The organism is Streptomyces sp. NPDC005962 (genome assembly GCF_040629205.1).
Lineage (GTDB): Bacteria > Actinomycetota > Actinomycetes > Streptomycetales > Streptomycetaceae > Streptomyces.
Map to the genome: position 1 here is coordinate 1 of NZ_JBEXVE010000042.1, position 83,522 is coordinate 83,522.

An 83,522-nucleotide genomic window follows, 5' to 3' on the forward strand; every position below is an offset into this window, starting at 1 on the left:
GTCATCGAGGAGTTCGCACCCCTCCTCGAAGAGGGCGACGTGATCATCGACGGGGGCAACGCGCACTTCGATGACACCCGGCGCCGGGAGGCCGCGCTGCGCGAGCGCGGGCTGCACTTCGTCGGGTCCGGCATCTCCGGTGGCGAGGAGGGCGCGCTCAACGGGCCCAGCATCATGCCCGGCGGATCGGTGGAATCCTACAAGTCTCTCGGGCCGCTGCTGGAGAGCATCTCCGCCAAGGTGGACGGCACCCCGTGCTGCACCCACATCGGCCCGGACGGTGCCGGACACTTCGTGAAGATGGTCCACAATACTGCGGGTTTCCACATTTTCGCAGGTCAATGGGTCTCCGACAGGCGGCGGGTCAGCAATTCGTCAGCATCGAGCCGAGAGGTCAGCCACCGACCCCACCGAGAGCCACTGCTGGCTGCCTGAACCCACGTCACATCCCCACACCAAGCATCAACCGGCCTGACTGACCTGAGCAGCCGGGGCACTCACAGTGAGTAACGGCAGCTCGAGCCGGACTCCCGGCCAGGCCGTACGACAGTCGCCCTGACGGTGCAGTGCACGACGCTACCGTCCGCTCCACCGCACCCACCCCTCACCTTTGATCGGGACGTTCGTCCAGGGCCCGCCTGCCTCGCACCCAGCGAACCCTCCGAGAAATGCGCTATGCGGGCCCCATCCTCATCCGGTCGGCGACCTCCGAGTCGGGAGCAGCGGATACTTTCGGATCCCGGCGCGGTTTTCCCTAATCGGGCTGCGTTGCGGTACCCGAAGGTCATGATCGGGCATCTCCAGACCGTATGCGTATTATGCGCCACCGGCCGTGACGGGCCTGTGCCGCTCGAAAATACGATTCGATGCTGTGTACTGCGGCGATGCCGTTCGGTCAGGCAGCCTGGCGGTACTCGTTGATCAGGCTACCGAGGACGGGCCGTCGTTCGATTCGATGGGGTGTGAGGTCGGTGACGTTGGCCAGGGCGGGTAGTTCGGTACTGTCCGGGGGGAGTTGCTGCCGGGACTGGTGGGGGCGGTGCTGGTTGTAGTGCCGGATGTACTCGGTCAGCACCTTCACGGCATGGGCTTCGTTGTAGATCAGGATCCGGTCGAGGACTTCGCGGCGTAGGGTGCCCACAGCTCGCTCGCAGACTGCGTTCGCCTTTGGTGCCCGGGGCGGGCTGAGCAGGATCTCCATGTCGTGGGCCTGGAAGACGGCGTCGAAGGCGTTGGTGTACTTGCTGTCCCGGTCCCGGAGGAGGAAGCGCAGGGAGTCCATCCGGCACCCCAGGGGCGTCATGGTGAGGTTCCTGGCCTGTTGGACGGTCCACTGGGTGGTGGGGCGTTCGGTGACGCCGGCGAGGTGAACGCGCCGGGTGTCGTGTTCGATGAAGACCAGGGCGTACAGGCGCTTGAGGGTGATGGTGTCGATGTGGAGGAAGTCGGCGGCGAGGATGCCGTAGGCCTGGGTGGTGAGGAATTCACGCCAGGTCGGGCCGGAGCGCTGGGGAGCGGTATCGATGCCGGCCGCGTGCAGGATCTCCCAGACTGTGGACGGGGCGATCGGGTAGCCGAGGCGTGCGAGTTCGCCCTGTATGCGGCGGTGGCCCCACGTACTGTTTTCCTTGGCCAGGCGCAGGATGAGCTGTTTGACGGTGGGCGCGGTGGACGGCCTGCCGGGGCGGCGGTGTTGGGGGAACGTCCACTTCCGCGCGATGAGTTGCCGGTGCCAGGCCAGTAGTGTGGTGGGGGTGACTGCGAATACGCGGCGCCAGCGTTCCCGCGGGACCAGTCGGGAAAGGATGGCGAGCCAGATTCGGTCGGCGGGCTCGTAGCGGACTCGGGCGATCCGACGGCGTAGCACCGCGTTCTCGTGCCGCAACGCCAAGACCTCCGCATCCTTGGCCACGCGGCTGCGCAGCACCGCTGCGGGCACCTTGATCAGGTTCCGGACCAGCGCGGTGACGATTGAAAGCGGCATCGGCAGATCATCCCAGGCGCCACGCAGGCCGCCACCCTGCGCCGAGAAGCTGCAGGCCAGAACAGAATCGTATTTCCGAGCGGGACACGCGTCGAACACGCCTGCCGGGCAGGAGATGTCGAGCAGCTCGGTATCCGGGTACCCGATCACGACCACGCGGCGCATCAGCGACTCCTGGTGTCCGAAAGACAGGGATCACAGGATTCCAGACACGGTCCGCCCGACGGCCGCTCACCCCGACAAAGCTGGAGGCATGACAGCGACCAGGACCATCGCGTTCGTGCTCTACCCCGGCCTGACCGCCCTCGACTTCGTCGGGCCGCTCCAGGTCATCAGCGCCTTGCAGGAATTCGGACTCGGCTTCGAGGCCGTCACGGTGGCAGCGGCCCGGGAGCCGCTGCCGACGGACAGCCCGATGTCCGTGACCGCCTCCCACACCTTCGAGCAGGTGCCCGCCCCGTACGGCCTGATCGTCCCGGGCGGCGGGGCCCCGACCTTCGCCGCCCTCGCGGACGAACAGCTGACCGGCTACGTCCGGCAGGCGGCCCGCAGCACCAAGGTGGTGGCTTCGGTCTGCACCGGCTCGCTGATCCTCGGGTCCGCCGGTCTGCTCGAGGGCCGCGAGGCGGTCACCCACTGGGCTGCCATGCCGATGCTCCGCGCCTTCGGCGCGACACCCGTGTCCCGGCGCTGGGTCGCGGACGGGCACGTGCTTACGGCCGCCGGAGTGGCGGCGGGCATCGACATGGCCCTGCACTTGGCCGCCGAACTGGTGGGCGAGGATGCCGCCCGGATGATTCAGGCCGCCATCGAGTACGACCCGCAGCCGCCGCTCGGCCCGATCGACTGGGATCGCGTGGACCGCGCGTCCATGGAGTCCTCGATCAAGTCGATGGGCGGAGAAAGGCCTGGCAGACCAGCCAGAGCTACTCGCCCGCCTCACTACGGCCGGCGGGGCGGATGGGAGGGGCGGGGCCCGCTAGCGCTGCCCTGACGCCCCATTCGAAGGGTCCCCGGCATCGACACTTAGACATTCAAGATCATCTCATGGCCCCTATTGGGCTCACCTCGGCGATACCCCTCTTGAGGCCGGGACCATCCCCGTGGGGATGGTCATAGGAGGAGCCCGTCCAGCGGATGACGCTCACCGGGTCAGCAACAGCCCGCAGCCGTACGCCCGTCCGTGCCCAATACCCTGGGTCATCGCGTCGACCAAGGCCTCGGGGTCAGTCACCGTGAGCGTGCCTCGGATTTCGGCGCGGACTATGCGCAGTCCTGCGCGGGGGCCGGAACTTGTGACGGTGGGAAGCATCCGGACTGCCAAGGCCTCCTCGTCGGCGGTTGCGCCGATACGGGGCCCGCCGTGAGGACCTTTGCGCGGCTCGCCGAGGGGCTGGAGACGGCGTACGAACCAGTTCTTCACATGGTCGGGGCGAGTATGAGCGGTACGTCGGCCGCGCGGCCGGTTGGGAGCCGAAGTTCCGGAAGGGCGGTTGCGAGTGGGGTTAATGACTGTGCGGAAGGTCAGGGAGTCGCCGATGTGGAAGGTGCGGTCGACTGTGATGACGTGCGGTTTGTCGGTGAGTGCCCCGCGGGGCATGCCTGCCCAGTCCCCCGGCACCCTGGACTGCACGACCAGGACGAGCGCGCCAGCCTTCAGGTCTACGGACCAAGTCGACAGTACTCCCATCTGCGCGCGGGCATCGCGGTCGCCGTCGGCGACCCAGCCGCGAAAGCCGCTCATGACGGTGCGGTGCATGTCCTGGGCGTCGACGAGGGATTTGGCGGTGTACGGGTGTCGGGCATCCATGGTCAGGATGCTGTGCGTGGCGACGAAGCGGGCTGCGGCGGGGGGTTTGGTCACGGGATGATGTCCCATTCGGTGGCGTTCTCAGCGATGGTGACGCGGCTCCGCGTCTCCCAGCGCGTTGCGTGTGCGCGACGGTCCGCGTCGAAGGTGATGGGCTGGTCCTGAACTGGGGCTGCTGCTGGGGCGCCCGGTGCCGCCTCGATCCAGGCCCAGGGCCGGGGCGACGGCCGTGCCCCGATGCTCTGCGACGGCAACAGCGCAGTGGACTGGAAAGCGTCTTCGACCGTCCCGCTTTTCAGGGGGCCGGCCAGCGTTCCGGACGGTGGGCACGATTTGCGCCCCAGCCACAGCAGTCGCTTGGGGTTCTCAAGCGCCGCAGCGACCGTCTCGAGGAAGGATCGGTCAGGGTGTTGCAGGGCGGCGACGAACGCGGCATCAGCCAGGTACCAACGTTCGGTGACGAGCGCGCCGCGCGAAAGCTGCTTCGAGACCAGAGCGCCCGAATCCGCTTCGGAGACGATGTATTTCGGCGCTCCGTACCAGTCGGTGAGCTCGTGGTGGCCGAACGCCGTGCCGTCAGTGTTCGCCATGTCGGAGGCTAGCGCTGCTGCCCTGCGGTGGTCGGTGATGATGTCACGCGGTCGGACAGGGTATTTACCGGCCCCGACGACGTGGTAGTCGCGCACCGGGGTGCCGGGGTGATCAGCGCGGACTCCGAAACGGACTGCGGCGAGTTCGCGCAGTTTCTCTTCCTCGGCCCGGTCATGTCCGAGGGCCGCGGCGCACAGACCGATCAGCCCGGACTTTGTCGGACGGCTGTGGGTGTCACGTCGGGAGAATCGGGAGACCGTCCCCCAGGACTGCAGGGGTGCGGCGAGCCTTATGAGCAGGACGTGTCCGGTCACGCCGTGAGCTCCTCGACAGACTCCACGTCCTTAACTCCCAGCTCTTGGAGGATGGCATGGATGGCGGACTCGTAGGTGAGGACGCGACCTGCCGTGAGGTCGTCACGCCGCCGACAGACGAAGTCGTGGTGGGCGAGGAGTCGGCGTACGGCGAGCTCTCCCGCGGGGCCACCGTCGGTGACCTCGTCGATGGGCCGTTGGAAAGCGGCGGCGTAGTTGAACGGGCGGTCTCCGTCGAAGGCGAGAACCAGAGCGGGCAGCGCCCCGGTCGAGGCGGTCGAGTTCTTCTTGGCCTGTGGGAATGCATTGACGAAGGCGCTGACGAACTCCGCCTCGGCGGCAACGGATGCGGACTCAGCATCCGCTTCGGACATGCCCGCTGCACGCAGGTTCTGCCGCAGTTTGAGTCGGTCGAGGACGGCGTGACGGTAGAAGGTGCCGGAGATGAGGGACTGGTAGCCGGTCATGCCAGCTCCGGAGTCGTCGGCTGCGTCGAGGAAGTCGAGGGCGTTGCTTTTGCGGGTGAGTTTGGCGTCGTCGGCAGCGGCATAGAAGTCGTCCGTGTGCTCGGCCTCGTGGACGGTGAAGGCGTGACTGCTCTGGACAGCTCCGTCGACGTTCGGTGAGTCCGGGATCTCTGCGAGGAAGCGGCCGTAGGCACGGATGAGGTTTCCGGCAAGGGCAGTCCTCCACGAGTATCACCACGTCGCATGACCTGCACGGACGTACTTCTCGGCACCTACAAGGCGCAGCACCACGACAGATCATGATGCCGTCGGGGCCTTGTGCAGGTGAGGACGCCGAGGTGAGCATCGGCCAAAGTCGAAGATCTCTGATCAAGCTCTCACCTGCGTGGATTTACCGGCACCCGCAGAGCGCCTCGGCGGCATCCTTCACGAGTACCGACATGTCACATGACCTGGGCGGATGAGATTTCCGGCAAGCGCAGCGCCACTGCCTCAAGTGTCCATCAGCAGCACGCGGTCCGTGCCGGTGATCCACCCCGCGTGGTCCAGAAACCAGCAGCAGGGCTGCGGCAGGCACGCCCGGGCCTTGTCGTTCTGCTGCACCCCTGTCACATAATCAGCCTCAGGTGCTCCTCCAGCACGTCGGCACCCTTCTTGGCCGGGTCCCCGGTGCGTAGATCCTGCTGGCGCTGGCGCAGGTTCGCGGCTACCTCGGGATCCCCGGCCAGCTCGTCCACGGTTGTGCGGAGCATCTCGGCGGTGATCGCCCCGGTCTCCAATACCCGGCCCAGGCCCAGTTCGGCGGTCCGCTGGCCGTTGAGCCGCTGCTCAGGGATTTGCGGCACCGATACGAGTGGCACCCCGTGGTAGAACGCTTCCATGGTGGAATTCATCCCGGAGTGGGAGATGAACGCCTTGGCGTGCCGAAGCACCGCCAACTGGGGAACCTGCTGATGCAGTTCGAAGTTCGCCGGGACCCGACCGAGGTCCGGCGTACGGCCAGTGGCCATCACCACATGCCAGGGGCTGTCGGCGAAGGCCTTGACGCACTTGGCCAGCAGTTCCGGCTGGTTGTTGTATACCGTGCCGGCCGAGACCAGCAGTACCGGGGAGCCATCGGCGGGCGGCTGCCAGTGCTGCGCCCCGGCCTGTCTGGGCAGCGCGGGACCAAGAAACGCGAAGGTGTCGTCGAAGGTGTCCCCGCGCGGCTGAAACCAGCGCGGCACGAACACTAGGTGGAGCGGGGCGGCCTTGGCCCCCGGTAGGAGCAATTCGGCCGGCAAGTCGTGTTCGGTCAGAAAGGTCTCGGTGATCCGGCCGATCTCGCCCATCTTCGGGTCGGTCGGATCGAAGTCGCTCGGGAACATGAACTCCTGCAACGTGAAGTGCTCGTTGACCGCGATGTGTGGCACGGTGAGCACCTCGGGCAGTCCGAGCTTGTGCGCGACGCATCGACCGGCCGGCTCGATTGTGTCGATGCAGAGGGCCTCCACCCCCGCCTTGTCGAGCGAGTCGAGCAGCGGCGGGAAATGGGCGACCGTCTCGAGGAGGGACGTGTTGATCATCCCCACCACGCCGTCCGTAGTGAAGACCGTGCCCGCAAAGGAACCTAACTCCACCTGCCAGTCCATCTCCAGCGGGATCGCACCAGCACGGACGACCGCGGGCAACTGTTCCGGGCCGGTGGCATAGCTGACCTGATGGCCGCGCGCCACCAGTTCTTCCACCAGGGGCAAGGTCGGGTTGACGTGGCCGAACGCCGCTGACGCGACGAAACCGAAGTGCATGGCCCCTCCTAGGCATCCGGCGCTACCTCAGCAACAGTAATGCCCTGTCAACGGCAATCCCATCGGAACTTGCGTCGTCGAATCGGATACGCGTCTGCACTCTTGACCAGCACGGCGGCAGACATTGCGCAGGTCAGCGCGGTGCGATAGGTCATCCCGTTACGCGAGGGGCGGCTCGTCTGCCTGGCTCGACGGTGGTCCACGACTTGGGGCACCGTTCGACGTGCAGATCGGCAACGTGGACCGGTCGTGCCGCAACCCGAACCTGCTGTACTCGCCCGGCAAGCCGTACCTGATTGGCCACGGTGCCGCCCCGACCTGCGACTACAGCTGGGCACCGCATAGGCCACGGTCTCAACCAACTACCGGTAGTCGGACCGACAACCTTCGGCGTCCGATGAGGCCACCTTCGGTGCGTGCCGTGATGTGCGGGTGTCTCCAAGTCGACACGATGGCCCCAGGAGGTCGGACATGGTGTATCGGATCAGCAAGGAATTCCACTTCTCAGCCAGCCACCGGCTCGATGGCTTGCCCCCGGAGCACCAGTGCGGGCGCCTGCACGGCCACAACTACGTCGTCGAACTGGAGCTGTCGGCTGCGTCGGACAGCCTGGACGGAGTCGGCTTCGTCCGGGACTACGGCGACCTCGCCCCGTTCCGCCAATGGCTGGACGACAAGGTCGACCACCGGCACCTCAACGATCTGCTTGTCGACCGCAATCCCTCGGCCGAGAACCTGGCGCGGTGGATGTACGAGCAGTGGCAGCAGCACTTCCCGGAGCTCAGTGCGGTGCGCGTCAGAGAAACCGCCAAGACCTGGGCGGAGTACCGGCCGTGACGCGGGCTCGCACGGCCGGTGCGAGGGGCGGAGGAGGTGGTGCCGTGGTGGAACCGAAGCTCGTGGTCAACGAGATCTTCGGCCCCACTTGAGGACCATACAAGGAGAAGGGCCTTCTGCCGGACGGCGTTGCGCGTTCGTCCGGCTCGGTGGCTGTAATCTGTCCTGCCGCTGGTGCGACACCCCCTACACCTGGGACTGGACCGGCGTAGGCGACACCGGGGTAGCGCACAGCCCCCGGACGGAGCTGCACCCGATGGCTTGGCGCGAGGTGCTCGAGGAGCTCAGCGGATACGCGGTGCCGCTGGTCGTCGTCTCCGGCGGTGAGCCGCTCAGCCAGCAGGATCGCCTGCTGCCGCTGCTGCGCGCACTCACGGCCACCGGCCACTCGGTCGAGGTCGAGACCAACGGGACCATCGAGCCCCTGTCCGAGTTGGCGGCTCTCGGCGTGCGGTTCAACGTCTCGCCGAAGCTGGCACACTCGGGTGACCCGGCGGCACGCCGACTCGTCCCACGGGCCCTGACCGCGCTCGCCGCGGTGCCGGGGACGGCCTTCAAGTTCGTCTGCCGGAGCCCAGAAGATCTTGCCGAGGTGGCGGACGTCGTCGAGCGCCACGGCACCACGCCGGTGTGGGTCATGCCCGAGGGGCGGACGCCGGACGAGCTGAGCCTGCGGCTGGCCGCACTCGGCGACGCGGTGATCGCCCGGGGATGGAACCTCACTACCAGACTGCACGTCGCCGTGTGGGGCGACAGAAGGGGAAAGTAGGCGTGACAATTAGCACGGGACAGCCGGACCTCGCGGCCGAGAGCAGCGACCCGCTGGAGGACATAGCCCGCCGACTGCTCATCGAGATCGGCGAGGACCCCGACCGGGACGGGCTGAAACAGACCCCGGCTCGGTTCGCCCGCTGGTGGCGGGAGTTCTCCGACTACGATGCGGGTGAGGTCAGCACCCTCTTTCCGCTGGTGACCCAGCAGGCGCAGACCGTCACCGTTTCGGACGTCCACCTGTGGTCGTTGTGCGAGCACCACTTACTGCCGTTCTCGTGCACCGTCGCCATCGCCTACCGGCCCATCGGCGACGTGTTGGGCCTGTCGAAGTTCGCTCGGATCGCCCACCGGCACGCCCACCGGCTCCAGATCCAGGAGCGGCTGGTGCAGGACATCGCCGCGGAGGTCTCCACGGTCAGCGGGTCGCCCGACGTGGCGGTCATCGCGCAGGGCGAGCACCTGTGCATGAGCATGCGCGGCATCCGCACCCCGGCCCTGATGACCTCCTCGGTGTTCAACGGGGTCTTCGATGATGACGGACCGGCCCGCCAGGAGCTCATCGCCACCGTCTTCCCCAGCCTGTCGAGGCAGCGATGACGAACACGGACGCCCCGCTGACCATCGCCTTCGTCCTGCTCACCTATTCCCCGGACGAACCCGCCGGTATCGAACGGGCCGTGGACTCACTCGCCAACGGTCTGCGTGAACTGGGCCACCGCACCCTGATCGTGGCCGCCGGCCCGCCCTGCCGGAACGGCCCTCCTGACCTGGTACGCCTGAACTCCGTGTCGCTGCCCCGACCGATGCTGGTCGACGAGATGCTGACCCTGTTGCCCGACCCGGCTCCCGTCCGGGAGGAGGTACGGCGGGTGCTGTCCGAGCGCCGGGTCGATCTGGTGGTCTGGGCCGATGCGGTCGCGGGTCTGGGTTACCTCAGCCCGGCACCGCCCGGGGCGCGCACCGCGCTGATGGTCCACTTCATGCGCGCCGACCAGTCCATGCGGGAGAGCCTGGAGCACCGCCCCGACGCCGTCCTCGCCGTCAGCGACTTCCTAATCGACCAGTCCAGGGGTGCCGGACTGACCTGCGACGGCTGGCAGACGCTGCCCAATGCCGTGCCCGTGTCGGTCGATCCACCCGGACCGGACCGGCGCGAGCGGCTGAGGCTTTCCGGCCCGGTGCGGGTCGTGGCTCGGACCGATCCGCAAAAGGGTGTCGCGGAACTGCTGCGCGCACATCCCGGCCACGAGCTGGGCCGCCCTGTGGAGATCGTGCTCGCGTCGGCCCGGTTCGAGTGGGCGCGGGGCATACAGGACCAGGTGCTTGACGAGTGCCGGGCGCTGGCCGAGGCCTCTCCCGAAGTCAAGATCCTGCCGGCCCTGGACTGGCGGGAGGTCCAGCCGTTCCTCGCGGATGCCGCCGTCGCCGTCGTTCCCTCGACCGGCCCGGAGAGCTTCGGCAACGTCGCCGCCGAGGCCCTGTCAGTGGGTACCCCGGTGATCAGCTACGGCCTGGGCTACCTGGCAACTCTCACCGGCAAGGCGGGGCGCACGGTGGATCTGGACGACGGACCCGAGCGGTTGTGGTGGGCGCTGGCACGACTGCTCGACGACCGCGCGGCATACCACGCCGCCTCACAACAGGGACCTCAGCAGGTCGCCGCCCACACGCCGGCCGCGGTAGCTCGGGAGTTCCTGCACGCCACGATGGCCGGCGCCCGGGAGGTGTCCTGATGGGTGCAACGGCCGCACCGCTCAAGATCGTCGTGCGGGTCCACGCGTTTCCGCCGGAGTACAACGCGGGTGGCGAGCAGATGCTCGTCAACATGCTGCGGCCCCTGGTCGAGCGCGGTCACGACGTCAGCGTGTGGCTGTCGCGCCACAGCGACGCCACGGAGGTGTACGAGTACCGGGGCATCCGGGTCGTGCCCTCGCAGGCACGGCTGGACTTCCCATCCGCGCTCCGCCGGGCCGACATGGTGCTCTCGCACTTCGAGTGCGTGCCGGCCACGGCCTCGCTGGCCCGCAGCTACGGCACACCACTGGTGGTGGTGTGCCACAACACGCACCGGTCAACGTTCCGGGAGATCGCCGTCGGCGGCACCGCGCTGGCCGTCTACAACTCTGAGTGGATGCGGGCGGAGGCGGAACTGTTCTTCGCCGAATACCCCTCGTCGGTCCGGCCGGGCTCCGAACTGGTAGTGCGTCCACCGGTGTTCGCGGCCGAGTACGCGGTGACCGTGCCCGGCGACCGGATCACCCTGGTCAACTGCAACCCGGACAAGGGCGGCCACATACTGGAGCAGCTGGCCCGGCGCATGCCGGACACCAAGTTCCTGGCCGTGGCCGGCGCCTACGGGTGGCAGATCCTGCCCGAACTGCCGAACGTGGAGATCGTCGAACACGTCCGTGGCGAGGAGATGCGCGAAAAGGTCTACGCCCGCACGAGGGTGCTGCTCATGCCCAGTTCCTACGAGTCGTGGGGACTCACCGCGGTGGAGGCCTTCGCCTCCGGCCTGCCGGTGGTGGCACACCCCACGCCGGGGCTGTGCGAAGCCCTCGGTGAAGGCGGGATCTTCGTGGACCGGAACGACCTCGCCGGCTACGAAGCGGTGCTGCGGAAACTCGACACCGACGCGGAGTACCAGCAGGCGGCCGAGCGGGCCAAGGCCCGGTCCGCGGAACTGGACCCGACGGCCGACCTGGCCGCCTGGTGCGCTGCCGTGGAGTCCCTGGCTCGGCGGTAGACGACTGCTGCCTTCCTTTAGCCGTTGGCCGGTGGGGCGTGGACGTGTCGGCCGATGCGATGGGCCTCCCCGAGGATCCAGGTTCCCCAGCGGTCCCAGACGCCGGAGAGCCGGGAGGTGATGAGGACGTGGTCCACGGACTGGTCCGCGAGCGGAGTGCGGATGCCCAGTCCGTGGCGCACCACTCCGCCTGGATGGCGGGAACCCGCGACGGTCTCGTCGAAGTCGAACAGCTCCGCCCTGGGCAGTCCTTCGGGGAAGGAGGAACCACACCCGAACACCGCGACACGGGTGCCCGCGGGAAGGGATCGGAGCGCTGCCAGTTCCGATGCGGCGTCCCTTCCGCGCGCATCCTCGGCGGCGCGCAGAACGAGAAGGTACTCGTCCTCCAGGTTCCAGTCGTGGCTGATCTCGAAGTGATCGCTCGGCTTGGCGAACCACGCCCACAGCAGCTCGGTCACCGGCTCCGGATGCTTCCGGGCCATCATGAGGACGTTGTCGGCGCCACTGGTCAGATCGTCCCCGACAGATCTCTCATGCGGGGTGTCGAGCGCCCACGCGTCCTTGCTGACGGTGAAGGCCGTGCCGCCGCGGTGAAGTCGATATCCGAGGTCCGTGTCCTCACCGCCCCAGCTGCGGAAGTCTTCGTCGAAACCACCGACCGCCCAGAAGTCCGCCGCCCGCACAGAGCAGTTGAGGGACCAGAACCACTGCCACGGGACCAAGGTGGCGCCCAGGTCGAAGTCGAATCGCTCGAATGCCAGGTGGCGGACGTCCTGGAAGCCCGGCAGATGACCGTAGCGGCGGACGGTCTCCTCGGGGGTCGGAGCCGGCGAGCCGGTGCCGATTCCCGGCACTTGATCGGCGTCGGGACGATAGCCGTACGTGTAGCCGGCCACGGCCAGGGTCTGCCCGGTCGGTGCGGCGGCGTGGGCGGCGAGGTGGGCGCGGACGAAGCGGGGCCCCGGCCGGATGCCGGCGTCCAGGAAGACGAGCACCGGCCCCGAGGCCAATCGTGCACCCGCGTTGCGAGCGGCGGCGGCCCGGAAGCCCCGATCCTCCTGGAACTGGTAGCCGAGGGTGAGTCGATTTCGGAAGTCCTGCACGACCGAGCGGGTTTCGTCGGCCGAGCCGTCGTCGGCGATGATGACTTCAAATCCGCCTTCGTCCGGCGGATGCTGTGCGGCGAGGGCGGTCAGGCTGGCGCGCAGCAGCTCCGCGCGGTTGTAGGTGGGGATAATGACGGATACCTGTACTCCGCGTGGTGGCATCGCTACCACCCATCCGTAGTCACGGAGCCGTTGGTGATGCGCAGGAAGCGCTCGGCGACCGCGGTGGACGAATGGTCGGCGGCTTGATGGAGGGCTTGGGCCGCCGCCGCGTGGTACGCGACCGCGTTGTCCAGCAGTTCGGCGGCGGTCCGCCAAAGGCGCGTTCCACTGCTGGTGAAGTCGACCGCCTCCAGCGTCCTGCCGGTCAGCAGGGGCTGGCGGCGCATCGGGCTGAGCGCATCGAGGGGTACCAGCCGCCCTGCGCCGCCGACCAGCAGCGGAAGGTGGCCGAAGTCATAGCCCACGACGGGGGTGCCCACGGAAAGCGATGCCACCACGCCGTCATTGAACGTCTCCGGCCTGGTCGACGGCACCAGGGTCACCGCCGCCTCGGCGAGGAAGGGTTGTGCTTCCAGCCAGGGAAGACCAGGAAGTACTTCGACGTTCGGAAAGACGGCCGCACGCGAGCGGACCGCCTTGACCACATCCGCCTGCACCTCGGGGGGCGGTTCGAGCCCGGTCTCCGCGAGAACGAGCTGCACCGGGCGTCCGAAACTCTCGGGAAGCGCGTCGAGCAGTTCCATGATGCCCTTGGCCGGGTCGGCCCTGGTCACGATCCGCACCGCTCCGGTGCGGCGCAGGCGCTCGCGTTCCTCCCGGCCCGGGGCCCGGCCGGCACGTGGCAGGGCGTCGGGCAGGGCGTGCCAGCCCGTCGTGTCCATTCCTGCCTGAGCTGCCTCGTCGATCAGGAAGGGGCTGACCGCGAGGACGGCGTCGGGCCGCTGGGCCAGGCTGTGCCGCATGTGGTCGTCCATCCGGAGGTTCCGCACCATCAGCGCGGTACGGACACCGGGCGCCGCCGGGCTGAGAAAGCCGAGCCCTGCCACGGCATCGGCCCAGCAGACCACATCGATGTCATGGACGGTGAGAATCTCCCGCACCTCCCTGCACACTGGCTCCGGATCCTCGAACAGCCGGGGCAGCCCGTCGAAGCGCAGCGATGTGAGCAGAACCAGGTCACGCTCCTCCTCGACGCCGGGCGGCCCACCCGCGATGAGCACGGCCCGATGACCGATCTCGCGCAGGCTATCGGCAAGTGCGGCGATGGCTCGCTCGACTCCCCCGGACTCATCACAACCACGGGTCAGGAGGACGAAGGCGATGTTCATCCCGGCTCCCTACTGCCACGAGGCTGCGGGCGGTGGCTTGGCGCTTCTGCGGCTGGTGGCCGGCGATGTCGTTCACGACGGGCTCCGACTGCACGATGCAGCCCGTTCAGCCGCCGACTGGCCGAGAAATCAAATTCCTTGCTGGTTCGATAAGTCATCACGTCCCCTCCTCAGGCCATGATGGAGGAATTCGCTCCGGTGGACATCACGGCCCGGCACCGAGAGACGACGGTCGAGGCACCGAAGCAAAATCGCGGCGAAGTTCGGTGTTGACAGGGGAAACCACGCAACGCGATGCTGGATTCTGCCCGTTTCTGTGGTGAGCTTCTCCTGGCGAAAGGTTGCAAGGAAATGTGCGATTCCGTGATTTCGTCGGTAACCGACGATGCACCGCGCTGGTCGATGCGGGAGACTTTTGCGCACATTTATGAGAGTAGGATGCTGGCGCTGGGCGACAGCGGTACCGTCGGGGCGGAGATCGATTCCCGTTCAGGTACTGGGTCGAATTTGACGCAGACCGCCGCGCTGCGCGCCGAACTACCAGCCTTGGTGGCCGATCTCGAAGTCCGCAGCTTTCTCGACGTACCCTGTGGGGACTTATTCTGGATGTCCCGGGTTGACCTCGGCATCGATACCTACATCGGCGCTGACATCGTCCCCGCGGTGATCGACCGGAACCGGGAGCGCTTTGCCCGCTCGAACCGCGAGTTTCAAGGCATTGACCTCACCCGGGATCGACTGCCGCAGGTGGACCTCGTTTTCTCTCGCGACTGCCTCGTGCACTTCGGTGACGAGGACGTCCGCCGCGCGCTGGCCAACATCAAGGGAAGCGGTTCGACGTACCTCGCGATGACCACCTTCCCCGATCACCCTGAGAATGGCGCAGACATCGAGACCGGGGCATGGCGACCGCTCAACTTCGAACTCGCTCCCTTTCTCCTGCCCAAGCCTTTTCGGCTGATCAACGAGCAGTGCACCGAAGTCGATGTGATCACGGAGAACGGTGCGGAGGTCGAACACCGGTACTCCGACAAGTCGATCGGGGTCTGGCGCATCGCCGAGCTATAGCCGGGCAGCGGCTGTGCACCTACGGGGACCGTCGGCAACGCCTTCGCCAGAGCCCGCTGATCTTGCTCTTATACCCCAGCGTCATGCCACTCAGCGAGTCTTTCCCAACCTCAGCTTGAGGTTGGGAAAGGCTGCATCATGACGGTACCGCACCTCGGATCGTTCGATCAGACCGAGAACGGCCATGAACATCTCCAGGCTCGGTGATGTCATACCTGATCGAATTCAAACAAGGGGTCAGTTACGGACTGGCGCCAATTGGTGTGGTGATCTGCCGCATTCAACCGGTAGTACACGGTCTCCCGACGACTTCCTCCCGATCCTGTGAAGTCGCCGGCCGAGTGAGCGAGCAGGTAATGCGCGAAATATACGGACCCAGCGGTTCCGGTAACTGTCACCCGGTCGCCCATCTCGATCTTCGGATACGGTCCGTCGTGCATCTCATGAGTGTCCCCGATGGCGTCGGCGCCGCGCTCTGACAAGTATTCACCGAATCGGAGGTGCGTTCCCGGCCAAACCCGCAGGTTCCCGTTACCGGGAACCTCGTGAGGTGTCAGCCATATGCCTGCCAGCAAGGAGAACGAACTGGGCTCCCAGGTACCCGGAATGAGCATGGGCCCGTCAAAATGCGGAACCTCCTGCGGACCGGAACTCGTGTACGGCGGTATGGTCAGGACCACTTGCGCGACACGTGGTTGAGTACTCGGAGCATCCGCCCTGAGCAGTTGGTCGGCGAGCTCCCCGATACCCGCTTCCTTGTAGAGATCAAGGAGAGTGGGCGGCTCCTTCCTGAACAGCTGGTGCCAAATGTAGTACCCGCCGCGGCCTTCCCTCAGGGCCTCGACATCGCCCTTCTGCAGAGTAAATCCTTCGCTCTCCGCCATCGCCGCGACGGCACGACGGCCTCGGGCGACCTGGGCAGGACTGAGAACGTTCGGGATGGTCAGATACCCATTTGTAAGGAAGAAAGCTTTCATTTCGTCCGTGATGATAATGGCGCAGCCCTCCTTGGTCGTTGTCCGCGAGGACTTCGATGCTGTCGTTGGTGACACCGCGACGAGCAGGACCAAGTCCTCGGGCCCCGTTCCTTCAGTCTGGTCACGGCAGCCATACGGCACATCACGGTCGGATCCGAAACTGTCGCCATCGCCTGCCGAAGTATGCGTCCGGGAAACCGCGTTGTCGCTGCTCTGCCCCGTAGCGCGTTGGGGCGAGGCAGCCCCCGCACGTTCAGACGAGGACGACGATGGTCGCTCCGATGGCGTCGGTCCCGCCGAAACCGGTCCAGCGACAGTTCGATGGGGCGCCGTCGCGGCCACCCGCTGCGCCCAGTGCCGCGGGATGGGGAGGGCGTGCTTCAAGCACCGGCACGCCTGCGCCACGGCAACGGAACTCCCGGCTCAGACGGCAGTGAGTACCTTGGCCTCGGCTTCCGACTTGGCTACCTCTCCCTTCGTCCGCAGTCTCCAGATGGCGGGCGTGCTGAGCGCGACCAGCGCGGACAGAAGTTGAACGGCCGCGGCCACCCACAGGGTCGAGTACACACCGATCGCCGCGACCACGGGACCGACCAGCGCCTGTCCGATGGGATGACAGGCCAACTGCCCGAAGTTGGCGTACGCGCTCACCCGGGACAGTTTGTCCTCGGGGATGTTCCTTTGCATCGTCGTGGCCCACATGGCACCGAAGACGGCAAGACCGACACCGGCGATGAACTCGAGAGAACACATCGCGAAAAGTGAAAGCTTAAGCGCCAGGCCGAACGTCGGTAACGTGGCCATCACCAGACCCGCGACTCCCATGCGGAGCTGTCTTTCGGAACGGAGGTGCATGGCGACCATCCCGCCGACGATCAGCCCTACGCCAAGAGTGGCGCTCATCGTGGCCCAGGCTGCCGGGCCGCCCAAATGCTGCTCCGCGAGGAACGGTCCGAGCACCAACACCGCGGCAAGCAGGAGGTTGCTGAGCGAGGAGGTGGTAACGCTCATCCACAACCAGGTCCTACTGCGGAATTCGCTCCAACCCTCGAGGAGGTCGTGCGTGAACGACCCTCCGGCAGTACGCAGTTGTGTCGCGATGGGTATCCGCGAGAGCATGAATGCACTGACGCCGAAGGTCGCCGCATCAGCGGCGATCGCCCACCCCGGTCCGGCGAAGGAGACGATGAGACCTGCCAACGCCGGACCTGCGATATTGCCACCCGACAATGCCATTCCACGCAATGCGTTGGCACGTTGCAGGTGTTCGTCGGATACCAGTGAAGGAACGAGTCCGGCACAGGCCGGGCCGAAGGCGGCACTCGCCACACCCCCCACTGCCTGAAAAGCGGCGAGTTGCCATATCTGGGCGTGGCCGCTGAGGAGTAGTGCTGCCACGATGCCCTGACACGCCAGACGGACGAGATCGGCTGTCACCATGATTCGCCGACGCGAGAACCGGTCCGCCAGCACTCCACCGATGAGCAGGGTCGCGGCCATGGGGATGGCTCCTGAAGCCATGACGAACCCTAGGTCGCCGACCGACCCGGTCAGGTCCAGCACCGCGAAAGACAGAGCGACTGCGGTCATGCCATCACCGAGCAAGGAGGCGGTCTCCGCGATGAAATGCCGACGGAACGTTTTCTCGCGTAAGACCGACCAGGCCATGAACGCTCTCTTTTGACCCATTGGACATTTCTCCCACTCAGCTAGTACGGCAGCCGCGATCAGGTGATCTTTGCTGGTCAGGGCAGTGAGTGACCACCTGTTGGCGATAAAGCGGCCCGCTCCACCACGAACACGTTGTGACATATGTGGTTCGTGCGGCGGCTGCGGTTGCCGCCGTAGAGGGTGGGGTGGCAGGGCCGAAACGAAGGAGCGGTTAAAGCCCCGTTTGCGCGAGTCCACCGAACATCGGGCCGACCTGTTGTGCGACTGCCACAGGCACGGCATGCGCGACCCGGAATGGGCCGTCGGGAACTGCGCGATGGGGCTGCGGAAGGCGTCGGCCGAGATATTCCCAATCGCTCGGCATCAACGGTGCCGGGATCACAAGGCGGAGAATATCACGGACAGCCGCCGGAAATCCGCCCAGCCGGGCGCGATGAAGGTGATGCAGGTGAGGAAGTCTGCCGATATCCGAGCCGGTGCCGGCACATCACCCTGACCATGCGCGCACATGCCTTCCCACCGCCCAGGACACCGGCGCCAGGACGGCAAGGGGACAGAAGCCGTCCGACGCACGCCTCTGTGCCCGTCAAAGAAATCCGGCGGCTCCTGGCAGCTCGTTCTGCCTACCAGCGCCCGCGGAACCGCAAACCTGTATGAACTCGCCCCAATGGCAACGCCGGCACCAAGCGTTCAGGAAAGATGACTCGCGCCGGGATCAGGCCACGTACTCCTCGGTGATCGCAACTGCACGGCGTACCCCACCTGCGTCGTGGATCGCCGTTCTGGCGTTGTAGCGATCGAGGAAAAGTGTATACAGCTCGGGGTGGCGCGAACATGCCCTCGAAGGTCAGTTCCGTCCCGTGCTTTGGGAAATAACTATTGTAACGATCACGTAACGCGACACCGATCTCCTGTGTCATCTCGGGCATGGTCCATTGCGATTGACTGTCCGGGCATGAGCAGCGCTCGTCGTCGGCGACAGGAGCCAGCGGGCAGCCTCATTGATCGGGGCGTTTCGGGTGACCGTGCCACGAACTCCCGGGGGTGGTTCACATCGCGGGAAGTCGACCAGCGATCAAAGTGACCGTGCCTTTGTTACTCGAACAGCGATCGCCGACGGTGTACGTAGGGTTTCCTGGGTGTAGCCGAGCTCGCCGATCTCGTCGGCAAGCCACTCCGCATCCCGAACGAAGCACGAGTTCTGAACATCCGGCGACTTGTCGGCCTCCAAGTCCGCAAATTCCGCGTCATGCTGAGCCGTGGCCACGAAACAGGCGGTCTCGCCGACACGGAGCGCCTCGGACAGAAGCCTGGAGACATGGAGCCATGGCAGCACACGCCAAATATCAAGGTTAATGACATTGTCCACCGAAGAGTCACCCGAAGGAAGCTCTGTCCCACAGAAGCTCGGCACGGCTGGATCGCGCCAGTTGCCGAGGACGGAGCGGTAACCCGTTGGCGCGGTATCCCAACCCTCTATGTGCCCGGTGCTGAGCAACCACGAATTCCTGGACCGGTCCCGTTCAACCCACCTCTCGATCTCTATGAGATCCTGGCTTCTCACCAAAGTGCGCCCTCGGAGCCTTTCGGCAATCCGCTCAAGTATAAGGATGCGGAGACACTCCACGCTCGGCGGCGCAATCCAATGGCCTTCCCAATGGAATGACTTGTAAGTATCCAATAGGAGAGTCTGGTTGGACCTGATTTCATCCAGGTTGCGCCCGAAGTCCCGAAGGTGAGGGACATGCATTGATCCGGCCCGTGGTGACCACCGCATCACTTCGCCATTTCGGAGGTGCTCCTGTACGCGAAAACCGAATTCGAGATCTTCCAACCCCCACCCGGTGAGCTTTTCATTGAAGCCGCCGACCGCAGTAGCGGCAGCGGTCCGCATCGCGATATTATGTGTGAAGAAGAAGCGATATCCGATTTGATCAAAATTCGCTTTAATTGCCGGTAGGTTGATTATGGAAACGCGTCCATCTTCCGACGCCTCCATCTGTAGTGCCGCAAACGACCTGTAATCACCGTGTTCGATCGGCGCCTGATCGAACAGTGACCTACGCCTCGGGTCCCTGCGGGCACCAAGGCTCACCACGACCTGATCGTCTTTGAGCGTCTCCAGGTGCTGCCTGATCAGATCGAAGTCGGCCAGCGTATCACCGTCCAGAAACAGAACGTTGGGTTCGGCGACTTCTGCGAGTCCTCGGTTTCGAGCTGCCGCCCTGGAAAGATCGTCTGCCAATCGCACATACGTGAGTGGCAGTTTTGAGCTGTAGGACCGGACCATCGGTTCCAGCGAGGGCGAGCTACCGTTGTCGACAAGAATTACCCGAAAGGTCTTCAAGGGAACGTCCTGCTCTTGCAATCGCGCAAGAACCATATCGAGATGCGCCTGTCGATTATGGGCCAGAACGATGACTGCGATCTCTGGAAAATTCATTATCGTCCTCCAATCCCAAGGAATCGTGTAGGGTCAATCGGTTCGGCTGTGTCGGTCAGCACCATGGTGTGCTGAGGGTGTCGGCGTCGCGAAAGCGGTTCGCCGTCTCTGAGGAGCAGACGATGGACAGTTGACGATGGGGCCCGGGGCGAATCCGCCGGAAGCAGTCGGACCGGCAGCGGCCGACGTGGCCGACGCGTCGGGTAGGGCGCGCCCCAACGCTTCCGATCCCTCTCCCGGGGGCATACCTGTGCCGCCCCATGCGTTCCTGTTCCAAAGCGGACGCGTCACGGAGAGGCGAACGTGGTCACGGAGTCCAGGTATTCAGTCGGGTCGACCACTCCGGCCTCCTGGAAGGCCTCCCGGCGTTCGTAGCAGGTGCCACATGTGCCGCAGTGTGCGTCACCACCGCGATAGCACGACCAGCTCTGCGCCAGCGGTGCATCCAACCGGGTGCCGTGCTCCGCGATCTGTGCCTTGGACCAGGTCATGAACGGGGCTTCGACCTGGGGTGTCGGAAAGCCCTCGTTCGCTACGGCGACGAGTTCTCGCAGTGCGGCGAGGAACGCCGGTCGGCAGTCGGGGTAGATGAAGTGATCGCCCGCGTGCACCCCCAGTGCGACAGTGCCGGCGCGCACCGCGACTCCCACTGCGACCGCGACGTTGGCCAGGACCGCGTTCCGGTTGGGCACGACGGTCGTCCGCATCGACTGCTCGGCGTAATGTCCGCTCGGTACCTCGACGGTGTCGTCGGTGAGCGCGGAACCGGACAGCAGCGCGCCGAATCCGCTCAGGTCCACGACTCGATGCTCGGCGCCGAAGTGGGCCGCGACGGCCCGCGCGGAGTCGATCTCCCGGTGATGCCGTTGCCCGTAGTCGATGGTGACCGCGATGAGCCGGAACCGCAATGCGGCGTAATGCGCCATCAGCGTGGTCGAGTCCATCCCGCCGGAAAGCACCACCACGACAGTGAAGGGATCAGACAGGGAAGGGTCGTCCGGCATTGGTGTCCTCCGATTGCCTGGGATCGGAAAGTTCGGTGAGTCGAGTATCACTGCGCCGGCTCGGCCGCGGATCACGGCCGTGACCGAGAGGTTCCCTGCCGACGGCCGAAGTTCCGGCTTCGGCGCGGGAACCCACCGACTTCGACCGCCGGACAACGGGCTGACCGTCGGTGATCAGTGTCCACAGCGCACGGTTGCGGAACGCCTCGGGAAAGTCATCCCGCCCGGAGATACCCAGCTTGCGATAGGCGCTGGACAGGTGGAGTTCGACGGTACGGACGGTGATCTCCCGGAACTCCGAGATCTTGCGGTTCGTCATGCCGCGGACCGCGTCGATCAGGATCTCCCGCTCCCGTGCGGTGAGCGACAGGACCCCGCGCAGTGAGGGATGCTCGTGCGACGCCAGGACCTGCTGTCGGATACGGACGCTCAGCTCGATCGCCCCGCACTGGTCGGCCAACCGCGCCGCCCTGGTCAGCTCGGTGACCGCCTCGTCCCGACGCTTCTGCTGGGCCAGCACGCGGCCCAGATCGCCGGCCGCGTAGGCCAGATCGAGCTGACCCCGGGTCGGCTCCAGCACGGCCACGGCCTCCCGAAGCAACTCCTCCTTCGTGCCATCGGTGGCGACCTGGGCCAGGGCACGCAGACCACGGCCCCGCTCCAGCGGGGACCCGGTGTCCTCTGCGAACCGGACCTGGGAGTCGGCGGCCTGCCGCGCCCACCCGGTATAGCCGACCTGGGCCAACAGCCCGACACCGTAGATCCGCCAGGGAGCGGAGCCCACCAGTCCCAACCCCATTTCGGTGGCGCGCTCCCACAACTCCGTCAGGTCCGCCGCTGCCCGGTGGAGATCACCGTCCCCGGCGCGCAGGAAGGCCGACGCGAACAACAGGTTCCCGGCCCACCACGAGTCCGGCCGACGTTCCGGACCGTCATACCGCCGCAACAGCGCCTCGGCGTCATCGGTACGGCCCTCACAGAGCAGGACGAGGGCCAGCAGCCCGACCATCCGCGTGCGCAGTGGCCCGGGCCGGCCCGAGGTTGGCGGCAGCGCGGCCAGGGCGCTGTTCAGCTCGTTCTCGGCGGCGGTGAGATTCCCCTCCGCGAACGCGATCTGGGCCCGCACGAACAGCACGTCCGGTCGCTGCGTGTAGCGGGGCCCATAGGCTTCATCGTCGAGTTTGCGCAGGTGGGCCGCGGCCTCGGCCGGGTAGCCGCTCTCCACCAGCACGGTGAGGGCCGCGAGCAGCGCCAGCGGTTGGGTGTCGAGTTCGTCGATCTCGCGCTCCAGCGCGACTCGGGCAAACCGCAAGGCCGCCCGCGGGTCGTCATTGACCACATGACGGTACCCGGCGGCCAGACCGCTCGCGGCCGCCATCAACGCACCTCCATGAGCCTCCGGACGTTCGGCCAACGTGCTGGTGATCTTCGCCGCCGCCGGTGGTGGCTCGTCGGCCACCCGGCACAGTGTCCGGTAGGCCCGGTCCCAGCCGCGCAGCGCGGTTCCGGCCAGGGCCGCCCCGATCGCGTCCAGAATCGGCTGGTTCTCCTCGTCCGAGTCGGACAGTGTTCGTCCGATGTGGCTGATCAGCCGACGCAGCACGAACTCGTCGCGCGCCATCGGCAGCATCCCCACCACTGCTTCGAGCCCGGACACCGCATCGGGTTCGCCCCGCAGGTCGACGAGTTCGAGCATGGCCTCGCTCTGCTCGTGCCCGGACGCGCTGTCCACCACGAGCGTGAGATATCGCCGCGCGATGTCATGGTGGCCTTTGCGCCGGGCGATATCCGCCGCCCGCAACATCACACCGGCGGGCCAGGCGCCCTCCTGCGGTACGGTCGAAGCACTCAGGTGGGCCGCGACCATGTCGGCCGGGGCACCGTGTTCGTGCAGGTAGGCAGCCGTGGTCAGATGAACGGCATTGCGGGCCATCAGCGTCATGCCGCCGGTCAGTGCGACTCGCAGCAGTGGATGGCGCAGTTCCACGGCGTCGTTGTCGGCCACCAGACGCATCCGCACCAGCAGGTCAAGTGTCTTGAGGGCGTCGACCAACCCCAGCCCGGACAGGTGCGCGGCCATGGCGGTGTCCACACTGCCGAAGCGTCCCGCCACCGCGATCGTCTCGGCCAGCCGCACGGTGTTCAGGTCGGCGCAGAGTGCCGGCCCGAGGAGGTACTCGACGACGCCGGGGAGCACGACCTTGTGCACCGCCGTCGGTTCCGGAAGCGCGTCGCCCGCCATCAGCCACGCGCTCAGCGCGTCGAGCAGGAATGGATTGCCCGCGGTGGCGCGGTGGCAGGCGGTGGCCAGAGCGTTGTCGAGGCGGCGCCCGAGCCGGTCGCTCAGCATGGTGGTGGCCTGCTGTTCGGTCAGACCTGACAGGACGATTTCCCGTCCGCCGAGCAGGAGCCGGGCCAGTTCCGCCGGGGCCTGGGCCGACTCGCCCAGCCGGACCGACAGGACCAGGACAACCGACCGGCAGGCGCACACCTGGGTCACACGCTGGAGGAATTCCAGCGAGGCCGAGGAAGCGCGATGTACGTCGTCAACCGTCAGCACCACAAGCGCTTCGTCGGTAAGCACGTCGATCGCCGATCGGACCGCCTCGACCAGCGCCCTTTCCCACCCCATATCGGCGGCAGCCCCGGCACGCAGCAGCGCATCGCGGTGCGCGCCCTCGCCCGGGAGCCGCGCGGCCAGGGCGTGCGCCAGGTCGCCGGCCACCTTCGTGGCGTCATCGTGATCGGCCCGACCCCATGGCAACCGGATGGCCAGACCCCCCTGGAGCTCGACGTCATGGACGAACTGATCGAGTAGCGCCGTACGGCCGATACCCGCCTCGCCGGACACCACGTACCGGACCAGGCCCTCGGACATACTGTCCTGGCCGGCCTTGGCCAGCGCACGCCGCACGTCCCAGCGGCCTGCGAAGCTCCTGCGGTGGGTCACGAGCGCGCCGCCGGCCGAGCGACGAGTACGAGCCCCTGATCACCGATGGCGTGCGGCCGCTGGGCAAAATGGCGGTACAGCGCCGGCCGCAAGGCCTCCTTCATGTCCGCGGCACGCGGATGGCCCTCGTACCAGAAGTCGACGAGAACCCCCGCGGCTGCCACGACCCGCTCCTCCAGCGCAGATTCCGGGAAACGCAGGGCGGCTTCGGTCCGCCACACAGCCAGCCGGGAAAACCCGGCTTCGGCGAGAACCCGCGCGGCAGTCGCGAGCAGGAACCCCTGGTGATCGTGCGGTTCACCGGCCAGAGGTACACAGACTTGATTGAGCAGACTGACCAACTCATTGTCCCGGCCACCGCCGATGAGCACGATCCGGGCGGCCGCATCGGTCTCGTCGCAGACCCGGATCATCTCCCGCACAGCCCGCGCCACATCGTCGACGTAAGGCAACACCCAAGTGGCCACGACCGCGTCAAAGCTTCGATCCGGGAATGGCAGTGCCTCGGCGTGGCCGGGCAGCGCACGGATGGTCGCCGACCTGGTCCGCAGCGTCTCCACTCGCTCTCGATGAGGTTCGACAGTGGTGCACTGGTCCACCTGCGCCGCGATGGCACGGGTCAGATCGCCGGTACCGCCGCCGACGTCCAGCACCTGCCGACTACCGGACAGGGCGGTCAGAATGGCGGAGATCTCCTCGCCTCGTTCCAGACGCTCCGTGAAATTCAACCAGCCGCGATGACTCAGGCGATGGGGCCCGCGGTAATCCGCCGGCATCCGGTCCTCCGGACCGAAAAGCCACCGAATCTCGGTCTTGTCCAGTAAATCGAGGACGGAAAGCGGCGTCTCAAACGTGGTCACGAGGCCTCCAGGAGAGGATCTGAAATTTCCGATGGGACATTACTGGTCAGAGAATGGAGGGGAAGACCGCGCGCCCTCATCCATACAACCAGATCATGCGACTGTGTCGCGCTTCCCCATAGCGGCGATCCAACCGACCACTCCTCCCTTGCCCCAGGCATTTCCGAACAACCACTCCGGCCTCCCGGCCACGGGGACGAAGAACACGGGTGCTGGGTCTCCTGCGATGATAGACATAACCCCACTGCGCGGACTCCGGTCCGCCGTGCGTCATCAACTTCCGGCCTCTGCTGGTGACGTGGCATCGGTTCTTCCATAACTGCCATGGCCAGCCCCCACATCGCCTGCGGCTACTTCGGCGGACCACACGTCTGCTACATCCTCGAATAGAGCCCTCTGAATTTCGGATCAGTAACCGATGTGTGGCCGAAGCGATTTCGGCACTTGGGCAGGGCGGAGGTCCGGCGCGGTGGTCGGGTTCTCGGAGGGCTCAGTCCTTTTCCTGGAACAGCTCCCTGGCTCGGGCCGTGACCAGCGGGCCGGCCTTCACCACGCTGCCCGCGTCGAAAGGCGGCTGCGGGTCGTACTCCACCATCAGCTGCATGGCCTGCGCTGTCACCTTGTCGGTGAGCAGCTCTGCCAAGCGCAGAGCCATGTCGATCCCGGAGGAGACTCCAGCGGCAATGATGGTCCGCTGCTCCAGGTGCTCGACCACTCGGGTGGAGGCCGGAACGGCACCGAGCTCGGTCAGCTTGTCCATGAAGGCCCAGTGCGTGGTCGCTTCGAGACCGGGCAGCAGTCCTGCGGCCGCCAGGAGCAGAGATCCGGTGCAGACCGAGGTGGTGAAGCGGCTGGTGGCGTGGACCGACCGCAGCCAGGAGAGCAGGCCCTCGTCCTCCAGCAAGTCGAGAACGCCGATCCCACCGGGCACGATGACCACATCCGGCGCGACGACCTCGTCGAAGGTCTTGTCGACGGTCAGGCCGAGGTAGCCGTTTTCGGTCCGGACCTCTCCGCGCTGATGGCCCACGAAAGTCACCGTGGTGTCAGGCAGTCGCTGCAACGTTTCGTAGGGCCCGACTGCGTCCAGGGCGGTGAGACGAGGGAATAAGACGACGGCGATGTTCATTTGGGGAATCTTTCGTGTTCGGCCGGATCGATGTCGACGGCTGTCAGGTGACGTACTCGAAGTCCCGGAACTGGCACGGGGCAACGCTTGTCCCGCGGTCGCAGGGGCTGCGAGCGGCCGAGAGGACAAAGTAGTACGACGCACTTCGTAGTACGACGGGGACCGTACCACGAATAGGCTAGGTAGAGTTGAACTCATGCGAACGCTGCCTCATCCCGCGACGGAAGCGGTCCGGCTTGACACGGTCCTCGCCGCGCTCGCCGACCCCTTGCGCCGACGCATCGTGCGTCAGCTTTCCGAAGGGGACGAGGCGCAAGCTTGTGGTGCGTTCGACCTGCCGGTCACCAAATCGACGTCGACCCATCACTTCCGGGTGCTCCGCGAGGCGGGCGTCATCACGCAGTACTACCGCGGCAACAAGATCCTCAACCAGATGCGTGCAGACGACTTGGAAACCCGCTTCCCGGGCCTGTTGCAAGCAATCCTGGCCGCAGAGTAGGTGACCGTAGCCGGACCGTAGTCCCCCTTCACCGGGCCGTAGCGATGCGCCGCCGTGGCCTCTCGCCTGAGCAGGTCGACGACGCCATACACCTCTACAATCTCGGCTGGTCGCTGGCGCGGGCCGGCGATCACCTGGGGGTCAACCGCACCACTGTGCTGAACAAGCTGCGTGAACGCGGCATCCCCACGCGAGAAAGCCATGGGCGTCCGCGCCAGGAGCTACACCGCAGGATTCTCCTGGACGGTATCGGCGAGCCGGGCGGCGGGTTCCCGGGTGCAGGCTGCGGAGGGTGAGCACAGCGACGAGGCTGACAACGGAAGCGATGCACAGCGCGGCGACGATCGACCCGATGAACAGACCCACCCGAGACCCGGACTCGACCAGCGCGAAGTATGGGTATGCCCAGACGGTGATGCCCAGGGTACCGGCGATGAGGACTCGTTTGCGGCCGATGCGACCGGCGAGCAGGGCGCCGAAGGGAAGAGCCGCGCACCAGAAGAGTGCAGCCACGATAGTGGCGGTGAGCATCGTCGACGCGGTGAACAACTTCTCCCGGGCCGCGTAGCTCAGCACGAAAGCGAGCAGGAGATTCTCCAGCGTCGAACTGCCAATGGCGATGCCGGAGGCCGACATCCAGATCCGTGGGGCGCGGAGCACGTCGACGATCGGCGCCCGGTGTGCTGGCGACGGATGCGCTCGAACTCGGGGCTCTCATCCAGCTTGAGTCTGATCACGAGACCGATGACGACCAGCACGGCACTGGCCAGGAATGGGATGCGCCATCCCCAGCTCAGGAAACCCTCGTCCCCGGCTCCGATCCGGACCACCAGGAACACCAGGCTGGACAGCACAACGCCGAGCGGCAGCCCTACCTGTGGCAGCGAGCTGAACAGGGTGCGCTGTGCGTGGGTGCGGGCGTGCTCGAGGGCCAGCAGAGTCGCGCCGCCCCATTCGCCACCGACGGCCAGTCCCTGTGCGATGCGGACCAGCACGAGCACGATCGGAGCGGCGACACCGATCGTGGCGTAGGTCGGCAGCAGGCCGATCAGTGCGGTGCCGACGCCCATGACGAGCAGGGACACCACGAGCATGCGCTTGCGCCCGAGCCGGTCGCCGAAGTGGCCGATGAGCGCCGCCGACCGGCCGGGCGACGAAACCGATGGCGAAGGTTGACAGTGCGGCGAGGTTGCTCGCCACGGCGGATGAGCTCGGGAAGAACTGCGGGGCGAAGACGAGCGTCGCGGCGAGGGCGTAGATGAATAAGTCGTACCACTCGATGGTCGTGCCGATCAGCCCGGCGAGGGCTACCCGCCAGGGACGGGCAGACGCGCCTGCGGACTTGGCTTGGGACATCGTTGTCCTCCGGGGGTCGTGACGGCCACGCCTCGCCCGATCGGGCGAGCTGGTCAGCGGTCGAGTACGAGCCGGGGCGTGAAAGACCGGGAGACGCAGGGCAGGATCCGGTCGCCCGCCGACTTCGCCTCCTCGGTCAGGACCGAATCCCGGTGGTCCGGACGGCCGTCGAGGACGGGCGTCTCGCAGGTACCGCAGGTGCCTTCCTCGCACGAGGTGAGCACGTCGACGCCCGCCTCGATCAGCACGTCGACGATTGACCGGCCGGCGGGCACCATCAGCTCGGCCCCGGTCGAGGCGATGCGCACCGTGAACGGCGAGTCCGCGGGCGAGGAGTCGATCTCCTTCGGCGAAAACCGTTCCGTGCGCAGACGCAGTCCGCGACGTGCGCACGCCGCCTCGGCCGCACGGATCAGCGGCTCGGGCCCGCAGCAGTAGACGCATGCCTGCCGGCCCGCGTCGTCGAGTGCGCCGTCGAGGTCGATCAGGCCGCTCTCGTCGAAGGGCAACAGGTGCACCCGGCTAGCGTCGACAGCCTGAAGGTCGTCGACGTAGGCCATGGAAGCCCGGGTCCGGCCGCCGTAGTGCAGTGTCCAGTCAGCACCGTCACGGGCCACCGCGCGGATCATGGTCAGCAGCGGCGTGATCCCGATCCCGCCCGCGAGGAACACGTAACGGGGCCACGGTTCGAGCGGGAAGTGGTTGCGGGGGCTGCTGACGAAGATCCAGTCGCCCTCGTGGAGCCGTTCGTGCAGCCAGGCCGAGCCGCCCCGGCCCTCGGCCTGCCGCAGAACGGCGATCCGGTAGCTGGTGCGGTCGCCGGGATCACCGCACAGCGAGTACTGGCGGACGAACCCGGCTCCGGTCACCACGTCGATGTGCGCGCCGGGCTGCCATTCCGGCAGGTCGCCGCCCTCGAGAGGATGCAACTCGAACTCGGCCACGTCGATCGCGATGGCCCGACGTGTGCCGACGGCAAGCTGGAGTTCCGCGGAGCCGTTCATGCGGCGGTTTCCGGGGTGAAGGTGACGGGGAGAGCGAAGTGGGTCATCAGGGATCCGCCGACCAGGCCGCTCTCGACTGGCTCCCCGTCGAGACGGAGGTCCGGCAGCCGGTCGAGGAGGCGGCTGAGGGCGATCCGGAGTTCGGCCCGGGCGAGGTGCTGGCCCTGGCAAACATGCGGACCCGCGCCGAAACTGAGGTGCCGGTTCCGCGATCGGTCGCGTTCGAACTCCTCCGGGTCGCTGAATTCTCGCGGATCCCGGTTGGCGGCCGCGAGGTCGAGCAGAACGCGACCACCCTCCGCGAGTTCCTGATCGCCGACCTGGACCGGGCACCGGAGCGTGCGCGCGAACAGCTGCAGTGGTGTGGTCAGTCTCAGGCTTTCCTCGATCACCCGAGGCAGCCCCGCTCGATCGGCGAGAAGATCGTCTCGGAGGCCGGGCACCGTCAGCACGTGCCGGATGAGTCCGCCGAGTGCGGAGCCCGTCGAGTGATGGCCACCGACGATGTAGGCCAGCATCAGCCCGGTGGCGCCGGCCTCGTCGATCTCCTTGCCTGCTACGGCGCCGCTCGCCATCTCGGTGAGCATGTCGTCCTGGGGGTTCTCCCGGCGGTCCGCCAGCCAGCGCTGGGTATGGTCGGAGAACTCGGCGAACCGCGCCGGGAACTCCGCGGATCCAAGCGCGGCGAACAACGCCGCGGCGATGCCTCGAGCGCGCACCGCCTCGGTCTGGTCGAGGCCGATCATCCGCCCGATCACAATCGCGGGCAGTGGCTCTGTGAGCTGGTCGACCAGGTCGGCCTTGCCAACGGTCGCGAACTCGTCGATTAGGAGGTCCACGACCTCGGTGATGACGGGTTCGAACGCCCGCACAGCGCGTGGGGTCAGCGGGCCGTCGAGGGCCCTGCGCCACTCGGAGTGTTCAGGCTCGTCGAATTCCAGAGCGGGGACGGGCGGCAACAAGTCACTCGCCGGGATGTGCACTCCGTCCGCCGAGGAGAACGACCCCGTGTCGGTCAGCGCGGCGCGGACGTTCTCGTAGCGGGTCAGGAAGTCGAATCCGCTATGCCGCTCGCTGTGCACGACCGGGCAGGCCTCGCGCATCTCCGTGTGAGCCCAACGGACATCCGATGTGGAGCGTGTGTCGTCGAGGTGGTCGAAGGCGGGAATTTGTTTGTTCATAACGATTCCTTCGTCTGCACTGACGGTGCGCCAAGTCTGCCCAGGGTGACTCGAGCGGTCTATCCGCTTCGCGCGGTCCTGTCCGTGATGCGCGAGGCGTGCAGTGTGGTCGAGGGTGTGATCCCGTAGCACAGCCGGTAGTGACGTGCGAACCGGCCGAAGTGGAGGAACCCGCACGCCAGGGCGATGTCGGCGACGGAACGGGTCTCCTCGGCCGCGGACAGCATCCGGTGCGCCCGCTTCAGTCGCAGCTCGCGGTGGTATCCCGTCACCGTCGTGCCGAACCGTGAACGGAAGCCTTCCTGCAGCGTTCGCAGGCTCACTCGCGCCTTACGGGCCAGTTCCTCGGGCGTCATCGGCGACGCCGGATCCGCCTTGAGGGCATCGGCGGCGACGCCGGCGGCACGGTACCCGCGAGCACCGCCGCCGCGGAACATCGCGTGGTCATGATCGTGGGGCTGGGCGAGCAGGAGCGCCGTGACGAGCGTTCGCTCCAGCTCGAGACCAGCGCTCGGCAGCAGGATGGCCGAGTCGAACCGGTCCACTGTGTCCACTGCGAGCCGCAGCAGCCCGGGCCAGGGCGAGCCGTCGGGCACCGCCAGCCCGAAAACCAGTCGGTCCGCGGGCTCGGCCCCGAGCCGGGAGTAGCCCTGTTCGACGACGTCCCGGGGCAGCTTCGCCGCGACCTGCACGGTTCCGGGCGCGAAACGCAGACGCAACCGTTCGCTGGGCGAGACGATGCACGCCTGTCCGGCTTTGGCCTGGCGACTGCCGACGTCCGTGACGATGTCCATCGCTCCACCCAGGATGAGTTGGAGCGTGTAGTACTCCATCGGCACGAGCGCGGTCACTTCCGTGTCGCCGTGGTAGACGGCGTACAGCAGCGTCGACGAGCCGATGTCCACGGTGTGCAGCCGGGCGCCGAACTCCGCGGGCCGTGCCACGCGAAGCCGGTGCGAAGACATCACCTGCCCGCACGTGGACTCGGCCTCGTCGACGTCGGTCGTCCGCAGCCTCGTGTGCCGGTGCAGTGGTACCGGGGTCGTCATCTCTATCCTCCGATTGCCTACCCGGGCTCGACGCCAAGCGTTTCCGCGATCTCCCGCAGGCGGCGGCGGTCGATCTTCCCGACCTCGCTCACCCGCGGCATCTCCGGGAGCACGACAATCCGCTCCGGCCACTTGTATTTCGCAACCTCGAGGCGTTCGAAGTGGGTGCGTACCTCGGCGAGGTCGATCTCCAGGCCGTTCCGGGTCACGACGAAGGCACAAGCCCGCTCCCCCAGGCGCGGGTCCGGCATCGCCACGAGGGCGGCCTCGGCGATCGCGTCGTGGGAGCTGAGGAGGAGTTCGACCTCCTCGGTGTTGATCTTCTCGCCGCCTCGGCTGATCATGTTCTTGATGCGGCCCTCGACGGTGTAGCACCGGACGCCGGCGATCGTCCGTTCCGCCATGAGGTCACCGGTGCGGTAGAACCCGTCGGCGGTGAAGGCTCGCCGGTTGTGCTCGGCCGCGTCGAAGTAGCCGTGCAGGGTGTAGGGACCGCGGGCACACAGCTCGCCCATCTCGCCCGGTGCCACCTCCTGCTCGGTTCCTGGTTCGTACAGCCGGATTTCGTCCGCGGGCGAAATCGGCACCCCCACGCTCGCCGCGCGGGCCTCGAGTGGGAAGTCGAGCGGGGTGGTGAGGCAGAGTCCCTCGCTCATCCCGAAGATCTGCCCGCCCCAGATCCCCAGCGCGTCCAGCGCCGCCATGCACCGACGGGGTACCTTCTTGCCGCTGAACAGCACCCGCCGCAGCGTGGTCGCGGCGGCCAGGCCCGGGTCCAGGGCAAGATCGAAGACGAACGGACCGAGCAGGGCGTCGGTTGCCCCGTTCCGGACGACGAGGTCGAGCGCGGCCGAGGCGTCAGGAACTCCGAGCACGAGGGTGGCCCCGACGCTGTGCGGGCCCTGCAGACCGATGATGATGCCCGCGTTGTGCACGATCGGCATCAGGAACGCGATGCGGTCCCCGGGGCCCCACGCCATTGCGCGGGCGAGGCTCGCACCGTAGTGCCAGTAAGGGGCCTGCAGGCACGGGATCACCTTGGGCACCCCGGTGGTGCCACCGGAGAGCTGGAACACCGCGAGCGACTGCATACCAAGTGCGCCCTGGATGCCCTCGACGATCCCGCGGGCCTCGGCAACGTCGATGTCGTCCCCCAGGCGGTCCAGTTCGACGGCTCGAGGGTCGTCGGCCGGGCCGCCGGAGACCAGGACCGCGCGCTCCACGCCGGCTGCCGCCGCCTGTTCGATAGCGAAGGCGACGAGGTCGAAGCGGGGATCGCGGGCCGCGACGAGGTGGGCGACCGGACGGGTCTGTCGCGCGATCTCGCCGATCTCGTGGCCGCGGTGCAACGGAAGCGTGCACACGGGCACGAGGCCGGCTTTGAGCAGGGCGTACCAGGCGATCACCGTGTTGGCGGTGTTGTGCACCTGTAGCAGGACGGCCCCGCCCGGCTTCAGCCCGAGCCGATGGAGGCCTGCGGCGCGTTGATCGCTGATGCGGTCCAGCTCCGCGAAGGTCAATCGGATATCACCGCAGATCAGTGCGTCCCGGTCGCCGTGCTCCTGTGCGACGGTGTGCAGGTGTTCGGCGATGGTGGCTGGTTCCCACAGCCCCTCGCGGACGTAGCGAGCCTCCTCTTCGGCCGGATAGCGGATGAGTTTCTCGGGGATATTGGGAGCAAGCGTCATCGCGTGCCTCTCCTCGTGCGACGCCGTGGTCAACGTAGGTCGCGTTCGTAGCCGAGGACGACATCGCGGTTCTCCCGCCGGAATTCCCGGTAGGAGACCCGTCCGGTGCGCATCAGGTACTCGAGCGCGAACTTCGTTGGATGGGTGATCGTGCGGGACGGGAGCCCTTCGTACCAGGCGATGCTGCGCTTTGCGGCGGCTTGGAAGGCGTCCGCGACGGGTTTGCGCACCCGCTCGAACTCCTTGAGCCCCATCTCGATGTCCCAACCGGCGCCCGTCAGTGCTTGCGTTAGGTAGACGGCGTCACGCATCGCGAACCGGGTGCCGGATCCGATCGACGGGTGAACGGTGTGCAGGGCATCCCCGATCAGCACAAGGTTGCGATGGGCCCACCGCGCGCAGCTGACGAACTTCGTCTGAAACCACGGAGAGTGGTTACTCTGCAGGGGCGCACCGTCCAGCGAGTCAGCGAAGAGCCGTTCGCACAGTTCGCGGGACTCGTCCTCGGTCATGCCGGCGAACCCGAGCCGGTCGAACGTCTTCTGGCCGACCTCGACGGTGAAGTTGCTCATCTCAGCGGAGAACCGGGAGGCGTGCACCATCAGCACCCCGTACTCGCTGTTCTGGAGGATGATCGACGGCGAGTAAGGCTTGGGGGTTCCGTACCAGGCCAGCCAGTTGCTGCCTAGTTCGACAGTGGGCAGGAAGTGCTCGGCGAAGCGCTCACGGGTCCGGCTGTTGACGCCGTCGGCCCCGATCACCAAATCCCAGTCGGCCAGGTCGCTTTCGGTCACGACCGCGTCGCAGTCGTGCTCGATGCGCACCCCGGCTTCGAGAGCAGCCTTCTCCAGGGTGGCCAGAAGCGACCAGCGGGCGTTGAGGTGGCTGCGGCCGACCTGAACCGGCACGTCCACGCCGTCCAGACTGAGGACCATCCGATCATGGCGTGTATTGGTGGTGAGCGCGTCGATCACATCCGGTGCCGCCGGCCGGAGCGCGTCCGCCGCGCTCTCGCTGAACGCCACGCCCCAACCGTAAGTCACACCGTGCGGGTTCTGCTCCCTGACGTGGATTTCGGCGGTCGGAACGGCTCGTTTGGCGATGATCGAGAAAAATAGGCCCGCGGGCCCGCCGCCGGTCACCAGGATCTTCACTGTCCACCTCCCTGCCACGACGCGACGTGACGCGCGATGCGCCCACCGAGCGCCGAAGCCGTTCGCAAGTCACTGTCCCGCATGCCTTCCAGCCCCTGGTCCGAATTGGACTGCGCCATGGCTCCGGCATAGGCGCCGAGCCGGTTCAGCGCGGCATCGGAACCTGTGCTGCGTCCGTTGCCATCCAGCAGGCCGAGCCCGATCCACACCATCCCGTGCTGCATGGCGAAGAGCCAGAGCTGGGTGAGGGTGTTGAGCTTGTCCCCGGAATGACCGCTGGAGTTGGTGAAACCGGCGGCGAGCTTGCCCTTCCAGCCCTGGTCCAGCCAGATCTTCGCGCTGGCCTCCATGAACGTTTTGAACACAGCCGAGCCGCTGCCCATGTAGGTCGGGGTACCGAAGATCAGCGCGTCGCAGTGGTCGAGCTGACGGGGATCGGCGGCGACCTCCTCGGCGAAGTACAGGGCGACGTCGATGCCCGGGACCGAGGCGGCGCCTTCTCCCACTGCCCTGGCTTGGGCGGCGGTATGGCCATAGCCGCTGTCGTAGACGACTCCAATGGAGCCCACTTCGTTCACCTCGTTCTCAGTGGTGGTGCGATGGCGAAACGATCGGCCAGCCAGCGGTCGACGTGGACGGCGGCGGCGGCGTACCCGGTGGGCTCGCCATCCACGATGGGCTGGCCGAAGTGCTGGCCCCGCACGACATGGCAGATCTTGTCTTCGTCGGCCAGCGCGTCGAACATGCGGGCGCTGACGTTGGGGAGTGCTGCTTGGTCGCCGCTGAACTCCAGGTAGAGCGTCGGCAGGCGCACTCCGGCCGCGCACCGCACGAAGTCCGCGTTGGTGTGGTTCGCCGACCAGGTGGACAACCACGCATCGGGGGTTGTCAGCCTGCCAAAGCCCACCAGACCGTAGTTGATCAGATCCGGGCGGCGGCCGAACAACGAGCCGTAGTGCCGGTCGTTCGGATCGATCGACAGGTCGACGTAGCAGGGGTCCGCGTCGGTGCGGTAGGTGGTGATGATCCTCGGGGCGAGGCCGATCCGCCGGTCGGCAGGATCCCTGGTGCGCGCGAACCGGGCACGGGCGTTGGAGGCCTCGGCGGCCAACTCGACAGCGCGGGCATCGATCCGGCCGATCCGATCCTTCTGGGCCGCGCGGTAGGCATTGAGGAAGTCGACGCTGTAGCGGCTTTGCTCAGGCGGCTCGGCGAACCCGTTCCCCGGCGAGTACATGTCCAGCGCGGGATCCACCGACATCGGGTCCGACTCGTCGGTGACGGACGGGTCGATGCAGTGCAGCAACACCTTTCCCTGTCCCGGGTGCGGCGCGAGGAAGATCGCGCCGTCCGGCACGGGCATCTGCGCGCCCGCCAGTGCGATCGGCCTTCCTGCCGGTGTCACGTCCAGCCGCAGCTGCGGTTCCAAGGACGCTTGCTCGATGTAAAAGGCCGACAGGGTTCCGCCGCCGGAGTGGCCGAAGGTCAGTACCGCCTCGAACCCGGTGTCCCGGAGGAACACCTGCCCCGCCGCGGCGTCCAGCACCGTCTGCTCGTGGACCAGGGCGATGTCGTTGTTGGGCGAGCGGGAGCCCTGGGTCCAGACCGAGACGCCGCCTTGCAGGAGCAGCGGGATCATCGGGTGGTGCGTCATCGACTGACGCGGGTGCATGACGGTGACCACCGTCGTCGCACCGTCGAGGGCGTACAGCTCTCCCTCGACCTTGGCGCCGTCGAAGGTGGTGAGCTGATGAGTGCTCACGGTGACGCCAGGCGGCGCCTGTGCCGTGTGGATGTCCCGGCCCGCTCCGAGGCGGTCCACGGCCAAGGTGCTCATTCCCCGGCTCCGGTGGGTTCGACCACGAGCTCCGAGGAGTCCCAGCGAGTCACCTGGCCGCCCTCGACAGCGGCGACCGAGCTGTACCAGACGGCGTTGCGGCAAACGGTGGCGTTGCGGTCGATCCGGATCGACCCGGGCGCGGCGACCTCGAGGTAGGGCCCACGCCGCCGGACGGTCACGTCGGGGTCCTTGCTCGCCACCTCGGCCAGGGGACGGAAGTACTCGACATCGAGGACGAACAGCGTGGTCATGCGAACGTCACCAGCTCCGGCTCACCCTCGTACCGCTCCGCGATCAGCTTCGCCTTACGCGCGAAGAACTTCTCCAGCGAAGGCTCGGGCTCACCGGTCACCTCCATGAGCGCGTCGACGCTCAGGTTGGCGTCGATATCGTCCTCGGTGGTGATCGCCCGCAGTGGACGGGTGATCTCCATCAGGTAGCCGTTGGGATCGGTGACGTAGATCGACTCCACCGTCTCGTGCCGCACCTGCAACTCGCACGGCCAGTCGCTCGCGTCCAGCCGGCGCCGGTACTCCAGCAGATCCTCCTCGCTGTCGACGTGGATCGCGAGGTGCCGGGCGCGGTGGAGCAGATCGGGAATCTCCGCGTCGCGGTAGGGCACGACGCCGAAGTAGTAGAAGAACGCCAGCCGGTCGCCGTTGCCGATGTCGAAGAAGAAGTGGATGAAATCCGGGTGGTTCCCGGGTCCCCAGCCGAGCGCGCAGGTCGCGTGGACGACCGGGAAGCCAAGGACGTCCCGGTAGAAGGCGATGGTCGCTCGCGGATCGAACGTCGGAAACGCCGCGTGGTCGACGCCCCGCACCGTGTGCGCCAGCGGGTCCCGCTCCAGGGATGACATCTGCGTACTCCTCTCGCGATGAACTGTGTGGCATCGAGCGTAAAACGCCGTGTCAGACTCGTCAATATACTGACGACCGAGTATCGTTGTCGGGTGGAATGGCCAGTTGACGCAACGCTGCGAAGGAGTGGCGAGACATGACGACGACACGCGTCGATCTCCCGGTCGACGGGCGGAGGATCGCCGGGGCAACGTCCGGCGCCGGTGCGACCGGGGCACCGCTGGTCGTGGCCCTGCACGGTGGTGGCTACAACTCCGGGTACTTCGACGTGCCCGGTCACTCGCTGCTCGACCTCGGCGCGGCGACCGGGTTTCCCGTGGTCTCGCTCGACCGCCCCGGCTACGGCGGGAGCGACCCGCTTCCTGGCGGTCAAGCGACCTTCGGCCACGGCGCCGAGGCCCTCGACGCCGCGATCGGCGAGCTGTGGACCGACTACGGCGAGGGGCGCCCGGGCGTGGTCCTGGTCGCCCACTCCATCGGCTCGGCCATCGCCGTGCACATCGCCGCACGTCGCCCGCGCTGGCCGCTTCTGGGCATCTCGATACACGGCGTTGGGGACCGGTCCCCCGAGCACATCGTCGGCGCCTGGCGTGCCATGCCCACGGACGAGCCGGTAGAACTCCCACCAGAGCAGCGACGCGCTCTGTTGTACGGCCCGGAGGGGACCGTTGGTGTCGACGTCATGGAATTGGCGAAAGCCTCCGCGGAGACTGTTCCTCTCGGGGAGATGCTCGAAATCGTCGGGGACTGGCCGCGGAACGTGGCGAAGCTCGCCGCCGCGGTCGTCGTTCCCGTGCAGTACACGCTGGCCGAGTACGACGGGCTGTGGATCGTCAACGAGAGTCGGGTGGCGACGTTTGCCGGGTACTTCACCTCCGCCCCGTGGGTGGACGCCAGGCTCCAGGCGGGCGCTGGTCACAACCTCGACCACCACCGTCTCTCGCGTACGCTGCACCTGCGGCAACTGGCCTTCGCGTGCGAATGCGCGGCGCGGGTGTCCGCGGCCCGCGACTAGGATGACCGCCAACAGCACAGGATGGTCGGGCGGCGGGCTCACAACCCGAGGGGTGGATGTGGTGACCACGGAAGGCTCTGGGGCACAGGGGCGCTCCGGTGGGCGCCCGGAGTCCCGCCGAGGCGCAACGCCCCGGCGCAAGCTGGTGATGAGCGAGATCGTCGACCAGGCGATGCGACTCTTCGCGGAACGCGGCTACGACGGGACCACCCTGCAGGACGTCGCGGACGCGGTCGGGTTGAGCCGGCCCAACCTCTACAACTACGTCAAGAGCAAGGAAGAGTTGCTCGTCGCGATGGTCGAGGCGACGGCCCAGAGCGCGGCGAACTCGTTGCGGGACGTTCGGCAGCGCACGGATCTCGACAGCGCCGAGAAGCTGCGCATGCTCGTGCGCACCCTGGTCCTGCGCCGCGCCGAACAGCCGGAGCAGTTTCGTACGCTCGATCGCAGCGACCAGGCGCTCCCGCCGGAGGTCGCGAAGAAGCACCTTCAGGTCCGTCGTGCCGTCCTCCGCGAGATCACCGCCGTCCTCGAGGAGGGAGTCACCGCAGGCCTCTTCCGCCCCGTCGACGTGCACATCACGGCACTGTCGATCATCGGCATGTGCAACTGGGTGGCCTGGTGGTTCCACCCGTCTCCGGCGCATCCAGCCGAACCAGTGGCCGAACAGATCGCGGACAACGCGGTGGCAATGGTGGCCAGGGACGCCGGGCGAACCCCGGACGCACCGACTCCGCTCGGGGCTGTTGCGATGCTCCAGCAGGACCTCGACTACCTGACCCGCCTCCTCACCCTAGACAATGGGTGAGGCGACCCTCCCCGACCGGTGTAACGCCAGGGAGTAGTGAACGTGGTCCCGGGCAAGCCCGCCGTTGCGGCACGGTAGTGAGTCCTCATGGCCCAACCAAGAAACGGCATGGCACCGCCGAACACCGGGATCACGCCCTGCCCGACCTCTCCGGCAGGGCAGCGGAGTCGGCTCCCCGATCGGAAGCCTGAATAACGAAACAGACACGAATCGCTGATGTCTGTCCAAAATCCGCGGTGGAGGTTGAGGGAGCTTACTCGAACACAAAGGACCAGGTCAAAGCGCTGGAAACACTGCGAATGAAGCTGCGGGACCTGGATGAGCCGCCCCAACCGACACCGAAGCGGGCCAAGCCCGGCCGCACCCGACGACTCCCCGACGCCCAGGTGCAGCAACTGATCGCCGACTACAAGTCCGGCTCCACCGTCTACGAGCTGGGTGATCAGTTCGGCATCGAGCGACGCACCGTGTCCGCGATCCTGCATCGCCACGGCGCGATCTCCCACAGCCCGTCCGGAACAATCCAACTCCACGTTCCCCTCCCCATATACGGTTTAACGAACCAACCCCACATAGGACACGGTCTTAACTAATTCCTCGGCAATTCCCAGACTTGGATTTACGTGACCACTTTGCGGGATTGACATGAACGCGATATACCCATGCCGGGGGGCGTCACGGGGCGGCGAACGTGGTCACGGAGTCGAGATATTCCGTCGGGTCGGCCACTGCGGCCTGCTGGAATGCCTCCCGGCGCTCGTAGCAGGTGCCGCACGTGCCGCAGTGGACGTCACCAGCGCGATATCACGACCAGCTCAGCGCCAGTGGGGCCGCCAGCCGGGAGCCGAGTATCACGGCGCCGGTTCCGCCCACGCATCACGGCTGGGACCGAGAGATTTCCGGCGGACCTCCGAAGCCCCCGATTCGGCGCGGGAACCCACCGGCTTCGACCGCCCGACGACAGGCCGACTGTCGACGATAAGTTTCCACAGCGCACGGTCGCGGAAGACCTCGGGAAAGTCGTCACGGCCGGAAATACCCAGCTTGCGATAGGCGCTGGTCAGGTGCAGTTCGACGGTGCGGACGGTGATCTCCCGGAACGCCGAGATCCGCCGGTTCGTCATACCGCGAGCCGCGTCGATAAGGATCTCCCGCTCCCGCATGGTGAGCGACAGGACCCCGCGCAGGGAGGGGTCCTTGTGCAACGCCAGAACCTGCTCGCGGATCTGGAGGCTCAACGCGGTCGCCCCGCATCGGTCGGCCAGCAGCGCCGCCCTGGTCAGCTCGGTGACCGCCTCGTCCCGGCGCTGTCGGTGGGCCAGCACGCAGGCCAGATCGCTGGTCGTGTGGGCCAGGTCGAGCAGCCCCTGGGTGGGCTCCAACACGGCTACAGCTTCCCGGAGCAACCGCTCTTTCGTGTCTTCGGCGGACACCTGGGCCAACGCGCGCAGACCACGGCCCCGTTCGAGCGAAGACCCAGTGCCTTCGGCGAACCGGACCTGGGCGTCGGCGAGTTGCCGCGCCCACTCGATATGGCCGACCTGGAGCAGCAGCCCGACGCCATGAATCCGCCAGGGAGCGGAGCCCAGCACGCCCAGCCCCGAGGCCGCCCGGCGCTCCCACCACACCCGCAGGTCCTCCGCGGCCCGATGGAGATCGCCGGCCTCGGCACGCAGGGAAGCTGACGCGAACACCAGGTTCCCGGCCCACCACGAGTCCGGCCAGCGTTCCGGTCCGCCATACCGCCCCAGCAGCGCCTCGACGTCGCCGGTGCGGCCCTGGTCGAGCAGGACGAGGGCCAGCAGCCCAACCATCCCTGTGCACAGTGCTCCGGGCCGGCGCGGGGTCGACGGCAGCGCGCCCAGGCCCCGGTTTAGCTCGTCCGCGGCCGCAGCGAGATTTCCCTCCGCGAACGCGATCTGGGCCCGCACGAACAGAACGTCCGGTCGCCGCGTGTAGCGGGATCCGTAGCCAGCCTCCTCGAGTGTGCGCAGGTGTGTCGCGGCCTCGGCCGGGTGGCCGCTCTCCAGCAGCACAGTGAGGGCCGCGAGCAGCGCCAGCGGTTGGGTGTCCAGTTCGTCGATCTCACGTTCCAGCGCGGCTCGGGCCAACAGCAAAGACGCCTGCGGGTCATCGTCGACCAAATGCCGGTACAAGGCGCTCAGACCGGTCACGGCCACCAGCGACGCGCTGTCACCGACCTCCGGGTTCTCTCGCAACGCGGCGGCGATCTTCTCGGCCGTCGGCGCCGACTCCTCGGCCGCCCGGCACAGCGCTTGGTAGGCCCGGCCCCAGCCGTGCAGCGCGGTTCCGGTAAGGGCCGCCGCCGTGGCGTCCAGGATCGGCTGGTTCTCCTCGACCGAGTCGGCCAGGGCACGCCCAATGTGGCCGACCAGTCGGCGTAACACGAATGCGTCGCGCGCCTTCGGGAGCATCTCCACCACTGCCTCCGGCCCGGAGACGGCGTCGAGTTCGGTACGCAGGTCGACAAGCTCGAGCATGGCCTCGCACTGTTCGTGCCCAGACGCGGTGTTCACCACGGATTCGAGGTAATGCCGCGCGGTGTCGTGGCGGCCTTCACGCCTTGCGATGGCCGCCGCCCGCAACATCACGAGGGCGGGCCAGGCTCCCGTCTGCGGCACGGTCGAAGCAGTCAGGTGGGCGGCGACCAGATCAGCCGGGGCGCCGCGTTCATGCAGGTAGGCCGCGGCGGTCAGGTGAGCCGCGTTGCGGGCCATCAGCGTCATGCCGCCGGTCAAGGCGGCTCGTAGCAGTGGATGGCGCAGTTCCAAGGCGTCGCTGTTGGCCACCAGGCGCATCCGCGCCAACAGATCCAGCGCCTTGAGGGCGTCGACCAGCCCTAGATCGGACAGATGCGCGGCCACGGCGGTGTCCACGCTGCCGAAACGTGCCGCCACCGCGAGCGTCTTGGCCAGCCTCGCAGCGTGCAGGTCGGCTCGGAGCGCTGACTCGAGCATGTACTCGACAATACCGGGCAGTACCACATCCTGCACCGTCGCCGGATCCTGGAGCGAGCCCGTCGCTGCCAGCCACGTGCCCAGTGCGTCGAGCAGGAACGGATTGCCCGCGGTGGCGCGGTGGCAGGCCGCGGCTAGTGCGCTGTCCAGGCCACTGGCCAACCTGGCGTTCAGCATCGCGGTGGCCTGCTGTTCGGTCAGACCACCGAGGACGACCTCGCGTCCGCCGAGCAGAAGCCGGGCCAGTTCGGCCGGGGCCTGGGCCGGTTCGCCCAGCCGGACCGACAGGACCAGCACGACCGGTCGTTGGGCGCACAGCTGGGTGACACGTTGGAGGCATTCGAGCGCGGGGGCCGAGCCGTGATGCGCGTCGTCCACCGTCAGCAACAAGGGCACTTCTTCGGTGAGCGCGTCGATCGCTGAGCTGATGGCCTCGGCCAACGTGCTGTCCCGCTCGGGTTCGATGCCGGCGCGAGCCCGCAGCAGAGCGGTGCGCTGCGTGCTCTCATCCGGGAGCAGGGCGACCAGCGCCTTCGCCAGGTCGTCGGCCACTTTCGCGGTGTCGTCGTGGTTCGCGCGACGCCAGCCCAGCCGGATGGCCGGACCGCCCTGGAGCTCCACGGAGTGAGCGAACTCGCTGATCAGAGTGGTACGGCCGATCCCGACCTCGCCGTACACTACGCAGCGGACCAGGCCGTTGGAGATACTGTCCTGGTATGCCTCCGCCAGCGCATGCCGCGTGTCCCACCAGGTGATGGTGCTGTCACGCTGTGTCATGAACGCACTTCCGGCCGGGCGATGAGCACGACGCCCTGATCGCCGATGGCATGTGGCCGCTGGGCGAAGTGGCGGCATAACGCCGGTCGCAGGGCGGCGTTCATGTCATCGGCGCGCGGATGGCCCTCGTACCAGAAGTCGACAAGGACCGCTGCGGCGGCCGCCACCCGCTGGTCAAGCGAGGATTCCGAGAAATGCAGGGCGGATTCCGTCCGCCACACCGTCAGCCGGGGAAAGCCGGACTGCGCGAGGATCCGCGCCGCAGTCGCGAGCAGGAATCCCTGGTGGTCGTGCGGTTCACCGGCCAGCGGCACGCACGCCTGGTTGAGCAGGCTGACCAGCTCGTTATCCTGGCCGCCGCCGATGAGTACGATCCTGGCGGCTGGATCCGTCTCGTCGCAGACCCGGATCATCTCCTGTACGGCTCGTACTAAATCGTCGACGTAGGGCAGCACCCAGGCGGCCATGATCGCGTCGAAACTGCGGCCAGGGAACGGAAGCTCCTCGGCACGGCCGGGGAGCGCCTGGATGGTCGCCGACCCGGTCCGCAGCGTTTCCACTCGGTCCCGATGAGGCTCGACGGTGGCACACCGCTCCACCTTCGCTGCGATGGCACGGGTCAGCTCGCCGGTGCCACCGCCGACGTCCAGCACCGCCCGGCTGCCGGTCAAGGCGGCCAGAACAGCGGAGATCTCCTCGCGGCGTTCCAGGCGTTCCGTGAAATTCAGCCAGCCGCGACGGCTCAGCCGGTGAGGGCCCCGGTGAGCTGCTGGCATCCGGTCCTCCGGACCGAGCAACCGCCGTGCCTCGATGGTGTCCAGCAGATCGAGGGCAGACAGTGGATTCTCCAACGTGGCCATAAGTCCTCCAAAGGAGATCTGGAATTTCTGCTTGTCCGAGAGGTATGGCTGATCGCCGAACTGAAGCAACGTCACTGGCGGCGGGCACGCCCGGAGAAGAGCGTGCCGATTGCACTCGGATACCGGCCTTGGTGGCTTTGGCCAGGTCATCGACGCTGCGGGTGGACACGCCCTGCACGTACGCCTCCATGATGACGGCGTAGAGTGCCTGGTCGATGCAGCGCCAGCGTTCCAGCAGCGACGGGAAGAACGACCCGGTACGGACCTTGGGGATCGCCAGGTCCAGGTCCCCGGCCTGCGTGGTCAGTACCTTCTCCCGGTACCCGTTGCGCATCGTCGTGCGGGTCTCGGTGTGCTCGCCGGGCTCGGCACCGATGTGGGCGGTGGCATCGGCCTCGATCAGTTCCTGCAGGATCCGCTGGGCCAGGATCCTGATCAACTCGATTCCGTCGGCCGTACGCAGTGACTGTATGAGGCGGAGTAAGTCATGCTGGGCCAAGGCCATCGCGTCACCTCTCTCAACGAGCCTCGCTACTCGGAGAGTTGCGCGATGGCTGCCCCATGACCAGGGGCTATGCAGAGATCGCTGCTACACCACATAGTGGGAGACCATCCGCAGTGCGGCGAGCTGGTCGACGACGAAGGTGCCACGCACGTTGGTGCGCTGGATGCGGTCGAAGGTGTCCAGGTCCATCTGCGCGCTCCACGCACGCCCTGCCGATGCTGCCGGATCCGCCGGTGACGACCGCAACGCGGCCAGTGTTGGTCACCATGGCCCAAACCTCCGTATGATGGATATGGACGAACTGTCCACTAGCCACGATACACAGAAATGTACAAGCAGTCCACAAGGGGGATTGTCCATGTCCCAGAACACTGCCGCCCGCCGGGGACGAGGACGCCGGCCGGCCGCGGAAGTCCGCGCCAACGTACTCGCGGCAACGGGACACATCCTGCTCGCCGAGGGCCTGCGGGCCGTCACCTTCGACCGCGTCGCCACCGAAGCCGGATCAAGCAAGATGACCCTCTACAAATGGTGGCCCTCACCGGGCGCCCTCGCCGTCGAGGCATACTTCACCCAGAGCGGCCGCACCCTGCAGTTTCCCGACACCGGCGACCTCCGCACCGACCTGATCACCCAGCTCAGTGCCTTCATCCGCTGGCTCACCGACGAAGGCGCAGCAAAACCCGTCTCCGAACTCGTCGGCGCCTCCCAGACGGACCCCGACCTCGCACACGCCTGGTCAAACAGCTATGCCCTGCCCCGCCGCGAACTCGCCCGCGCACGCCTGCGCACCGCCCAGGAACAAGGCCAGCTACGCCAGGACGCCGACCTCGACATCATCGTCGACCAACTCTGGGGCGCCTGCTACCACCGACTCCTCGTACTCAAAGTCCCCTTCGACGACACCCTCGCCGAACGCCTCGTCGCCCAAGCACTCTACGGCGCAACACCCCACACAACATGACCGCCCATTAGATGATGTAGCGGGATCAGGGTCTGTAAAACGTTCGGCTCTGTTCCGTAGTCGGTGGTGACGGTGGGGAGTGTCCAATAGGGGTGTGAAACTGGCGACCTCGCGTAATCGACTGACACCTATTCCTTGGTCATTGAGGCACCGGTGTCACCGTGTGTGGTCGCCGGGGGCATAGTGGCGCCAGGTTCCTCCTGCCTCGGCGGCGAGCTGGGCGGTGGTGTCGTCGTGGTAGCCGAGCATGCGGGCAATCACGGGTGCGGGGGCCTGGAGTACGAGGTGGCGAATTGCCGCCGTGCGTCCTCGCTGGGCAGGGAAGCCCAGGTGGAGGAGCCGGAGTTTGAGCGTGTTCGGGGTCATGGGCTGTCCAGCCCTGCGGCCGGGAAAGAGCCACCGGGCGTTGGGGTTGGTGGCGGTCATAGTGTTCGGTCGCTGGTCGAGATAGGTCAGCAGCATTCCGGCAATCGGCTCAGGGACGGGCGAGGGCGGATCGCCGAGCCGAACCAGAACCTCGCCGTCTTTCTGGAGGACATCGTCGGTGGTGAGCCGGGCGATCCGGGTGAGCGGTTGTGCGTAGAGCATGACGAGCGCGGCGGCCACCCGGTCCTGGAGCGGAATGTCGCCTTGGTCCACGGTCTGCCGCAGCAGGGTGAGCCGCTGGTGCTGGGCGAGCGGGGCAGGGTTGCTCGTGGAGCGATGTGGGATGGCGACCTTGAGCATGTGTTTGGACCGCATCGCCCATCGCAGAAAGGCGTGGGTCAGGCGTCGGGCGGTGTAGCCGCCCGCGTACCAATTATCGACATCGGCCTGCGTGCACTCGGCGAGGGTCCGCCCATGCCCGGCCAGATGATCGAGAAAGGCGGCCGCGAGACGTATCTCGTCGCGGGCCTGTTGGATCTGCGTGCCGGTGAGCGGGCCGCGGCCAGCCAGGGTGTTCAGACGGCGCTGAACGTGCCAGGTCGCGAAGAGCTCCAGGAGCCGCCGGTTCCCGGCGTCGCCGATGGCGGGCAGTTTCTCGGCGAGCCACCGCTGGAACAGCAGCAGCTGCCGGTCAGCCGGGGGCAGGACGCCGCTCTGCATGAGGAGGTCGCGCAGGTAAGCGACCGACCGCCAGGGGCTGAGCTGGCTCAGGCCGTCGTGTGTGAGCGGAACTTCTTTCAGGGCCAGAGCCCGCAGATTGCGCTGGGTGTGGGGCTTACTGGTCCAGGTCAGGGCGCCCCACGGGCGGCGGACCAGCCGCAAGGCATCGAACAGCGGGAACAGTTCGGCGCTGATGGAGCCGGTGCCGTCGTCGAGGAGCTCGCGGAGCCGCTCGGTCAGGACGCATCGTCCGCAGACCCCGCGCCGGTAGCGTCTGGCCTCTTGGCCGCATTGCTCGCAGTCCTCGCTGGTCGCGGTGAACTCCAGCTTGTCGGCCAGGTCGAACATCACCGCCCTGTCCCGGCCGATCTGCCCGTACAGCAGCACTTCCCAGAAGTTGCCGTGGTGGGCGGAGACCTTCTCGATCTGCTCGTACTGCTTGGCGAACCCGCCGAAGCCCTCCACCGCCTGGGTGACCGCGCCGAGCCCGCCAGCCTGCACCATCTGGGCCTTCACCAGGGCGAGGACTGCCGGGGAGACCCTGCCCTCCAGCCGCCGCGCGACCTCGTCGGCCGACGCCTCCTCGTCCAGGTCCTGAAGGGCCTGGCGGGCCTCGGCGGTCATAGCTGCAGCCTTCTCCAACGCATCCTGGGCCGGGCCGCCCGCGTCGATGATCGGGGCGTTCGCCCAGGACCCGCCTGCCTCCCACTCAGCGAACCCTCCGAGAAATGCGCTATGCGGGCCCCATCCTCATCCAGTCGGCGACCTCCGAGTCGGGAACAGCGGATACTTTCGGATCCCGGCGCGGTTTTCCCTAATCGGGCTGCGTTGCGGTACCCGAAGGTCATGATCGGGCATCTCCAGACCGTATGCGTATTAAGCGCTGACCGACCGTGACGGGCCTCCAACAGCAGTCTGCTGATGACTTCGCCTCAGTATCACCCAACGGGGCCCGACCACTCCCCTCAGCCGTCAGATAGAGGCCATCGCTCGAAGCTCCGCGGGTAGACCCAGTGGTACCGATGCGCCGTCTCGGACAAGTCGGCGTTGGAGGCCCTTTCGAGGCAGCTCGGTCCGGAGAATATAGAGATCGCCCCTGCCACCAGCCGCGAGTGACAGGGAGATCAAAGCCCCTCGTTGAGAATCTTTGCAGCTCGCCCCATTGACGCTGGCATGAGATGCCGGTAAATCTTGAAAGTCAAATGGATATTCCCGTGACCCATCCACTCCGCCACATCCGTTATCGGAATACCTCGCGCCAAGCAGTTCGAAGCGAAGTAGTGACGCATGGCATAAGGGGAAAGCTTTCTGCTGATGCCGGCACGCTTCCTGGCTTGCTCCCAGCGATACTGCATGGTTGAGTGCCCCCAGTGATCGCTCCTCTGAGAACGCAACAGGTAACCGTCGAGGCTGCTTCCCTTTTTCCCCTCGTAGAGCATGATCGATTCACGGACTTTTTGCGGCATGGGGACCTCGCGAAAGTCTCCTACCTCGCGGTGCTTGAGGGGGGCGACGACCCGCCTGATACCGTCAATCTGCTCGGTTATGCGGTACACATCATCGGCGACCATCCGATGGATATTGACTGCAAAAGCTTCCCCGTTCCTCATGCCACAGCCGGACATCAAATCGATGACCAGTGTGACCTCTGCGTCGCCAACCTCCTTCAATGCCCGAATTTCATCGAGCGTGGGTATGACAACCTGTTGGGGAGCATATTTCGGAGGGATGACGCCCTCGAATGGATCGTCAGCGAATCCCGCCCTGCGCTTTGCGTCGCGCAGCACTTTTTTGAGGGTGCTGAACGCGTTCTGCTGTGCGCCAGGGCCAACTTCGGCTTCCTCCATCGCCCGGATGAAGTCTTCGACCACGTGGTGATTGAAGGTGTCCATCCGACGAGAGGCCAGCACTGGAAGGATATGGCTATTCAGACTCGCGTTGACAGTTCGGACACTGCCTGGAGCATAGTGACGCTGACGGGATACCCAGTCAGTCGCGTACCGCCCGAATCGCTGGCGCCCAATTTCGCGCTTGATCTCAGATTTCTGCTGAGGAGTTGTACGCTTCTCCTCATACATCGAGGTCAGGCGATCAATGGCATCCTGGCGTGTTTTATATCCACTTTCTTCGCACTGCCTCCCGGAGGCATCGCGATAACGTACGGCATAAGGATGAGAGCACCGACCCTGTCGAGCACACGTACACTTCTTGAAGAAGCTGCCCATACCGTGAGCAAGCCTGGAGGTCGACATGCACCCTTTCTGGATTCTACTAGCAGCGCAATGCGATGTTGACTGGGTGCTAGGAGATGCGCTGCTGACGCGCCCATCTATCGAGATCTACCACCTTGAATTTCACCTTCCCACCGAAACGGTATCTCGGAATCCCATACCGCAGTGACTGCCGATACATCCAGCGCTCACTCACATCAAGGTACGCCGCAGCAGCGGCGACTCCGATAAATTCGCTACTCATCTCGTTCCCCAGAATTACCAGTAACGGCCATTAGGCGTACCGGAGGCACGCCAATCCCCCCTCCGAGCACCGGAAGCGGATCGACACTAATGATGCGGAGAGATGCCGGTTTGGCCAACCGGCGATCGTCGGCTATGTTTCGCCTGCATCTGACCGGGCTCCGCCCTGGGTGATCGGCCACAACACCAGCCGGTACGCGATCAAGTCCCTGATGCTCTTCTTATACCCGGCCACGAAGCCCCGCCTAGCAGAGGCGCTGCAGGCTCGCAGCGACAGCACGTTCCGTCCTGCCAACCTGCGATGCGATGACACGACTTCCCGTTCGGGGGTTCCTGCCCACGCAGGCGGGAATTCGGCGATCAAGGCGATAGCCTCGCTGCCTCAGGCTCCCTCCAAAGAGACCTTCCGCGCAGACGCACAGGCAGACCGCCGAGGAGAGCGCACCGTAGTTGGATCAGGTGTGCGCGGTCCACGCGTTAAGCGGCCCAGAACAAAGAGGAGGGAGCAGTCAGTTGGACAGAGCAGAGCGCTTGCATCAGCAGAAGAGACGCCTCATCGAGTCACCGGCGGGCCACTCACCGACTCCGTGCTTCCGGGGTGTTGTACGTTGACATAGCCCCGGAGGGAGGTCCAGTCTTTTGAGCATTCGTCTCGTCTGCCGTGGGCGAATATCGAGGCGGGCAAGTAACCGGAACCTCACAGCATCCTCGATGCCTCTCCTGCTTCGCAGGCCGTACGTGATGTCGTGGGGCGTGGGGACGCCATCGGCGGCAGATTTGCCGCCACCAGCAGCAGCGACTCCCCGGTGCGCGCAGCGCCGCGGCCCCGCGTTCTCCTTCGACGGAGATGAAAGAGGCCAGGGGCCAGCGGAATTGTCGTTCGGACGTGGCGGTGGGCGAGGTGCCCCTCCCGAGCTCCATCCCGCGACCTACCACCGCACCCACGGGGTGCGGTACTTCCACGGCTGCTACTCCGTCGGCGACGACCGGCTGTGGGGCGTCAACCGCCGTAATGAAGGGTGCGGTGAACACCCTGGCCGCACTGAGATCGATCCGGGTCGCACGCCCGGACGGCGCCCCGATCTACGTCATCCTGGACAATCTGTCCGCTCGCAAGGGCGACAAGGTCCGTCGCTGGGCGAAGAAGAACCGCGTCGAGCTGTGCTTCACCCCGATCTACGCTTCCTGGACCAACCCGATCGAAGCCCACTTCGGGCCACTGCGGCAGTTCACGATCGCCAACTCCAACCACCGCAACCACAGCGTGCAGACCCAGGACTGGATCCAGGGCAGCCGGACAGTCCGCATCTGACCAGCAGTCACAACCTGCGGAGCCGGTGCCTCCGGGCACCGGCTCCACCGCACACCGAGATCGACTCGTCGGCTCCGCAGCCTGAGTCACGGTGACGGGGAACTGCGCAGAGACCTCTGCCGGGCGGACCCCATGGGCCGCCCGGCATTGTGCTGCCGCCGAGGAGAGAGGACTGAACCATGGCACTCGACACCACCTGGGTCCGGCTGACCTCGCACTGGGAGCGTGCGGACCGCATCGTCGGCGTCCGCCTGGACCGCACCACCACGCACGGCACCGGCAGCCGGTGGATCCACCATGACGCCCGGCTGATGGTGCGTATCAAGGGCGAGGACCAGCCCTAGCAGGAGGCTGCCACCTGCCGGGCCAACCGCGGCGAGGCCCTGGAGGCTAGCCTGCTCAACCTGTTGGGGGAGCCGACAGCGGGCCCGCGGTACATCCGCTTGGTCCGGGACAACGGGCGCGACCGCTGGACAGCCGACAACACGATGCCGCTGGCTGACACCGCCTCCGATGGAGTCGTAGGCGGGATGGTCGAGCGGCGCAGCGTGTCGGCCGCCGCTGGCTAGGCCGTAGCCTCGTCGCAGATCAGCCCGACCCAAGGAACGCGGACCGTGAGCAGTGAGCAACCGAAGCCCTCGCGCTTCGACGAGGACGTGCACTTCAACCTCGTGTCGCCGGGGCCGCCGCGCTACCAGACCTACACCGGCAAGCCCGTCCGTTACTTCACGGTGGTCGACAAACAGAGGGGCGCGGTCCTCGGTTACGTGTGGGCCAACGATGAAGACGATGCCGCCGCGTGGGAACCGCGTGAGGCCGCCGGCCCCCGGGCGTTCTCCGAGGGCGGCATCTGGCACGCCAGACTGGAGGACGCCAAGCAGCGGGGTCTCCTGCCGTCCCAGGCCCTCGAAGAGCTGCTTGCCAGCCCGGAGGGAAACAATGGCCGGGCCGCGCCGGACTGCCTCACCGACGCCCCGAACGCCGCCACGGTCGAGAATCCGCGGACGACCGAGCCACTTACCTTCGAGGAAGTCGACAGTCCGCAGCGGTACGCGAGGACAACGGACAAGCCGGTCCAGTACGTGACCGTGGCGGGCCCGCAGGGCACCGTCCTGGGGTACGTCTGGGCCAACGACGAGGACGACGCGGCTGGCTGGCAGACCAACCCGGGGGGCGGCGACGAGGCATTCAACATGGGTGCCCTGTACGTGTCCAAGCTCCGCGACGCCAAGGCCCGCAGCGCCCCACCGACGACAGCGCTGTCCGAGTTGATCCGCGAGTCGGACCCCGCCGGGCCCAGCCACATCGCCTCCGGCACGCCCGAGCAGGCGCCGAGCTTGCAGGACGTCAGTCCCAAGTCGCGCCTCGAAGAACCCATGTTCTTCCGGGAGAAGCCGGGCGGGCCGGCGCGTTACCAGGACTGGACCGAGAAGCCCGTGCAGTACCTCACCATCGTCGACAAGGAGAGCGGCTCGATCCTCGGGTACCTCTGGGCTGGCGACGAGGACGACGCCTCCGCCTACGAACCGCGGGAGGCCGGCGGGCCTCGTGCCACGAACGAGGGCATGGTGTGGATCAATGAGCTACGCGCCGCGAAGGCGCGCGGCCTCCTCCCGTCCCAGGCTCTCGCCAAGCTGTATGGAGCCCCCGAGCACGCCGGTCACGGCCGCCCCCTCCCCGGCTCCCTCGCCGACGCCCCGAACGCCGCGGCAGTCGAGGCCATCGCCTTCTCATGCTGATGGCGCGGCCCCGCGCCCTCCGGCACGAGGACTACGCGCGGGACCGCGCCATCGTTGAGCCAGCCGCCATCAGAGAAGGCAACACCCCGAGCGTAGAACCCACGCACTGCGAAGGTCCACGTTCGCGGTGAAGCTGGGACGACAACGCATCAATCGACTATGCCGACAACGCCGGTGCGCCGGTTCCGGCCCGGGCCCGCGCGTTGGCGGAGAGGGAGCGACGGCCCCTGCCGCAGTCCGTGGAGAGGGGGGCGGCGTACGGTGGTGTGGCGCGCTTCCCACATTGGCGGCCCGTTCCTGGGAGCTTGTTGAGGAGTGCCGCGATCCGTGCAGCCTGATCGTGGTTGTCCGGGTCGTCGAGGAGCGGGACGATCTCGTCGGCGGTGTAGGGGGCGCCAGGCGGGTGTCGGCGGAGGCGTTCCTCGGCGAGCTTGGTGATTGTGTCGTTGAGCCCGTTGTCGTCGTCGACGGCGGTGACGGTGCGGCGCATCTTGTCGGGGTGGAACTCGGCGAGGAACTGGGCGTCGGTCATGTGCTCGACAGCGCTGCCGGGTTTGTAGGCGACGGTGATGCGGGCTTCGCCGTCAGTACCGCGGTTCGGACATGCGGGTCCCCCTGGGCTGGCGGTGTGGGGGTGGTCGGGCCACGGTGCGCCTGGCGGGGGGTGTGGGTCGAGGGGTGTGCCAGGGGATATCACAGCGGGGCGGAGCTGCGGTAGTGCCAGATCAGGGGATCGCCGTCGGGCTCTTACGCGGGGCGGTCATCCCAGCCGTCAACCATGCGGTAGACGCCTTGCCGAACGTCGTCGTCCACACCTTCGGTGACGGATCAACTCGTATGACGGCTGTCAGAGGTCGGGTGGAGGATTCCGATCGTGACTATGACCTTGCCCTTGACCCTGCCCGCCTCACTGATCGACACCCATCACGTCGACCCAACAGCCGACGGATGGGGGTTCATGACACACCACGTCGTGGCGACGCCGACCGGAGACACATACGCGCTGTCCGGAGCGGGGCGCTACCGCGGGGAAGCCGCCCGCTCGACGGACCCCGCCGAGCAGAACTTCAACTGCCAGATGATCACCCGGCACTCCCCCGACGGAACGCCCACCGCCACCGCCTTGTTCGGGCAGCCGCGGCCGGACGGTACCCCCTCGGCGATCGAGCGGGGAGAGAGCCCGACCCTGGCGGTCCTCCCGGACGGGACGGTGGCGCTCACCTCGAAGCCGGGAAGCACCCACCTGATCTCCCCGGACCTGAGCCGGGTCCTGGCCTCCTGGACGATGCCCTGGGGCTGGGAGGAGGAAAAGGCGAGGACAGGCGACCCCTACGCCGCGTCGATAGCCCTCACCCCCTCGGGCCGACTGCTGTGCACGACGCCCGAGTACCACCTGAGCAACTGGGCCGGAGCGCACCCGAACATCGTCGCCCTCTCCGAGCCCGGCAGCACTCTGGCCCCCGGCTCCAAGGCCACCTTGCGGGCCATCGCGACCCACGACTCACGCACCGCCCGGCAGACCGACGCCGACCAGTACCCTCACGTCCGCTTCCGGGGCGCGCCGGTGGGGCGCGGCAACCGCCCGGCGCCCTCGCTGACCGAGATCCTGTCCAAGGACGCCCACAGCCCCTACGACTACGTCAACTCCAGGATGGGCCGACCGGCCCCGCTGGGCGACGACCTCTTTGTCGTCCCCGTCTTCGGAAAGATCTACCGCTCGGGCAACCGGGGCCAGGTCTTCGCCTTCGCCCTCCTCGACGATCAGGGAGTGGTGCGGGGCCGTCTGGAGGGGCTGGACCCGTACAAGGACAGCCCGTTCACCGGCTTCTGCTTCACTGTGGTGGCCGACCCACACCGCGGGCGAGCCTTCCACCTCAACCGCTACGGCCTGTACGCCTGGAACGCCGACGGCCGCCTGCGATCCCGGATATCCACCCAGGACAAGCCGTTCAAGGCCCTGACACACTTCGCCCTGCTTGAGTGCACACCCGCAGGCGAACTCCTCCTCGCCCACCACAAACAGCACCTCCTGCTGCGCGTGCCGGTGCCGGAGGAACTCGATGGCCTGGCGGACGCGGTGGAGACCGCCCTGAAGGGCTACGGGACCGGGCGTAACGCGCTGAAGAAGCAGTACGCCCCGGTGAACTGGCACTGGGTGGACAGTTCCGCCCAGGTACACCACCTTTGAGACGCCCCCCCGTACGTTCCCCGGCATCACCCATTTCCGCGGGGTAGACGGCGGCTGCCGCAGCGTGAGCGGATCAGAGGGGCAGCCGCCGTGGTGCGCTACACACCACCGAGCCGTAGACCGGGTCATCCCGGAGCAGCTAACCGGTGTGGGCGCGCAGGTCGCCAACGACCAGCCGGCGCCGGTGGCCGGGTTGTGCAGCACCATCCGGCCGAACGGGTCGTAGCCGACCCGGGCGTCGTCGGTGTGCGGCTCCCACAGCTCGGCGCGCAGCGCCTTCTCCAGGTGGATGTCGCCGGGGGCCGGGCCCCACCAGGAGACGTTCGATATCCCCGGGGGCGTCGATGACGACCGGTTCGGGGTCGCCGACCAGGCCGCGGTCGAGGTAGTGGGCGGCGCTGACCAGCTCGGCCGGGCCGCTTCCAGCGCGGCCAGCAGCTCAGCGTCGGCGTCCTGTTCCTGCGCCGCGTACTCCTCGGCGGCGGCCGCAGCCTCGGGGGCCAGCAGCCGGGCGGCGTCAGCCAGAGCCCTGGCACCGCGGCGGGCGTCCTCCGGGCCGGGGGCCAGCAGCGGTGCGGCGGGACGACCGTCTGCACCGAGGCGGCAAACTCGAACTTTTTGTGATTTGGATGTCACACATTGCGAGCCGAGATGCACCTCTAAAGGTCCACTGGCGGCGCAATGGGGCACCGTCGATCGAAGTAGTGTGAGGAGCCGCGTGGAGATCGCGGTCGCGGCGGCCGTGGGAACGGTCTGCGCCGCGGGAGCGCGCCTGCTGTACGCCTGGATAGGCAGCCGTGCCCGGGTTCGGCTGGCCCGGCTGCGTCAGCAGGGCATCAGCGAGCGCGTGCGTGCGCTGCCACCGGGCAGCACACTGAGCGAAGCCCACCACGGCGACAGCATCCGAGTCCGGGTCAGTCCGCCGGCAGGAGGCACGCGTGAATAGCCGCACGAGCCATACCATCCGCGCCCTCCCCGTGTCCCTCCCCGGCCAACGTGGTGTCCCCGTGCCTGCCCACCAAGACGAGAAGCTCCGCGAGGACTTCTCCCGCTACTACGAAGAGCACATGCCGTCCCTGATCAGGTTCGTCATGCGCTACGGGGCCAGCCCGCACGAGGCGGCCGACGCCGCTCAGACCGCGTTCATAGAGGGCTTCCGGCAGTGGCACGTAACCGAGTCCCCCGGGGCCTGGCTACGGAAGGTCGCCTTCCGCCCCGCGCCCGCAGGAGGAACTCACCGACGAGATGCCCGACCGGCCAGCCTTCTCCTGCCCGCTGGACAGAGTCGTGCTGGCCGACGAGGAAAAACGCGTCTACGAAGCCCTGGCCCAGCTGCCGATGAAACAGCGCCAGGTGATGGCCTGGCTCCTCGACGGCTACTCGACGAACGAGATCGCGGACGAGCTGGAGATGAAGCCGAACGCGGTCCGGCAGAACGTCTCCCGCGCCCGTGCCCTGCTGAAGGAGCTCTTGGGCCTGAAATCCGCTGGAAGTGCGAAATGACCAATCCGGACACGGCACTCGACGCTCTCCTCACCGCAGCAGACGCCGCCGTACTGGACACCGTGAGCGCCAACCTCAACACCGGCCGCGGCGCTGCCCTGGCCCACTGGCACGCGGTTCCCAACGACGACGTCCCGCTTCCCAGCCACGCAGACATCTACGCGGCCTACCGCGACATCCACATCGACGGCACCATCGCCACCTCCGCCATGTGGCCTGACGGCACCGCGTTCCCCGAAGCATCCGCCCAGCCGCCTACCTTCACCGAACTCCTCGCCGCCGCCCACCGGGACACCACTGTCCTGGCACAGCTCCTGTCCGTCCCGCAGGTCTCCGGAGACACCGGCCTGCTGGTGGACCAGCTCGAAGTTCGCCTCGGCTTCTTTCACAACCGTCTTGTCCCCTGCGGCCCGTACACCGGCCAGGGCCTGACCGGGACCGCGGCCGCGCACTTCACCCTCGCGGTGTGGGGCAGCGCGCGCCGCATCCGGCGGAGGCTGGGACAGGGCCAGGACGCCGCCCTGCCCCCAGCAGCGGCCCTGCAGGCCATCTCCTTGTGCACGTCGATCATCGACGCGATGGAGACCATCCGGGACACCCTCTCAGCCCGATTCGGTATAGGAGCCACCGCTGCGATGACCTGATCCAGCGGCTTGCTGGGCCTGGTGGGCTGTCCCGCTCGACCGGAGTGGGACAGCCCAGCAACGGTGTGGCCGGGTGACGTCAGAGCAGGACGAAGCCGGGGTGTCGTTGGCGTCGAAGGATGCGCCGTCGAGGTAGTAGATGGTGTGGGGGCTCATGCCTCATGATCGACCGCACCGTCCCCGTTCACCCGAGCCGCCTGATCAACCCTTCGGTTCCGGGCCTTCGCCCTTCCCGAACTGCTGGTGCCAGCCCACCCAGGTTTTTCCACAACACCCCAAGCTCGATCTGATGCGGGGCCGGCGGCGAAGGTCTCGGCGTCAGGGAGCCAGTCGTGGACCCTCCGCGCTGGTGGCGAGGAGCTGTTCGCGCAGGTCGCGCACGGCTGGGGCGCCTTCGTGGGGCGCTGATTCGCGGGCCAGATCCAGGAAGCGACGGCGGACCCGGGCGGAATCCACGCCGCTGCCGATGGCGAGGGCTCGGCGGCCAGCGTCACAGGCGGCGTCGATGTCGCCGACGACGAGCAAGGCTCGCGCCACTCCGACGGCGTCGAACGCTCGGGACCGCGCCCGGTCCGGGTCTCTCTCTGCGGAGGCTATGCCGAGCAGTTCGAGCGCTGTTGTCGCGTGCTGGGCGTGGTTGCTGGCGCGGGCGAGAAACAGCAGCACCTCGCCGAGGGTGGAGGAGAGTTCCGCGTGATTGAGGTAAGCGGCGTAGGCCGGGAGTTCATCCGAGGCATCCTCGTGGAAGATCTCCTGTGCGTGGCGAACGTTGCGCAGCGCTTCTGTGCTCTGGTTGCGCATGGCGGCGAAGCGGGCGGCGAGGGAGTACAGACCTGCCCGCACGACTGGGTGGGCGCTGTTGCGTGTGCCGTACAGGGCGAGGGCGATGCAGTCGGCGCCGGTGTCGGGGCGTCCGAGGTAGCCCCAGATGCGGGCCAGGCATTGCAGCAGGTGCGCGGTGAGGTTGGCGTCGCCGCTCTCGCGGGCGGCGTGCACGGCCAGAGTCAGGTTTCGGATGGCGGCGGGCCACTGGGCGACGTCGTGGGACATCCAGCCGACGCATCCGGCGAGATCGGCGAGTTCACGGAAGAGCGCCCGGCCTGCGGCTTCGGTGTAGCTGCCGTCGCGGATCGTGCGGGTGGCCCAGGCGAGTTGGCCGGTAGCGGAGTGCAGGGTGGAGCCGCCTCCGTGCCGGTTGTCCATGGTCCGGAACATGCGGGTGTAGTCAGCGATGAGGGCCGCGTCAGCGGCGCCCAGCCGCCGTCCGGGCGCGCCGGTTGCGGTGCCGGGGAGGCCATGGGGCTGTACGTACGCCCAGGAGTGCAGGCCGGTCAGCAGCCGCTCCGGGTCGTAGGGGATTTCGACTCGGTACTGCTCGCTGTCCGGTACTGGCGGCTCCGCTGGCGAGGGCTCGTGTACGAGCCCGGCTGAGGCGGTACGGGCCAGGTCGCCCAGGAGTTCGGCCGGGCCCCGGTAGCGGGTGAGGTCGTCCAGACCGGATGATCCGGCGAACCCGAGATCGGCTGGGGTGAGGTGGCGGCCGCAGCGGGCGGAGAAGACGTCGGCCAGCAGCTGGGGCACCGGCTCGCGCGGCTGCTCGCCGCCCAGCCAGCCCCGTACCCGGGAGCCGTCAGGGCGGACATTCGGTAGGCCGACGAGCAGGGCTCGTTCTGTGACGGCGGTCGCCAGCCCCTTCTTGGAGAACTCGCAGATGCGGAACCAGTAGCAGAACGCGGACTCCCCGGACTTCGGGAGTTGGTCGTGCACGGGCTCAGAGGGCATGGACGGGCCTCCACCCAGGAGAATTCTCACTGTGGATGAGCAATGACCGACAGTAGTGCACCGGTTGGGCGCCTGGGAGCGCTTCCGCAGTGCGCTCCCTCGCACCCCTGTTTTCCCGCCCCCTGTCGCTCCCCATGGCGCGCTGCGCCACGCCCCGGCCAAGTGCCACGGGTGCGCCCCCTGCTGACGCGCACCGGCTCGGGCCCAGACTGCTCCCTGACGCCAGAGCGCTTGGGGCGGAGACCCGGTTTGACGGCGGTCCTCGGTATCCGACCCCTGCCTTCGCGCCTCGCCCATCCCGCGTTGCTGAAGCGGTAGCTTCCGGGCTCCGCGCCTCATCGGCAGCGGCCCTCTGCCCAAGCGATCGAACGGCCCGCACCCGCGGGCCCGAAGTGGAGACCACGTTGACCACCAACCTGTCCGAGCCCGCCGTGCCCGCCGTCGAACTCCTCGGCGTCCCCGATCTGCGCTTGGTGGAGACGGCACCGCCGGAACTCACGGACGCCCAGAGGGCTGCGATGAACCGCAGATGGGAGGAGATGACCACGGTCAACCCCGCGCTCTTCGACGGGCCGGTGGTGGTGTGCACCGCAGTGGAGTGGACGGACCCGCAGACGATGGTCCTGTCGTGGTGCCGCGCCACGTACCGACTCCTCGTCCTGCGCCTGGACCCTGACCACGCTGTACCGGCGCCCTCGCTGTTCGTCTCCGTCGCCCAGCCGACGACCGACGGTCGGCTGCTGGTGGGGCGTATGGCGGCCTCGACCGTCAGCTCCGGGCGCTGGCAGCTGCCCGGAGGGACGATCGAGCCGCCCACGGACGGCGACGGCGGGCTGGACGCGGACGCGCTGGCCCGGCATGCCGCCCGGGAGCTCGCCGAGGAGATCGGACTCGACGGTTCGCACTGCGGCCTGGAGCTGTGGGCGGTGACGCGCGGGAACTGGGGCAACATCGGTATCCATTTCCGGGCGCCTGCCCGGTCGGCCGGCACGCTCAAGGACGCCTACGCGGCGCTCGCCTCCAGCGAGGTCGAGCGGGGCCGCATCCCCGAGCTGGACAGGATCGACTTCATCCGCTCGGACGCCGACATCGCCGGGCTCGGCGGTCCCACGGCCGACTTCCTGCCGGTGCTCGCCGCCCTGCACTCCGGGGCTGACGCGGCTGGTCGGCCCGGCAGCGGGCGGTAGCCGGTGTCCAGGAGCCAAGGTGGCGCCGAACGGCCGCCCGCCCCGGGCGCAAGCGAGGCGCTTCTCGTCCGGCTGGCCGAGGAACTGGCCAAGGCAGCACGGGCCCGCATCCCCGCCCCGCTGCTGTCCCGGCGCCACCCGGAACTGACTCTGGCAGACGCCTACCGCGTCCAGCAGATCAGCACGGGGTGGAGCCTGCGGGCCGGTGCCCGGGTCGCCGGTCACAAGGTGGGGCTGACCTCGGCCGCGATGCAGGAGCAGATGGGCATTCACGAGCCCGATTCTGGCGTCGTGCTGGACCACATGGTCGCGCCCAGCGGGAGCAGCCTGTACGCGAGCGACTTCATGAACCCGAGGATCGAGACCGAGATCGCCTTCCGACTCGGGCGCGACCTGACCGGGACGGCCGACCTGGAGGACGTGGCCCCGGCGGTGGCAGAAGTCTTCCTCGCCTTCGAGATCCTCGACACTCGCTTTCCCGACTGGGACATCACCCTCGTCGACAGCGTCGCCGACAACGCCGCCTGCGCGGGCGTGGTCATCGGCGGTCCCATCCCGTTCGCTCCGGCTTGGGATTTGTCCGCCGAGCAGATCACGGTGACGGCCAACGGCACCCTCGCCGGGGCCGGGCAGGGCCGCGACATCCTCGGTGATCCGCTTCGGGCCCTTCTCTGGCTGACACGCCGCCTGTCCAGGCTCGGTACGGGGCTGCGCGCCGGAGACATCGTCCTGGCCGGATCGGTGCACGCCAGCCTCCCGCTGCTCCCGGGCACGCACTTCCGCGCCACATCCACCCGCCTTCCCGCCATCAACCTGCACGTCTTACCCGCTGACGTTGAATCGGAGGACTTATGCTGACCACTGCCGTCCTCGGGACCGGGTTCCTCGGTCTCGACCTGATCGACCGGATACAGAACTCCCCGTCCCTCCAGTGCGCTCTGGTCGTCGGCCGCGCCCCTGGTAGCCGCGGACTGGCCCAGGCCGCCGAGCTGGGCTGCACCACCACCACGGCGGGCGGCATCGACGCCCTGCTGGACGCGGGACGCTTCGACATCGTCTTCGACGCGACCAGCGCCTTCGATCACCCGGAGCACGCGAAGAGGCTCGCTGACACCGGGGCGGTGCTGGTGGACCTCACCCCCACCAGCACCGGCGCCCTGATCGTGCCGACCGTCAACGGCCACCAGGCCGCCGCGCACCGGCACATCGGACTCGTCTCCTGCGGCGGTCAGGCATCGATCCCCGTCCTGCACGCCCTCGCCCAGCGCTACCAGCCCACCTACGTGGAGATGGTGGCCACCGCCGCGACCGCCAGCGTGGGCCGGGCAAGCCGACTCAACCTCGACGAATACCTCTTCACGACCCAGGACGCGATCGGCCAGTTCACCGGCGCCGAGCGGGCCAAGGCCATCTTGAACATCTCCGCCGCCCAGCCCGCGCCACCCTTCCGCATCGCCATGACGGTGGTGGCCGACGGCGTCGAGCAGGAACCGGTCCGGACCATGGTGGAGTCCGCCGAGGCGGACATGAGGGCCGTCGTCCCCGGCTACCGGGTCACCTCATGCACCGTCACCGACAAGAGCGTGCGCGTGATCGCGGAGGTGACCGCGACCCGCGGCCAGCTCCCGGTGCACGCCGGAAACCTCGAAGTCATCAGCGCAGCCGCCATCCACGCGGCCGAACAACACGCCGCCGCGACCCATGGAGCGAAGGAGCTGGCCCGATGACCGAGCCCGCCGTGATCGTGCACGACCCCACCCTGCGCGACGGCCAGCACGCCGTCCGCCACCAGCTCGACGCCCCCCAGATCCACGCCTACGCCGCCGCAGCCGACGCCGCCGGTGTCCCCGTGGTCGAGATCGGGCACGGCAACGGGCTGGGCGCCTCCTCTCACCAGGTCGGTCACAGCCGACTCAGCGACGCCGAGATGCTTGCCACCGCCCGCGATGCCCTCCCCCACAGCAAAATGGCCGCGCTGATGCTGCCCGGCTGGGCCACCAGCCGCGACCTGCGCCACGCCGTCGGCCACGGCGTGGACGTGGTCCGCGTCGCCGCGCACTGCACCGAGGCCACCGTCACCGAACACCACCTCGGCGTGATCCGCGAACTCGGCGCCGAGGCCCAGGGCGTGCTGCTGATGAGTCACATGGCCAGCCCCCAGGAACTGGCCGAGCAGTGCGCGCTGATGGTCGGCTACGGCGCGCAAGGAGTCTGCATCTTCGACAGCGCAGGCCACTACCTGCCCCAGGACGTGACCACCCGCATCTCGGCCATCACCGCGGCGGTCAACGTGCCGGTCGCCTTCCACGGACACAACAACCTCGGCCTGGCCGTGGCGAACTCGATCGCCGCCATCGAGGCCGGAGCCCAGGTGATCGACGCGTGCGCCCGGGGATTCGGCGCGGGCGCGGGCAACACGCAGCTGGAGGTCCTGGTGGCCGTGCTGGAGCGCCTGGGCCACCACACCGGCATCGACCTGCGACAGTTGGCCGACGCCGCCGACCTCGCGGAGCGGACCCTCATGCCCGCCCCGCCGACGATCGACTCCACCAGCCTGGTCTCCGGACTGTCCGGGGTGTTCTCCGGCTTCAAGAAGCCCGTCCTCGCGGCCGCCGAGCAGGCGGGCGTGCACCCCTGGGACCTGTTCGTCGAACTGGGCAGGCTCCGGGTCACCGCCGGGCAGGAAGACATGATCCCGGACACCGCCCGCGAACTGGCAGCACAGGGGGCGCTGCGATGACCCCAACGCCGGGCCCCGGTAGAACCTGGATCATCACCCCCGGCCACATGCGCGACCGGTTCCCCGCCGCGCACAGCAGCGGCGCGGACGTCGCCCTGGTCGACCTGGAGGACTCCGTCCCGGTCGCGGCCAAGCCGGAAGCCCGCCGCAGCGCGCGCGTCTTCTTCACCCACCCGCCCAGCCGTTGTGCGCTCGGCGTGCGGATCAGCTCGCCCACCACCCGCGACGGCATCCTCGACCTCGCCGCCCTCCACGGCTACCCCGCCAAGCCTCAGATCGTCCTGGTCCCCAAGGTCGAATCCGCCCGCGACATCGACATCGTCGCCGGAGCCCTCGACACCCCCGGCTATGCCCCGCACCTGTATGCGCTGATCGAGACGCCCCGCGCGCTGGAGGAGCTGCCCTGCATCGTGCGGGCCCGTCGCATCGCCGGCGTCGTGTTCGGCACGGCCGACTACGCGACCGCCGCAGGGTGCAGCCGAACCTGGGAGGCACTTGTGCACGCCAGGGCGGCGCTGGTGACCAGCGCGGCAGCCGCGGGCATCCCCGCCATCGACTCGCCGTTCTTCGACCTGGACGACCTCGCTGGCCTGCGGCAGGAAGCCCAGCGGGCAAAGGCTCTTGGCTTCACCGGCAAAAGCTGCGTCCACCCGGCGCATCTGTCCGTCATCGACGAGGTGTTCCGGCCCGCCCAGGAGGAGATCGCCGCGGCCCGCGCCATCGTTGCCGCCGCCGAGAGGGCCGGGGGGAGCATCGTCCGCGTCGACGGACGCATGGTCGGCCCGCCGATGGTCACCGCCGCCCAGGACCTGCTTGCCCGCGAAGCGGCCCCCGGCAAGGCGCGCGCATGACGGCGGCCCCCATCCCCATGCCCCAGGGGTACCGGCAGATCTCCCGGGGCCGCTACCGGGAAGTCGTCGGGCACAGCTACCACGAGCTGAAGATGGGCCTGATCATCGAGCACCGCCCCGGGCGCACCGTCACCGATGCCGACAACACGTGGCTGACCGCGCTCAGCGGCAACGCCGCCCCGATCCACACCGATGCCCACTACAGCAGCCACACCGCGTGGGGGCGGCCCCTGGTGTGCAGCAGCATCACCCTCCACCTCGTCGGAGGGATGACCGTCCGCAGCACCAGCGCTCTGACCACCGGCAACCTCGGCTTCGAGGACGTCCGCTTCCGCGACCCGGTGTTCGTGGGCGACACCCTCTACGCGGAGACGGAGATCACCGGCCGCCGCCGGTCCAGGAGCCAGCCGGACAACGGGATCGTCACCTGCCGCACCACCGGCCACAACCAGCACGGCAACACCGTCATCACCTTCACCCGCAGCTTCTTCGCCCCCATGGACGCCGAAGCCCTCCGCGACCACACCGGTTACTAGAAAGAGGGGATACCGCGTGCCCGATCCCGTCCCGATCATGAAGGCCGACCAGACGCTGTGGCAGGAGTACAACGAACTCGCTACCCGCGCATACGGCCACCCCGTGGGCGACATCACCCGCCTGCACAACCATGCCGACCTCCACGTCGCGGTCCGCGGCGGCCGCGTCATCGCCGGAGGGCTGGGCCTCCTTCTCCACCAGTTCTTCGGCGGGGCCCCCGTGCCGTCGGCCATCATCAGCGCCGGGGCCGTCGCCCCCGAGGAACGGGGCGGCCACCTCGCCAGCAGCCTCCTGACCGAACGACTCCGCCCGCTGCGCGAGAGGGGCGCGGTGATCTCCACCGTCTGGTCGACCTCGAACGGACACCTGCGCCGCCTGGGCTGGCAGGCTCCCGTCCCGGTATACGCGTGGTCGATCGCCGCAGAAGACCTCAAGCGGGCCTTCACCAGATCCGAAATCGCCATCGAGCACGGCCGGACCCAGGAAGGCGAGGAGCTGCAACGGCGCCTGGCCCGGCAGTGGAACGGGCCCGTCCTGCGCCCGGACTGGTGGCCGACCTGGCTGGACGACAAACGCGAGCTGACCACCTACCGGTTCGGACCGCCACCGGCACCCACCGGGCTGCTGTCCATCGCCACGAAACGGCACCCTCGGCACGGGATGGAACTGACCGTCCACGACTTCTGGGCCGCCGACGCCGAGACCGTCAGCGCGATGATGGCCTTCCTCGGCAGCCACCACACCCGGGCCCCCGCCATCCACTTCCGGCGCTCCGCCCTCCCCCCGTACCCCGCCCTCCTGCACCACCTGAACCGCTACCGGCCAACGGCAGAAGCGTGGCACCCCTGGATGCTCCGCATCCTCAACCTCCCCGAAGCCGTCCGGCTGCGCGGCTGGCCAGCCGACCTGGAAATCTCCGTGCCGGTGGAGATCGAAAGCGACGCCGACGGCACCTGGCAGTCCTACCTGCTGGAAGTCAAGAACGGCACCGGGAGGATCACCGCGACTCCCCACCAGGGCGACGTCCGGCTCACGCGTGGACAGCTGGCCGTCTGGTACGCGGGCGGCTACCGAACGGCAGCCGCCGCGGACCTCGCAGGCGTCGCCGCCAGATCCGAAGGCGCCCTGGCCCAGCTGATCCGCGCCACGACGGACGTTGAGCCGTGGCTGCCGGACCACATCTGACGCCAACAGCTCCATGTCGGGAATCAGCGCTACCACTATCCGCTGGTCGACTGTCCCGATGCCGGACTCATCCCGCTACGGCCTCACCACCACACCGCCGGCGTTGAGGATTGATCTTGAACATGGAGGACCTCGGCAGGCGGGAGAAACCGAAACTCTGCGACGCTTCGCCAGCGGGCGCGAGGAACAGGTTCACCGGCAGCGGTTCCGGCTGCTCGATTCGCGCCGCCGGCCTGGAGCTGTGGATTGCGGTGCCCCAGCGACTGGGGGCGTGGTCCCGGAAGCGGCGACGGACGCGGGTCGCAGCGCTCGCGCGGCTGCCCCTGCGGCCTGGGGACGTGGTGCTCGGGCATCGAGAGGAGGCGATGGGCTCGGCCGCTCAGCCACTCGCCCGGAGCAGGCAGACCGCGTGTCGGGGCCTGCGGCGGCACGTTCCGCGCGTAGGGCCGGGACACTGCGCATGCCAGGGCCCATCTGGCATCCCACCGTTCCCCGAGGGGGTCAGCATGCCCGCATCTGTTGTCGACATCTCCCACCTGCATGTGGTCGTGCGCCAACGCCCCGTGGTCAGTGCTTCAGCGGAGCTGGGGCGGCGACCTGGATGAGCTGAGGGACTGCCTCCTGGAGCACTTCTCCCCCGTCGGCTACTGCGAGGTGGGCAGCGATCTCCATACGGTCACGCTGGGGAGCGCCGAGACGCGGCTGAGATCGAGACCGGACGACGCCTCGTGGCACGCTGACCTCTTTCATGCTGGCTGGCTTGACTCCCCCTACAAAAGCGTGCCGACGGACTATCGCCGACAGGTCGCCGCCTATGTCGACCGGGCGCACGAGCTGAATGAAGGATGCCTACAGGAATCCGACCTTCGCGAGGCTGCCGGAGAGGGCGGGGCACCAGCCGTCGAGCGCCTAGTCCGACGTCACCGCGAGGTGCTTGACCAGCACTATGCGGCCCTAGACACCCTCGTCGGCGACCTTGTCGCCCCAGACGGGCGGCTGTTCCCTTGGGCGCGCGGACTCGTGCACGACGAGGTCCAGACACACCACATGCGCAGGGAGTGGTTGGGCAGTGCCGCGATCGCCTACCTCAGTGGCTCATCCGGGCAGCGGCCAGACACCCTCTTCGGCGGCGTCCGGTACGACTTCCGCGCCGACTCCGTGGACCTGGCACGGCCCGCCCCGGTCGAGCCCCGGGAAGACGCTGTCCAGGTATGAGCACTGCCCTGGGCGGGCCAAGGGGTGCTGCGGCGCGCGTGTTTCCGGTCCCATGGTCAGCGGCGAGCGGAGAACCGACGCCTCATGATGTTCCCCTGACGGCGGTCCAACCGGAGCGGTTGAACTTCTTGTCCCCTGGAGCGGCCATGGCGGGCTGGGGCTGCCCTTCGACGTGCTGCGCGGCACGGAGGGTCGCAGCGGAGCTCATCTTCCAGTCATCCCCCTCCCACTCGGCGGCCATGAGGGTGCGGGTGTAGGAACTGTGCGTCTTCTCGATCGCTCCGGCTTTCATGGTGACGCGGGCGAGGATGTAGACGCTGACCTCGTCCTTCGACTTCTTGATGATCTTGAAGCCGACGGTGCGAGCTCGTGAATAGGCGCCCGGCGGCATGTCGCCCTTGGCCGGGATCCCGAACTTTTCACGCAAGGCGGCGTCCGTCTGGATCGCCCGCTGCTTGACCTTCTGCTTGTTCGTTGGCGTCTGGTCGGCTGCGGCCAGGTAGGAGTCGTAGGCGCCCATCTGCTCGTCCACCATGTCCCGGCTGCCCTGTGCGGTTGTCGAGTTCGCGGCGGACAGCATGCTGACGGCCCCTTCGGCGGTGTGCGGGAACAGAACCTCGTTACCGTTGTTGTCGGTGCGCTTGCCCCGTGGCAGAGCCGCCCACTGCTCCGGCTGGGTCCACTCGTCCGGGGCGCTGGAGCCCGGCTTGGTCTGGTGCGGGAGCGCAGTGGCGGCTCCGCTTTTCTCGCCTTTGCCAGACGCCTTGGTGTCGTCGTCTCCACTGGACGCCGAACAAGCGGTCAGGGCAAGCACGGCAGCGGCAACGCCGCTGGTGCCCCAGACCATCGCCCGATTCGACCCGTTCATACGCGACATCAGCCCAACACTCCATCACCATCGAGATCGCCGAAACGATCAACACGATGTCAGGTGGGCCGCCGCCCATCCAGTGGAACGGCCGCCGGACCGCGCATGCGCTTCCAGGTGCCGTACGGCGCGAGGCGAGCACTGCTGGCCTACCGCCCTTCGTCCACGCGGTGAGGTGGTCGTGCACCTGCAGATCGCACGCAATAAGGCCCGGGTGCCATCAACCGGACGACACCCGCTCCACCTGGCAGACTGGAGCCCCTCACCTCGGGGAGGGGCTGATGGGGCGGGCACGGGCGTCGATGCAGGAGCTGATCCAGCGGCGCGGACGGGCCGGGTTCGTGGGGCGAAGCGGCGAACTGGCCGCGTTCCGCGCGAACTTCGCCATGGAGCCGGAGGATGAACGGCATCGCTTCCTCTTTCATGTGCACGGCAACGGAGGCGTCGGCAAGACCTGGCTGCTGCGCCGGCTCGAACAGGCCGCCCGCCAAGACCACGGCGCGTTCACCGCCCGTGTCGACGAGTCAGTGAACAGCGTGCCCGAGGCGATGGCCTCGATCAGTGCCCAGTTCGCGCGGCAGGGCCATGAGTTCACCGTTCTGGACCGCAGGCTTGCCACCTACGAGCAGCGCCGCCACGAGGCGGAGTCGATAACGGCGGCAGAGGCCGAAGGCCCGTCCCAGGCCCCCACCGCGGGCAGCATGGTCGTCGCGCAGACCGGGCTCGCCGTGCTGGGCCTGGTGCCCGGGGCCGGCGCGCTGGCCGGGGCGGTCGACCCGGCACCGCTCGCCCAGGGCACCGACCGGCTGCGGACCGCCCTCGGCTCCCGCTTCCGCGACCACAAGGACGTGCAGCTCGTGCTGGACCCGGTCCAGGTGCTGACCCCGCTGCTGGTCAAGGAGGTATCCCGGGCGGCGGCCTCGGCACCATGGACGGTCCTGTTCTTCGACACGTACGAGCGCACCGCCCCACTGCTCGATCCCTGGCTGCGCGCCCTGCTCACCAGCGAGCGCTACGGCGCCCTCCCGGCGCACACCGTGATCGTGCTCGCCGGGCGCGGCCGGCTCGACCCCGGCCGCTGGGCGGACCTCGCCGACGTCATCGGGACCATGCCGCTGGAGCCGTTCACCGACGCGGAGGCCAGGCAGCTCCTCACCGCGAAGGGGGTCACCGACGAGGGGGTGGTCCGCGATGTGCTGCGGCTCTCCGGCCGGCTGCCGGTCCTGGTGTCCACCCTGGCCGCGAACCCGGGCACGGTGGACGACCCCAGCGCCACGGCCGTCGAGCGGTTTTTGAAGTGGGAGGACGACCCGGTGCGCCGGTCCGCCGCGCTCGCGGGCGCGCTGCCGCGCCGACTCGACGACGATGTGTTCCGGGCGGCCGTGGACGAGGACGCGGCGGAGCTGTTCGGCTGGCTGCGGGCGCTGCCGTTCGTGAGCGAGCACACCGGATCGGTCCGCTACCACGAGGTCGTCCGCGCGCCCATACTGCGGCTCCAGCAGAACACCTCACCGCGGCGGTGGACCGACGGGCACCTCCGGCTGGCGGAGACCTTCACCCGCCGACGGGAGGCCGCAGAGGAGGACAACAGCCCGGACGAACTCTGGAAGCGGGACGCCTGGTGCACACCACGCCTGGAGGAGACGTACCACCTGCTGTGCGCCCGTCCGTCGGCGGAGCTGCCCGGGGCATTGCGGGACGGGATCGGCGCCTGTGAGGCGGGCCTGGCGGTGGCCCGGCGCTGGGCGGCGACGCTGGCCGAGGCGGGCGAGGACGCGGGCGCAGACGGGCCGCGCGACTGGGGGCGTCGGCTGCTGACCGCCCTGGCGGACGAGCGGCGGCGGGGAATTGAGGCACTGGGGCTGCTGCTCGCCCGGGCCGGGCTGGACGCGGCCGACCGGTCCAGGGCGCTGGTCGCGCGCGGCCGGCAGCACCGCTCGGCCGAGGAGTTCGACGAGGCACTGGACGACTTCGGCCGGGCGCTCGCCCTCGACCCCGGGAACGTGGCGGCACACTTCGGCCGCGCCGTGGTCCACCGGGCCACCGGCGACACCGACCGGGCGATGGCCGAGCTGGACCGGGCCGAAGAACTGGAACCCGGCGCGCACTGGATCCCCCGGGAGCGCGGAGAGACCTACCGGCGGGCGCGCCGGTACGAGGAGGCGCTCGAAGAGCTGGACCGGGTGGTCGCGACCGATCCGGGGGACGCGACAGCCCTGGGCAGCCGCGCCCAGACCAGGGCCGCGCTCGGCCGGACGCACGAGGCGCTGGAGGACCTGGACCGGGCCATCGCCCTCGACGACGACTACACATGGGCCCTGGTACGGCGGGCCCATGTCCGCTCCCTGCTCGGCGACGCGGCGGGCGCGCTGGACGACCTCGCCCGCGCCGAGGCCCTGGAACCGGACCTTCCGGGTACGCCGGGCGAGCGCGGCGATGTCTACCGGCGCACGGACCGCTACGAGGAGGCCATCGCCCAGTACGACCGCGCCCTCGCCCTCGACCCGGAGTACGCCTGGGCCCTGGGCAGCCGGGCGCTGGCCCATGAGGCACTCGGCCGACGAACCGAGGCACTGATGGATCTGGACCGTGCCGTGGAGCTGAACCCCGGCTACGCCTGGGCCATGGCGCAGCGCGAGCGGATCAGGACGTCGGCGGAGTGACGCCCCCTTCCGGACGTACGCGGGCAGGGCCGCCCGGTCGGCCGCTGTCATCCTTGCTCTCGGACGAACTGGAACTCGCCGCAGAGGCTTTGGTGTCCTCGGAGGTGGGCCCGGGGTGGGTGCAGGACCCACCCCGCCGCCAACCTCGCCCGTCACGTCTCCGCCCCCTCACCGCAGTCCGCGCCCGCCGCGTCCGGCTCCGCAGCGGGCCCGCTGGCCCAGGGCGCACAGAAGGTGATGGCCAATTCGGCGGTGCTGCTCACCTCCTGGATCGGTTGCGGTCGAGCCTGCCCTCGGCCATCCGGGTGAGTCCGCACGCCGCGCCAGCGTGTGAGCCAAGGCGGCGCGGTACGACACCAGCATGGCCACTCACCCCGAACCCCAGCCGAACACGGAAGCCGCCAGCCGCCAGTCCCTGACGGACCGCAAGGGCTACGACGAGCGCTTCCTGGGCCCGGCCCTGCCGCTGCCCCTGCCAGCCGACTCCGACACTGAAACGGTCACCCTCCCCTACACCCACTTCACCGTCGTCTTCCGCCCGGACCGACGTCTGGCCGCGGCCACCGCCGTCACGATCGACGGCGCGCAGCTCATCGATGTGCCGCGCGAGGATGAGTGGCGGTTCGACCCCCGCCTTCCCGAGGCCCAGCAGGCCGGCCACCCCATCTACCAGGACAACCCGCTGGACAAGGGGCACCTGGTCCGGCGCATGGACCCCGTATGGGGTCCCGACGCGCTCGCGGCGAACGACGACACGTTCCACTACACCAACGCCGCGCCCCAGATGAACGTCTTCAACCAGGGCAGACAGCTCTGGCAGGGGCTGGAGAACTTCCTGTTGGACCACGCCGAAGACTTCGACCGCAAGCTGACGGTCTTCACCGGGCCGGTGCTCGAGGACTCCGATCCCCCGTACCGGGGCATCCGTGTGCCGCTGCGTTTCTGGAAGGTCGCAGCTTTCATGCAGGACGGGGATCTCGCGGCTACCGCGTACGTGCTCGACCAGAGCCCCGACCTCACCAAGGGCGCCGCTGCCCAAGCCATGGCGGAAGCTGCGCGAGCGGGAGATCCTCCCCCGCTCGGCGCTTTCCGTACCTTCCAGGTGCCTGTGGCCGACATCGCCAACCTCACCGGCCTGGACCTGGGTCCACTGCCGGCCGCCGACCGGTTCCCCACGGGAGTGCGGGCAGCACAGCGCTGGACCCTGCTGGAGTCCTACGACGACATCACCATGCCCACCTCGTAGAAGGGCACGACTGAGCTGCGGACACCGCCGTCGGCGGGCGCACAGGTTTTGACGCGAACCCCGGGAACGGTCGCGGCGTTGCCCCGACAGGCGCAACGCGGCGTGATCGTATCCGTACATCGCGTTCGTACAGTGGCCCCATGTGGCGCCTTCCGCAAGCCGGTACCCTCGCCGTCCTCAAGCTCCCAGCCACCCTGCTGCTGGTCACCCTCGTGCTGATGGGCTTCGGCACACTCCTGTCGGCGGGTGGTCTGACCGTGCTGACGGTGCACCCCACACGGACCGTCACCCCGGATCCCACCGACACGGACACCACGTCCAGCCCGCCGACCTCGCCACCCACCACACCACCGACCTCCCCCGTCACGTCTCCGCCCACCTCCCCACCGTCCGCGCCCGCCACTTCCGCCCCCGCGTCGGGCCCACTGGCCCAGGGCACACAAGAGGTGATGGCCAATTCGGCGGCGCTGCTCACCTCCTGGATCGGGCTGATCAGCCAGGTGCTCGGGCTGCTGACGGCGATGATCGGCTTGGCCGCCGCAGGCCGTCGTCCAGCCTCCGAGCCCGCCGACGACGGTAGGTCCGAGCCGCCCAGGGACAGGCGACCTCGTCACCGGTGATCGCCGCGAGGCCGACGTCGACGGGCGCTACGGTCCGCAGGCGAGACGGCAAACTCCCCCGCTTCGCCCGGTGCTGAATCTGTGGCCGGAGAACGCGTCAGGGGCCCGGCTGGTGCCGGGCCCCTGCTTTTTGTAGCGGGGACAGGATTTGAACCTGCGACCTCTGGGTTATGAGCCCAGCGAGCTACCGAGGTGCTCCGCGATCGTCCTCACCGCCGGCGCCCTCTCTCAGCAGCGACATCGAACTGCCGCGGGCAATCGACTTGGCCGTGCACCTTCCCGGCAGACGCCACCGGACAGGCCCTCGACCTCGGCGTCCGACGGCTCGCCCAGGTACGGGAACAGGGGCGGGCGCAGGCGTAGAAGAGGCGTAGGAGGCGCCACGAGTTCCACGGCGTCGCCGGCCTGTGGTCTGTCAGGGCCGCCGCTGCAGGAGAACGTAGCCGTCCTGGTCCGCGACGGTCCGGTAGCGGCCGTTGTTCAGTGCGTTTCTGGTTGCCCGCGGCGACATGTCGACGCGAAATCCACGGTTGCGGTCGATACGCGCGTATGGGCGCGTGGGCGTCGGGCAACCGACCGTGGCGGAGGGCGTGACGACGGTGCCGATGCCGAAGCGGCGTTGAGCGCGGGCCTGTTGCCGCCCCGGCACCGGCCCGGGGTCAAGAGACCCGTCTGACGGTCCAGGCGTTGTTGTTCAGGCTGGGCACCGAGGAGTATCGGCAGCTCTGGCTGTAGTACTCGCGGATCTGTATCCAGCCCGCCGGCTGGAGCGTCGAGGCGCAGATCGCGACCTCGGTGCCGATCGGGTAGCCGTCCAGCTGCTTGATCTGCTTGCGGTTGGGCTCGAAGCCGCCGCACTGGGAACTACTCGACCACGAGACGTCGGCCCAGCCGCTCGGCGTGAGCTGGCTGTGGCAGATGCTCCGGGTGTCGCCTGGGGCGGCGGACGCGGGGGCCGCGGTTAGGGTGACAGCGGCACCGGCCGCGGCGAGGGCCATGAGGACATTCCGTGCAGTATGCATGAAGTCTCCCAGCGGTGGTGAGCGGTGATTATCGCCGTGCGGGCATCATCCTTACGTGGCATGAACGCGCCGAATAGTGACTTTTGGGTCGGCATATGTCACTGGAAAACGACGTTTACCGGCGTCCGATTGCCGCCCGAACCCGCAGACAAACGCTGCTGCGTCCGCGCTGCCGCTGGTCGCCAGCGACCCGTCCAACACCGCCGTGTAGGTCCGTCAGCGCGACCGTCTGCTCGGCCTGCCTGCGGCTTGCCGACTCGCACAGCTGGACGGCGTGGCACACGGCCCGCTTCGTCCGCCGGAGATACAGTGACGCCCAGCGGCATTGGTCTGCTGCTCTTACCGCGAACCTCGGCCCACCGGTTCAAGGCGGAGGCGAAGAAGCAGGGCTTCGACCAGTAGCACCCCCGAACCTCCACTTCCGATGCAGTACCTGTTCCTCACGCTCCGCGGGCCGACGGAGGTGGGTGAAAGGTGCCTCCGCCGATGTCGGCCACGCAGATCAGCAACCGCGCCCGTACGTACGCGCTGTACACCGGGGCTCCCCGCCAACTCGCCTGCGATATCGTCGCCGCCTTGCCCCCCGATTCCCCGCTCATCCCGGCACCGGCCGAGCAGGAACAGCTCCTCTTCGAGTCGGAGGTCTTCTACCAGGTCCTCAGCTCCCGTCAGAACTTCTTCGAGTACCCCTTCGGCATCAAGTACGTCGAGCCCACCGCGGGCGGCCTGCGGCTGAGCCTGGAGAGCAACGCGAGCCTCGAGAGCCTGCTGTGCGGACTGCTGCCGTGCCGCATGCCGATCAAGCCCGGACCAGATGAGATCTACGGTCTCAATGGAGTCCGGATCTGCCGGCGCACCGAGCGAGGGATCGAACTCCGACGCCTTGGACAGCCGACCAGCCTCACACTGTCCGGCCCCTCCCGACGGGCCTTTGAGAACGCCGAGGCCGCCATCGCCCAGCGGGTCGAGGACGAAGGCGGAGAAGCCTGCTGGCACACCGAAGGCACCTGGACCGACCACGAGAAGCAGTGGGAAGCCGATCGCCAGCCACTCATCTACGAGGCCACCTGGCGCGACGCCGCCTGGCTCCCCAGCGGGCTGCTGCGCCGTCTCGGTCTCCTGCACACCGTCGCCGTCCCGCAAGTCGTCACCGGTCACGAGGCCAGGCTAGGTGAGTGGTGGATCCTGGAGCTGGACCACTTCTCCGACACCGGTCTGCGGCGAGCCGAGCTGGTGCAGGCGCTGACCGACCCCGAGAACGGCCTGCCGCTGGAACTGCGCGGGCACCGTGACCTGGAGCCCGGGAGGAGCCTCGGCCTGGTCCTGCTCAAATCCCGTGACCGTACCGCCACGCTTCAACTGCGCTACGACCGGTGCGACAACCCCGTCAGAGACCGCGCCGAGATGTTCGCGGCGATCCGGCGCCGGATCAGCAAGATCACAGGTGAGGCGCCGCTTCCGTCGATGCCAGGATGCCGCGTCGACAGCTGATCACCCATGCCGTGGCAGATGACGTAAAACAGCTCCGGCGGGGCCTGTCGGCCCGCGTGGGCACGGCGGCGGCGTGGCGCGCGAACCTCGCTCGGGTGAGATCGGCCAGCCATTGGAGCGGGCGGAGACCGCGACGAGCTGCGAGTGCACGAGGTCGTTGGCGAATGCGCGGCGGTCCTGCGTGCTCCATTCCGCCGCGCCGGACCGCCAGGCCTCCTTGAGGGGGACGACGTGGTCGACATCGAACTGGGCGGCCGCGTCGGCAGTCACGCCGTCGTACGGCGAGACCCAGCGCCCGGAGGTCGCGCGGCACTGACCGTCCTGGGCGACGTCTTCGCCGTCCCGGGCGAGGACCGACCGTCTCGCGGGTGTCGCAGGTGCCCTGCTGGATGATCCAGTGGGGGAACTTCGCCCGGCTGTAGCCCGGGACGTCCGCCTCGGGCGCGACGGTCAACTCGGCCAGTTCCACCCGTGCTTCGCCGACGGCCGGGGGTTCAGGGAGCTCGGCGGAAGCGGTGGCCGAGGGAGGAGCGCTGGGGGCGGCCCAGCTGGGTGAGCCGAAGGCGAGGAGGAGACTGCTCGTGGCCAGCCCGGTGGCCACGGCAGTGGCCCAGCGGCGCATCATCATCGTCATGCCGACCACCGTGGCTGGGCCGGGCTGCCACGGGGCCTCAGCTCGGGGGGATTCACCCCCACGGGTGGCTGCCTTCGGAACTCCTCAAGCCCGGTGTGCGCAGCAGGCACACCACCCGGCATGCGTCATGAAGAAGAATGTCGGCAGCGATTACGAAGGGGAGCGTCGTGCGGCTGACTTCAAGGCCCCTCGGTGCCGCGGCGCGGTCCCCGTCGGCCAGGGCTCGCTGTGGGAAACCGGGGACGCCATAGATCTCCAACTGCTCACGCTCGTCGAGCTCCTCCGCGGGCCGACGACTGCTGAGCCGAAACTTCAGGCCCTACCCGAAAGCTCCGTGCCTGGCCGACTGGGCGCGTTCGTCGCGGGCCCGGCACGGCGCCGGAGCGCGTGATGTCTCTTGGCGACGTGCCGTGCTCACCGATCGATCTGCACTGTGACGTATGGGCTCGCGTATAGCGCTCTTCGTATCGTCTAGAGATCTTTAAGGGTGTGGGTTACGTGGGGTCGTGACAGCTGTCGTGGGCCGCTCTATGCCGGAGGAATGAAGTATCCCGATGGCGGAGGGTTAACGGCTGAGGAGCGGGCTCGGCGTGAACGGATCCGGTTGGCGGCCGGCGATCTGATCGAGGCGGGGGCAAGTGACCGGGAGGTGGCCCGGCGCTTCAGAGTGACCCGGATGTCGGCGAACCGCTGGCGGCGGGCGGTGGCTTCGGGCGGTCGGCAGGCCCTGGTCTCCAAGGGCCCCGGCGGTGCCCGCTGCAAACTCGGTGCCGGTCAGCTGCGTCTACTGGAGGCGGTGTTGGACGCCGGCCCGTCCGCCGCCGGCTGGCCTGACCAGTGCTGGACGCTGGCGAGGATCGCCGAGGTCGTACGCCGCCGGTTCGGCGTCGAGTACACCCTGGCCGGGATGGACCTGCTGCTGCACCGCATCGGCTGGAGCGTGCAGGTCCCCTCCCGCAAGGCCACCGAGCGCGACGAGGAGAAGATCGCCGCCTGGAAGGACGAGCAGTGGCCCGTCATAAAAAAGACGGCGGCGGACCTGGGCGCCTGACTCTGCTTCGAGGACGAAGCCGGCCAGGGGCTGAGGCCGCCCAAAGGCCGCACCTGGGGTCGACGAGGCCACACACCCGTCGTGCGGGTCACCGCCGCAGGCACCAAACGCGTCTCCATGGCGGCACTGATCTGCACCAAGCACTGCCACCGGCCCCGACTGATCTACCGCACCCACCTCGACCGCAACCCCGCCAAAGGCCAGCGCAAGGGCTTCACCGAGACCGACTACGCCCGCCTGCTCGACGCCGCACACCAGCAACTCGGCGACCCGATCGTCCTGGTCTGGGACAACTTGAACACACACGTCAGCCGCACCATGCGGCAGCTGATCGACACCCGATTATGGCTCACCGTCTACCAACTACCTCCGTACGCACCTGAGTTCAATCCCGCCGAGGGCGTCTGGTCGCATCTGAAACGCTCCCTGGCCAACCTCACCAAACACAGCCTCGACCAACTCGCCGCGCTCGTGAAGACCCGGCTCAAACGGATGCAGTACCGACCCGGCCTCATCGACGGCCTCATCGCCAAGACCGGCCTCGACTTCCAACCGCCGTAACCCCAGCCATTGAAGATCTCTAGCGCGAAGCCCGTCCCTGGCGGCGGCGGGCGCTTCGGCGAAAGAGGTGGCGCCGAAACCTGAGATCCGCGTGCACGATTCCAGCGGTCGCTAGGCACCGCTCCCGGCCGAGAGGCGAGTGTCGGGCATGCGGTGACGCGCAAAGCGCATCCTTGCACTCTTGCTGCGCCAATGCCTGACCCGGTCGCCGCGGTGCGGGGAGCGGTCGATCACAAGAACCTCGCCGCCCGGCGCGTTTCCTTGATGAGGCCCATCAGGCCGAAGACCGAATCCACCGCATGCGTGTGTTGGGGATCTCTGATGCAACCGCAATGAAGTATCTCCAGGCTGCACATCCACACCGCTTCAAACAGGACCCGGCACAGGCCTGACCAGTGCAGGTCTCCGGCGGCAAGCCGCCGGAGACCACAAGACAATCAGCCCGCCAGGTGCTTCGCGAGGTCGGTAAGGCTGCTGAAGATCGGAGTGTTGAAGTCCTTGTCGAGGTGGGCACGGTTGACCGCGGTGTCCCACGCCTTCTTGTCCGTGACGACCACGTCGCAGTACGGAATCGCGATCGACAGCGCGGCTATGTCGCGCAGATCGTTGATCGTCCAGTTCCGGTGCACGTCCTTGAGGTAGTGGAAGTGCATCTTCGTGACGACCTTCCGAGACGGAAGTGCCGTCAGGAAGTCGGTAAGTTCAGCCCGGCTGTGAAATGGGCCCTGCTTCACGAAGCCAGCGCTCATGAGCGCACGGGTGTAGTTGTCGATGATGTCGAAGCCGAGATGGCGGGCACAGATGGCGTCCATCGGTCGCTTGGCGATTTCCGGGTCGGTGCGCAGCGTGTTGATCATGACGCTGAAGTCGGCGAGCTGAGCGTCCGCGACACGCCGAGCCGCATAGGGGTCATAGTTCGGGACTGCGGACCTAAGCGTCCCCGTCGGCCCCCTCAGGACCCAGTACTCGGCGGTCGCGTTCGCTGAAGCCTCGAACTGCGACACCGACATCCCCAGCCGGGTCTCCAACTCCTGGCGGTTCTCCTCCGTGATCCCCTTCAGTACCATCCGCTTCGCCTCGCCGAACGCGAACCCCACGCCGATGCCGAACTTCGTCACCTTCATGGGGAAGGCGGGGCGGCCGAGCCGACGGTTGAGCTCCTGCGCCAGTTCCTCATCCAGGATCTTGGACTCGGGCGCCATGGTCACGAACCTGGACAACAGGGCCATCGCGTCTGCTGCCCGCTGCCGGTGAGCGTCACGGGGATTCTCGGTCAACTCCATGTAATGCACGGTCGAGAGCGGAAACATGACCTCTCCCCGCTCGACGTGGCCCTGGAACTGCTTCAGGGCCGTGACGTGGTCGGGGTTCTGGGGAGCGCCCGCGAGTGCGTCCCCGAGGGCATACCAGTGGTTCAGGTCGAGATAGACCATCAGCGGAAGGGGTGTTGCCATGCCCGCGATGCTAGGTCGCCCGGTCGCCTGATGCATCGCACTTTTTTTGATGCGCGAAGCCCGTCCGGCAACGGGTAGGTCAGCTGGTATATCCCGATCTTGGAAAGAGGTAACCCGACGGTCTCTTCGCCCCGAAGACTTCCGACAGCTCTGGGTTCGGCGCGACAGGGTCTCAGGAATCCGCGAACCTGTCGGCTTCGGTCACCGCTGAACTGCTCGACGAGCGATGGCGCGGTTGGGACCTGACTGACCGCACCGGCCGGCCTTTTTGGAACCCGGAGCCACTCCCATGCCCCACCACCCAGCCCCGTCGTTCTAGGTCGCATATGCCTGACCTCGCACGCAGCATATCCACAGCGATCGGTCAAACCCGGCCCACGCGCGGCGGCCCGCCTGCAAGGCTGTCCCGTCGGATCAGCCAGGCAGCAGAGCAGGAACCGCACCATGCCCTCGAACACGCCCACCTCCGCCGCACACCGCCGCGTTGAGTGGAAGGCCCTCGACCGCGCTCTGGCCCTGTACTCCACCGACTCCTTGATCGTGCTGCTCCAGGCCGCGCTCACGTCGCCCGACTGCCAGCGTCTCCACGACCACCTGCTGCTGATGCTCACCCGCGTCCTGCGCACCCCGCGCCGCCCCGGCACGCCTGCCGGCGCCGAGGACCTGCCCGGCCTGGTCAACGCCGTCGCGGATGCCGCGCCGGGACGCGGAGTCGTCACCGGCCGCCAGCCCAGCGACCTGCGCGCCGGCGTGCGCCATCACCTCGCGGACGAGGCGCTTCTGGTCCACCCTGGGCAGCTCGCCCACCCCCTCCTCGTCCTGCGCAGCCTGCAGCTCACCGCCCTGGCTACTGACGAACCCCTCCGGCGTGCCTGCGGATTCGGGATCGCCGACGTCCTTGAGTTGGCCCTGCGCGTCACCGACCGGGCCCTGACCGCCCTCACCCCTGCCTGGCCCGGTCCCCTCACCAGGGACACCGACGAGCAGGTCGCCTGCCACCTCACCCCGCCCGAAGTCGACGCCGCCACCGCCATCGCCGACCCCGCAGACCTCCTCCCCGCCTGCCGGCACCCGGAACGCGCCGCACGCGCCCTGGACTGGCTGACCCGCCCGATCAAAGCCATGCCGCTGCGCTACCACCCCGACACTCCGTTGCTCGGCCCCGTCCTGGCCCTCACCGCGCACGGCCGGCGCCTGCCCGTCCCCGCCGGCGCGGCCACCGACGCCATCGCCCCGGCCACCGCCCGCCTCCTCGACAAGCTCCCGCCACACGAACTGCCCGCCGCCGAGGCACGATTGCAGGAGGCGACCGTCGCCCGGCTCGCTCAGCTCCTCGGCCTGGACCACATCCCCACCCGACTTGAACCGGTGTGCCGACTGTCCTCGCCGACCCACCGCTACGACATCGCGGCCGTCAGCGCGATCACCGCAGGCACCCTCAGCTCACGCGTGGAAGAAGGCCGGGCTTCCCTGGCCGACACACCGCCGGGCCGCGGCCGCCTCGTCGTCTACGGAGGGCCCCGCATCCTTGGGCCAGAACTGATCAGCGACACCGCCTTCCTCCACGTCGAGGAGGTCGCCGAGATCCTCCACCACACGGAAGGCGATCCGACACTGCTGGCGCTGTTCGTCCTGGAGCTCACCGAGCACCCGGGCGTACGCGGAGTGTTCTACGAAGACGCCCTCGACGCCTGGTCCACCTGGCACCGCACATCCACCCTGCTGCTCCCCGGCCCCGACAGCAACGGCGTCGCCGTCGCCTCCGCCACCGACCACGACGAGGTCTGGGAACGCGCCGCCGCACACGCCGGCACCGACCGCCTCTTCCAGGCCGTCGGCCTCTCGAACGTGCGGGACTTCACGCGCGCCCGGCACTTCCCGCCCGACCTCGGCGGCACTGGTATCTACACCGACCTCGAGCACCACACCTGCGACGGAACCCTCCTAGTCCGCACGGCCACCGTCCCCCCACTGGTCGTCGTCGCCATCCCCTCGCAGCGGCCCGGCGTCCCCGTCGACGCGAGCGCCATGGCCAGCCTCGCAGACTCCCTGCGCACCACCCTGACCACCCTCGAGCCAGTCACCGCGCACGCGACGCTGCCCGACGGCGCGCCCCTCATCGTCGAGGTGGCCGTCTCCGACGATCCTCACCAACTCCCCGCCGGCGCACCGGACGGCGTGGACACCGCCGACGTGGGGGAGGGGCTACTGCTGCGCGCCGGCGCGGACCCCGCGGCCGGGCGCATCGATATCGTCGTCGACCCCCTGCTGCTGGCCGCCTTCGCGGGCGACGGCCACAAGGGACACTGCATCCTGGGCCTGCTTGTCCACGAACTCATCACCCAGGTCCGCACCGGCCGCGCCGCCGGGCCCGGCACTGACGCCGACACCTTCACCACCGCCTGGAACACTGCCCACCCCCTCCTGCGGCTGACCGGCATCACCCACTCCTGGCCCCCCACCACCCCCGCCTACACCCTGCCGCGCACCCCGCACCTGCACACCCGCGCCCTGCGCACCGCGGCGGCGGCCCTGCGCCGAGCCCGCGTGCCGGCCGGCAGCTGGCGCGGAGCCGACGCCTGCCGCCCCGGCGGCCCCGTCGAACAGCTCCTGCACGCCTTGGAAAAGGCCCTCGCCGATCAGATCAGCGGCCACCAGCCGGCGCTGTTCCGTGAAATCGCGCGGCACCTCAACGCCGCCTGGTCCCACCGCACCCGAGCCCTCACCGAGACCGCGGCCAATCTCTCAGCACCGTGGGCCAACAACTGGACCGCAGAAGCCGGCCGCCGATACAAGGACACCGCCACGGCGACTTCCGCGCTGCAGCTGCTCCTGCAGCAATCCCTTGTGACCGCGCCCACCGGCGATCAGGCCGTCGACGTCCTGGCCGTCGCTGAGCTCGTCGCGCTCGCCGAACTCGTCCTCGACGCTGGCATCACCGCGGTCGCGGCCGCCCGCCGCCTCCACGACGTCGAGGTGACCATCGACCCCAGCGGCCTGTTCACCCTTACCACCGGCCCCGACACCCCCGCCGAACCAGCCCAGGCAACCGACGGCGATCATCTCGGCTTCGACGCCGACACCTACCACCGCGCCCGCCTGCAGCGGATGATCAACGCCGCCACCAGTGCCGAGCCCGAACTCCTCGACTCGGCCGCCATCCTGACCCACCCGACCACCCGAACCCCCAACGATTTCACCGCAGCCGCTCGCCCCGCGGGAAGCCAGCTCGCCCAAGCCGACCGGCTCCTCATCCAGGGCTGGGGATGCAGCCTAGACGCACTCGGAGCCGTGCTCGCCACCGCTGCGGACTGGCCCACCTGCGGCAGTGGTATCGCCACGGTGACAACCGAGAACCTGGTCGCCGAGAGCGCTGCCTGGTCCCGCCTTCCCACCGACCACCTCCACGCAGCCGTCGAGCGCCTGCGCCTGCATCCCGGCAACGCCGCGGGCACCGGCGGCCACTCCTACACCGAAGTCGAGCGCCGCACCCGGCCCCTGACCCACCCCCTCATCGCCGACGGTGAGGAGCTGCTCGTCCTGCCCTGGCTCGCCCACGCCTCCCGCGAGGCCTACGCCGCCTACCTCGATGAGGGCCGCCTGCCGCACCCCGAACTGCCCGCCCCCGTCGGCCAGGCCCTCGCCCGTCACCGTCAGCAGCTCGACCAGCGCCTGGAACAGGACGTACGGGATGCCGCCCGTGCGGCAAAACTGCCGCATCGATTCCGCCTGCTGGAGAAGACCGCCGCCGAAGTCGGTATCCCCGGCCTGGCCGGCGAGATCGACCTGCTGGTCGCCGACCCGGACAGGGGCCGCCTATGGGTGATCGAGGCGAAGAACCCCACCGGAGCCGTGGCCTCCCATGCCCTGCAACAGCACATGAAGAAGTTCACCGCCCGCTACCGGGACAAGCTGTTCTCCAAAGCCGCCACCGTCGCCGCCCACGCCGGCCCCGCGGCAGCCGCCTGCGGCGTCTACGGCAAGCAGCCCTGGCGTGTCCTGCCGCTGATGGTCACCCGCACCATCGAGCCGGCCGCCTTCCTCGCCGACCCCCGCGTCCCCTACACCACCGCCGACCACCTCACAGCGGTCCTCACCCGCGCAGACGACCCCGAGCCGGGTTGGGTACCGGTCCCACCGCCGCCCCAATGACGCCCTCGTCGGCCGCCTTGCACAAGACCACGAGCAGAGTGCAGGCCGGTAACAAACGCTAACGAGCTCGTGCATGGTTGGCGGTGAGACGTCGAGCCCCTGATCGTTGATCATGGTCGTGTGGTGGAGAACGCGACCCGTGCCGTGATCATCGGCAACCGACGGATTACGGGCCTGACGGCTGATGTCATCGCTGAACTCATCGCTGAGGTAGGCCCTTTGTGGCACGAGCGGCACCAGAAACGGCTTGCCTCCCGGCCGCGAAAGCGAGCCGTGGGCGCCGGAGCCAAACACCGACTGGTGTTCGTCGACCGACTCTTGGCCACGCTTGTCCATCTCCGGCACGCAACGACTCACGATGTGCTGGCCTGCTGGTTCGGCGTAGACCGTTCCACCATCACACGGGCCATCAGCGAGATGCGGCCCCTGCTCGCGGAGCGGGGGTGCACCATCAGCCCCGACGTACGGCTGCGAACCCTGGCCGAGGTCGTCGGCCATCTCGGCGAGACCGGGAAGACCGGAATCATCGATGGCACCGAGATCCGGGTCCGGCGGCCGGCCACCGGACGCAAAGACCGGGACAAGTTCATCTCCGGCAAGACCAAGCAGAACGCCGTCAAGGCCATGGTGGTCACCGACGCCAAGGGGCGCGTGCTCTTCTGCAGCCCGACCCGGCCAGGCAGCTGTGCGGACATCACACACGCCCGCCAGTCAGGGCTGGTCAAGCTCCTGACCAACGGGCCAGCGGTCGAGATCCTCGCTGATGCCGGCTACCAGGGGCTGGGCGCCCAGACCGGCGGGCGCGTCGTGACACCACCGCACCGCAAATTCAAGAAGAGCGCCCCGGACTGGTACGAGGAGATGTACGAGCGGCAGCGCAAGGCGCACTCCTCGCGACGCATCCCCGTCGAGCACGGCATCGCCCACCTGAAGAACTGGCGGGCACTGGCCCGCCACCTCGGCCGTCGCGAGCACATGAGCGACATCGTCCAAGCCGTCGCCGGCCTGCTGTCCCAACAGCAGACCGCGGACCTGATCCCGACGCCGCAGATGTGAACACCGAGCCACGCCAAGTCGTCGACGTCTCACCGCCAACCATGCACGAGCTCGTTAGGTCCTGGTGGGGGCCGTTGCTGAGCGTTGGCGGAGGGCGGCGAAGTCGAAGTGGGCCGCCTCGACGGCCTCGGGGTACGCCTGGGCCTTCTCGTGTTCGGCGAGGGCGCGGTAGATGCTGGCGACGGAGGGGCTGAGTCCTTTTCGCTTGCCGGTGGGGATGATCAGGTCGGGCTGGATCTGCTCGACGGACTCCCCGGCCGCACGGCGCCGCAGGACGGTATGGAGCATGTCGTCGGTGATGACCGGGGGCCGGCCGCCGTGCTTGCCTTTGCGGGCCGCGGCGTCGAGGCCTTCGAGGGTGGATTCGCGAATGTTCTCCCGTTCGGTCTCTGCCATCGCCGCGAAGAACGCGAACAGCAGCCGGCCGGGCCCGCTGGGGTCGTACATCCCGGCCAGGGGTCCGGCGAGCATCTCCAGGACCAGGCCGTGGGCGGTGAGGTGGTCGGCGAGCGCGGTGAGTTCGGCGGCGTCGCGGCCCAGCCGCTTCATCTCGTAGACGCTGAGGATGACCCGGCAGTGCGGGGCGTGGGCCTTGATCTCGCGGGCCGCGGCGAGCGCGGCCTCGAACTGCGGGCGGACCCGGATGCGGGTGCTGATCTTCTCGCTGAACACCTTCTCGCGCGGGATGCCGTGCTTGGCCAGCGCGTCAAGCTGGGAGTCGAGTTCCTGGCCGAGGGTCGAGCAGCGGGCGTAGCCGATCCGGATGTCCGCACCCGGGGTGCCCGGGTCGACAGGCGGCGGAGTGCCGGGCCGCCACGGCTGCCCCGGGCCCCGGTCGGCCGGGGTCTGCACCCGCACGAGCTTCGCGAGCCGGGGGACCTTGGTGAAGCGGCCGGTGTGGTAGGTCCCGGCGACGGCGCCGCCGCGCGAGCGGCAGGGCGATCCGGGTTCGGCCGCGCACCGCGGGCAGGGGTGGCGCTCGACGTCGTCGGCGTCGGCCGGGGCGGGGTCGTGAGGGTCCGTCATGACCCCGGATGTTCTCACAACTCAGTTCTCAGAACGGGGCGTCACCCGTCCTTACGTGAGAACAGGTTGTGAGAACGGATCCGGCGCCGGTGCGGTCTCTCCGGCGCCCTGTTGATCTTGCTCTGGGAAAGGACCATCTGCGAGAGTTCCGCGAGAGCCCGCGACGAGAGGCCCTTCCCGCACACCTCCGCGCGCAACTCCAACGCCATCCGGCTGTACGAGTCGCTGGGCTTTTGGCTGCGCCGCCGCACGGCGTTCCTCGCGGCGCGGGTGCCGGAAACAGCGCGGCAGCAGTACCGCAGATGTGCGAACGAGCGGTGGGCTCTCACCCCCGCGGCTGGACGTACACTCCATACATGGGTCGCATATGCGCAGTGAGGGAGTGCCTGTTCCAGGCCGCTCATGCCCTGTGCCCGTCCGCCGCGTGCGCGACGACCGTCGACCCGGTGAGCGCGCCGGCGATCTACTGTCGCGCGTTGCACGGCCACGGCTAGCGATTCCGGGCAATTCTCAGCATTTCCCAGATCATTCCGCCCCTGCAAGGCGGACCATTTTCTGCGCGGCCGCCCCTCCTCACCTCTGTAGCCACGGCGACGGTCCTCGCCGCATTTTCCTGCTTTGTCATCCTTTGGCGCTCTGACGCCGCCTGCGCGCCGGACAACCGGCAGCCGGTGCATTTTCGAGAGGACCCTTGTGAAGCTGAGCGAGCTGCTCGCCGGGCACGATCATGAAGTCATCGAGGGCGATCCAGAGACGAAGATCACCGGAGGCACCGGCTTCGACGCCCACCGCGCCGCTCCGGGATCCCTGTTCATCGCGGTGCCCGGCCATCGCGAGGGCGGCCC

At 68.0% G+C, this 83,522-nt stretch carries 71 protein-coding genes, 1 tRNA gene and 6 pseudogenes; 39 read left to right on the forward strand and 39 right to left on the reverse strand.

Annotation, left to right across the window (positions count from 1 at the left end; translation table 11 throughout):
• A pseudogene (locus ABZ370_RS40240) lies at positions 1–312 on the forward strand (NAD(P)-binding domain-containing protein); the annotation flags it as partial.
• Between the two features lie 583 nt (positions 313–895).
• Here the strand turns inward: ABZ370_RS40240 and ABZ370_RS40245 are convergent.
• On the reverse strand, positions 896–1,984 hold the full coding sequence (locus tag ABZ370_RS40245) for an integrase core domain-containing protein (protein ID WP_358632426.1): 1,089 nt from the start codon (positions 1,982–1,984) through the stop codon (positions 896–898).
• A gap of 253 nt (positions 1,985–2,237) precedes the next feature.
• Between ABZ370_RS40245 and ABZ370_RS40250 the strand changes: the two genes are divergently transcribed.
• Positions 2,238–2,978 carry a DJ-1/PfpI family protein gene (locus ABZ370_RS40250; protein WP_358632252.1) on the forward strand — a complete coding sequence of 247 codons (741 nt, stop codon included), beginning with the start codon at positions 2,238–2,240 and terminating at the stop codon, positions 2,976–2,978.
• Between the two features lie 150 nt (positions 2,979–3,128).
• Here the strand turns inward: ABZ370_RS40250 and ABZ370_RS40255 are convergent, their stop codons facing one another.
• The 4 genes from ABZ370_RS40255 to ABZ370_RS40270 all read right to left on the reverse strand — a co-directional run bounded on the left by ABZ370_RS40255 (position 3,129) and on the right by ABZ370_RS40270 (position 6,953).
• A complete protein-coding gene (locus ABZ370_RS40255; protein WP_358632255.1) occupies positions 3,129–3,848 on the reverse strand; it encodes a type I-E CRISPR-associated protein Cas6/Cse3/CasE in 720 nt (239 codons plus the stop codon).
• The gene (gene cas5e, locus ABZ370_RS40260) at positions 3,845–4,699 is read right to left on the reverse strand and encodes a type I-E CRISPR-associated protein Cas5/CasD (RefSeq protein WP_358632258.1); all 855 of its coding nucleotides are present in this window, start codon (positions 4,697–4,699) and stop codon (positions 3,845–3,847) included. The genes ABZ370_RS40255 and cas5e overlap by 4 nt, the downstream gene beginning before the upstream one ends.
• Positions 4,696–5,364, reverse strand: a complete 669-nt coding sequence (locus ABZ370_RS40265; protein ID WP_358632429.1) for a type I-E CRISPR-associated protein Cas7/Cse4/CasC — start codon at positions 5,362–5,364, stop codon at positions 4,696–4,698. Before ABZ370_RS40265 ends, cas5e begins: the two co-directional genes overlap by 4 nt.
• Positions 5,365–5,774: 410 nt before the next feature.
• Positions 5,775–6,953, reverse strand: coding sequence for a macrolide family glycosyltransferase (locus tag ABZ370_RS40270; RefSeq protein WP_358632261.1), 1,179 nt, complete (start codon positions 6,951–6,953; stop codon positions 5,775–5,777).
• A 471-nt stretch (positions 6,954–7,424) separates the two neighbouring features.
• Here ABZ370_RS40270 and ABZ370_RS40275 point away from each other — a divergent pair, with 471 nt between their 5' ends.
• From ABZ370_RS40275 to ABZ370_RS40295, 5 genes are read left to right on the forward strand one after another with little or no spacing between them, the layout of a single operon-like run.
• Complete coding sequence (locus tag ABZ370_RS40275; protein WP_358632264.1) at positions 7,425–7,790, forward strand: 6-carboxytetrahydropterin synthase; 366 nt, start codon at positions 7,425–7,427, stop codon at positions 7,788–7,790.
• Entirely contained in the window at positions 7,738–8,559 is an 822-nt protein-coding gene (locus ABZ370_RS40280; protein ID WP_358632267.1) for a 7-carboxy-7-deazaguanine synthase QueE, read from the forward strand. Before ABZ370_RS40275 ends, ABZ370_RS40280 begins: the two co-directional genes overlap by 53 nt.
• 2 nt (positions 8,560–8,561) lie before the next feature.
• Entirely contained in the window at positions 8,562–9,161 is a 600-nt protein-coding gene (gene folE, locus ABZ370_RS40285) for a GTP cyclohydrolase I FolE (RefSeq protein WP_358632270.1), read from the forward strand.
• Positions 9,158–10,297: a glycosyltransferase family 4 protein gene (locus tag ABZ370_RS40290; protein WP_358632272.1), complete on the forward strand. Its 1,140-nt coding sequence runs from the start codon at positions 9,158–9,160 to the stop codon at positions 10,295–10,297. The genes folE and ABZ370_RS40290 overlap by 4 nt, the downstream gene beginning before the upstream one ends.
• Positions 10,297–11,310 (forward strand): glycosyltransferase family 4 protein, encoded by a 1,014-nt coding sequence (locus ABZ370_RS40295; protein ID WP_358632275.1) that lies wholly within the window; start codon positions 10,297–10,299, stop codon positions 11,308–11,310. Before ABZ370_RS40290 ends, ABZ370_RS40295 begins: the two co-directional genes overlap by 1 nt.
• 17 nt (positions 11,311–11,327) lie before the next feature.
• Here the strand turns inward: ABZ370_RS40295 and ABZ370_RS40300 are convergent, their stop codons facing one another.
• Together ABZ370_RS40300 and ABZ370_RS40305 are read right to left on the reverse strand one after the other, a co-directional pair.
• Positions 11,328–12,581, reverse strand: a complete 1,254-nt coding sequence (locus tag ABZ370_RS40300; RefSeq protein WP_358632278.1) for a glycosyltransferase — start codon at positions 12,579–12,581, stop codon at positions 11,328–11,330.
• A 2-nt stretch (positions 12,582–12,583) separates the two neighbouring features.
• The gene (locus ABZ370_RS40305; protein WP_358632281.1) at positions 12,584–13,750 is read right to left on the reverse strand and encodes a glycosyltransferase; all 1,167 of its coding nucleotides are present in this window, start codon (positions 13,748–13,750) and stop codon (positions 12,584–12,586) included.
• A gap of 294 nt (positions 13,751–14,044) precedes the next feature.
• Between ABZ370_RS40305 and ABZ370_RS40310 the strand changes: the two genes are divergently transcribed.
• Positions 14,045–14,818, forward strand: a complete 774-nt coding sequence (locus ABZ370_RS40310; protein ID WP_358632284.1) for a class I SAM-dependent methyltransferase — start codon at positions 14,045–14,047, stop codon at positions 14,816–14,818.
• A 209-nt stretch (positions 14,819–15,027) separates the two neighbouring features.
• Here the strand turns inward: ABZ370_RS40310 and ABZ370_RS40315 are convergent, their stop codons facing one another.
• The 7 genes from ABZ370_RS40315 to ABZ370_RS40345 all read right to left on the reverse strand — a co-directional run bounded on the left by ABZ370_RS40315 (position 15,028) and on the right by ABZ370_RS40345 (position 25,852).
• Complete coding sequence (locus ABZ370_RS40315) at positions 15,028–15,888, reverse strand: phytanoyl-CoA dioxygenase family protein (RefSeq protein ID WP_358632287.1); 861 nt, start codon at positions 15,886–15,888, stop codon at positions 15,028–15,030.
• A gap of 330 nt (positions 15,889–16,218) precedes the next feature.
• Positions 16,219–17,463, reverse strand: coding sequence for an MFS transporter (locus ABZ370_RS40320; RefSeq protein ID WP_358632289.1), 1,245 nt, complete (start codon positions 17,461–17,463; stop codon positions 16,219–16,221).
• A 1,078-nt stretch (positions 17,464–18,541) separates the two neighbouring features.
• Positions 18,542–19,909, reverse strand: coding sequence for a glycosyltransferase (locus ABZ370_RS40325; protein ID WP_358632292.1), 1,368 nt, complete (start codon positions 19,907–19,909; stop codon positions 18,542–18,544).
• Between the two features lie 287 nt (positions 19,910–20,196).
• Complete coding sequence (queC, locus tag ABZ370_RS40330; protein ID WP_358632295.1) at positions 20,197–20,874, reverse strand: 7-cyano-7-deazaguanine synthase QueC; 678 nt, start codon at positions 20,872–20,874, stop codon at positions 20,197–20,199.
• Positions 20,875–20,887: 13 nt separating this feature from the next.
• Positions 20,888–23,863 carry an AAA family ATPase gene (locus ABZ370_RS40335; RefSeq protein ID WP_358632298.1) on the reverse strand — a complete coding sequence of 992 codons (2,976 nt, stop codon included), beginning with the start codon at positions 23,861–23,863 and terminating at the stop codon, positions 20,888–20,890.
• On the reverse strand, positions 23,860–24,723 hold the full coding sequence (locus ABZ370_RS40340) for a class I SAM-dependent methyltransferase (protein ID WP_358632301.1): 864 nt from the start codon (positions 24,721–24,723) through the stop codon (positions 23,860–23,862). Before ABZ370_RS40340 ends, ABZ370_RS40335 begins: the two co-directional genes overlap by 4 nt.
• Positions 24,724–25,213: 490 nt before the next feature.
• Positions 25,214–25,852 carry a DJ-1/PfpI family protein gene (locus ABZ370_RS40345; protein WP_358632304.1) on the reverse strand — a complete coding sequence of 213 codons (639 nt, stop codon included), beginning with the start codon at positions 25,850–25,852 and terminating at the stop codon, positions 25,214–25,216.
• A gap of 196 nt (positions 25,853–26,048) precedes the next feature.
• Here ABZ370_RS40345 and ABZ370_RS40350 point away from each other — a divergent pair, with 196 nt between their 5' ends.
• Positions 26,049–26,351 carry a helix-turn-helix transcriptional regulator gene (locus ABZ370_RS40350; RefSeq protein WP_358632307.1) on the forward strand — a complete coding sequence of 101 codons (303 nt, stop codon included), beginning with the start codon at positions 26,049–26,051 and terminating at the stop codon, positions 26,349–26,351.
• 141 nt (positions 26,352–26,492) lie between these two features.
• Here the strand turns inward: ABZ370_RS40350 and ABZ370_RS40355 are convergent, their stop codons facing one another.
• The 11 genes from ABZ370_RS40355 to ABZ370_RS40405 all read right to left on the reverse strand — a co-directional run bounded on the left by ABZ370_RS40355 (position 26,493) and on the right by ABZ370_RS40405 (position 36,482).
• A complete protein-coding gene (locus ABZ370_RS40355) occupies positions 26,493–26,927 on the reverse strand; it encodes a hypothetical protein (RefSeq protein ID WP_358632310.1) in 435 nt (144 codons plus the stop codon).
• A complete protein-coding gene (locus ABZ370_RS40360; protein ID WP_358632432.1) occupies positions 26,921–27,481 on the reverse strand; it encodes an MFS transporter in 561 nt (186 codons plus the stop codon). The genes ABZ370_RS40355 and ABZ370_RS40360 overlap by 7 nt, the downstream gene beginning before the upstream one ends.
• A gap of 279 nt (positions 27,482–27,760) precedes the next feature.
• The gene (locus ABZ370_RS40365) at positions 27,761–28,711 is read right to left on the reverse strand and encodes a PDR/VanB family oxidoreductase (RefSeq protein ID WP_358632313.1); all 951 of its coding nucleotides are present in this window, start codon (positions 28,709–28,711) and stop codon (positions 27,761–27,763) included.
• Complete coding sequence (locus tag ABZ370_RS40370; protein ID WP_358632316.1) at positions 28,708–29,814, reverse strand: cytochrome P450; 1,107 nt, start codon at positions 29,812–29,814, stop codon at positions 28,708–28,710. The genes ABZ370_RS40365 and ABZ370_RS40370 overlap by 4 nt, the downstream gene beginning before the upstream one ends.
• A 137-nt stretch (positions 29,815–29,951) precedes the next feature.
• A complete protein-coding gene (locus ABZ370_RS40375; RefSeq protein WP_358632319.1) occupies positions 29,952–30,941 on the reverse strand; it encodes an AraC family transcriptional regulator in 990 nt (329 codons plus the stop codon).
• A 17-nt stretch (positions 30,942–30,958) separates the two neighbouring features.
• The gene (locus ABZ370_RS40380; protein WP_358632322.1) at positions 30,959–32,629 is read right to left on the reverse strand and encodes an AMP-binding protein; all 1,671 of its coding nucleotides are present in this window, start codon (positions 32,627–32,629) and stop codon (positions 30,959–30,961) included.
• Between the two features lie 29 nt (positions 32,630–32,658).
• Positions 32,659–33,783, reverse strand: a complete 1,125-nt coding sequence (locus ABZ370_RS40385) for an FAD-dependent monooxygenase (RefSeq protein ID WP_358632325.1) — start codon at positions 33,781–33,783, stop codon at positions 32,659–32,661.
• Positions 33,780–34,361 carry a flavodoxin family protein gene (locus ABZ370_RS40390; RefSeq protein ID WP_358632328.1) on the reverse strand — a complete coding sequence of 194 codons (582 nt, stop codon included), beginning with the start codon at positions 34,359–34,361 and terminating at the stop codon, positions 33,780–33,782. The genes ABZ370_RS40385 and ABZ370_RS40390 overlap by 4 nt, the downstream gene beginning before the upstream one ends.
• Positions 34,358–35,620, reverse strand: a complete 1,263-nt coding sequence (locus tag ABZ370_RS40395; RefSeq protein ID WP_358632331.1) for a hypothetical protein — start codon at positions 35,618–35,620, stop codon at positions 34,358–34,360. The genes ABZ370_RS40390 and ABZ370_RS40395 overlap by 4 nt, the downstream gene beginning before the upstream one ends.
• Positions 35,617–35,874 carry a hypothetical protein gene (locus ABZ370_RS40400; protein ID WP_358632334.1) on the reverse strand — a complete coding sequence of 86 codons (258 nt, stop codon included), beginning with the start codon at positions 35,872–35,874 and terminating at the stop codon, positions 35,617–35,619. The genes ABZ370_RS40395 and ABZ370_RS40400 overlap by 4 nt, the downstream gene beginning before the upstream one ends.
• On the reverse strand, positions 35,871–36,482 hold the full coding sequence (locus ABZ370_RS40405; RefSeq protein ID WP_358632337.1) for a VOC family protein: 612 nt from the start codon (positions 36,480–36,482) through the stop codon (positions 35,871–35,873). The genes ABZ370_RS40400 and ABZ370_RS40405 overlap by 4 nt, the downstream gene beginning before the upstream one ends.
• 137 nt (positions 36,483–36,619) lie before the next feature.
• Here ABZ370_RS40405 and ABZ370_RS40410 point away from each other — a divergent pair, with 137 nt between their 5' ends.
• The 3 genes from ABZ370_RS40410 (at position 36,620) to ABZ370_RS40420 (ending at position 38,899) form a co-directional block, all read left to right on the forward strand.
• On the forward strand, positions 36,620–37,498 hold the full coding sequence (locus ABZ370_RS40410; RefSeq protein ID WP_358632340.1) for an alpha/beta fold hydrolase: 879 nt from the start codon (positions 36,620–36,622) through the stop codon (positions 37,496–37,498).
• A 148-nt stretch (positions 37,499–37,646) separates the two neighbouring features.
• Complete coding sequence (locus tag ABZ370_RS40415; protein ID WP_358632343.1) at positions 37,647–38,306, forward strand: TetR/AcrR family transcriptional regulator; 660 nt, start codon at positions 37,647–37,649, stop codon at positions 38,304–38,306.
• A gap of 299 nt (positions 38,307–38,605) precedes the next feature.
• Complete coding sequence (locus ABZ370_RS40420; protein WP_358632345.1) at positions 38,606–38,899, forward strand: hypothetical protein; 294 nt, start codon at positions 38,606–38,608, stop codon at positions 38,897–38,899.
• 258 nt (positions 38,900–39,157) lie between these two features.
• Here the strand turns inward: ABZ370_RS40420 and ABZ370_RS40425 are convergent, their stop codons facing one another.
• The 3 genes and pseudogenes from ABZ370_RS40425 to ABZ370_RS40435 all read right to left on the reverse strand — a co-directional run.
• On the reverse strand, positions 39,158–42,061 hold the full coding sequence (locus ABZ370_RS40425; protein ID WP_358632347.1) for an AAA family ATPase: 2,904 nt from the start codon (positions 42,059–42,061) through the stop codon (positions 39,158–39,160).
• Positions 42,058–42,921: a class I SAM-dependent methyltransferase gene (locus ABZ370_RS40430; RefSeq protein ID WP_358632349.1), complete on the reverse strand. Its 864-nt coding sequence runs from the start codon at positions 42,919–42,921 to the stop codon at positions 42,058–42,060. Before ABZ370_RS40430 ends, ABZ370_RS40425 begins: the two co-directional genes overlap by 4 nt.
• A gap of 142 nt (positions 42,922–43,063) precedes the next feature.
• Positions 43,064–43,426, reverse strand: a pseudogene (locus tag ABZ370_RS40435) (transposase); the annotation flags it as partial.
• 358 nt (positions 43,427–43,784) lie between these two features.
• Here ABZ370_RS40435 and ABZ370_RS40440 point away from each other — a divergent pair.
• On the forward strand, positions 43,785–44,390 hold the full coding sequence (locus ABZ370_RS40440) for a TetR-like C-terminal domain-containing protein (protein ID WP_358632351.1): 606 nt from the start codon (positions 43,785–43,787) through the stop codon (positions 44,388–44,390).
• A gap of 156 nt (positions 44,391–44,546) precedes the next feature.
• On the opposite strand, the gene ABZ370_RS40445 is transcribed toward ABZ370_RS40440, so the two are convergent.
• The 3 genes from ABZ370_RS40445 to ABZ370_RS40455 form a co-directional block, all read right to left on the reverse strand.
• Positions 44,547–46,100 (reverse strand): hypothetical protein, encoded by a 1,554-nt coding sequence (locus ABZ370_RS40445; RefSeq protein ID WP_358632353.1) that lies wholly within the window; start codon positions 46,098–46,100, stop codon positions 44,547–44,549.
• Between the two features lie 500 nt (positions 46,101–46,600).
• Positions 46,601–47,368 carry a tyrosine-type recombinase/integrase gene (locus ABZ370_RS40450; protein ID WP_358632355.1) on the reverse strand — a complete coding sequence of 256 codons (768 nt, stop codon included), beginning with the start codon at positions 47,366–47,368 and terminating at the stop codon, positions 46,601–46,603.
• A 409-nt stretch (positions 47,369–47,777) separates the two neighbouring features.
• On the reverse strand, positions 47,778–47,951 hold the full coding sequence (locus ABZ370_RS40455) for a helix-turn-helix domain-containing protein (protein ID WP_358632357.1): 174 nt from the start codon (positions 47,949–47,951) through the stop codon (positions 47,778–47,780).
• A gap of 920 nt (positions 47,952–48,871) precedes the next feature.
• On the opposite strand from ABZ370_RS40455, the pseudogene ABZ370_RS40460 reads away from it, so the two are divergent.
• The 3 genes and pseudogenes from ABZ370_RS40460 to ABZ370_RS40470 form a co-directional block, all read left to right on the forward strand.
• Positions 48,872–49,262, forward strand: a pseudogene (locus tag ABZ370_RS40460) (transposase); the annotation flags it as partial.
• Positions 49,263–49,441: 179 nt separating this feature from the next.
• Complete coding sequence (locus tag ABZ370_RS40465; protein ID WP_358632359.1) at positions 49,442–49,606, forward strand: hypothetical protein; 165 nt, start codon at positions 49,442–49,444, stop codon at positions 49,604–49,606.
• A gap of 270 nt (positions 49,607–49,876) precedes the next feature.
• On the forward strand, positions 49,877–51,001 hold the full coding sequence (locus ABZ370_RS40470) for a hypothetical protein (RefSeq protein WP_358632361.1): 1,125 nt from the start codon (positions 49,877–49,879) through the stop codon (positions 50,999–51,001).
• A gap of 157 nt (positions 51,002–51,158) precedes the next feature.
• Here ABZ370_RS40470 and ABZ370_RS40475 read toward each other — a convergent pair whose 3' ends face one another.
• Positions 51,159–51,533 carry a hypothetical protein gene (locus ABZ370_RS40475; protein WP_358632363.1) on the reverse strand — a complete coding sequence of 125 codons (375 nt, stop codon included), beginning with the start codon at positions 51,531–51,533 and terminating at the stop codon, positions 51,159–51,161.
• A 348-nt stretch (positions 51,534–51,881) separates the two neighbouring features.
• Between ABZ370_RS40475 and ABZ370_RS40480 the strand changes: the two genes are divergently transcribed.
• From ABZ370_RS40480 to ABZ370_RS40500, 5 genes and pseudogenes are all read left to right on the forward strand, one after another.
• On the forward strand, positions 51,882–53,189 hold the full coding sequence (locus ABZ370_RS40480; protein WP_358632364.1) for a hypothetical protein: 1,308 nt from the start codon (positions 51,882–51,884) through the stop codon (positions 53,187–53,189).
• 718 nt (positions 53,190–53,907) lie between these two features.
• A complete protein-coding gene (locus ABZ370_RS40485; protein ID WP_358632366.1) occupies positions 53,908–54,135 on the forward strand; it encodes a hypothetical protein in 228 nt (75 codons plus the stop codon).
• Between the two features lie 145 nt (positions 54,136–54,280).
• Positions 54,281–54,337 (forward strand): annotated as a pseudogene (locus tag ABZ370_RS40490) (sigma-70 family RNA polymerase sigma factor); the annotation flags it as partial.
• Positions 54,338–54,476: 139 nt separating this feature from the next.
• Positions 54,477–54,692, forward strand: coding sequence for a sigma-70 family RNA polymerase sigma factor (locus ABZ370_RS40495; protein WP_358632368.1), 216 nt, complete (start codon positions 54,477–54,479; stop codon positions 54,690–54,692).
• Positions 54,689–55,336, forward strand: a complete 648-nt coding sequence (locus ABZ370_RS40500) for a hypothetical protein (RefSeq protein WP_358632440.1) — start codon at positions 54,689–54,691, stop codon at positions 55,334–55,336. The genes ABZ370_RS40495 and ABZ370_RS40500 overlap by 4 nt, the downstream gene beginning before the upstream one ends.
• A 318-nt stretch (positions 55,337–55,654) precedes the next feature.
• On the opposite strand, the gene ABZ370_RS40505 is transcribed toward ABZ370_RS40500, so the two are convergent.
• Complete coding sequence (locus tag ABZ370_RS40505; protein WP_358632370.1) at positions 55,655–57,118, reverse strand: transcriptional regulator; 1,464 nt, start codon at positions 57,116–57,118, stop codon at positions 55,655–55,657.
• 404 nt (positions 57,119–57,522) lie between these two features.
• Here ABZ370_RS40505 and ABZ370_RS40510 point away from each other — a divergent pair, with 404 nt between their 5' ends.
• The 8 genes from ABZ370_RS40510 (at position 57,523) to ABZ370_RS40545 (ending at position 64,833) form a co-directional block, all read left to right on the forward strand.
• Positions 57,523–58,305 carry an NUDIX hydrolase gene (locus ABZ370_RS40510; RefSeq protein WP_358632373.1) on the forward strand — a complete coding sequence of 261 codons (783 nt, stop codon included), beginning with the start codon at positions 57,523–57,525 and terminating at the stop codon, positions 58,303–58,305.
• Positions 58,306–58,308: 3 nt separating this feature from the next.
• On the forward strand, positions 58,309–59,163 hold the full coding sequence (locus tag ABZ370_RS40515) for a fumarylacetoacetate hydrolase family protein (protein ID WP_358632376.1): 855 nt from the start codon (positions 58,309–58,311) through the stop codon (positions 59,161–59,163).
• On the forward strand, positions 59,157–60,032 hold the full coding sequence (locus ABZ370_RS40520) for an acetylating acetaldehyde dehydrogenase (RefSeq protein ID WP_358632379.1): 876 nt from the start codon (positions 59,157–59,159) through the stop codon (positions 60,030–60,032). The genes ABZ370_RS40515 and ABZ370_RS40520 overlap by 7 nt, the downstream gene beginning before the upstream one ends.
• Positions 60,029–61,045, forward strand: a complete 1,017-nt coding sequence (gene dmpG / locus ABZ370_RS40525; protein WP_358632382.1) for a 4-hydroxy-2-oxovalerate aldolase — start codon at positions 60,029–60,031, stop codon at positions 61,043–61,045. Before ABZ370_RS40520 ends, dmpG begins: the two co-directional genes overlap by 4 nt.
• Positions 61,042–61,896: a CoA ester lyase gene (locus ABZ370_RS40530; RefSeq protein ID WP_358632385.1), complete on the forward strand. Its 855-nt coding sequence runs from the start codon at positions 61,042–61,044 to the stop codon at positions 61,894–61,896. The genes dmpG and ABZ370_RS40530 overlap by 4 nt, the downstream gene beginning before the upstream one ends.
• Positions 61,893–62,432: a MaoC family dehydratase gene (locus ABZ370_RS40535; protein ID WP_358632388.1), complete on the forward strand. Its 540-nt coding sequence runs from the start codon at positions 61,893–61,895 to the stop codon at positions 62,430–62,432. The genes ABZ370_RS40530 and ABZ370_RS40535 overlap by 4 nt, the downstream gene beginning before the upstream one ends.
• A 16-nt stretch (positions 62,433–62,448) precedes the next feature.
• Complete coding sequence (locus ABZ370_RS40540; protein ID WP_358632391.1) at positions 62,449–63,618, forward strand: GNAT family N-acetyltransferase; 1,170 nt, start codon at positions 62,449–62,451, stop codon at positions 63,616–63,618.
• A 570-nt stretch (positions 63,619–64,188) separates the two neighbouring features.
• Complete coding sequence (locus tag ABZ370_RS40545) at positions 64,189–64,833, forward strand: hypothetical protein (RefSeq protein WP_358632393.1); 645 nt, start codon at positions 64,189–64,191, stop codon at positions 64,831–64,833.
• An 82-nt stretch (positions 64,834–64,915) separates the two neighbouring features.
• Here ABZ370_RS40545 and ABZ370_RS40550 read toward each other — a convergent pair whose 3' ends face one another.
• Positions 64,916–65,710, reverse strand: a complete 795-nt coding sequence (locus ABZ370_RS40550; protein ID WP_358632396.1) for a hypothetical protein — start codon at positions 65,708–65,710, stop codon at positions 64,916–64,918.
• Between the two features lie 272 nt (positions 65,711–65,982).
• On the opposite strand from ABZ370_RS40550, the gene ABZ370_RS40555 reads away from it, so the two are divergent.
• The 3 genes from ABZ370_RS40555 to ABZ370_RS40565 all read left to right on the forward strand — a co-directional run bounded on the left by ABZ370_RS40555 (position 65,983) and on the right by ABZ370_RS40565 (position 70,230).
• Complete coding sequence (locus tag ABZ370_RS40555) at positions 65,983–68,364, forward strand: tetratricopeptide repeat protein (protein ID WP_358632399.1); 2,382 nt, start codon at positions 65,983–65,985, stop codon at positions 68,362–68,364.
• Between the two features lie 361 nt (positions 68,365–68,725).
• The gene (locus tag ABZ370_RS40560) at positions 68,726–69,610 is read left to right on the forward strand and encodes a DNA/RNA non-specific endonuclease (RefSeq protein ID WP_358632402.1); all 885 of its coding nucleotides are present in this window, start codon (positions 68,726–68,728) and stop codon (positions 69,608–69,610) included.
• Between the two features lie 140 nt (positions 69,611–69,750).
• Positions 69,751–70,230, forward strand: coding sequence for a hypothetical protein (locus ABZ370_RS40565; protein ID WP_358632405.1), 480 nt, complete (start codon positions 69,751–69,753; stop codon positions 70,228–70,230).
• A gap of 133 nt (positions 70,231–70,363) precedes the next feature.
• Here the strand turns inward: ABZ370_RS40565 and ABZ370_RS40570 are convergent.
• Positions 70,364–70,432 (reverse strand) — tRNA-Met (locus ABZ370_RS40570).
• A 457-nt stretch (positions 70,433–70,889) separates the two neighbouring features.
• The gene (locus tag ABZ370_RS40575) at positions 70,890–71,252 is read right to left on the reverse strand and encodes a hypothetical protein (protein ID WP_358632407.1); all 363 of its coding nucleotides are present in this window, start codon (positions 71,250–71,252) and stop codon (positions 70,890–70,892) included.
• Positions 71,253–71,738: 486 nt separating this feature from the next.
• On the opposite strand from ABZ370_RS40575, the gene ABZ370_RS40580 reads away from it, so the two are divergent.
• Positions 71,739–72,743 (forward strand): hypothetical protein, encoded by a 1,005-nt coding sequence (locus ABZ370_RS40580; RefSeq protein WP_358632410.1) that lies wholly within the window; start codon positions 71,739–71,741, stop codon positions 72,741–72,743.
• Here the strand turns inward: ABZ370_RS40580 and ABZ370_RS40585 are convergent, their stop codons facing one another.
• Positions 72,744–73,013: a DUF1524 domain-containing protein gene (locus ABZ370_RS40585; RefSeq protein ID WP_358632412.1), complete on the reverse strand. Its 270-nt coding sequence runs from the start codon at positions 73,011–73,013 to the stop codon at positions 72,744–72,746.
• Between the two features lie 905 nt (positions 73,014–73,918).
• Between ABZ370_RS40585 and ABZ370_RS40590 the strand changes: the two are divergent.
• The 3 genes and pseudogenes from ABZ370_RS40590 to ABZ370_RS40600 form a co-directional block, all read left to right on the forward strand.
• Positions 73,919–74,047, forward strand: a pseudogene (locus ABZ370_RS40590) (transposase); the annotation flags it as partial.
• 6 nt (positions 74,048–74,053) lie between these two features.
• The gene (locus ABZ370_RS40595) at positions 74,054–74,428 is read left to right on the forward strand and encodes a winged helix-turn-helix domain-containing protein (protein WP_358632435.1); all 375 of its coding nucleotides are present in this window, start codon (positions 74,054–74,056) and stop codon (positions 74,426–74,428) included.
• A 30-nt stretch (positions 74,429–74,458) separates the two neighbouring features.
• Positions 74,459–74,989 carry a transposase gene (locus ABZ370_RS40600; RefSeq protein WP_358632437.1) on the forward strand — a complete coding sequence of 177 codons (531 nt, stop codon included), beginning with the start codon at positions 74,459–74,461 and terminating at the stop codon, positions 74,987–74,989.
• Between the two features lie 437 nt (positions 74,990–75,426).
• On the opposite strand, the gene ABZ370_RS40605 is transcribed toward ABZ370_RS40600, so the two are convergent.
• Positions 75,427–76,443 carry a hypothetical protein gene (locus tag ABZ370_RS40605; RefSeq protein WP_358632415.1) on the reverse strand — a complete coding sequence of 339 codons (1,017 nt, stop codon included), beginning with the start codon at positions 76,441–76,443 and terminating at the stop codon, positions 75,427–75,429.
• 444 nt (positions 76,444–76,887) lie between these two features.
• On the opposite strand from ABZ370_RS40605, the gene ABZ370_RS40610 reads away from it, so the two are divergent.
• Positions 76,888–80,595: a hypothetical protein gene (locus ABZ370_RS40610; RefSeq protein WP_358632418.1), complete on the forward strand. Its 3,708-nt coding sequence runs from the start codon at positions 76,888–76,890 to the stop codon at positions 80,593–80,595.
• A gap of 123 nt (positions 80,596–80,718) precedes the next feature.
• Positions 80,719–81,651 carry a transposase family protein gene (locus tag ABZ370_RS40615; protein WP_358632421.1) on the forward strand — a complete coding sequence of 311 codons (933 nt, stop codon included), beginning with the start codon at positions 80,719–80,721 and terminating at the stop codon, positions 81,649–81,651.
• 54 nt (positions 81,652–81,705) lie between these two features.
• Here ABZ370_RS40615 and ABZ370_RS40620 read toward each other — a convergent pair whose 3' ends face one another.
• Positions 81,706–82,677, reverse strand: coding sequence for a recombinase family protein (locus ABZ370_RS40620; RefSeq protein ID WP_358632424.1), 972 nt, complete (start codon positions 82,675–82,677; stop codon positions 81,706–81,708).
• A 153-nt stretch (positions 82,678–82,830) separates the two neighbouring features.
• Between ABZ370_RS40620 and ABZ370_RS40625 the strand changes: the two are divergent.
• Positions 82,831–82,956, forward strand: a pseudogene (locus ABZ370_RS40625) (GNAT family N-acetyltransferase); the annotation flags it as partial.
• Positions 82,957–83,522: the final 566 nt, after the last annotated feature.

Coding starts and splice junctions, on each gene's coding strand:
- ABZ370_RS40605 (WP_358632415.1), bottom strand. CDS start 76,443: ATGGCAACACCCCTTCCGCTGATGGTCTATCTCGACCTGAACCACTGG.
- ABZ370_RS40405 (WP_358632337.1), bottom strand. CDS start 36,482: ATGTCATCCCTGGAGCGGGACCCGCTGGCGCACACGGTGCGGGGCGTC.
- ABZ370_RS40565 (WP_358632405.1), top strand. CDS start 69,751: ATGTGGCGCCTTCCGCAAGCCGGTACCCTCGCCGTCCTCAAGCTCCCA.
- ABZ370_RS40295 (WP_358632275.1), top strand. CDS start 10,297: ATGGGTGCAACGGCCGCACCGCTCAAGATCGTCGTGCGGGTCCACGCG.
- ABZ370_RS40430 (WP_358632349.1), bottom strand. CDS start 42,921: ATGGCCACGTTGGAGAATCCACTGTCTGCCCTCGATCTGCTGGACACC.
- ABZ370_RS40365 (WP_358632313.1), bottom strand. CDS start 28,711: ATGAACGGCTCCGCGGAACTCCAGCTTGCCGTCGGCACACGTCGGGCC.
- ABZ370_RS40245 (WP_358632426.1), bottom strand. CDS start 1,984: ATGCCGCTTTCAATCGTCACCGCGCTGGTCCGGAACCTGATCAAGGTG.
- ABZ370_RS40345 (WP_358632304.1), bottom strand. CDS start 25,852: ATGAACATCGCCGTCGTCTTATTCCCTCGTCTCACCGCCCTGGACGCA.
- ABZ370_RS40555 (WP_358632399.1), top strand. CDS start 65,983: ATGGGGCGGGCACGGGCGTCGATGCAGGAGCTGATCCAGCGGCGCGGA.
- dmpG (WP_358632382.1), top strand. CDS start 60,029: ATGACCGAGCCCGCCGTGATCGTGCACGACCCCACCCTGCGCGACGGC.
- ABZ370_RS40440 (WP_358632351.1), top strand. CDS start 43,785: ATGTCCCAGAACACTGCCGCCCGCCGGGGACGAGGACGCCGGCCGGCC.
- ABZ370_RS40325 (WP_358632292.1), bottom strand. CDS start 19,909: ATGAATTTTCCAGAGATCGCAGTCATCGTTCTGGCCCATAATCGACAG.
- ABZ370_RS40575 (WP_358632407.1), bottom strand. CDS start 71,252: ATGCATACTGCACGGAATGTCCTCATGGCCCTCGCCGCGGCCGGTGCC.
- ABZ370_RS40595 (WP_358632435.1), top strand. CDS start 74,054: ATGTCGGCGAACCGCTGGCGGCGGGCGGTGGCTTCGGGCGGTCGGCAG.
- ABZ370_RS40550 (WP_358632396.1), bottom strand. CDS start 65,710: ATGTCGCGTATGAACGGGTCGAATCGGGCGATGGTCTGGGGCACCAGC.
- ABZ370_RS40410 (WP_358632340.1), top strand. CDS start 36,620: ATGACGACGACACGCGTCGATCTCCCGGTCGACGGGCGGAGGATCGCC.
- ABZ370_RS40320 (WP_358632289.1), bottom strand. CDS start 17,463: ATGGCCTGGTCGGTCTTACGCGAGAAAACGTTCCGTCGGCATTTCATC.
- ABZ370_RS40475 (WP_358632363.1), bottom strand. CDS start 51,533: ATGACCGACGCCCAGTTCCTCGCCGAGTTCCACCCCGACAAGATGCGC.
- ABZ370_RS40310 (WP_358632284.1), top strand. CDS start 14,045: ATGCTGGATTCTGCCCGTTTCTGTGGTGAGCTTCTCCTGGCGAAAGGT.
- ABZ370_RS40305 (WP_358632281.1), bottom strand. CDS start 13,750: ATGAACATCGCCTTCGTCCTCCTGACCCGTGGTTGTGATGAGTCCGGG.
- ABZ370_RS40445 (WP_358632353.1), bottom strand. CDS start 46,100: ATGACCGCCGAGGCCCGCCAGGCCCTTCAGGACCTGGACGAGGAGGCG.
- ABZ370_RS40350 (WP_358632307.1), top strand. CDS start 26,049: ATGCGAACGCTGCCTCATCCCGCGACGGAAGCGGTCCGGCTTGACACG.
- ABZ370_RS40250 (WP_358632252.1), top strand. CDS start 2,238: ATGACAGCGACCAGGACCATCGCGTTCGTGCTCTACCCCGGCCTGACC.
- ABZ370_RS40425 (WP_358632347.1), bottom strand. CDS start 42,061: ATGACACAGCGTGACAGCACCATCACCTGGTGGGACACGCGGCATGCG.
- ABZ370_RS40290 (WP_358632272.1), top strand. CDS start 9,158: ATGACGAACACGGACGCCCCGCTGACCATCGCCTTCGTCCTGCTCACC.
- ABZ370_RS40580 (WP_358632410.1), top strand. CDS start 71,739: ATGTCGGCCACGCAGATCAGCAACCGCGCCCGTACGTACGCGCTGTAC.
- ABZ370_RS40535 (WP_358632388.1), top strand. CDS start 61,893: ATGACGGCGGCCCCCATCCCCATGCCCCAGGGGTACCGGCAGATCTCC.
- ABZ370_RS40610 (WP_358632418.1), top strand. CDS start 76,888: ATGCCCTCGAACACGCCCACCTCCGCCGCACACCGCCGCGTTGAGTGG.
- ABZ370_RS40465 (WP_358632359.1), top strand. CDS start 49,442: ATGGCACTCGACACCACCTGGGTCCGGCTGACCTCGCACTGGGAGCGT.
- ABZ370_RS40370 (WP_358632316.1), bottom strand. CDS start 29,814: ATGCGCGAGGCCTGCCCGGTCGTGCACAGCGAGCGGCATAGCGGATTC.
- ABZ370_RS40275 (WP_358632264.1), top strand. CDS start 7,425: ATGGTGTATCGGATCAGCAAGGAATTCCACTTCTCAGCCAGCCACCGG.
- ABZ370_RS40270 (WP_358632261.1), bottom strand. CDS start 6,953: ATGCACTTCGGTTTCGTCGCGTCAGCGGCGTTCGGCCACGTCAACCCG.
- ABZ370_RS40455 (WP_358632357.1), bottom strand. CDS start 47,951: ATGAGTAGCGAATTTATCGGAGTCGCCGCTGCTGCGGCGTACCTTGAT.
- ABZ370_RS40415 (WP_358632343.1), top strand. CDS start 37,647: ATGAGCGAGATCGTCGACCAGGCGATGCGACTCTTCGCGGAACGCGGC.
- ABZ370_RS40520 (WP_358632379.1), top strand. CDS start 59,157: ATGCTGACCACTGCCGTCCTCGGGACCGGGTTCCTCGGTCTCGACCTG.
- ABZ370_RS40395 (WP_358632331.1), bottom strand. CDS start 35,620: ATGAGCACCTTGGCCGTGGACCGCCTCGGAGCGGGCCGGGACATCCAC.
- ABZ370_RS40420 (WP_358632345.1), top strand. CDS start 38,606: ATGAAGCTGCGGGACCTGGATGAGCCGCCCCAACCGACACCGAAGCGG.
- ABZ370_RS40375 (WP_358632319.1), bottom strand. CDS start 30,941: ATGACGACCCCGGTACCACTGCACCGGCACACGAGGCTGCGGACGACC.
- ABZ370_RS40400 (WP_358632334.1), bottom strand. CDS start 35,874: ATGACCACGCTGTTCGTCCTCGATGTCGAGTACTTCCGTCCCCTGGCC.
- ABZ370_RS40380 (WP_358632322.1), bottom strand. CDS start 32,629: ATGACGCTTGCTCCCAATATCCCCGAGAAACTCATCCGCTATCCGGCC.
- ABZ370_RS40450 (WP_358632355.1), bottom strand. CDS start 47,368: ATGGACACCTTCAATCACCACGTGGTCGAAGACTTCATCCGGGCGATG.
- ABZ370_RS40300 (WP_358632278.1), bottom strand. CDS start 12,581: ATGCCACCACGCGGAGTACAGGTATCCGTCATTATCCCCACCTACAAC.
- ABZ370_RS40620 (WP_358632424.1), bottom strand. CDS start 82,677: ATGACGGACCCTCACGACCCCGCCCCGGCCGACGCCGACGACGTCGAG.
- ABZ370_RS40500 (WP_358632440.1), top strand. CDS start 54,689: ATGACCAATCCGGACACGGCACTCGACGCTCTCCTCACCGCAGCAGAC.
- ABZ370_RS40560 (WP_358632402.1), top strand. CDS start 68,726: ATGGCCACTCACCCCGAACCCCAGCCGAACACGGAAGCCGCCAGCCGC.
- ABZ370_RS40530 (WP_358632385.1), top strand. CDS start 61,042: ATGACCCCAACGCCGGGCCCCGGTAGAACCTGGATCATCACCCCCGGC.
- ABZ370_RS40505 (WP_358632370.1), bottom strand. CDS start 57,118: ATGCCCTCTGAGCCCGTGCACGACCAACTCCCGAAGTCCGGGGAGTCC.
- ABZ370_RS40480 (WP_358632364.1), top strand. CDS start 51,882: ATGACCTTGCCCTTGACCCTGCCCGCCTCACTGATCGACACCCATCAC.